96 protein-coding genes and 2 pseudogenes (1 of these 98 running past the window's edge) are annotated in these 115,343 nt (G+C 70.9%); 48 read left to right on the forward strand and 50 right to left on the reverse strand.

The window, feature by feature from the left end:
- The coding region (locus OKJ99_RS36390; protein ID WP_326022596.1) for a chorismate mutase at positions 1–532 on the forward strand (532 nt) is incomplete at its 5' end.
- A 72-nt stretch (positions 533–604) separates the two neighbouring features.
- Here OKJ99_RS36390 and OKJ99_RS36395 read toward each other — a convergent pair.
- Positions 605–1,438, reverse strand: a complete 834-nt coding sequence (locus tag OKJ99_RS36395) for a pentapeptide repeat-containing protein (RefSeq protein WP_326022597.1) — start codon at positions 1,436–1,438, stop codon at positions 605–607.
- A 132-nt stretch (positions 1,439–1,570) separates the two neighbouring features.
- Here OKJ99_RS36395 and OKJ99_RS36400 point away from each other — a divergent pair, with 132 nt between their 5' ends.
- The 3 genes from OKJ99_RS36400 to OKJ99_RS36410 are packed head-to-tail and all read left to right on the forward strand — an operon-like array spanning position 1,571 to position 4,333.
- Positions 1,571–2,347, forward strand: coding sequence for an alpha/beta fold hydrolase (locus OKJ99_RS36400; protein ID WP_326022599.1), 777 nt, complete (start codon positions 1,571–1,573; stop codon positions 2,345–2,347).
- Positions 2,344–3,630, forward strand: a complete 1,287-nt coding sequence (locus OKJ99_RS36405) for a cytochrome P450 (protein ID WP_326022601.1) — start codon at positions 2,344–2,346, stop codon at positions 3,628–3,630. The genes OKJ99_RS36400 and OKJ99_RS36405 overlap by 4 nt, the downstream gene beginning before the upstream one ends.
- Before the next feature lie 43 nt (positions 3,631–3,673).
- Positions 3,674–4,333 (forward strand): ADP-ribosyltransferase, encoded by a 660-nt coding sequence (locus OKJ99_RS36410; protein WP_326022818.1) that lies wholly within the window; start codon positions 3,674–3,676, stop codon positions 4,331–4,333.
- An 18-nt stretch (positions 4,334–4,351) separates the two neighbouring features.
- On the opposite strand, the gene OKJ99_RS36415 is transcribed toward OKJ99_RS36410, so the two are convergent.
- From OKJ99_RS36415 to OKJ99_RS36435, 5 genes are read right to left on the reverse strand one after another with little or no spacing between them, the layout of a single operon-like run.
- Positions 4,352–4,849 carry a hypothetical protein gene (locus tag OKJ99_RS36415; protein WP_326022603.1) on the reverse strand — a complete coding sequence of 166 codons (498 nt, stop codon included), beginning with the start codon at positions 4,847–4,849 and terminating at the stop codon, positions 4,352–4,354.
- The gene (locus OKJ99_RS36420) at positions 4,846–6,033 is read right to left on the reverse strand and encodes a hypothetical protein (RefSeq protein ID WP_326022604.1); all 1,188 of its coding nucleotides are present in this window, start codon (positions 6,031–6,033) and stop codon (positions 4,846–4,848) included. The genes OKJ99_RS36415 and OKJ99_RS36420 overlap by 4 nt, the downstream gene beginning before the upstream one ends.
- Positions 6,034–6,092: 59 nt before the next feature.
- Positions 6,093–8,135 carry a hypothetical protein gene (locus OKJ99_RS36425; protein ID WP_326022606.1) on the reverse strand — a complete coding sequence of 681 codons (2,043 nt, stop codon included), beginning with the start codon at positions 8,133–8,135 and terminating at the stop codon, positions 6,093–6,095.
- The gene (locus OKJ99_RS36430) at positions 8,132–9,211 is read right to left on the reverse strand and encodes a hypothetical protein (protein ID WP_326022608.1); all 1,080 of its coding nucleotides are present in this window, start codon (positions 9,209–9,211) and stop codon (positions 8,132–8,134) included. The genes OKJ99_RS36425 and OKJ99_RS36430 overlap by 4 nt, the downstream gene beginning before the upstream one ends.
- Positions 9,212–9,230: 19 nt before the next feature.
- On the reverse strand, positions 9,231–10,277 hold the full coding sequence (locus tag OKJ99_RS36435) for a protein kinase family protein (protein WP_326022610.1): 1,047 nt from the start codon (positions 10,275–10,277) through the stop codon (positions 9,231–9,233).
- A 112-nt stretch (positions 10,278–10,389) separates the two neighbouring features.
- On the opposite strand from OKJ99_RS36435, the gene OKJ99_RS36440 reads away from it, so the two are divergent.
- The 13 genes from OKJ99_RS36440 to OKJ99_RS36500 all read left to right on the forward strand — a co-directional run bounded on the left by OKJ99_RS36440 (position 10,390) and on the right by OKJ99_RS36500 (position 26,006).
- Positions 10,390–11,247 carry a CHAT domain-containing protein gene (locus tag OKJ99_RS36440; protein ID WP_326022611.1) on the forward strand — a complete coding sequence of 286 codons (858 nt, stop codon included), beginning with the start codon at positions 10,390–10,392 and terminating at the stop codon, positions 11,245–11,247.
- Positions 11,244–11,900 carry a hypothetical protein gene (locus tag OKJ99_RS36445; protein WP_326022613.1) on the forward strand — a complete coding sequence of 219 codons (657 nt, stop codon included), beginning with the start codon at positions 11,244–11,246 and terminating at the stop codon, positions 11,898–11,900. Before OKJ99_RS36440 ends, OKJ99_RS36445 begins: the two co-directional genes overlap by 4 nt.
- A 1-nt stretch (position 11,901) precedes the next feature.
- Positions 11,902–12,915, forward strand: coding sequence for a HesA/MoeB/ThiF family protein (locus OKJ99_RS36450; RefSeq protein ID WP_326022614.1), 1,014 nt, complete (start codon positions 11,902–11,904; stop codon positions 12,913–12,915).
- Positions 12,912–14,417, forward strand: coding sequence for an effector-associated domain EAD1-containing protein (locus OKJ99_RS36455; protein WP_326022616.1), 1,506 nt, complete (start codon positions 12,912–12,914; stop codon positions 14,415–14,417). Before OKJ99_RS36450 ends, OKJ99_RS36455 begins: the two co-directional genes overlap by 4 nt.
- Positions 14,407–15,486, forward strand: a complete 1,080-nt coding sequence (locus OKJ99_RS36460) for a JAB N-terminal domain-containing protein (protein WP_326022618.1) — start codon at positions 14,407–14,409, stop codon at positions 15,484–15,486. The genes OKJ99_RS36455 and OKJ99_RS36460 overlap by 11 nt, the downstream gene beginning before the upstream one ends.
- A complete protein-coding gene (locus OKJ99_RS36465; RefSeq protein ID WP_326022619.1) occupies positions 15,434–16,291 on the forward strand; it encodes a hypothetical protein in 858 nt (285 codons plus the stop codon). Before OKJ99_RS36460 ends, OKJ99_RS36465 begins: the two co-directional genes overlap by 53 nt.
- Complete coding sequence (locus OKJ99_RS36470) at positions 16,288–18,210, forward strand: ATP-binding protein (protein WP_326022620.1); 1,923 nt, start codon at positions 16,288–16,290, stop codon at positions 18,208–18,210. Before OKJ99_RS36465 ends, OKJ99_RS36470 begins: the two co-directional genes overlap by 4 nt.
- A gap of 63 nt (positions 18,211–18,273) precedes the next feature.
- A complete protein-coding gene (locus OKJ99_RS36475) occupies positions 18,274–19,440 on the forward strand; it encodes an AAA family ATPase (protein WP_326022621.1) in 1,167 nt (388 codons plus the stop codon).
- A 28-nt stretch (positions 19,441–19,468) separates the two neighbouring features.
- Positions 19,469–20,263, forward strand: a complete 795-nt coding sequence (locus OKJ99_RS36480) for a hypothetical protein (RefSeq protein WP_326022622.1) — start codon at positions 19,469–19,471, stop codon at positions 20,261–20,263.
- Positions 20,263–20,529: a hypothetical protein gene (locus OKJ99_RS36485; RefSeq protein WP_326022623.1), complete on the forward strand. Its 267-nt coding sequence runs from the start codon at positions 20,263–20,265 to the stop codon at positions 20,527–20,529. The genes OKJ99_RS36480 and OKJ99_RS36485 overlap by 1 nt, the downstream gene beginning before the upstream one ends.
- Positions 20,526–21,194 carry a soluble NSF attachment family protein gene (locus OKJ99_RS36490; RefSeq protein WP_326022624.1) on the forward strand — a complete coding sequence of 223 codons (669 nt, stop codon included), beginning with the start codon at positions 20,526–20,528 and terminating at the stop codon, positions 21,192–21,194. Before OKJ99_RS36485 ends, OKJ99_RS36490 begins: the two co-directional genes overlap by 4 nt.
- A 166-nt stretch (positions 21,195–21,360) precedes the next feature.
- A complete protein-coding gene (locus OKJ99_RS36495; protein ID WP_326022625.1) occupies positions 21,361–22,845 on the forward strand; it encodes a hypothetical protein in 1,485 nt (494 codons plus the stop codon).
- A 44-nt stretch (positions 22,846–22,889) separates the two neighbouring features.
- Positions 22,890–26,006, forward strand: coding sequence for a hypothetical protein (locus OKJ99_RS36500; RefSeq protein ID WP_326022626.1), 3,117 nt, complete (start codon positions 22,890–22,892; stop codon positions 26,004–26,006).
- Between the two features lie 47 nt (positions 26,007–26,053).
- Here the strand turns inward: OKJ99_RS36500 and OKJ99_RS36505 are convergent, their stop codons facing one another.
- The 8 genes from OKJ99_RS36505 to OKJ99_RS36540 all read right to left on the reverse strand — a co-directional run bounded on the left by OKJ99_RS36505 (position 26,054) and on the right by OKJ99_RS36540 (position 33,085).
- Entirely contained in the window at positions 26,054–26,275 is a 222-nt protein-coding gene (locus OKJ99_RS36505) for a radical SAM-modified peptide, FtsH ternary system-associated (protein ID WP_326022627.1), read from the reverse strand.
- A gap of 4 nt (positions 26,276–26,279) precedes the next feature.
- Positions 26,280–27,293 (reverse strand): AmmeMemoRadiSam system radical SAM enzyme, encoded by a 1,014-nt coding sequence (amrS, locus tag OKJ99_RS36510; RefSeq protein WP_326022628.1) that lies wholly within the window; start codon positions 27,291–27,293, stop codon positions 26,280–26,282.
- 56 nt (positions 27,294–27,349) lie between these two features.
- On the reverse strand, positions 27,350–28,672 hold the full coding sequence (locus OKJ99_RS36515; RefSeq protein ID WP_326022629.1) for a hypothetical protein: 1,323 nt from the start codon (positions 28,670–28,672) through the stop codon (positions 27,350–27,352).
- Between the two features lie 41 nt (positions 28,673–28,713).
- Positions 28,714–29,505: a hypothetical protein gene (locus tag OKJ99_RS36520; protein WP_326022630.1), complete on the reverse strand. Its 792-nt coding sequence runs from the start codon at positions 29,503–29,505 to the stop codon at positions 28,714–28,716.
- A gap of 158 nt (positions 29,506–29,663) precedes the next feature.
- Entirely contained in the window at positions 29,664–30,074 is a 411-nt protein-coding gene (gene msrB, locus OKJ99_RS36525) for a peptide-methionine (R)-S-oxide reductase MsrB (RefSeq protein ID WP_326022631.1), read from the reverse strand.
- Between the two features lie 5 nt (positions 30,075–30,079).
- A complete protein-coding gene (gene murC, locus OKJ99_RS36530; RefSeq protein ID WP_326022632.1) occupies positions 30,080–31,483 on the reverse strand; it encodes a UDP-N-acetylmuramate--L-alanine ligase in 1,404 nt (467 codons plus the stop codon).
- A gap of 133 nt (positions 31,484–31,616) precedes the next feature.
- The gene (locus OKJ99_RS36535; RefSeq protein ID WP_326022819.1) at positions 31,617–32,072 is read right to left on the reverse strand and encodes an indole-3-glycerol phosphate synthase; all 456 of its coding nucleotides are present in this window, start codon (positions 32,070–32,072) and stop codon (positions 31,617–31,619) included.
- A 200-nt stretch (positions 32,073–32,272) separates the two neighbouring features.
- Positions 32,273–33,085 carry a pyrimidine reductase family protein gene (locus tag OKJ99_RS36540; RefSeq protein WP_326022633.1) on the reverse strand — a complete coding sequence of 271 codons (813 nt, stop codon included), beginning with the start codon at positions 33,083–33,085 and terminating at the stop codon, positions 32,273–32,275.
- A gap of 82 nt (positions 33,086–33,167) precedes the next feature.
- Here OKJ99_RS36540 and zapE point away from each other — a divergent pair, with 82 nt between their 5' ends.
- The 3 genes from zapE (at position 33,168) to OKJ99_RS36555 (ending at position 36,763) form a co-directional block, all read left to right on the forward strand.
- Entirely contained in the window at positions 33,168–34,247 is a 1,080-nt protein-coding gene (zapE, locus tag OKJ99_RS36545; protein WP_326022820.1) for a cell division protein ZapE, read from the forward strand.
- A gap of 128 nt (positions 34,248–34,375) precedes the next feature.
- Positions 34,376–35,767 (forward strand): PhoX family protein, encoded by a 1,392-nt coding sequence (locus tag OKJ99_RS36550; protein ID WP_326022634.1) that lies wholly within the window; start codon positions 34,376–34,378, stop codon positions 35,765–35,767.
- Between the two features lie 117 nt (positions 35,768–35,884).
- Entirely contained in the window at positions 35,885–36,763 is an 879-nt protein-coding gene (locus tag OKJ99_RS36555) for a substrate-binding domain-containing protein (RefSeq protein WP_326022635.1), read from the forward strand.
- Positions 36,764–36,793: 30 nt separating this feature from the next.
- Here OKJ99_RS36555 and OKJ99_RS36560 read toward each other — a convergent pair whose 3' ends face one another.
- Together OKJ99_RS36560 and OKJ99_RS36565 are read right to left on the reverse strand one after the other, a co-directional pair.
- The gene (locus OKJ99_RS36560) at positions 36,794–37,042 is read right to left on the reverse strand and encodes a hypothetical protein (RefSeq protein ID WP_326022636.1); all 249 of its coding nucleotides are present in this window, start codon (positions 37,040–37,042) and stop codon (positions 36,794–36,796) included.
- 7 nt (positions 37,043–37,049) lie between these two features.
- Entirely contained in the window at positions 37,050–37,373 is a 324-nt protein-coding gene (locus OKJ99_RS36565) for a plasmid stabilization protein (protein ID WP_326022637.1), read from the reverse strand.
- 170 nt (positions 37,374–37,543) lie between these two features.
- Here OKJ99_RS36565 and OKJ99_RS36570 point away from each other — a divergent pair, with 170 nt between their 5' ends.
- A complete protein-coding gene (locus OKJ99_RS36570; RefSeq protein WP_326022638.1) occupies positions 37,544–37,801 on the forward strand; it encodes a WhiB family transcriptional regulator in 258 nt (85 codons plus the stop codon).
- Positions 37,802–37,833: 32 nt separating this feature from the next.
- On the opposite strand, the gene OKJ99_RS36575 is transcribed toward OKJ99_RS36570, so the two are convergent.
- Positions 37,834–38,187 (reverse strand): DUF6479 family protein, encoded by a 354-nt coding sequence (locus OKJ99_RS36575; RefSeq protein WP_326022639.1) that lies wholly within the window; start codon positions 38,185–38,187, stop codon positions 37,834–37,836.
- 95 nt (positions 38,188–38,282) lie between these two features.
- On the opposite strand from OKJ99_RS36575, the gene OKJ99_RS36580 reads away from it, so the two are divergent.
- Entirely contained in the window at positions 38,283–39,146 is an 864-nt protein-coding gene (locus OKJ99_RS36580) for a polysaccharide deacetylase family protein (protein ID WP_326022640.1), read from the forward strand.
- 29 nt (positions 39,147–39,175) lie between these two features.
- Positions 39,176–39,358 carry a hypothetical protein gene (locus OKJ99_RS36585; protein WP_326022641.1) on the forward strand — a complete coding sequence of 61 codons (183 nt, stop codon included), beginning with the start codon at positions 39,176–39,178 and terminating at the stop codon, positions 39,356–39,358.
- 9 nt (positions 39,359–39,367) lie between these two features.
- On the opposite strand, the gene OKJ99_RS36590 is transcribed toward OKJ99_RS36585, so the two are convergent.
- Both OKJ99_RS36590 and OKJ99_RS36595 read right to left on the reverse strand, forming a co-directional pair.
- Positions 39,368–40,036 carry an ABC transporter gene (locus OKJ99_RS36590; RefSeq protein ID WP_326022642.1) on the reverse strand — a complete coding sequence of 223 codons (669 nt, stop codon included), beginning with the start codon at positions 40,034–40,036 and terminating at the stop codon, positions 39,368–39,370.
- A complete protein-coding gene (locus tag OKJ99_RS36595; RefSeq protein WP_326022643.1) occupies positions 40,033–40,869 on the reverse strand; it encodes an ATP-binding cassette domain-containing protein in 837 nt (278 codons plus the stop codon). The genes OKJ99_RS36590 and OKJ99_RS36595 overlap by 4 nt, the downstream gene beginning before the upstream one ends.
- Before the next feature lie 130 nt (positions 40,870–40,999).
- Between OKJ99_RS36595 and OKJ99_RS36600 the strand changes: the two genes are divergently transcribed.
- Complete coding sequence (locus OKJ99_RS36600; RefSeq protein ID WP_326022644.1) at positions 41,000–41,737, forward strand: peptidyl-tRNA hydrolase; 738 nt, start codon at positions 41,000–41,002, stop codon at positions 41,735–41,737.
- 83 nt (positions 41,738–41,820) lie between these two features.
- On the opposite strand, the gene OKJ99_RS36605 is transcribed toward OKJ99_RS36600, so the two are convergent.
- Complete coding sequence (locus OKJ99_RS36605; protein ID WP_326022645.1) at positions 41,821–42,411, reverse strand: hypothetical protein; 591 nt, start codon at positions 42,409–42,411, stop codon at positions 41,821–41,823.
- A 131-nt stretch (positions 42,412–42,542) separates the two neighbouring features.
- On the opposite strand from OKJ99_RS36605, the gene OKJ99_RS36610 reads away from it, so the two are divergent.
- From OKJ99_RS36610 to OKJ99_RS36625, 4 genes are all read left to right on the forward strand, one after another.
- A complete protein-coding gene (locus tag OKJ99_RS36610; protein WP_326022646.1) occupies positions 42,543–43,850 on the forward strand; it encodes a DUF692 domain-containing protein in 1,308 nt (435 codons plus the stop codon).
- A gap of 145 nt (positions 43,851–43,995) precedes the next feature.
- Positions 43,996–44,778, forward strand: coding sequence for a DUF4142 domain-containing protein (locus OKJ99_RS36615; protein ID WP_326022647.1), 783 nt, complete (start codon positions 43,996–43,998; stop codon positions 44,776–44,778).
- 62 nt (positions 44,779–44,840) lie between these two features.
- Positions 44,841–45,620, forward strand: a complete 780-nt coding sequence (locus OKJ99_RS36620) for a TIGR04222 domain-containing membrane protein (protein WP_326022648.1) — start codon at positions 44,841–44,843, stop codon at positions 45,618–45,620.
- A 186-nt stretch (positions 45,621–45,806) separates the two neighbouring features.
- On the forward strand, positions 45,807–47,393 hold the full coding sequence (locus OKJ99_RS36625) for an alpha/beta hydrolase (protein WP_326022649.1): 1,587 nt from the start codon (positions 45,807–45,809) through the stop codon (positions 47,391–47,393).
- Between the two features lie 86 nt (positions 47,394–47,479).
- Here OKJ99_RS36625 and hemQ read toward each other — a convergent pair whose 3' ends face one another.
- Positions 47,480–48,211, reverse strand: coding sequence for a hydrogen peroxide-dependent heme synthase (hemQ, locus tag OKJ99_RS36630; RefSeq protein ID WP_326022650.1), 732 nt, complete (start codon positions 48,209–48,211; stop codon positions 47,480–47,482).
- Between the two features lie 4 nt (positions 48,212–48,215).
- Entirely contained in the window at positions 48,216–49,733 is a 1,518-nt protein-coding gene (gene hemG, locus OKJ99_RS36635; RefSeq protein ID WP_326022651.1) for a protoporphyrinogen oxidase, read from the reverse strand.
- 151 nt (positions 49,734–49,884) lie between these two features.
- Here hemG and OKJ99_RS36640 point away from each other — a divergent pair, with 151 nt between their 5' ends.
- A complete protein-coding gene (locus OKJ99_RS36640; protein ID WP_326022821.1) occupies positions 49,885–50,793 on the forward strand; it encodes a DUF4349 domain-containing protein in 909 nt (302 codons plus the stop codon).
- A 55-nt stretch (positions 50,794–50,848) separates the two neighbouring features.
- A complete protein-coding gene (locus OKJ99_RS36645; protein ID WP_326022652.1) occupies positions 50,849–52,237 on the forward strand; it encodes an FAD-dependent oxidoreductase in 1,389 nt (462 codons plus the stop codon).
- Between the two features lie 20 nt (positions 52,238–52,257).
- Here the strand turns inward: OKJ99_RS36645 and OKJ99_RS36650 are convergent, their stop codons facing one another.
- From OKJ99_RS36650 to hemE, 5 genes are all read right to left on the reverse strand, one after another.
- Positions 52,258–53,229: a LysR family transcriptional regulator gene (locus tag OKJ99_RS36650; protein WP_326022653.1), complete on the reverse strand. Its 972-nt coding sequence runs from the start codon at positions 53,227–53,229 to the stop codon at positions 52,258–52,260.
- Positions 53,230–53,247: 18 nt separating this feature from the next.
- The gene (locus tag OKJ99_RS36655; protein WP_326022654.1) at positions 53,248–54,465 is read right to left on the reverse strand and encodes an acyl-CoA dehydrogenase family protein; all 1,218 of its coding nucleotides are present in this window, start codon (positions 54,463–54,465) and stop codon (positions 53,248–53,250) included.
- The gene (locus OKJ99_RS36660) at positions 54,462–55,682 is read right to left on the reverse strand and encodes a CaiB/BaiF CoA transferase family protein (RefSeq protein ID WP_326022655.1); all 1,221 of its coding nucleotides are present in this window, start codon (positions 55,680–55,682) and stop codon (positions 54,462–54,464) included. The genes OKJ99_RS36655 and OKJ99_RS36660 overlap by 4 nt, the downstream gene beginning before the upstream one ends.
- Complete coding sequence (locus tag OKJ99_RS36665) at positions 55,679–57,055, reverse strand: MFS transporter (protein ID WP_326022656.1); 1,377 nt, start codon at positions 57,053–57,055, stop codon at positions 55,679–55,681. The genes OKJ99_RS36660 and OKJ99_RS36665 overlap by 4 nt, the downstream gene beginning before the upstream one ends.
- 135 nt (positions 57,056–57,190) lie before the next feature.
- Positions 57,191–58,279, reverse strand: coding sequence for a uroporphyrinogen decarboxylase (gene hemE / locus OKJ99_RS36670; RefSeq protein WP_326022657.1), 1,089 nt, complete (start codon positions 58,277–58,279; stop codon positions 57,191–57,193).
- Positions 58,280–58,391: 112 nt separating this feature from the next.
- On the opposite strand from hemE, the gene OKJ99_RS36675 reads away from it, so the two are divergent.
- The 5 genes from OKJ99_RS36675 (at position 58,392) to OKJ99_RS36695 (ending at position 65,074) form a co-directional block, all read left to right on the forward strand.
- Positions 58,392–59,117: a DUF3000 domain-containing protein gene (locus OKJ99_RS36675; RefSeq protein WP_407700834.1), complete on the forward strand. Its 726-nt coding sequence runs from the start codon at positions 58,392–58,394 to the stop codon at positions 59,115–59,117.
- Between the two features lie 308 nt (positions 59,118–59,425).
- Entirely contained in the window at positions 59,426–60,088 is a 663-nt protein-coding gene (locus OKJ99_RS36680) for a response regulator transcription factor (protein WP_266602921.1), read from the forward strand.
- Positions 60,089–60,187: 99 nt separating this feature from the next.
- On the forward strand, positions 60,188–61,495 hold the full coding sequence (locus OKJ99_RS36685) for a ribonuclease D (protein WP_326022659.1): 1,308 nt from the start codon (positions 60,188–60,190) through the stop codon (positions 61,493–61,495).
- Positions 61,496–61,718: 223 nt separating this feature from the next.
- Positions 61,719–62,945: a thiolase family protein gene (locus OKJ99_RS36690; protein ID WP_326022660.1), complete on the forward strand. Its 1,227-nt coding sequence runs from the start codon at positions 61,719–61,721 to the stop codon at positions 62,943–62,945.
- On the forward strand, positions 62,942–65,074 hold the full coding sequence (locus tag OKJ99_RS36695) for a 3-hydroxyacyl-CoA dehydrogenase NAD-binding domain-containing protein (protein WP_326022661.1): 2,133 nt from the start codon (positions 62,942–62,944) through the stop codon (positions 65,072–65,074). Before OKJ99_RS36690 ends, OKJ99_RS36695 begins: the two co-directional genes overlap by 4 nt.
- Positions 65,075–65,150: 76 nt before the next feature.
- On the opposite strand, the gene OKJ99_RS36700 is transcribed toward OKJ99_RS36695, so the two are convergent.
- On the reverse strand, positions 65,151–66,197 hold the full coding sequence (locus OKJ99_RS36700; RefSeq protein WP_326022662.1) for a hypothetical protein: 1,047 nt from the start codon (positions 66,195–66,197) through the stop codon (positions 65,151–65,153).
- A gap of 51 nt (positions 66,198–66,248) precedes the next feature.
- Between OKJ99_RS36700 and OKJ99_RS36705 the strand changes: the two genes are divergently transcribed.
- A complete protein-coding gene (locus OKJ99_RS36705) occupies positions 66,249–66,605 on the forward strand; it encodes a PIN domain-containing protein (RefSeq protein WP_326022663.1) in 357 nt (118 codons plus the stop codon).
- Positions 66,606–66,630: 25 nt separating this feature from the next.
- Here the strand turns inward: OKJ99_RS36705 and OKJ99_RS36710 are convergent, their stop codons facing one another.
- Positions 66,631–68,106, reverse strand: a complete 1,476-nt coding sequence (locus tag OKJ99_RS36710) for a hypothetical protein (protein WP_326022664.1) — start codon at positions 68,104–68,106, stop codon at positions 66,631–66,633.
- Between the two features lie 139 nt (positions 68,107–68,245).
- Here OKJ99_RS36710 and OKJ99_RS36715 point away from each other — a divergent pair, with 139 nt between their 5' ends.
- Complete coding sequence (locus tag OKJ99_RS36715; protein ID WP_326022665.1) at positions 68,246–69,157, forward strand: endonuclease/exonuclease/phosphatase family protein; 912 nt, start codon at positions 68,246–68,248, stop codon at positions 69,155–69,157.
- A gap of 14 nt (positions 69,158–69,171) precedes the next feature.
- Here OKJ99_RS36715 and OKJ99_RS36720 read toward each other — a convergent pair whose 3' ends face one another.
- A complete protein-coding gene (locus tag OKJ99_RS36720) occupies positions 69,172–73,032 on the reverse strand; it encodes a bifunctional glycosyltransferase/CDP-glycerol:glycerophosphate glycerophosphotransferase (RefSeq protein ID WP_407700835.1) in 3,861 nt (1,286 codons plus the stop codon).
- 301 nt (positions 73,033–73,333) lie between these two features.
- Positions 73,334–74,395, reverse strand: coding sequence for a hypothetical protein (locus OKJ99_RS36725; RefSeq protein WP_326022669.1), 1,062 nt, complete (start codon positions 74,393–74,395; stop codon positions 73,334–73,336).
- A gap of 363 nt (positions 74,396–74,758) precedes the next feature.
- On the opposite strand from OKJ99_RS36725, the gene OKJ99_RS36730 reads away from it, so the two are divergent.
- A complete protein-coding gene (locus tag OKJ99_RS36730; RefSeq protein WP_326022670.1) occupies positions 74,759–75,853 on the forward strand; it encodes an LCP family protein in 1,095 nt (364 codons plus the stop codon).
- A gap of 18 nt (positions 75,854–75,871) precedes the next feature.
- Here the strand turns inward: OKJ99_RS36730 and OKJ99_RS36735 are convergent, their stop codons facing one another.
- The 10 genes from OKJ99_RS36735 to ngcE all read right to left on the reverse strand — a co-directional run bounded on the left by OKJ99_RS36735 (position 75,872) and on the right by ngcE (position 89,611).
- A complete protein-coding gene (locus tag OKJ99_RS36735; RefSeq protein WP_326022671.1) occupies positions 75,872–77,362 on the reverse strand; it encodes an ArnT family glycosyltransferase in 1,491 nt (496 codons plus the stop codon).
- 71 nt (positions 77,363–77,433) lie between these two features.
- On the reverse strand, positions 77,434–78,939 hold the full coding sequence (locus OKJ99_RS36740) for an amino acid permease (protein ID WP_326022672.1): 1,506 nt from the start codon (positions 78,937–78,939) through the stop codon (positions 77,434–77,436).
- A gap of 226 nt (positions 78,940–79,165) precedes the next feature.
- The gene (gene dxs / locus OKJ99_RS36745) at positions 79,166–81,088 is read right to left on the reverse strand and encodes a 1-deoxy-D-xylulose-5-phosphate synthase (protein WP_326022673.1); all 1,923 of its coding nucleotides are present in this window, start codon (positions 81,086–81,088) and stop codon (positions 79,166–79,168) included.
- A gap of 240 nt (positions 81,089–81,328) precedes the next feature.
- Entirely contained in the window at positions 81,329–82,609 is a 1,281-nt protein-coding gene (locus OKJ99_RS36750; RefSeq protein ID WP_326022675.1) for a sugar ABC transporter permease, read from the reverse strand.
- The gene (locus tag OKJ99_RS36755; RefSeq protein WP_326022676.1) at positions 82,606–83,397 is read right to left on the reverse strand and encodes an ATP-binding cassette domain-containing protein; all 792 of its coding nucleotides are present in this window, start codon (positions 83,395–83,397) and stop codon (positions 82,606–82,608) included. The genes OKJ99_RS36750 and OKJ99_RS36755 overlap by 4 nt, the downstream gene beginning before the upstream one ends.
- Before the next feature lie 183 nt (positions 83,398–83,580).
- On the reverse strand, positions 83,581–84,699 hold the full coding sequence (locus OKJ99_RS36760) for an ABC transporter substrate-binding protein (protein ID WP_326022677.1): 1,119 nt from the start codon (positions 84,697–84,699) through the stop codon (positions 83,581–83,583).
- 121 nt (positions 84,700–84,820) lie between these two features.
- Positions 84,821–86,032, reverse strand: a complete 1,212-nt coding sequence (locus OKJ99_RS36765; RefSeq protein WP_326022678.1) for an ROK family transcriptional regulator — start codon at positions 86,030–86,032, stop codon at positions 84,821–84,823.
- A gap of 198 nt (positions 86,033–86,230) precedes the next feature.
- Positions 86,231–87,163, reverse strand: coding sequence for a carbohydrate ABC transporter permease (locus OKJ99_RS36770; protein WP_326022680.1), 933 nt, complete (start codon positions 87,161–87,163; stop codon positions 86,231–86,233).
- Positions 87,164–87,165: 2 nt separating this feature from the next.
- On the reverse strand, positions 87,166–88,089 hold the full coding sequence (locus OKJ99_RS36775; RefSeq protein WP_326022681.1) for a carbohydrate ABC transporter permease: 924 nt from the start codon (positions 88,087–88,089) through the stop codon (positions 87,166–87,168).
- A 64-nt stretch (positions 88,090–88,153) separates the two neighbouring features.
- The gene (ngcE, locus tag OKJ99_RS36780) at positions 88,154–89,611 is read right to left on the reverse strand and encodes an N-acetylglucosamine/diacetylchitobiose ABC transporter substrate-binding protein (RefSeq protein WP_326022683.1); all 1,458 of its coding nucleotides are present in this window, start codon (positions 89,609–89,611) and stop codon (positions 88,154–88,156) included.
- Positions 89,612–90,091: 480 nt separating this feature from the next.
- Here ngcE and OKJ99_RS36785 point away from each other — a divergent pair, with 480 nt between their 5' ends.
- Positions 90,092–93,916, forward strand: a complete 3,825-nt coding sequence (locus OKJ99_RS36785) for a GH92 family glycosyl hydrolase (RefSeq protein ID WP_407700836.1) — start codon at positions 90,092–90,094, stop codon at positions 93,914–93,916.
- 33 nt (positions 93,917–93,949) lie between these two features.
- Here the strand turns inward: OKJ99_RS36785 and OKJ99_RS36790 are convergent, their stop codons facing one another.
- The 4 genes and pseudogenes from OKJ99_RS36790 to OKJ99_RS36805 all read right to left on the reverse strand — a co-directional run.
- A complete protein-coding gene (locus OKJ99_RS36790) occupies positions 93,950–95,470 on the reverse strand; it encodes an ABC transporter substrate-binding protein (RefSeq protein ID WP_326022686.1) in 1,521 nt (506 codons plus the stop codon).
- Positions 95,470–97,629, reverse strand: a complete 2,160-nt coding sequence (locus OKJ99_RS36795; RefSeq protein WP_326022687.1) for an ATP-binding protein — start codon at positions 97,627–97,629, stop codon at positions 95,470–95,472. Before OKJ99_RS36795 ends, OKJ99_RS36790 begins: the two co-directional genes overlap by 1 nt.
- Before the next feature lie 105 nt (positions 97,630–97,734).
- Positions 97,735–100,923 carry an NACHT domain-containing protein gene (locus OKJ99_RS36800; protein ID WP_326022688.1) on the reverse strand — a complete coding sequence of 1,063 codons (3,189 nt, stop codon included), beginning with the start codon at positions 100,921–100,923 and terminating at the stop codon, positions 97,735–97,737.
- Between the two features lie 76 nt (positions 100,924–100,999).
- Positions 101,000–101,425: pseudogene (locus OKJ99_RS36805) on the reverse strand (ATP-binding protein); the annotation flags it as partial.
- Positions 101,426–101,483: 58 nt separating this feature from the next.
- Between OKJ99_RS36805 and OKJ99_RS36810 the strand changes: the two are divergent.
- Both OKJ99_RS36810 and OKJ99_RS36815 read left to right on the forward strand, forming a co-directional pair.
- Positions 101,484–102,308: pseudogene (locus tag OKJ99_RS36810) on the forward strand (helix-turn-helix domain-containing protein).
- On the forward strand, positions 102,305–102,568 hold the full coding sequence (locus OKJ99_RS36815) for a DUF397 domain-containing protein (RefSeq protein WP_326022690.1): 264 nt from the start codon (positions 102,305–102,307) through the stop codon (positions 102,566–102,568). Before OKJ99_RS36810 ends, OKJ99_RS36815 begins: the two are co-directional and overlap by 4 nt.
- Here the strand turns inward: OKJ99_RS36815 and OKJ99_RS36820 are convergent.
- From OKJ99_RS36820 to OKJ99_RS36835, 4 genes are all read right to left on the reverse strand, one after another.
- A complete protein-coding gene (locus OKJ99_RS36820; RefSeq protein ID WP_326022692.1) occupies positions 102,498–103,565 on the reverse strand; it encodes a FecCD family ABC transporter permease in 1,068 nt (355 codons plus the stop codon). The genes OKJ99_RS36815 and OKJ99_RS36820 overlap by 71 nt on opposite strands.
- On the reverse strand, positions 103,565–104,578 hold the full coding sequence (locus OKJ99_RS36825; protein WP_407700837.1) for a FecCD family ABC transporter permease: 1,014 nt from the start codon (positions 104,576–104,578) through the stop codon (positions 103,565–103,567). The genes OKJ99_RS36820 and OKJ99_RS36825 overlap by 1 nt, the downstream gene beginning before the upstream one ends.
- Positions 104,575–105,621, reverse strand: coding sequence for an iron-siderophore ABC transporter substrate-binding protein (locus OKJ99_RS36830; RefSeq protein ID WP_326022693.1), 1,047 nt, complete (start codon positions 105,619–105,621; stop codon positions 104,575–104,577). The genes OKJ99_RS36825 and OKJ99_RS36830 overlap by 4 nt, the downstream gene beginning before the upstream one ends.
- A gap of 95 nt (positions 105,622–105,716) precedes the next feature.
- Positions 105,717–107,117, reverse strand: coding sequence for an MFS transporter (locus OKJ99_RS36835; protein ID WP_326022694.1), 1,401 nt, complete (start codon positions 107,115–107,117; stop codon positions 105,717–105,719).
- A gap of 106 nt (positions 107,118–107,223) precedes the next feature.
- On the opposite strand from OKJ99_RS36835, the gene OKJ99_RS36840 reads away from it, so the two are divergent.
- The 5 genes from OKJ99_RS36840 to OKJ99_RS36860 all read left to right on the forward strand — a co-directional run bounded on the left by OKJ99_RS36840 (position 107,224) and on the right by OKJ99_RS36860 (position 109,482).
- Positions 107,224–107,532 carry an ArsR/SmtB family transcription factor gene (locus OKJ99_RS36840; protein WP_326022696.1) on the forward strand — a complete coding sequence of 103 codons (309 nt, stop codon included), beginning with the start codon at positions 107,224–107,226 and terminating at the stop codon, positions 107,530–107,532.
- 30 nt (positions 107,533–107,562) lie between these two features.
- Positions 107,563–107,793, forward strand: coding sequence for a DUF397 domain-containing protein (locus OKJ99_RS36845; protein ID WP_326022697.1), 231 nt, complete (start codon positions 107,563–107,565; stop codon positions 107,791–107,793).
- Entirely contained in the window at positions 107,760–108,797 is a 1,038-nt protein-coding gene (locus OKJ99_RS36850; RefSeq protein WP_326022698.1) for a phosphotransferase, read from the forward strand. Before OKJ99_RS36845 ends, OKJ99_RS36850 begins: the two co-directional genes overlap by 34 nt.
- A 62-nt stretch (positions 108,798–108,859) precedes the next feature.
- Complete coding sequence (locus OKJ99_RS36855) at positions 108,860–109,078, forward strand: DUF2191 domain-containing protein (protein WP_326022699.1); 219 nt, start codon at positions 108,860–108,862, stop codon at positions 109,076–109,078.
- The gene (locus OKJ99_RS36860; RefSeq protein WP_326022700.1) at positions 109,075–109,482 is read left to right on the forward strand and encodes a PIN domain nuclease; all 408 of its coding nucleotides are present in this window, start codon (positions 109,075–109,077) and stop codon (positions 109,480–109,482) included. The genes OKJ99_RS36855 and OKJ99_RS36860 overlap by 4 nt, the downstream gene beginning before the upstream one ends.
- A gap of 73 nt (positions 109,483–109,555) precedes the next feature.
- Here OKJ99_RS36860 and acnA read toward each other — a convergent pair whose 3' ends face one another.
- Entirely contained in the window at positions 109,556–112,285 is a 2,730-nt protein-coding gene (gene acnA / locus OKJ99_RS36865) for an aconitate hydratase AcnA (RefSeq protein ID WP_326022701.1), read from the reverse strand.
- Between the two features lie 314 nt (positions 112,286–112,599).
- Between acnA and OKJ99_RS36870 the strand changes: the two genes are divergently transcribed.
- Together OKJ99_RS36870 and OKJ99_RS36875 are read left to right on the forward strand one after the other, a co-directional pair.
- Positions 112,600–114,129: a UDP-N-acetylglucosamine 1-carboxyvinyltransferase gene (locus tag OKJ99_RS36870; protein WP_326022702.1), complete on the forward strand. Its 1,530-nt coding sequence runs from the start codon at positions 112,600–112,602 to the stop codon at positions 114,127–114,129.
- Positions 114,130–114,186: 57 nt separating this feature from the next.
- A protein-coding gene (locus OKJ99_RS36875; protein ID WP_326022704.1) for an FG-GAP repeat domain-containing protein crosses the window boundary here: on the forward strand, positions 114,187–115,343 show its 5' portion. 298 nt of this gene lie beyond the right edge of the window; the window shows 1,157 of its 1,455 coding nt (coding positions 1–1,157); it begins with the start codon at positions 114,187–114,189; its stop codon lies off the right edge, out of view.

A 115,343-nucleotide genomic window follows, 5' to 3' on the forward strand; every position in this document is an offset into this window, starting at 1 on the left:
GGCCGCCGCGCCCGCCGCTGCCGCGTCGCAGACCGCTCACGCCGACCCGCACGCCCTCGCCGCGATCACCTCGCTCGCCACGGAGCGGCTCGCCCTCGCGGACAAGGTCGCGGCGGCGAAGTACGGCACGGACGCGCCGATCGACGACCCTGCGCGCGAGCGGCAGATCCTCGACGACGTGGCGGAGCGCTCGGCGGGCCTCGGCATCGACCCGGCGTTCGCGCAGTCCGTCTTCCGGGACCAGATCGAGGCCAACAAGGTGGTGCAGCGCGGCCTCTACGCCCGCTGGGACGCCCACCCCGAGCAGCGCCCGACCGAGCGCCCCGACCTGGCGACGGAGGTCCGGCCGCAGCTCGACCGGATCACGACGCGGCTCCTGGACGCGCTGGGGGAGATGGCGCCCACGCGTACCTCCGCGGCCTGCGGGCCACTGCTGACGGCGGCGGCGCTGCGCGACGCCCACGCGCGCGGGTTCGACGCGCTGCACCTCAAGGGCCTTGCGCGGGCGCTGCCTTCGGTGTGCGCCTCCTGAAGCCTCCTGAAGCCTTCTGAGGTCTCCTGAGTCTTGAGGCCTTGAGGCCTTGGGGCCTTGAGGCCTTGAGGTCTACGTCCAGTGCGCGGGGCGCCGCAGGCCCGCCGGGATGCGGGTGGTGGCGTCGCCGCGCGCCGCGTTCACCTGCGCCTGGGTGAGGAACAGCGCCCCGGTGAGGTCGGCGCCCGCGAGCCGGGCGTCCCGCAGGTCCGCGCCGATCAGGTCGGCCGAGCGGAGGTCGGCGCCGGTCAGATCGGCGGCCACGAGAAGGGCGCCGCGCAAATTGGCGCCCCGTAGGTCGGCCTTTTTGAAACGGGCCCCTACAAGGTCGGCGCCTCGGTGGTTCTTCTTGCGGCCCAGCGCGCCCGGCACGTCGGCGCGCACCAGTTCGCTTGCCTTCAGTAGAAGGGCGTTCACCTCGCCCCGGACGGCCGGCACGTCGGCGGCGACGAGTTCGTCGCTGCGCGCGCGGGTGAGGCGCTCGATGTCCTCGCGGGCCCGCTGGGCGTCGCCGTGCACGGCACCGGCCGCTCCCAGCTCCAGTACGTCGCTCAAGTACCAGAGCAGTTCGTGCAGTTGACGCATGACGGGGAAGACCTCGTACATGGCCCTGGCGCTCTCGGGACGCTCACGCCAGCTGACGCCCTCGAAGGTGACCTGGGAGATCTTCTGTCCCGCGCCGAAGCAGTCGAAGACGGTGCAGCCGGGGTACCCCTCGTCGCGCAGCCTGGTGTGGATGCCGCAGCGGAAGTCGTCCTGAAGGTTGCGGCAGGGAGTGCCCGCGTTCTTGTTGTGGGCGAAGTCGTGCGACTTGGCGAAGGGCAGGGCGACACAGCACAGGCCGAAGCAGTCGGCGCAATCGGCGCGCAGGTCGGGGCGGTCAGGAGGGGTTTCCGGGGAGGTCACCTGCCCATTCTCCCCGATCGGCCACCGAGCACCCGGTCACGCGCGCGTGCGCCCTCTTGTGGCCGGGCCCGGCCGCGCGCCACCTTGGAGGCGTCCGGCACCGCCTGAAGTTCCACACCCTGGGGAGTCGACGTGGCCTCGTCCTTCGTCCTGCCGTACGAACTGCACGGTGACGGCCCGCACAAGGTGATCGCGGTGCACGGCTGGTTCGCCGACCGCGCCGCCTACGCGCCGATCGTGCCCGACCTCGACCGCACCACCTTCCAGTACGCGCTGGTGGACCTGCGCGGCTACGGGGAGGCGAAACAGACGCCGGGCGCGTACACGACGAGCGAGGCCGCCGCGGACGTGCTCGACCTCGCGGACCGGCTCGGCTGGCAGCGGTTCTCGCTGATCGGGCACTCCATGGGCGGCAGCGTGGCGCAGCGCGTGGTGGCGAACGCGCCGCGGCGGGTGCGCCGCATCGTGGGGGTGTCGCCGGTTCCGGCCTCCGGCCTGCCCATGCCGGCCGAGCAGTGGAAGCTGTTCGCGACGGCCGACGCCTCGCCGGCCAACCGCCGCGCGATCATCGACGTCACCACGGGCGGCGTACGCCCCGCCGCGTGGCTGGACCGCATGGTCGAGCGCTCGCTCGCGTGCAGCGACGCCAAGGCGTTCCGGGCCTGGCTCGACTCGTGGACCGGCGACGACTTCCACGCGGATCTGGAGCCCTGTACGGTCCCCGCGCTCGCGGTCACAGGGCAGCTCGACCCGGCCCTGGCCGCGCCCCTGATGCGCTCGACGTGGCTGACCTGGTTCACCCGCGGCGAACTCGTCGACCTGCCCGTGTGCGGCCACTACGCGATGGACGAGGCGCCGCTCGCGCTGATCCGCGTCATGGAGGACTTCCTGCGGGCGGACGGCTCGTGACGCCTGCCGTCCCCGATGTCTTCGACCCGCGCGTGTACGCGCGTGGCGTCCCGCACGACCGCTACCGAACGCTGCGCGAGCACCACCCGGTGGCCTGGCAGCCGGAGCCCGCGGTCCTCGGCTGGCCGGAGGGCCCCGGCTTCTGGGCGGTCACCCGGCACGCGGACGTGGTCCGGGTCCTCAAGGACGCGTCGGCGTACTCCTCGTACCTGGGCGCGACCCAGATCCGCGATCCGGACCCGGCGGACCTCCCGTTCATCCGCGGCATGATGCTCAACCAGGACCCGCCGGCCCACGGCAGGCTGCGCCGCCTGGTGAGCCGGGCGTTCACGCCGCGCCGCGTGGAGGCGTTCGAGCGGTCGGCACGGAACCGGGCAAGATCCTTGCTGCACAAGGCACTTCACGCGAACGACGACACGGACACAGACACGGCCACGGACACGGACACCGTGGACCTGGTCGCCACGGTCACCGACGACTACGCCCTCCTGAACCTCGCCGACCTCCTGGGCGTCCCGGAGTCCGACCGCGCGCTGCTCCTGCACTGGACCCGCCGCGTCATCGGCTACCAGGACCCGGACGAGGCCACGGCGACCACCGGCCCACCGGTGAACCCGCGCTCCCCCTCCGCGCTGGCCGACATGTTCGCGTACGCCGACGAGCTGACGGCCCACAAGCGTTCCCACCCGGCCGACGACATCATGACGACGCTCGCCACGGACCCCGATCTCACCCCGCCCGAGCGCCAGATGTTCTTCTTCCTGCTGACGATCGCCGGCAACGACACGGTCCGCAGCGCGGCGCCGGGCGGCCTCGCACTCCTGGCCGGGTCCCCGTCCACGTACGAGCAACTCCGCACGGGAAAAGCCGACTTGGCGCTCACACTCGACGAGCTTCTGCGCCGCCACCCACCGGTCCTGACCTTCCGCCGCACGGCGACCGAGGACACGGCCCTGGCGGGCACCCCCATAAAGCGCGGCGACAAGGTGGTCGTCTTCCACGCCTCCGCCAACCACGACGAACGCGTCTTCCCGGAGCCGTTCACCCTGAACCCGGCCCGCACCCCCAACCCCCACGTCTCCTTCGGTGACGGTCCGCACGTCTGCCTGGGCGCCCACTTCGCCCGCCTTCAACTACAGGCGCTGTACGAGGAAGTGGGCCGGGCACTGCCGACCCTGACACTCGCGGCCCCTCCGAGGCGCCTCGTGTCGAACTTCATCAACGGAATCAAGGAACTACGGGTGCTCCCGGACACGCACCCGCACACGCCCACGATCCGGTGATTGGCAGGGATCCTGATCGCGGCCCCCGATGGTTCTGCTCATGATGATCAAGAAGCTCCCCCGCACCGCACGCCGCCTCGCCACCCTGCCCGCCGCCGCGGTGTCCGTACTGGCCCTCGCCTCCGCGCCGTCGGCCACGGCCAGTGCCCCGGACGCCGACACCGCGAAGTCCGCCGCCTCCGTGGCGAAGGCCGCGCCCGCCTCCTGCCCCGTCGTCCCGGACCGCCTCTACGCGGCCGTCGACCGGGTCCCCCTGGACAAGATCTCGCCGGACCCGGAGTACCGGAACGACTGCCAGACGCTGTACCGGGCGGACGGGCGCACCCCGGCGGTCATCTTCAAGGAGGGCTTCGCCCCGAAGGACGTCAAGTACGGCCAGTACGACCTGGAGCAGTACGTGCTCAAGAACCAGCCGTCGCCGTTCGTCTCCACCACCCGCGATCACGACCTCTTTAAGAAGTGGACCAAGTGGATGAAGGGCGGCGCGTACAACTACTACATCGACGCCCCGAACGGCATCGACGTCAACGAGACGATCGGCGACACGCACAAGTACGCCGACCAGGTCGAGGTCGCCTTCCCCGGCGGGGTCTCGTCGCGCTTCGTCATCGGCGCCTGTCCGATCAACAAGGAGACCAACACCGAGAGCATGTCGGACTGCGTGAGCAACCCGGGCTTCCGGCCGGCGACGGCGGCTCAGTAGGGCCTGTCGTGACCGGTCTCAGCCGTCCGAGGATCGGCAGCCCTTGGGGAACTTGGTGCCACCGTCCGCGGTGGCCAGGAAGAACACATCGATCCTGACGCTCCCGGAGGGTCCGCCCTTCCAATAGCCCCGCTTCGGAGCATTTTTGAAGCGGGGCATCTTGGTGATGGCGGAGTTGACCCGTTCGGCAGCCGCCTGGCCCGGGCCCGGTTCCGGTGCCGTACCGAAGGAAAGCACGAAGCCGGCCATGCGGCTGTCGACGTCGGCCGAGCGGAGCTGCTTGGCGAGCTGGCCGCGCACTGAGGCGGCGCTGCCCGTATGTACCGTCAGGCTGCAGGGCTTGAGCACCAGCCCCTGCTCCGCGACCTTGGCCGGAGGATCCGGCTTATCGGGCTGTTTCTCCTTGGGCAGGGAGCCCAGAGCGATGACGAACAACAGCAGCAGGAGGTCGGCGAAGAGCCAGCCGGCCAGCGGGACGGTGCGCCCCGCCCCGCCCCGCCGCAGTCGGTAGCTCATGAGCGGCTCCCATCCGAAGGCCGTCCGTATCCCTCCCGGGGCGACGGGTCGGCGTTGTGCCGGAAGCCGGAGGTGTGGCGGAGGCCGTTGCGGCTCTCCATCTGGTCGACGAGTTGCCACAGACTGTGCGTGGAGTCGACCAGGTTGTCCGCCCGTTCGGTGAACACCATGAGCGAGTCCCCGAGCCGCTGGGCCAGTTCACGGACCGCGGCGACAGCGAGGTCGTGCCGGTGAATCTCCTGGCCGGTGGTCTCCTGGGCGCGCCGCAGGTCGGTGACCAGCGCGTCCAGGGCGGCTCTCAGCTGCTCCCCCTCCCGGGCCGTCAGCTCCCTGACCCTGATCAGCTCCTGGGCCAGCTCGTTCGGTGGGAGCAACGACCGGACCATGGTGGTGAGTTCGTCGACCGACCGGGTCCAGCCATCCAGCGCCGTCTGGATCCGGCTGCCGGGTCCGGTCTCCAGCACCGTCACGATCTCTTCCGAAGTGCGGCGCAGCGCGCCTTCCAGATTGACCGTGCTGGCCAGCAGTTGGGCGGCGAGGCGGTCGGCGCTGCTGTTGTCCAGCGGTTTGCCCGCCGGGCGGGCGGGGGGCGCGGCCAGCAGGAAGGTCGCCCGGGCCAGCTCCGTGGCCAGCCGTCTGCGGTCCTCCTCCCGCGAGAGCTGCTTCTCCCGGATCGTCTGCACGATGTGCAGCCCGATGGTCAGCGCCGCGACCAGCACGATGAGCAGAGTCACATGAATCGCGGACGTCCCCAGCGTCACGGTGGTCGGCTCGGCCGGATCGCCCTGGGGGAAGCCACGGGCCCAGCCGAGCAGGAAGACGTCGGTGCTCTTCTGTTGGTCATAGGCCTCGAGGGCGTCCCGCAGCCGCCACCAGGTAAGCGCGATGGGCGCGAACACCAACACGTCGCGCAGCGCGGCGAACCACCCCTCCACGCTCTGCCAGCGCTTCGGCTGAGCGTCGGGGAGCAGCACATCGGGCGGGTAGACCACGACCAGGTCCGTGCCGGCGAGGGTGACGCCACCAGTGTTCAGATCGTCGACGACGAGGTCCAGGACGGAGGTGTCCGTGCCGTCGGCCCGGGCCCGGTCGGCGAGTTCTCTGATCCGGCCGGAGACCTCGCTCAGCCCCGTACCGGGTCCGGACGCGGACCGCGGTGCCGGGACGGTCTCGTTCACGGTCATTGCCTCTTCATTCCATGTCGTGCGGAGTCATTGGGTCGAAGCCGGGCGCGATACGGGGATCAGAGCGACGTCCAGACGATGTAGCCCACCGCGGCGACGATGATCGCGAGGATGGCGATCATGAAGGCCGTGTTCACGGGGTCGAGGCCGCCGACCCAGGACCGCTCCGCCGGCTGCCGCTCGGGGAACCTCTCAGGGATCCGCTCGGGGGCGTGCCCTCGCTCGTCCGCGCGGTCGTGCGGCCACCAGGTCTCCGGAGGAAGGATCTCCGCAGGCCAGGTCTGCGGAGGGCGGGCCTGCACAGAGGGGCGGGCCCGTAGCGGGGCAACGGGCTGCGGCGGGGCTCCTTCGACCCGGGTCGCCCTGCGGCCGGATGGTGCGGTGTGCGCGTAGCCATCGCCCCGCAGCAGCAGTTCGGACAGGGCGTACCGAATGTGGGTCTCGGCCGCCTCCTCCCCCGCCCGCCACAGCGCGGCGGTGAGGAGTCCCAACGGTGCGTCATCTCCGGCGCGTTCCACTACGGCCCGGGCATCCGAAGCGCTGAGACGGGGTCCGTAGGCAGCGGTGAGCAGACCGGAATAGCAGTCGACCTCCGTCGCCTTGTCCCCGCGTGCGGCCGCTTCGACCTCGGCGCGCAGCAGATCGCGTTCGGACCACGCCCGGGCGGCCCTCTCGCGTGCCTCCCTGTCGGTTCCGGCGCCCAGATGGCGGCGCAGTACGAGGACGGCGGCATCCGGGGCGGGCCTGGCGCTCCACCGGACGAACTCCAGCAGATCGGACTCGGAGGACGGGGCGAATAGCCCCTCACGGTTCAAGTGGGACACCTCCATCCCGAGTGTCAGGGCCGTGCACACCATGTACGCCTGCCGGGGTTCGGACAGGTCGAGGCCCTGGTGCGGCTCCCGTTCCCGGAACACGTCGGCCACCAAGCCCGGCCGGGGCCGCGCCTGTGCCGTCCCCTCGATCAGGTCCTCCGGACAGGACTGGGTGAGGCAGACGACCACGGCCTCGCGCACGGCGGTCTCGCGCAGTTCGGGATGGCGCACGGAACGCGACTCGTTGGGCCCCCACCGCCGCATCACCTCGATGAGCAGATGGGCGGGCTGCTTACGCAGCTCCCCCGCAAGACGCCGGCCCTCGGTGGCGACGGCGCCCCGCATCGAGGCCCGGTACAGCAGGTCGTCGTCGAGGAGGAGGTCGAGCGGGAGCCGGTCGTCGACGATCCGGCCGTCGACGACCGGCACCGACCGCCTCCAGGCCGCCACGTCGTCGGCTGTGGCGACCCCGGCACCGGGCCGCACCCGGTGCACCGCCGCGTACCCCACGTCCAGATACAGCTCCACCAGCTGTGCGGCGAACCCAGTGCCGTCCGGATCGAGTGGTGCGCCGGCGGTTTCGACGCGCCGGCGCTGGTTGACGTAGTACGACTGCGGCGGCCGGGCGGAAAGGAAGACCACCCTCGGCTGGTGGCCACCCACGTCGGTGCTCTCCCGGCCCGCAAAGGTCCAGGGACGGCCGGGCACCGGTCCGACGATGTCGTGAACCGCCGTCATCAGCGGCAGGGCGTATTCGGGCCGGGTGATGAAGGTGAAGTCGGCGTCGGGCGCCCCGAGTACCTGGGCGACGGCCGCGGTCAGCTGGTCCTTGGGAAGATTCGGCACCCGGTCACGCAGGGCGGCCAGGCCCTGTGCCGCGTGGGCACGCAGCTCCTCGATGTCGAGCGGGAGCAGCCGAGTGTCCGGCTTGTGCGGTTCACGCTCGAGCCAGCCGGACCAGTCGTGCAGTCCCAGCGCCAAGGCTGCGTCGATCAGTCCGGGATCGCCGACCAGGGCATGCGTCACGGTGGCGCCGGCCCGGCCGTAAGCGTTGCGTGCGGGGAGTTTGCGCAGGACGGCAGCCTCGTCCTCGAAGACCAAGTGGACCAGGCCCGCCCGCGCCTCGCCCGGGTCGTCCGCGGCCTCCTTCGCGGCCCAGATGTTCGGCAGCCGCCCGGTCCAGCGGTCCAGGCTCGGCGCCCCGGAGTCCGCCAAGGGGCGCACCCCGGCGTTGCCTTCGCTGTCCCGTTCGGCCCAGCCAAAGAGGATCTGATGGACGGAACTCATCCGACGGCCTCCTGACCGAGGTCCGTGGGGTCGAGGACTCCGCACATGGCGAACAGCGCGAGCAGGGGCTTGAGAGTACGCCGCGGGGTGAAGCCCCCCAGAGGCGAGCGCTGGACGCCTTCCTCCTTGACGGCGCCGTGGCCGGTCGAAGAGGCGAAGTGCAGGGTCGAAGGGGTGCAGCGGGCGAAGGGCGCGAGCCAGCCGCGGGCTCCCCGGGAGCTGAGGAAGGCGTAGGCGTCCTCGCTCTCCGCCTCCACGGTGCGCAGGTCCAGCTCCTCCTCCGGCGAGGTGTCCCTGAACCACCGCTCCACCAGCACCTCGTGATGCCTGAGCAGATCACTCTTGCCGACCACGACGGCGGCAGGCAGCGGCATGAACTCCTCCCCCTCGAACCCGCGCAAGTGCGCGATCTTGTTCAGTACGACGTCGAAGGACGGGTCGCCCGTAACGCTGCCTGAGGAGCCGGTGAGGCCGCGGATCCGGGTCGGGTCGACCACGAAGACCAGGGCGCTGGCTGCGCCGAGGAACGGCACCTGAGCGTCGTGGTTGGCCAGCCACTCGCCGGAGACATCGAAGAAGGCGACGGCAAAGTTGCGCCCCATCCGGCTGCTGTGGATCCACAGGGCGTCGGTGAACTCGGGCGGCCCCGCGGGGGTGCCGTCGATCCCCTTGCCCTGGTCGAGGAAGGGGCGGACGACGTCCCGCAGATACGTCTGATGCCTTTTCAGGTCGAGCCCGCCGACGACCAGCCCGAGCTGTGACATCCGGTCCACGTCGGTGAGCATGCCCAGCATCGCGGCGAGCAGATGGCTCTTGCCGGCCGCGGACTCGCCCACCACGCCGATGACGAGCGGCTCGCCGAAGTCGCCGTATCTGCCGGGCAGAACATGGGGCTCTCCCGCGCCGCTCTCGCACAGCCGGTAGGCGTTGAGCGTGCGCTGGTTCCATGCCAAGTCGTCCTCGCCCTCCCGGCGGACGAGAGGCTCCGTACCGCCATCGGCGTTCATGGCGACGATCTCGGCGCGTGCCCAGTCCACCATGTTCAGGCAGATGGGGCACCTCACGTGTGCTGCCATGTCTCTCTCCTCCCCCGCCTCACCAGATCAGCGTCACGACGAGCGCCAGGGCGGCCATCGTCAGCAGGATCACGGCCGGCGCGGTGAACCTGCGGAGGACATCGATGAGCGGGGGCGGGGGGACGGGGCCCCGGTTCGGGATCCGTTCCGTGTGCGGCGGGGGCAGCGAACGGTGGGCGAACTCCCGCTGCCGGGCGCGTAGTTCACGAAAGCGCCTGCGGGCCTCCAACTCCTGCTCGACCGGAGTGTGGGGGCGGACCGCCTCTGATTTGGCGGCCCCTCCCTCCCAGCGGGTGCGCAGCGTGAACCCGCTGATCCGGTGCCGGGCTGCATCGGTGAAGACCCCTTCAAGGAGGTTGCGCAGACTGCTGTCGAGGAGTCGGACCCGGCCCCGCATCTCCAATACCGCGGCGGCGTCCTCGCCCGTCGCCAGATGGAAGATCACCACGCCCGCGGGATACACGTCGTCCCGGCAGTCCGCCTTGCCCAGACCCGCCGCCTGCTCGGGGGACCGCCATGGATCCGCGCCCACCGCCGCGCCGCGCTCCTCGCCCTCGTGCACGGCGATCCCCGACTCGGTCAGCTGGACGGTCTTACCGTCCCACAGCAGGGTCTCGGGCCGGATGTCACGGTGCACCACGCGCAACTCGTTCAGCCGGGTGAGCACGGCGATGATGCCGTCCACCGCAGCCCACAACTCCCCAGGAGGTAGGGGCAGTTCGTCACGGAACTCGGCGAGTGGACGCCCCCTACGGGTGACCACGAGAAAGGGGGCCCGACCATCGGACCAGTGGCCAATGACCCGGCTGAGCTCAGAGGGATAGCCGATGACACCGAGCCTACGGACCAGCAGGTCCGCAAGCCTGACGGCCTGAGCCAGCTCGCGACGGGCCTGGTCGGTGTAGGCGATGCGCTGCACGACGCGCTCGCCACCTCCGTGCACCAGAATTCCCCGGCGTTCCCGAAATCCGTCCTTTGCCTTCTCCTCCTGATCGAAATCGACCTCGAAGATCGACTTCTCGGCACCGCGACCACCACAGGTGATCATTTCCAGACGCTCGATCAAGCCCGCCCCCGATATGTGATGCGCGCACCGAAAGTACACCCGTGGAACGGCGCGTCAAGTACCATCCCACTGAACTACCGCAGATATACGGGAAGTTGGCTCGGGGGACGAAATGGCCAGTTCCACCTGGAAGCAGTTGCGCGACGACGGCGCATTCGAATTACTGGGCGAATTATTTCCGGATGTGACGAGCAGTCACACCCTTTTGGAAGACCTCGGTGTCAACCCGGCCGTCCTCATCCCCTTCGCCCCGCCGCTGGCCGCTGCCGACTGGTGGCGCGCCGTATGTCAGACCCTGGACCGGGGCCGGATCGCGGGGGTGCGGCCGTGCGACCTGCTCGTGGCGGCGGCGGCCAGGTATCCCGGCCACACGGAACTGCGGAACCTGGCCGGCAGCGGTGCTCCGGCCGCACCCGTGCGGGTGCTGTGTCTGATGTCCGCACCGCTCGACGAGGCCAGAATCCGGCTCGGCGCCGAACAGCGCATCATCCAGGAGGCCGAGGGGCGCTCCGCGGGGCGCCTGGCCGTGCAGGTCCACCCCGCCACCCGGGTCGCCGACATCCTGCCGCAACTCGATGCCGCGCTCCCGCAGATCGTGCACTTCGCCGGGCACGGCACCGACGACGGCCGACTGCTCTTCGAGGACGAGACGGGCGCCTCGGCGGCAGTGCCCATCGAGGCGCTGATCCCCGCCTTCGAGCTGCGTGCCCCGATCAACTGCGTGGTCCTCAACTCCTGCTGGACGGCGGCGTACGCGGAGGGGCTCCTCAAGTGCGCGCACACCGTGGTGGGCACCGTGAGCGAACTCGACGACGACGCGGGGCTCGTCTTCGCGCAGGGCTTCTACACCTCGCTCGCCCACTCCCCCGACATCGAGCGGGCCTGTGCGGCCGGGCGCGCGGCGCTGCGGCTGAACGGCCACTTACCGGAGGCCCTGCACCACATGTCCCGTGCGGGAAGCAGCCTATGACGGCCCATAAAGCGGGCGGACGTGTCGAGGGGGACGAGGTCACCTCCGCCTCGCCCGAAGTGGCCAGCGCCTTCGACCGCGGTCAGCAGCGCGGCGAGAACCCCCAGGTGGCCGGCGCCGACGGACCGGCCTCCACCACGCTGGATTCGCGCTGGCTGGGCACCTGGCGAAGGCCGGGTTCCCGGCGCCGGGAACCCTGCCGGGTGTGCGGACACACCTTCCGCCTGGACGACACCGTCTATCTGCACCATTCGGCAGACGGCAAGCTCACCGACGTCACCCATCACCTGCGCAATCTGCCGTGCAGCGGCCGTTCGACGCCTTCGGAGATGCCCGACCCGCGGGCGCAGGCGGCGTTCTTCCGCGGGGTGGACGCCTCCGATCCGTCGCCGGAAACCCTGCACACCGTGCGCCTGATGCCCGACGATCGGGCCCTGGGACACCCCCGGCAGCGCAACGCCTGCTTCGTCTGCCGACACACGTTCCGGCTCTTCGAGACGGTCGTCGTCTGCCCTTGCTCACCGGCGGAGCGCGACTGCCTCAAGGCGGTGCACCAGGACCCGGCCCGCGGACTCGGCTGCTTCGAGCAGTGGCGCAGCGACCTCACGGTCACCCAGTGCCCCATGAACTTCCGTACGTTGACGCGGAGTTGAGATGGAGCGCTTCGAACGGCACGAACTCATCCCGGGCTGGGACCAATGCCGACTCACCGCGGCCACGGTCGTAGTGGTCGGCGTCGGTGCCGTGGGCAGCCATCTCGCCCAGCAACTGGCCCTGGCCGGCGTCGGGCGCCTTGTGCTGTGCGATCCCGACTCCGTCTCGGAGGGCAACCTCAGCAGGGCCCCACTCTTCCGCGCCGACGACGTGGGTCGGCCGAAGGCGCCGATCGCCGCGCGCCGGCTCGGCGAGCTCTCCCCCGTGACCCGCGTGGAGGCTCGGACCGCCCCGCTGGTCAGCGGAGTGGGACTGGCCGAGCTGCGCGACGCCGCGCTCGTCGTCAGCTGCTTGGACAGCCTGGCCGCCCGGCTCCAGCTCAGCGGGCGCTGCCAGCTCGTCGGCGCCCCGCTGCTCGACGGCGGAACCAGCCCATGGGGCGGGGAGATCCGGCTCTACGAACCCTCGGGCGCCTGCTTCGGCTGCGGCCTCACCCCAAGGGACCGGGCCGCCCAGGACGACCCCTGGGCCTGTGCGAACGCCACCACGACCGACGCCGGGGCCTCCGCCCCGGTCTCGGCGCTGATCGGGGCGTGGATGGCGGTGACCGCCGTACGACTGCTGTGCGGGGCCGAGACCACGCCGGGCCTGGTGCGGGTGGACGCGGGGAGCGGTACGGCGTCCCCGGTGCGAGTGCGCCGCGATCCCGACTGCCCGCTGCACACCCGGATCTCCGTCCCGTTGGTGTCGCCGACACCACACACCGTCCGATCCACCCCCGCCGACCTCGCCGCCCATCTCGCCCCGGAGGAGTCCGTGATGACCTGGGCGCCCTTACCCGGATCCCCGCCGACGCAGGAGTCCACCCGGCTCACCGACGCACCCCCGCACGCCGCACTCGCCGAACTCGGCGTGGCCCCCCGCGAGATCCTGCCGGTCCTCGGGATCGGACGTACCCGAAGAATCCGCTACCTGGAACTCTCCGAGGCCGGCGGGAAAGGAGACTCCCGGTGACAAACGACGCGGGCAAACTACCCACCGAGATCAAGCAGGCCCTGATCGACACCCTGGCCAACCTCTACGCCACCCAGGCGCAGGCCGAGGAACTCCTGGAGGACATGGATTTCCCTTCGCAGACCCGGCCGCGCTGGGACGCGAGCCGGGAGGTCGTAGCCTTCTGGCGACAGGTCGTACGCGCCCTCGAACTCGGCGCCGTACCGACCGAGGGGGTCCCCCAGCTGGTGGAGACCGCGCTGCGGCGCTGGCCCGGCAACCACGACCTGCAGAAGATCCGGGAGTTCCTGCGCACCCAGCAGCACGAGCAGACCGGAGCCGGAAGGAACGCCGATACGCGATACCGGACCATCGAGTTCGTCGGCAGCGAGGCCTATCCGGAGTTCCTCCAACTGGTCCGCGAGCTGGTCGACCACGAGGCCGTGCAACTCTACGCCAACCACCAGCAGGCCGCGTTCCAGGTCGCCGAGATGCCCGCCGACCGGCTCCAGCAACTCCAGGACCGGGCGGCCCGAATCGCGCCCGGCGTCGAGGTGCTCTACGGGGAGCACGACTTCCGTCCGGCCCTGTACACCCGCCTGCGGTTCCAAGGCCCTGACCAGCAGCTGTACGAGATCCCGTATGTCCCGAACACCACCCTGCCCAGCGAATTGGTGCCCACCATCTGGGCGGAGTACCGCCCCGAAGTGTCCCGGGACGCCAACGGGCAACTGCGCCGGGCCGTGGTCGACTACCGCGACGAGAACGGCGAGGCCCAGCGGCTGGACCCGGACGTGCCGCTGTTCAACCAGGGCATCCGCGACGGCGGCCAGCTGGAGGTGTCGGCCGAGTCGACGGCGGGCGTCGACAGCCTGCTGCGCCTTGAGGCCATCGCGCAGGCCCGCGAGGACATCGCCGACTTCGCCGACGCGCACGAGGAGTTCACGCTGGTTCACATGGACGACGACCGGCTGCCGCTGCGCTTTGAGGTGGAGCTGCACGTCCCGGGCTTCGCCCCGCCGGAGGACCTGGAGGCCTGGCCGCTGGAGCCCCGGCCGATAGACCGGCACGAACTCATGATCGCGCTGCCGGCCGAGTTCCCCATCCAGGCGCCCCGAGTGCTGTGGCTGTCGGAGGTGTTCCATCCGAACATCGCCCGGGACGAGGAGTTCGGCAAGGGCTCGGTCTGCCTGGGGCCGTTGATGACCGACTACACGCCCGACCTGAGCCTGTACGTACTGTGCCAGACCCTCATCGACATGGCCCGCTACCGCAACTACGAGATCCTCCCGCACGACTACCAGATGGCCCTGGACTACGACAGCCTGGTGCGGGACATGTTGGAGCGCGGCGGCTACCTCGACCGGGCGGCGGCCGCCTGGGCGTTCTCGTTCGAGGGCCAGGAACGCATCAAGGAGATCGGCGGCACCACCTGGCTGGCCCGTGCGGGGCTGACGGTCAGGGCCGATCGTTCCCGGTCCCTGACGGTCCATCGTGTGGAGGCAAGCCCGGATGAGTACTGAGAACCGGACCGGCATGGCCAAGGTGCTGCTCTACAAGAGCGCGTCCTTCGATCTCCTGGGCCACATCTCCCTGGCCTCGCTGCTCTTCGAGGCGTTCCGGCGCGAACTGGAGCACAGCGATCCGCAGGATGAGGTGGACATCCGGCTGCGCTATGTGCGCAAGCCCGACCCACGGCTGATCAACGGGCCGCGCACCATCCACAATCTGCGCAGCCAGATCGGCCGGCTCGACGTGACCATCTCCCGGGGCGGGGACACCGTGGTGAGCCGGGAGTTCTCGGTCCGAGAGCTGCTCGGCCCCGTGCTGCAGCACGTGGTCCAGCAGATCGACCCGGACGAAGAGGTCTGGGGGTTCTGTCTGGACCACCCCACCCTGAGCACGGTGGCGCTGGCCCGCTCCACCCCCGAGGTCGAGGGCACCATGGACCTCAACCTGCGCGAGTCCCGGCGCAACTTCGCCATCCGCAAGGTGGTGGAACCGCCGGTGCCCCGGATCGCCCCCGAGGAGCTGGGCATCGACCCGGCCGCGCTCGGACCGGTGACCGTGCTCATCCCAGGCGAGACGTACGAGCATCTGTCTCAGATGAAGCTCTCGCATCGGCTGGAGGAGGGCGGTTTTCTGCTCGGCAAGGTGCGCCGGGTCCTCGAACCGGAGCCGGACCAGGGAGACGGCGAAGAGAGCGCCGAGCGCTATCTGGTGGAGATCACGGAGGTCACCCCGGCGGAGCACGCGGGCGCCGGTGCCCTGCACTTCACCTTCACCGGCGACTCCTTCCGCGAGGTGAACCGGCTGCTGTCCGCCTCCGGGGACAAGCAACTGATGGGCTGGTACCACACGCACCTGTTCTCCGGGAAGGAGTCAGGTCTGTCGAGCATCGACGTGGACCTGCATCTGGGCACCTTTCGGCAGCCCTGGCAGGTGGCGGGACTTGTCAACATCACCGGCGACGAGCGGCTACTGCGTTTCTACGCACGCTTCGAGGACGGTGTGAGCGAGGTCGAACAGTGGGTGGGGGATGAACGCGGCCGATACCGCCTTGAGCGTGCTGCAGTGGTCGAGGAACTGTGACGGGACGCGGTCGACGCCGCCAGAGGGGGGCTTGAGCGACCTTCAGGACCTGGCCGCCCCGCCACCGGACGTGACGGACGAGGTGATCCGGGTCGCCGTGTACAGCGCCGCCCGGCTGCGCCTGGACCGACTGGCGGAGCGGGAACGCCGCCCGGTCGGCGCCGGGGCACTGCTCCTGGCGGCGATCATAGGAGCCCGGTCACAGGCAGAGCTGGCCGCCGAGGCCGTACGGGCGGTCCCGCCCGCCCGCTCGCTGTGGGACGTCCTCGCACACCATGCCGTGGTGGCGCCCGCGCTGCCGCACTGTGCGGGCAGTCCGCTGCTGGCCGAGCGGCTGCTGGACGCCTCGCCACTCACCGCGGCTCTCGACCGGCCGAACCCGACCGGCGAGTCGGCGGTCGAAATCCTCGTGGAGGACGTACTTCTGACGCATCCTCAGGGTCGTCGCCTGTTCACGAATGTCTACTGCGCGGCCCCGGACTCCCCCGCACAGGCCCTGTGGCGCGGCGGGGTCCTGAACCAACTCCGGATGGATGAACGCGAGTTGGTGCTGGATGTGTACGAGGCCGGGCTGCTGCGGCACCGGGCCGAGCACCTCGGGCTGATCCAACAGGCCCGGCTCTGTCTGACCGCGCCCCCCGATCTGCCCGCGGCCCGTCCGGTCGCCCAGTGGTGGGCCGCACTGGCCCGCCTCGAGCGGTCGCATCCGCAGCTGTTGAAGGCCCGGACGGGTATCACCCGGCAGTACCTGGCGGGCGTGGGCCTGTACCGACAGGTCGAACGACTGGAGGCGACCACCGCATGAGCACCGCCAGGCGCCATATCTGCGTCATCGCCCCCGACGAGGAGTCGCTGCGGGCCCTGCGCCGACAGCCTCCCGATGTCACGGTCAACGAGGCGCTGATGTCCGGCCCTTATCTGCTGCGCACCCCGCTGGAGCCGAACTGGGGCCTGCTGCGCTGGGAGTCCGTCGCCACCGAGCTGCTGCTCCAGTCCGAGCTGCCCTACGGCACGCCGGTGTATCCCCCGACGTACTCCCCGACATCGGCACCCACGCCGGAGACCGCCGCCGCGGCCCCGCCGCGCTCGCTGTCCAAGCCGCCCTCCGGCTCGGGCACCGAGGCCACGCCCCAGGAACCGGAGTACCGGCACCCGCAGCCCGAGCAGTTGCACGAGGCCGAGTCCACGGTGCTGGCCTACGGCCGTGACATCGCCCAGGTCTCCTCGCTGCTCAGGGCGGGGCTGTCCGTGCTGGTCGTGGCCGAGAAGCCGGTCGTACCGCACCTGTGGCGGGAGATGGCGACCCGGGCCGCGCTGCGGGCGGAGGTGCTGGAGGACGCCGAGGAACTCCAGGACGCCGAGGAGGCGGCGCGGGACCAGCCGCCTCCGGATCTGATCCCGGCGCCGCAGAATCCGCGCCAACGGCTGCTGGCCCGGCTACGGGAGCTGGTCCGCGGGCTCAACGACGACCAGGTGCTGGTCGTCCAGCATCTCGATCTGCTCGCCGGCGGCAGCGACGGTTCCCTGTCGGCGGAGGCCCGCGAGGTGACCGAGCTCCTGCACGGGGCGCCGGAGCGGGTGATGCTCGCCTTCGCGGCGCCCTCGCTCTCGGTGCCCGAGGTGCTGGCCGAGCGGTTCAGCACCCGGGTGTCCATCACCGGCGTGCCGCGCACGGTGTGGTTCAGGGACGACGACGAGACGCAGCCGCTGGGCCGGGCGCTGGTGACTGTGGGCGAGGCGGCCCGGTTCAGCCGGTACGACCCCGTCGAGTTCTACAAGCACGTCGCGGGCATGAACCCGGTCCTGCTGCGCCAGGCGATGCGGTACGCGATGAGTGTGCACCGGGACCACGCGGAGCCGACCGCCCGCGATCTGTACGGCACCATCCGGGCGTTCAAAGCCCAGATGTCGAGCAACTTCGAGGTCCCGGACGTCAGTTTCGACGACATCGCGGGCTACAACGAGGTGAAGGACCACATCGAGCGGGCGATCGACATCGTGACCGGCCATCACCGGTTGCCCGCCCAGTACGACCATCTGCGCACCAAGCTGATTCCGCGGGGCTTCATCTTCCACGGCCCGCCGGGCACCGGTAAGACGCTGTTCGCCAAGGCCATCGCCAACCGGATGAACGCCACGATCCTGGTGGTCTCTGGGCCGGAGGTCATGGGCACCTACGTCGGCGAGAGTGAGCGCAATGTCCGGGAGATCTTCGCCGAGGCCCGGCGCAACGCCCCCTCGGTGGTCGTCTTCGACGAGTTCGACTCCATCGCCTCCCGCCGTTCGGACCACTCCGACGGCGGGTCCCGGGCCGGCAACGCGGTGGTCGCGCAGATCCTCACCGAGATGGACGGCTTCCGCCCCGAGGTGCCGACCCTGGTGATCGGCACCACCAACCGGCTGAACCTGATCGACGAAGCGCTGCTGCGGCCCAGCCGCTTCGAGACCATCAGCATCGACGTACCCAACGACGAGGCCCGGCTGAAGATGATCGGTCTGCACGCGGGGAAGTTCGGGATCGACGTCAGCGGCGGTGTCGACGAGCTGATCGCGGCAGCGCTCAAGGGCCGCAACGGCGACGACATCCACGCCGTGTTCCGTGACGCCTTCGTCGCCGCCCACTTCCAGAACCCGCCGGTGCCACCCACGCCCGAGCAGCTCGGCCAGATCGTGGGCCAGCTCCAGCGCACCCGCCGCCAGCAGCGGCGCTCCAGCAGGCTCTGACCGGCACGGCATGAGCGACTCGACACGAGCGAACAGTCGACAGACACGAGGGAGGAGGCCACGGTGAGCTGGGGCCAGGAGACCGTCGACACCATCAGGGACCTGGAGTACGTCCGGCGGCGGCTGGGCGACGAGTTCGTCGGCCGGGAGCGCGCCGTCAGACTGCTCCAGCTCGCCGTGGTCTGCCGGGAGCACGCACTGCTGCTCGGCCCCACCGGCACCGCGAAGAGCGAGTTGATCTCCGCGCTGGCCCGACAGATCGAGGCCCGGCACTTCAGCTATCTGCTGACCCGGTTCACCGAACCCTCGGAGATCTTCGGGGCACTGGACTTCGACCGGTTCCGCCAGGGCACCTATCACGTGCACACCGAGGGGATGTTGCCGCAGGCCGAACTCGTCTTCCTGGACGAGGTGTTCCAGGGCAGCAGCGCCATCCTCAACACCCTGCTGACCCTGCTCAACGAACGCCGATACCACAACGGCGCCCGCGCGGAGCACGCCCCGCTGGTCTCTCTGCTGGGGGCGACCAACGACATCCCGGACGACCCGGGGCTGACCGCGTTCTCGGACCGGTTCCTGATCCGGCTGCTGGTGGAACCCGTGGGAGGCACCGATCTGGAGCGGCTGCTGCTGGTCGGCTGGCAGCACGAGGCCCGGCGGCTGGCCGCGGCGGGCAACGAGGCGCCCTCGGCCGGCGGCGGCACCCTGACCGTTGACCGGCTCACCCGGCTCTCACTGCGGCTGCGGGACATCGATCTGGATCCGGTCCTCGGTGAACACCGCGAACTGACACGTCAGTTGCTGATCCAGGGCGTCAAGCTGTCGGACCGGCGGCTGGTACGCAGCCTGAAGCTGGTCGCCGGGGCGGCGCTGCTGCGCGAGTCACAGGCGGCCCAGCCGGTGGACCTGTGGCCGCTGGCCCATATCTGGACCGACCCCGCGGATCGCACCACGGTGGAGGAGGCCGTGCACGCCGTGGTGGAGAAGCACGGTGGAGAGCCCGCCCAGCGACGCCGCCCGGACCACGAGATCCTGCTTGACGCCCGCGAGGTCAGCGCCCCGCTCACCACCGACCGGCGCCCCAGCGAATGGAGCGTGATCGACGGACTTCACAAACTCGGCGCTCTGTCCCGGGAGTTGAGGGGGCATCAGCCGGTGAACACACAGACCGAGACAGAGCTGTCTCGTATCATTGCCGACGTGAACGTGCTCCTCGACCAGTTCGAGTGAGCGCGGGAACCTTACAGGGGGTACCCCAATGTGCAATCCCCGACGGGTCCGGGTCCGGGCCTCCAGCCGACTCACCCGCATGTGGCAGGAGGAGCTGCGCCGGACAGGCCGGGCGAGCACCGACGTGGCCGGCGAGGCCACGCTGCGCCAGGCGTTCGGAACCCTGCTCGGCGCCGCGGCACGCCGCGCGTTCGAGGCGGCGCTCGGCGCCGACACCCGCTGGACCTGGCAGGACGGAACCTACTGGATGGAGTTGGACGGCGGCACGGTCGCCTATCACCTCGACACCGGTGAGATCGAGATGACCGCGCGACTGGTCGACGTGGTGAGCGCCGAGGCCGAGGTGACCCGCGTGGTCGAGGGCACGGTCGACGTGCACACCACGGCCGAGCGGACCGAGCGGTACTACGACGACAACTGGGGCGGTCTGACCAAGAAGGTCGCCGAGCGCACCGCCCGCCTAGAGGCGCAGGAGCGGGCGGACCGCAAGGCCGCCGAGCAGGCCGCCCGCCAGCTGGAGGAGGACCGCCTCGCCGGGCAGCGGACCCTGGCGGGCCAGCGCGCCGACCTGGACGCCCAGGCCCGCGAGGAGGCCGAGCGGCGGGTCGCCGCCACCGCGGAGCTGCGGCGCGAGGAGCTCTCCCGGGACGCCACCGACCGGCTCGCGGACACCCGTGGGGAATTTCTGCGTCCGGTGCACGAGGTGCTCGCCGTGGCGTACCGCGACGCCATCGTGGAGTACGCACGTGTGCACGGTGCGCAGGCCCTTCAGGTGGACGAGACGGACGGCATGCTCAACATCCAGTTCGAGATGGAGGCCTGATGCGGGTCAGGGTCGAGTTCCGCTACAACGCGGAGACCGGCGAGGTCGAGCTGCTCCAGATCGACGACATCGGCCGGACCACCCGGTTGCAGGATCACGACGCCGCGCACGACGACATCGCCCACGCGATCGGCCGGGTACTGGACCGCAGGCCGGACGTGCACGAAGTGGCCGCCGACGGCCGTACGGGTCCCGTCGCCACGCCGGCCGGGCCCGAGCGGACCCCGGAGCCGGAGCCCGCGAGGCCGGAGCGGCTCCAGGAATGACGAGATCGCCCGACCTCCTGGTGCGCGCCGCCTTCTGCTACGCCGAGGCCGGCGACTACGCCCAGGCCGCCCGGTGCCACGAGCAGGCGGGACACCGACTGAAGGCGGCCGAACTGTGGGAGCAGGCCAAGGATCCCGCGCGCGCCGCCGAGTGCTGGCTGCGCGAGGGCCGGCCGGGCCGGGCCGCCGAGTGCCTGATGTCGATCGGCCGGTACGAGGCGGCCGCCGAATGCTTCGAGGACGCGGGCGACATGCTGCGGGCGGGCTGGACCCTGGTCACCCGGACCCGCTCCTTCGCCACCGCCGAGCAGTTGTTCACCGCCGCCCGGACCGCCCCTGGCGGACAGGAGCTGCGCCGACGGATCGGCCGTCGGCTCGCGGCGGCCCGGGCGTACGGCGAGTCGGCCGCCCTGGTGGAGACGCTGGCCGGGGTGGCGGACCGGCTGGGCGGCCTCTCCCCCGCGCGGGAGCGGGAGGAGGTCGAGCTGTGGGCGGTGACCGCGGCGGAGCTGGTGGGCAGGCCGGATCTCGGCGCCCTGGTCTTCGCGGCCTCCTACCGAGCCGGTGTGACCGGGTGCACCGACCGCTGGCAGCAGTGGGCGGCCCGGGTCCTGGGCGACACCACCGGCGTGCCCACGGCACCCGCACCCCCGCCCGCCTCGTAGTACCGCACCAGACTTGGATCCACGCATCGGGGGACGGATGAACACTCCAAAGCGGCACAAGAGAAGGATCTTCCCTACCGCGGCCGGCGAGCCGACGAAGCACCCGCGGTTCGAGGCGGTGCCGGTGCCGCCCCCGGCCGGCCCGCCGCCGATCGAGCCACCGCCCGTGGAGTACGAACCGGAGCCGCCGGCCTGGTCGGCCGCCGCCCGCTTCCCGTCCCCCAGGACCGCCCTGGGCCATGTCGCGGCGACGGCCGCCCTCGGACCGCCGAGGCTGCGCAGATCACCGCACGACGACTCCGTGTGGGCGCTACTCGGTCCGGCTCAACGAGCGGGCATCGCGCTGGTGGCGGGGTACGGGGGCACGGCCTATCAGGCCGACACCGACGGCGTGCTGTGGCCCGAGGACCGCTCGGCGCCCGGGGCGCGGCCGGCGGACCGGATGACCGATGTCATCGGCTGGGACGACGTCCCGCTCGCCGAACTGGCGGGGCACAGCCCGGCCGGTACCCCGCCGCCCGGGCTGCGGGAGATCGCCGTACTGGCCCCGGGAGCGCTGGCCCGCTGGCTGTTACGGCGAGCGCTGGCCACCGGGGTGCACACCACGTTCACGCCGGTGGAGCGCCTCGGCCCCGACGGCAGGTTCGACGCGGGCTGGCTGCTGCTGATGCTGCGCGCCGCGGACAGTGCGGTACCCGCCGGCCTGGTGGAGGCCTGCGGGCGGCTGCCGGGGACGGTCGCCTGCCGGCCGGCCGACCCCGACTGCCGGGTCCTGATCGACCTGCGACTCCAACTGCCCGTGCCGGACGCCGTGTTGCTCGACAAGCGGGCGGACGGTCTCCATGTGGTGGTGGAGGCCGCGACGGTCGGCCCGCCCTGGCACTGGCGGCCGCTGGGCAAGCCGGCTTCGGGTGCGCTACTGGACGCCGGTCCGGTGCTGAGCACGACCGAGCCGGTGCGCACGCCCGTGCCGGTGCCCGCCCTGGGGCCCCCACTGCCGGTCCGGCTGGTGCCGAGCCCGAGGGCACCGGGCCGGGTGGACGCCGTACTGATCTCGGACGCCGAACTCGACGGTCTCCGCCGGTTCCTGCGCTCCCGTCCGCTGCACGAGACAGCCGTCGTGGCGTTCGGTCCGGGGCGCCATCTGGTGACCGAGCCGCCGGGACTCCTTGAGTCCCTGCCTTTCGGGACCTGCGTCTACCAGGCCGGCCCCGGCGCCCTGTACCTGGAGAGCGGCTGCGTGCTCAGTCCGCCGCTGCCGGACCCCGCCCGAGAAGAGGTTCTGGGCCTGGGTACCGACGTCATCAAGGTTCTATGCCGGGACGGGGCCTGGGAGTTGCGCCTCGAAGACGTACGTCCGGCCTGGCATCTGTGGGTGCCGCAGGCGCCCGCCTTCGCGACCGGCGTCTCTCAGCCCGCACGTGAACTCCTGAGTCGGCTCGACCAGTTGACTCCGGCACCGGAATCGACGGCGCCTGCGGCCGTCCGCACCCCGGAGACGGAACGCCGACGCCTGAACCAGGCGGCCATGGAGCACTCGCTGCGCGGCGAGTACCGCGAGGCCGCCGAACTCCTCGAACAGGCAGGACACTTCCAGCGCGCCGCACAACTCTACGAACGCGCCGCCGCCCAACTCGACGAGGCGCGGTGACCGCGCCGGCACCGGGGGCCCGACATGCCCAACGTGTCCTCACCGTGCCCGCCGAGGACACCCACTGCCTCTGCCTGTCGCCCGACGGCACGGGGCTGGTGATCGTCCACGGCGGCGATGTGGTCCGGTACGACGACGAAGGGCGCCCGGTGTGGCGGCTGCCCTGGCCGGGTCCGGCAGCGGGCGACGGGGCGCGGGAGGGGACCGACGCCGCGGTGTGGAGTCCGGACGGCGATCGGCTGGTGCTGCTCGGCGGGGGCCGGTTGGTGCTGCTCGACGCGGACACCGGGCAGCTGCTGGAACTCCCTGCCCAACTGCACGCCGAGGGCGAGGTCACCGCCGTGGGCCTGTCGCCCGACGCACGGCTGCTGGCCGCCGGACTCCACTCCGGGGACGTACTGCTGGTGGACCGCGCCGGCCACTCCCTGACGCGGCTGCGCGGCCTCGACCCGGTGGCGGAGGTGTGCTGGGTCCCGGGCTCGCCAGACACCCTGTGCGTGGCCACCTCGACCTCCGCACAGCTGTGGGAGCCTCAGGGGCGCACGATGACCGGAACGCTCGGCGGCCCCTTCTACGGGCTGCGCCGGGTGGCCCGTTCGCCGGAGGGGCGGGCCGTCGCCGTCGAGGACTACGCGGGCATCAGGCTGCTGGACCCCGGCTCCGGCCGGGAGCTCGGGCGGAAGTTCTTCCCGCACCGGATGAACGCGCTGTCGTTCAGCCACGACGGCTCCTTGCTGATCGCCGGTTCCGCTCTGGACGGGCTGTGGATCCTGGGTGCGCAGTTGGACACGCTGGGGCAGCTGCCGGGGCAGGTCACCGGCCCCGGCGAACTCAGCCTGTCCGCGAGCGGCCTGTTCGCGGCTCGTCTTGACCCGCAGACGGTCGCGGTGTGGGAACCGCCGGGTGCGGTGCCCCGCCCGCACCGGCACCGGGACCCCGCCGCGCTGCGCCGCTGGGCCAACGCGATGGGCGTCACCGTCGGCAAGGTGCACACCCGCTCCGGGAACCGTGAGCAAGCGGTGCTGCGGCCGACGCGGCTCCCGGAGGCGGGCACGGGCTGTGTGGCACCCGCCTTCGCCTGGTCCCTCGACGGGGCCCGCTACTGGTGCGAGTCGGGACCCGGCCGGCTACTCGAATACGCCGCCGACACCACGGAGCACGTCCATGAGCAGGCGGTGTCGGCCTTCGCGCACGGCTGGTACGACGCGGCCTGTCTGGCCGGGCGCCGACCGGTCCTGGTGCTCGCGACGCACTACGAGACCGGCGTCAACCGGCTGGTGGACCCCCGCACCGGCGAGCTGCTGGCCGAGCGGCCCGCCGGCCAGGCGGTGGCCGCCGATCCGGTGCGCCCGCTGCGCTGGGCCGCCCCCGAACCCGGGGCGGATCCTGCTCGGCTGTTCGTCCACGACCTGAGCGAGGACGTCGCCGGGTTGCAGCGGCTCCCCGTCGAGGCAGGAGTGCGTCGCCCCGCATGGTCGACGGACGGAACGCTGCTCGCGGTCGGTACCCGCGGGCGGGTGATCGTGTGGGAGCCGGGGCCGACCGGGAGGCTGCAGCGGACCCGGGTGCTGGACTGGCCGGACCCCAACGCCATGGTGTGCCGGGTGGCCTGGTCCCCCGACGGACGCCGGCTCGCCGCGACGGCCGGCAGCGAGGGCGGCCCGGTCGTGGTGTGGGACACCGGCAGCTGGATCCGGCTGCGGGCCTTCGGCCAGGCCGGCGGCCGGGACTGGGCACCGGCGCTGTCCTGGTGCGCGGACTCGCGGCTGCTGGCCTTCCCGTCCGCGGACCAGGACTCGGTGGCCGAGGTGTGGGACGCCGAGGAGCCGCGCCGGATCCGCGTGATTCTGCCGCCGGACGGGGTGGGCGGTCATCTGTGGACCCTGCGCTGGTCCCCCGTCGGCGACCAGCTGGCGGCCACCTACAACTCCGGGGCCGCGGTGCTCTGGGACCTGTTCACGGGGCGCGCCCGCCCGGCGTCGGCGGCGCTGCCGAGCGGCCAGGACGAGCTGATCCGGATCGGGGCGGCCGCCGCCGGCAACGGGTTCGGAACACCGCTGGACCTGCTGGCCGATCTCCTGGCACTGCTGCATGGCTCCACCCCGCCCCGACTGCGCACGCTGGCCGACCACCGCGGTCTGCACGCACTGCGTGAACTGGGCTGGCCCTCACCGGCGTTGGCCGGGATCGTCCTCCTGCTCGTCGCCGACCTCACCCCCGACCCGGCGTGTCTGGCACCGCCGGAGGTCACCTCCGACGATCTCGCGCAGGCGCTGACCCTGGCCCTGGCGGGCTCCTCGGTACCGCAGCGTCGTTCGGCGCCCCCGCTCACCGAACTGACGGGGGCCCTCGCGACAGTGGACGAACGGCTGCTCGCGCTGCTGCGCGTCCTTGGCCCCGAGGCGGTGACCTCCGACCCCACGCTGCCACCCCGGATGCGCCGACTGCGACTGTCCCTCACGCCTCCGGGACCGGCCCAACGGGCACTGCTGGGGCTTCGGTTGCTGGACGGCGACGCAGGGCTCGCCACCGGCGGACTGGGCGGCACCGGACGCACGGGGCTGGCCCGGCACGGCCCGGCCACCCGGCTTCTGCCCACCCAACTTGCCTTGCCAACCGCCCTGTTGCGGGCTCGACACGCCCGCGACGAGCTGCTGTACCGCACCAGCAGCGGCCGGCTTCCCCGCGATCCGCACGGTGTCGTCCTCCTGTTGGACGACACCCCCGCCACGCACGGCAAGGTGGGGTCCGTGCTGCGGCTCGCCGCGCATCTTCTGACCACTGCCTCGTTGCGCCTTCAACGCCCTTGTGTGTTGGTGCCGTTGAGCGAACCGTGGCGCTCCCGGCTGCTGACGGGCCCAGAGGACCTGGTGCAGGTGTGGGCCGCTGGTTCGCTTCAGGCCGGGGACCCCCTGGCCGCGTTCCGGGAGGCGGAGGTGGCCGCCGGCCGGCTCACCGCCGACATGGCGGGGGCACCACGGACGATCCTGCTGACCCACCCCTATCTCCAGCCGGCCCCGCTGCCCGAGCTGCGCGAGCTACGGGTGCACTATCCGCGCATCCCCTGGCGGGAGCCGGCCCGGCACCGTCACGTGCTGCCGCCCGACCCCTCACCCGAGGAACTGCGGGAGTCGCTCACGGCGTTGCTGCTCGAGGAGTAGGCACGCTGGGGTGACGGGCGCCCCGGCCATCGCCGCGCATCCGGCGGTCACCCGCAGAGCATCTGCTCGATCGCGTCGGGGCCCAGCGCCTCCAGCAGCCCTTCCAGCAGATCGGGACGGAAGGCGTCACCGATCACCTGGACACCCTCGCCGTCGGTCCTGATGCTGATGCGCACCAGACGGCCCTCGGGATGGTCCTGGTACTCCTCGGGCTGGATGAGGTCGGGGATGTGCTCGACCATGCGGTAGTCCCGGGTGTCGTCCGTCATGGAGTCACCATCTTCCTTCCATCTGAGTACCGCAGCGCCGACATCTGCCGCGGTCGAGCAGGGTGCGGCCGAGAGCCCAGACGTCGCGTTCGACGACGGTGGTACGGCAGGTGGAGCACCGGGTGGCACGGCCCTCCGCCCCCAGAGCGCGTTCCACGTAGACGTGCCGCAGCCCTTCCTCGCGCCCGGTCCGCACCCCTGCCTCCATGGCGGCCACCGAGGTGGGGGCATGGCCGGTGCGACGATACGCCGGGGTAGCCCGCACCAGATGCCAGGGGACGGCGGGATCCAACGCGGCCAGGGCGCGGGCGATCGGGCGCAACGTCTCCTCCCCGGACGTGAGTCCGGGGATCAGAGGCGTGGACACCTCGACCCACACGCCCCGTTCACGCAGCCCGGTGAGCGCCTCGAGGACGGGGCCGGGGCGAGCTCCGGTGAGCTCCCGGTGGTCGTGTTCGTCCAGCGTCTTGAGGTCGACGTTGACGGCGGCGACGTGCCGGGCGGCCAGTTCGACAGCCTCGGGGGTGAGGAAGCCGTTGCTCTTCCAGACCACGTCCACACCGCGAGCACGGCCCGACTCCGCCAAAGCCACGGTGAGTTCGAGCGCCAGCGAGGGTTCGGTGTACGAGATCGCCACGCACCCAGAGCGCCCGGCGGCCTCCCCGACCACCGATTCCGGGTCCACGGGCTCAGCATCCCATGCGACGGAGCCCTCGCGTCCGTACTGGGACATACGGTGGTTGATGCAGTAGTCGCAGGCGAAAGTGCAGCCGGGTGCCGCGAGAGTGAGGCATGGCGTGCCCGGACGGAAGTGATAGAGCGGCTTGCGCTCGACGGTGTCCCAGTGCCGCACGGACGAGGCGAAGGTCGCGGTCTCCAACCGGTCACCCGCCCTACGGCGGACCCCGCACAGCCCGGTCTGCTCGGCCTTGAGCGAGCAGCGGAAGGGGCACAACACACACTGCACCCGCCCGCGCCGCTCGCGATACAGGACGGCAGGCGTCCACTGCAACCCCATAGCCGTCCCCCGTCCGATCAGTGGGCCCTCGCCAGAGTAGCTCAGCGTCGCTGAACTCATGGGCGGATGGCGCCACTTGACGCACCGTCGGCATCAAGCGCCTGCAACAGCAGTTCACCCGCCTCCCCGTAGGCGGGCAACCGGCCCTCCTCGACTGCCGCTTCCCCGCGCCGCGTCGGCGCACGGGATCCTGTGCCCCGCAACCGCAACACCTCTGCCTCGACCCGCTCCGCCACACCCCCTTGCTCATAGCCGACCGGATCGCGCTGGAAGGCGAGGGCGGCCGCGGCGAGCGCCGTGGCTGCGCGAGCGCACCCGGACGGCCTGCGGTGCAGCAGCCGTTCCGCCGCGACGAACACGTCCTCGGCATCGGGCGGGACCAGCAGGTGGGTCAGGCGCCGGCCGCCGAGTCCGTCGTAGCCGGTGTCGAGCAGGGCGGAGACGATGGCGGTGATTTCGGGGCCGTGGGGTTCGTCAGGCCCATCAGCGCCCCGTGGATGTCCGGCCGCCACGGCGGCGGCGCGGGCCAGCCGCACCCGGATCGCGGGCGGTGGGTGCTGCCCGTCCAGGAGGCCTTCGGTCCGGGCACCTCCGGTGGTCCCGGCACGTTCGACAGCTTCGGTGGTCCGGGCGGCCCCGGCAGCGCCCGCGACCCCTGCACCCCCGACCTCCAGCAGTTCCGCCAGGACCTCCGCGTACGCCGTACCGCAGACAACAGCGGCACAGACGTCCGCGAATGCCTCGCCCCTCCAGTGCTCCCAGTGGGGCACGCGCTCCGGAGGCAGTTCCGCGGCGCGGATCCGCTCGCGGATTTCGTCGCCGAGGCCGCAGTCATCCTCGATGTGGTGTCCGGCCTCGTGAGCCACGGTCAGCAGTGCGGGCAGCTGTACGTCGTAGTGCCAGGGGATGTCGATGACGGGGAACGGCAGCCGGGCGGCAGCGATGCGGCCCTCTCGGGTGTGGATGCCGCCGCGGGGCAGCAGGTCGAGATAGGCGCTGCCCCGCCGGTGGGCGCGTGGCGAGGCCGTTCGGCTGAAGCCGGCCAGCGGTGGCTCTTTGGGGCGGCTGCCGGGCAGATCGAGGACCGGTCGGTAGCACTCCCAGGCCAATTCGTCGGCCACCTCCAGGGTGCGGCGGTAACCCCGGACCCGGCGCAGCAGGAACCGGCCGCGGAAGAAGTCCCAGACGTGGTGGAGGTCCAAGATCCGGGCCGGCACCGAGTCTGCCCGGCCGTCCGCAAGCCGCTCGCGGGCGTCCACGACCCCCGCGTTCAGCAGGACGAGGACGGCGTCGATCTGGGTGCGGTGCTTCTCCAGCGGTCCACCAACGCGGCTGACCGCCTCCCACTGCCGCAGCTCACCGACCAGCCCGTCGACCATGTGCCGCCGGACGGCCGCCCGACGGTCGGGGAGCGGAACGGTCAGAGCGCCTCCTCCGCCGACGGATCGCCCTCCGGCCGGCTCGGGAACTCCAGCACCGCTGACGGATCGTCCAGCGCCTCCTCCAACAGCACCTCGGGCACGGGCTCACCGTTCAACCCCCGACCAGGCTGCACAGGACCGAACTCCTCGCGCACTCCGCCGAGCCACTTGTGCCGCAACCGGACCACCCGGTACAGCGGCGTGACGGCGTCCCCGATCCACTGGAACCCCAGATGCCGGCCTCGCACCACCTCGGCTCCGCCGGCCAGGTCGACGAGCTGCACCGGCCCGGCGCTCGCGGATGCGGCCAGCCGGAGTTCGACGGCCGCATCCACCCCGTCCGTGACCAGGACGGCGGCGGCGTCGGCGTGCACGGCCTGGGTCACCGCGAGCAGATCCTGGTCCCATCTGCCTTGCCAGTAGCGGCCGATGAGTTGGACGGCGAGCTGCCGGGTGTCCGGTACGGCGGTCTCCGCGAGGCCGCGGTAGGCCACGACGGCACCTGTCTGCCGGCCGAACTGCAGGAGGACCCCGGCATCCGCCTCCGCGAGTCCGGCGAACAGCGGATCGGTGCTGCCGGCCGCCTTGAAGCGAAGGTCGATCCCACCCCCGGCGTCGTAGACGAACTCACCGCGCGCCTCGGGAGCGGTCACTTCGTATTCGATCCGCCGTTCGGCGAGCGTCCCGGCGGGGCGCAGACTGCCCCGGGAGTTCTGCAGCACGTCCCCGACGGCGACGCGCTGGAGGAGGGGCCAAGCCAGCCACCAGTCCTCGCCCCACGCCTGACGCATGGCGTCCCGGTACACGGCAAAAGGCCGGACCACCGCGCTCGCCCCCTTCCCCACCTGCTGCGACGACCTGGGCGCAGACTAGCAGCGCCCGGTCGACAGCAACGTCCGAACTCCCCGGCTTCACCCGGGTGTTGAGACGGGGAAGGACTCCGATCCGGTCACCCCACCTCGTCCGACTCCAGCCTCAGCGAGATCGAGTTGATGCAGTACCGCTGATCCGTAGGCGTCTGGTACCCCTCGCCCTCGAAGACGTGCCCGAGGTGCGAGCCGCAGCGCGCGCAGCGCACCTCGGTGCGGGCCATTCCGTGGGAGCGGTCCTCGATGAGTTCCACGGCGTCGGTGTTCTTCGGGTCGTAGAAGGACGGCCAGCCGCAGTGCGACTCGAACTTCTCGGTGGACGTGAAGAGCTCGGCGCCGCAGGCCCGGCAGGCGTAGACGCCCTTGGTCTTCGTGTCGGTGTACTCACCGCGGAACGCGGGCTCCGTGCCGGCCTGGCGCAGCACCGCGTACTCCGCGGGGGTCAGCTCCGTGCGCCACTGCTCGTCCGGCTTCTCGATGTCGTACGACATGTCTCTCAACCCCTCAGCTGGTCCAGGATGCGCGGGCCGAGCTCCGTGACGTCGCCCGCGCCCATGGTGAGAACGAGATCGCCGGGCTTGGCCATTCCCGCGACCGCCGCGACGGCCGCGTCCTTGTCGGCGGCGGCCTGCACATCGGCGCCCGCCTCGCGCGCGGCGTCGATGATCAGGGCGCTGGTGATGCCGGGGATCGGGTCCTCGCGGGCCGGGTAGATGTCGAGGACGACCGAGGCGTCCGCGAGGGCGAGGGCGGCGCCCATCTCCTTGCCCAGCTGCTGGGTGCGGGAGAAGAGGTGGGGCTGGAAGAGCACGAGGATGCGGGCGTCACCGGCCGCCGAGCGCATGGCCTCCAGGTCCGCCGTCATCTCGGTGGGGTGGTGGGCGTACGAGTCGATGACCTGGGCGCCGTTCTCCTCGCCCTTGAGCTGGAGGCGGCGCTTGACGCCCGTGTACGACTTGAGCGCCGAGGCCAGGTTCCGGGCCGGGATGCCCATCGCGACGCCCGCCGCGAGCGCCGCGACCGCGTTCTGCGCGTAGTGGCGGCCGGGGACCGAGACCGTGAAGGTCAGCAGCTTGCCGTCCAGGAGGACGGTCACCTCGCTGGCCAGGCCGCGCGGGGTGATCTTGTGGATGCGGATGTCCGCGCCCTCGGACTCGCCGTACGTGACGACCTTGAGGGACGTCGTGTCCCTGACCCTGCGGGTCAGCTCGGCCGCGCCCGCCTGGTCGGCGGCGATGACGAGGGTGCCGCCGGGGGTGACCCTCCCCGTGAACGTCTCGAAGGACTCGTAGATCTCGTCCATGGACGCGTAGTTCGCGTGGTGGTCGAGTTCGACGTTGAGGATGATCGCGACTTCCGGCGCGTACTTGTGGAAGCTGCGGTCCGATTCGTCGGCCTCGGCGACGAAGATCTCGCCCTCGCCGTGATCGGCGTTGGAGCCGGGGACGTCCAGGTCGCCGCCGATGGCGTAGGACGGGTTCAGGCCGAGGGACTTCAGGGACACCGCGAGCATCGACGTCGTGGTCGTCTTGCCGTGCGTGCCCGCCACCGCGATGGGGCGCAGGCCCTCCATCAGGGAGGCCAGGGCGTCGGAGCGGTGCACGACCGGGATGCCGAGCTCCTTGGCGCGGGCCAGCTCCGGGTTGTCCTCGCGGATGGCCGAGGAGACGACCACGCAGGTGGCGTCGGAGGCGAGGTGCCCGGCGTCGTGGCCGATGTGCACCGTCACGCCCAGCTCGCGCAGCGCCTGCGCCGTCGCGGACTCACGGGCGTCGCTGCCCGCCACCCGCGCGCCGCGCTGGGCGAGGATCTTGGCGATGCCCGACATGCCGGCGCCGCCGATGCCGATGAAGTGCGGTCGGTCCATGTCGGCGACGGAATGCGGCAGGCCGGGTGCCATGCGTGGTCTCCCCTGGGGTTCTCGGATGTTCTGATCCGTGGTCACGACGACCACGGCACGGGCCCCAGCCTATTGCCTATGCCCGTGCCGCCTTGAACCTCTCCCGTTTACGCCTCGCTGTTACGCCTCGCTGTTACGCCTTGCTGTGCGAGAACAGCTTCAGGACCGGTACGCCGACCTGGTGGCGGGCGCGCGAGGCCCAGTCCCGGTGGAAGAACTCCTCGACGTAGTGCGGATCGGTCAGCACGATGACCTCGTCCGCCTTCACCTCGTCGACGAGCGCCTTGAGGGCGTCCAGCGGGTGGTCCTCGATGAGTCGGCCCCCTGCCTCGTTGCCCGCCTGGTGCAGCGCGGCGAGGGAGACGGCGAGGGCCTTCTCCGCCGGGCCCTTGGCCTCGTCGCCCTCGGGCACCTCGTTCTCCTTGCCCGCCTCGTCGAACTCCCCCATCGCGACGTCGTCGATGGCCCGCAGCAGGCGGTCCGCCTGGTCCCCGCGGGGCTGGAGCAGCACGTGGAAGGAGACTTCCTCCTCTCCGTGCAACGTGGTGACGAACTCCACGTCGGCGGAGGTCAGAGCCTTCTCGATCATCAATACGCTCGTGAACACGACGGGCGCCCTTCTTCTCCTACCGTGGGCCGACTGACGACGACCCTCCGGGTGGACCAGCGGACCTGCGGAAACCATCCTGCCCCGCATTCGCACGGGGTCTGCGAGATTTAGTGTGCCCAGCCAACGCTAAACGGAACGACTCATTCCGCCGAATGTCGCCGTGCCGCCGACGGCAGCGGCTACTGTCCGCCCCGCGGCCGGGCGTAGCGGCTGAAGAGGAACCCTTCCTCCTCCAGTAGGGACGTCAGTTCGAACCGCTCCGGCACGGCCAGGGTCGAGCCGCCCGCGATCCGCTGGGCGTCCCCCGCGGTCAGCATCGGGGACACGGTCAGGCACAGCTCGTCGAGTACCCGGCCCGCCACGAACTGACCGAGCATCCTCGGCCCGCCCTCGGTCAGCAGGCGCCTGAGGCCCCGCTCGCCGAGCGCCGCCACCGCACGGTCCGGCTCGACCGCCGCGCCGTCGCCCGCGATCAGCACCTCCACGCCCGCCCCGCGCGCCGCCGCGATCCGGTCGGCCGGGGCGCCCGCGCCGGTGAGCAGCAGCGTCGGCACCAGCGGGTCGGTGAACAGGGGCAGGCCGAAGTCGAGGTCGAGGCTCGCGCTGATCACGGCGATCTGCGGGGCGGGGCCCTGCCCGGCCGCCTTCCTGCGCGCGGTGAACGCCTCGCGCGCGCGTGCGGGGCGGTAGCCCTCCAGACGGACCGTCTCCGCGCCGACCACGACGACGTCGGCGAGCCCGCGCAGCGTGCCGAAGATGCGCATGTCGGTGGCGTTGGAGATGGGCTGGGAGCGGCCGTCGTGCTGGGCCGCGCCATCGAGCGTGGAGACCATGTTGGCGCGCAGCCACGGCGCGTGCCCGGCTTCCTGCGGGTACGCGTAGGCGTCGGCGAGCTCGTCGAGGGTCCACTCATGACCCCGCGGGCTCGCCTCCCTCCCCTCGTACCCCTTGCCATCTGCTGTTTCGTACGTCACAGGGAACAGGCGTCGCATGACGTGCAGTGTGGCACGGCGACTAAGCTGGGTGGCTGTGTCGTCATCCCTCGAAGCCGCCGACTCCCGGGAGTCCAGCCAGATGGGCATCAGCCCCATACTCGACCCGTCGCCGCTGTCCCTGTGCGCCCGTGAGCCGCACGTCCCCGCGGAGCGCCTGGTCGCCGAGATGGTGCCGCCGCCCCGCTTCGACTCCGTACGCTTCGACACGTACATACCGGACCCGAAGCAGCCCAGCCAGCCCGAGGCCGTCCGGGTCCTGAGCTCCTTCGCGGCCGGTCTCGGCGGGGCACACGCCTCCGGGGCGGGCAAGAAGCGCGGCTTCCTCGGCTTCGGCAAGAAGCCCGCCGCCCCGACCGGACCGCGCGGCGTCTACCTCGACGGCGGCTACGGCGTGGGCAAGACCCACCTCCTCGCCTCCCTGTGGCACGCGACCCCCGCCGAGCCCGCGTACAAGGCCTTCGGCACCTTCGTGGAGCTGACGAACCTCGTCGGCGCGCTCGGCTTCCAGCAGACCGTCAGGACGCTCGGCGGGCACCGGCTGCTGTGCATCGACGAGTTCGAGCTGGACGACCCGGGGGACACGGTGCTCGTGTCGTCCCTCCTCGGGAGGCTGGTCGAGGCGGGTGTCGCGCTCGCCGCGACGTCGAACACGCTGCCGGGCAAGCTCGGCGAGGGCCGGTTCGCCTCCGCCGACTTCCTGCGCGAGATCCAGGGCCTGTCGGCCCACTTCAGGCCGCTGCGCATCGACGGCGACGACTACCGGCACCGCGGCCTTCCCGAGGCCCCCGCGCCGTTCACCGACGAGCAGGTCACCAAGGCGGCGTACGCCACCGAGGGCGCCTCGCTCGACGACTTCCCGCACCTTCTGGAGCACCTCGCGCGCGTGCACCCGAGCCGGTACGGGGCGCTGACGGACGATTTGAAGGCCGTGTGCCTCACCGATGTGGCGGCCGTGCCCGACCAGTCGACCGCGCTGCGGCTCGTCGTCCTGGCGGACCGGCTCTACGACCGGGAGATACCCGTGCTCACGTCGGGGCTCCCGTTCGACCAGCTGTTCAGCGAGGAGATGCTGAACGGCGGCTACAAGAAGAAGTACTTCCGGGCGATCTCCCGGCTGACCGCGCTCGCGCGCGACGCCAAGGGGCTTGTGCACGAGTAACCCGCAGGTGAGCCGTTACGTGGGTGGTGCACGGATTGTGTGCGCTACGCGCGTGGTTCCCGCGGCGAAAGGCACGTGATAAACACAGCCGGGTCACAGTTCCTGTCCGCCAGCAGGAGGTTGCACCCATGTCACGCACCGCAGACGCAGCAGACGCACGGCAGCCCGCGACACGACGTCAGGTCCTCGCCCGCACCGGCGCCCTGGGAGTGGGCATCGCCTTCGCGGGGAACCTCACCGAGCTGTTCGCCGGCTCGGCCGCGGCCCAAGGACGCGCCGGATACGGCCCGTTGGTGCCCGACCCGGCCGGTCTTCTCGACCTTCCGAAAGGATTCCGCTACAAGGTCCTGTCGCGGGAGGGGGAGCCACTGCGCTCCGGCGAGGGCAAGGTGCCGTCGAACCACGACGGGATGGCGGCCTTCGCCGGCAGACAGGGCCGCGTACACCTCGTACGCAACCACGAGAACCGGGTCACCGGAAAGATCGGGGTGCCGACCGTCGAGGGTCTGACGTACGACCCGATGGGCAAGGGCGGCTGTACCGTGCTCTCCGTCGACCGGAAGAACGACGTCGTGTCCGAGCGCGTCGGCATCGCCGGCACCGCGGTCAACTGCGCGGGCGGGCCCACGCCTTGGGGCACCTGGCTGACGTGCGAGGAGACCGAGGACAAGGCCGGAACGAACGGCTACACCAAGGACCACGGCTACATCTTCGAGGTCGACCCGGTCGACCCGCACCGCTCGGGCGCCGTCCCGCTGACCGCGATGGGCCGCTTCCAGCACGAGGCGATCGCCGTCGATCCGAAGCGCGGTGTCGTCTACGAGACGGAGGACGCGTTCGACAAGCCCTTCGGCCTCTTCTACCGCTTCCTGCCCAAGAACGCGAAGGGCGGCCTCGGTTCGCTGCGCGCGGGCGGGAAGCTGCAGGCGATGCGGGTGCCCGGCGTGCCCGACCTGTCGGCGGTCCAGGAGACGGGGGCCACGTTCAGCGGCATCGAGTGGGTCGACGTACCGGACCCGCTGGCCGCGCAGACGCCCATCCGGAACCAGGACTTCGGCCCGAAGGGCATCACCCACGCGCAGAAGCTGGAGGGCTGTTACTGGGGCGGGTCGAGCGTCTACTTCGTCTCGTCGTACGCCCGCAGCCGCGAGGGCTCGGCCGCCGACCACTTCGGGCAGATCTGGCGCTACGACCCGTCGTCGCGCCGCCTGACGCTGGTCATCGTCTTCGGCCCCGACACGGACGTCCAACTGCCCGGCGAGGAGCCCGACAACATCTGCCTCGCGCCCAGCGGGGGCCTGATGGTGTGCGAGGACGGCGAGGGCGCTCAGCACGTGTTCGGCGTGACGCGCAAGGGCGAGGTGTACGCCATGGCGCGCGGCCGGCAGAACATCGGGACGGCCGACAAGCCCGAGTGGGGCGAGTTCGCCGGGGTCACGTTCTCGCCGGACGGCGAGACGATGTTCGTGAACTGCTATACGCCGGGGACCACGTTCGCCGTGACGGGACCTTGGCACTAGGCAGCCCGCGCACGACCGGTCGGCCGTTCCCTCGTTCGAGGGGGCGGCCGTTCGCATGGCCGGTTTTCGCGGGTGGTGCACCGAGTGCCGGGCGAGTGCCCTGGGCAAGGTCCCCCCATGGGAGAACGGTCAACCACAGCCTGGGAGTTCACCGACGACCGCGGACACCTCACGTCCGCGAGCGAGGCGCCACAGCGCGTCGTCGCGTATATACAGGCCGGGGCGAGCCTGTGGGATCTGGGCATACGCCCGGCGGGGATCTTCGGCTCGTTCCACGACGGCGACGAGCCCGATCACGCCAAGTCCGGCGCGCTGCCGCTGGACGAACTCGCGTATCTGGGCGCGGGAGCCGGGCTCGGCCTGGACGACGTACTCGCGGTGCGGCCCGACCTCGTCGTGGCGCTCACGTACGGCGGCGGGCAGGTGTACGGCATCGAGCCCGATACGGCGAAGCATCTGGAGGAGCACGTCCCCGTCGCCGTGATCGACGTGGGGCAGGGTCGTACGTTGGGCGGGGTGCGGGAGCGCTTCGCGGAGCTCGGGCGCTCGCTCGGGACCTCGGAGCCTGCGGAGGCGCGGGACGAACTCGCCCGCTCCGAACGGCAGTTGGGGGTCGCGGCCCGTGGAGCGCGGGGCGTCAGGGTGCTGGCGCTCTCGGCCGCGGGGGCGGACGCGGTGCACCTGGCCCGGCCCACCAAGTGGCCCGACCTGAGCGCGCTCGGCGGGCTCGGCGTGGGGATGGTGGCACCACCCGAGAGCCCCGGCGCCAACTGGTACACCGGGACGTGGCGGGACGTCGCCGAACTCGCCCCGGACATCATCCTGTCGGACGCGCGCGCCAACGCGGCACCGCGCGAGCAGTACGCGGCCGACCCGCACTGGGCATCCGTCGCCGAACGGGCATCGGTACTGCCGTGGAACCCAGAGACCCCCGCCAGCGCCCACGCCCACGCGGCCCTCTTCGACCAGGTGGCGGGGGCGCTGCGGGGGCGTTAGGGCGCCATGGGTCTACCCGTCTACCGGGGGCTAGTCGGCGGGCTCGTCCGGGACGGGCTGGTCCGGGTGGACGCCCGGGGCGTGGGGCGCGCCGGTGCGGCCCGTGCCCGCCACGTCCGAGTCCGGGACGGAGGCGTCGGGCGCCGTCTCGTCCTCCGGGGCGTCCTCGGCCCCCGTGTGCGGTCCGGGGTCCGTGCCGGGCCCGTCGGTCTCGGTTTCGTCGGCGTCCGCCTGCTGGTCGGGGAGGTCCCGCGGGACGGCGTCCGGCTCCCTGTTCATGTGGTGATCAGCGCCCCAGTGCCTTGGCGAGCTGGGACTTGTTCATCTGCGAGCGCCCCTTGACGCCCCGGTCCTTGGCCTCCGCGTAGAGCTGGTCCCTTGTCGGACCGCCGGGGCCCTGGTGGGAGCGCAGACCGCCGCGCCTGCCCGAGGAGATGTCCTGCGTCGATGTGCGGCTCGCCTGCTTCGACTCGCCGCTCCTCGCACGCTCCTTGTTCACCGTGCGAGCGGCGATCTCCTTGGCCCGCGACGTGCTCTCGCCCCGGTCCTGGGCGCTCTGCTTGATCTTCTCGTACTGGCGCTCACGCTTGGCATTCGATCCGCTCGGCATGGCGACTCACTCCCTTCCCTTCCGTTGTAGCCCCTCCCGCTCCATGTCGCAGGGCGACGCCAATCGGCCGCGACCCGGGTCTCCACGGCCGCATCGCTCAAACTCCGCGTTTCCGTACGGGCATGGGGGGCACCCGCCGCCGCATGCCGTTGCCAGTGAGGAACACGGAGATGGAGTGGCTGGACAGCGCGGCGTGTGCCGATGAGGATCCGGACCTCTTCTTCCCTGTCGGCACGACCGGGCCCGCCATGGACGACGTAGAGGCCGCCAAGGAGGTCTGCCGACGCTGCCCGGTGATCATGGACTGCCTGCGGTGGGCCGTCACCTCGGGGCAGACGACAGGGGTCTGGGGCGGCACCTCCGAGGGCGAGCGGGCCGCGCTGCTGCGGGCCGAGCGCCGACGCGCCCGGGCCGAGGCCACCCACTGAGGAGACCCCGGCCCGGCCAGTAGCGCGCATCCCTAGGCCCTGTCGCCCCGGCCCCAGCGGCGCGGCCGCTGGTCCTCGCTGCGCCTGCTGCCCGCGTTGCCGAAGCCGTGCAGCTCGTGCGGGGTCAGGCGGGAGCCGCCGTCGTCCGTGTGTGGCATCTCGTCGGGCTCCCGCATCTCGCTGACCTCGTGGACCGGGCCCGCACGGGGGAGCTTCGGCTGGTCGGCCGGGTCGGGAGGGCCCGGTTCCCGGCGGCGGAACCTGATGCCCATCCAGACCGCCCAGATCAGCGCCAGCGCGATCACCAGGCCGACGACGAACGGGACGACCGAGGTCGAGGGGTCGGGGACAGCCATTGGCGTCGTCAGTGTCGTCAGTGTCGTCATGGGGGCCGGGTACCCCACAGCACGAGCTCACGCCCCGTCGGTCCGATTTACATTATTTGCACGATTTGCGGAGAATCCGACGATACTGTCGGCGCGTGATCAGACATGTACGCCGCGTCACAGCGGCCTGCGCCCTGGGCGCGCTCGCTCTCGGCCTCGCCGGATGCGGCGAACCCGCCCCGGACAACGCACCGAAGGCCTCTCCCAAGTCCGCCCTGAAGGTCTCCCCGAAACCGAGGGCCACCCCCAAGCCCACCCTCGCGCCCGGCCCCGGCGGCACTACCCCCGTCTTCGAGCGCGGCGCGGCGACGAAGGACCGGACCGTCGCGCTCACCTTCGACGCCGACATGACGGCCGACCAGGGGGCGCGGGCGCGGTCCGGGGAGCGCTTCGACAACCCCCAACTGGTCAGCACACTGCGGAAGTTGAAGGTCCCGGCCACCGTCTTCATGACCGGACGCTGGGCCGAGGAGTACCCGGCGGAGGCCAGGGACATCGGCCGGGACCGGCTGTTCGAGGTCGCCAACCACTCGTACAGCCACTACGCCTTCACCGGGGGCTGCTACGGCCTGCCGAGGGTGCCGGCGCGGGGCATGCGGGCCGATGTCGACCGCGCGTTCGGCGCGTTCCGGAAGGCGGGGGTCGAGCACGTCGTCCCGTACTTCCGGTTCCCCGGCGGCTGTTACGACCGGGCGGCGCTGCGGGCGCTGACGCCGACCGGGGTGACGGCGGTGCAGTGGGACGTGGTGAGCGGTGACGCGTTCGCCACGGACGCGGACGCCGTGACCCGGCAGGTGCTCGACGGGGTGCGGCCCGGTTCGGTCGTCGTCATGCACTGCACGCGCAGCGCGGCGCCGACGACGGAGCGGGTGGTGCGGTCGGTGGTGCCGAGGCTGCGGGCGAAGGGCTACCGGTTCGTGCGGGTGTCGGAGCTGGTGGGGGCGGCGCGCGGGGCGTGATCGTGGGCCCGGGTACGTACGCTGGTGGCATGGCTGATTACTGCGCCGGTGGCCCCGAGGAGCGCCCGGCACCCGCGGCGGCGACGGACGAGCCGTTCGCCGAGTGCGTGCTGTGCCGGGAGCCCACGGAGTACCCGGAGTCGACGAAGGGCATCACCCTGTGCCCGGTCTGCGAGTGGCAGGAAGCACAGCGCAACGCCTGCTCCGGGTAGCGGGCCGGGTCAGCGGCGGGACGCGAGGGTGCAGGCCGCCACCGCGCAGACCCCCGCCACGATCACCGCCCCCGCGAGCGGCAGCAGCAGGACCGGCACCGCCCCGTCCTGCGACCCGGTCACCAGGGCGCTCACCGCCACCTTCGCCGGTGAACCGGGGGCGATCAGCGCGACGAGCGCGCACAGCACCAAAGTGGCCACGCCGAGGCCGGTGCCGCGCACCACGGGCCATGTGGTGACGGCCCCGACGGCGACGCCGACGAGGGCGCACACCAGCACGGCGAGCAGCCCGGCCCCCGCGGCCGGCCACTTGGCGACGCGCACCAGGCGGTCGGTGCTGACTCCGTCGCTGATCAGCGCCACGACCACGCTCGCCACGACCCCGACGGCCACCGTGGCGAGGAGCCCGGCGGCCAGGCTCGCCAGGTGGGCGCGCCACGGCGCCGTCGCCGCGGCGGTGCAACTGCGGGCCGCGGGCGGCTCGTTGGTGACGCAGATCCGCGCCAGCCAGGCTCCTACGGGGAGCAGGGCGGCGGCGGTGTACGCGAGGGAGTCGAGCACCGGCTGCCCCGCCTGCACGCCGACGGCGGCGAACGCGGCGTAGAGGACGACCGGTGCCAGCCAGCGCTGCGAGCGCAGCAGCAGGGCCGACTGGTAGGCGAGCAGGGCCGTGGTCATCCGTTGTTCTCCGTGGGCTCGGGCGTGCGGACGGCGACGATGTGCCAGGGCGGGTCGGCGGCGAGCAGCGTGCGCAGCACGGCGTCGGAGTGCGCGGCGTCCGTGGTGATCCGTACGGTGCGGGGGTCCAGGCGGAGGCGGGTGTGCGGGTGCGGCAGGGCGGGCTCGTGACCGGCAGGACCGGCGGCGTCGACGACCACGGTCGCACCACCGACTCCCGCACTCCGTAGGACAGTTGAGCCCTCCACCTCGTACGTGGCGTCGGCGGTGGCGGCGAGGCGGCGCGGGTCGTGGTCGACGAAGAGCACGGCGGCGCCGGCCGCGGCGCGTTCGGCGACGGCGCCGTCCAGTGTGTCGCGGGCCGCGGTGTCGAGCCCTGTCCAGGCCTCGTCGAGGACGAGCAGCTCCGGCTCCGCGAGCAGGGCCGCGGCCACCGCCACCTTCTGGCTGCTGCCCTTGGACAACTCGGCGAGGGGTGCGCCCGCGTGGGCGCCTGCGCCGAACCGCTCCAGCCACTCCCCCGCCCGCCGCGCGGCCGTCGGCCGGCCGAGGCCGTGGATGCGGCCCATGTGCGTGAGGTAGGCGCGGGCGGTGAACGGCAGGGCGGGCGGGAAGCGTTCGGGGACGTAGGCCGTGCGCGGGCGGCCGATGACCCGGCCCTCGGTGGGCGCGTCAATCCCGGCGACCAGGCGCAGCAGGGTGGACTTCCCGGCGCCGTTGGGCCCCCGCACCCGGAACACGGCCCCTTCGGGCACGTCCAGGTCGACCCCGCGCAGCACCCAGGGCCCACCGAGTCCGTAGCGGCGGCCCGCGCCGCGGAGTGTGACGTGCATGCGGTCATGGTCCCGTATCAAGCCCCTGCAGGGGGCACCTCCCAGCGGTAGCTGGGGGAGTTTGAGCAGCGGGGTCCGGGGCGGAGCCCCGTGACGTGGAGGGCGGCCGACCGCCTGGCAGACTGGACCCGTGACCAGCGACGCACCCGGTACCGACACCCCCTTCCGCTCCGAGCCCAGCGCACGCGACGAGGCACCGCAGTTCGTGCTGCCGCTCGTCGTGCGCATCGAGCGGGCCGCGCCACCGACGCGTACGGACGCCCTGGAGGCCGCGGCGCGCGCCGTGTTGGTGATCCTCTCGGACGAGCGCTCGGTCGGTGAAGGACCGTGGGCGCAGGCGATGCGCGACTGGCAGGACGCCCGGATCCGCAAGGTGGTGCGGCGGGCGAGGGGCGCGGAGTGGCGGCGCGCGGAGGCCCTCGACGGGATCACGGTCACCACCGGGTCCGCCGAGGTACGGGTCTTCCCTCCGGTCCCCCTCGACGGCTGGCCCAAGGACCTGGCCCGCCTCCAGGTCTCCGGCACGGACCTCGACGACCCGGAGGCGCCGCCCGCTCCCGACCCGTCGGCCCCGGTCATGTGGCTCAACCCCGACCTCGGCATGACCGCGGGCAAGACCATGGCGCAGGCCGGCCACGGGGCTCAACTCGCCTGGTGGGAACTGTCCTACGCGGAGCGCAAGGAGTGGCGCGAGGCGGGCTTCCCGCTGTCGGTCCGCACCGCCGACCCGGAGCGCTGGCCGGCGCTGACCACGAGCGGGCTGCCCGTCGTACGGGACGCCGGGTTCACGGAGATCCCGCCCAGCGACACGGTCGTCTCCGAAGGGCCCCTGACCGGCGACTTCCTGTCCGGTCTCGCCCACCTCTGAGCCCCGGGCACCGAGCCTCGGGAACGTAGAAGACCCCGCCCGTCCGCACGGGGGATGACGGACGGCCGGGGCCACTCGGAAGGCTACCCCACTCCGTGCGGGGCCGGGCCGGTTCCCCTGGGCCTCTCCGCGTCCGGCGCTGCCGCCGCCCACCCCACGGCCGCCAGCACCTCCCGCGCGATCCCGGGCACGTCCCGGCCGTCCGTCGGTACGCGCACGGTGTCCTGCGGCGCCTGTTCGTCCAGGAGGCGGGCCTTGCGGAGGCTTCCGCGGAGTTCGGCCTCCAGTTCCGAGCCGAGCTCGCGGCCCGCGAGCCGCTCCCCGGTGGTGGCGTCCGACGCCGTGAGCAGCACCCGTACGAGCCGTACGTCCTCGCCCATCGCGCGCCGGAACATGCCCTCGCTGCCGGTCAGTACGCTGACGGTGTTGGTGTAGATCAGGCGGCGGTGGCCGAGGTCCGCGAAGTTGGACCAGAGCGCGGCGAGGTTGCGCTCGGTGACGGCGCTGCGGTGCGGGTCGTCCGGCGGCGCGGGGTGGACCTGGCCCAAGTAGTCGCCTTCCAGGACGCAATGAGGGACCTCCGCGGCCCGCAGGAGCGCCGAGACCTCCCACGCCACCGACGTCTTGCCGACGCCGGCGCGTCCCCCGATGAGCAGTGCTTCCGCTTGGTCCATGGCGGCAGCGTGCCACCCGGAGGGCCGTGGGTGAAACCTCAAATGTTGCTCTGAACGTGCTCGCTCAGGGGTTCGGGCCGTGCTGTCGCGGTCAGGAATCCAGGAAGCCGGAGCGGAGGAGGGGGAGTTCCATGGAGCTGGGAACGGGGATCGGCTGGCGGCCCGAGATCGCGGAGACGGTCGAGGCCATGCCGAGCATCGACTGGGTCGAGGCCGTCGCCGAGAACGTGTGTCCGGGGCATCTTCCGGATTCCCTGCGGCGGCTGCGCGAGCGCGGCGTCACCGTCGTCCCGCACGGCGTCTCGCTCGGGCTCGGCGGGGCCGACCGGCCCGACGAGGGGCGGCTCGCCGACCTCGCCGCGTGCGCGGAGGCGCTCGGTTCGCCGCTGGTCAGCGAGCACATCGCGTTCGTACGCGCCGGGGGTGCGCGCACCGCCTCGCAGCCGCTGGAGGCGGGGCACCTGCTGCCGGTGCCGCGCACCCGCGACGCGCTCGACGTGCTGTGCGAGAACGTCCGGATCGCCCAGGACGCGCTGCCGGTCCCGCTCGCGGTGGAGAACATCGCGGCACTGTTCGGCTGGCCGGGCGAGGAGCTGACGGAGGGGCAGTTCCTGTACGAACTGGTGGAACGGACCGGCGTACGGCTGCTCATCGACGTGGCCAATCTGCACACCAATCACGTCAACCGCGGCGAGGACCCGGCGAAGGCACTGGCCGAACTGCCGGTCGAGGCCATCGCGTACGTGCACGTCGCGGGCGGCTTCGAGCGGGACGGCGTCTGGCACGACAGTCACGCCCACCCCGTGCCGCGGGCCGTGCTCGACGTCCTCGCCGAGCTGGCCTCCCGCGTGACTCCGCCGGGCGTGCTGCTCGAACGCGATGACAACTTCCCTGAAGACCTCGGGGAGTTGGGCCGCGAGGTGGAGGTCGTCCGAGAGACGGTCGCGGCCGGAACCGGCCCCCGCGCAGAGCCCCCGGCCCACCGATGGACCGCGCCCGCCGCCCCGCCCGTCGACGACGCCACGCGGCAGTGGCTCGCGCTCGACCAGGCCGCCCTGCTCTCCGCGCTCGTCGCCGGCACCCCCGCCCCCGAGGGCTTCGACCGCGCCCGACTCTCCGTACAGAGCCGGGCACTCGCGGCCAAGCGGGCCGACGTCGTCGCGAAGCTGGCACCCGAACTGCCTCTGATCCTCGGCGAATCCGAGTACCGGTCACTCTTCCTCGGTTACGCACGCCGACGGCCGATGACGAGCGGCTACCGCCGCGACGCACTCGACTTCGCGGAGGCGCTACTGCTCGCGCAACGAGTCCAAGCCGGGGGACCGCGCCGCGAGTTGACCCACTGGTGGCTGAACCGCTCCGGCCCCAAGCCCCTAACCGGGCGACCGGTGACGAGGGCCCTGAGGTCGGCGGCATTCACGCTCAGGCGGGGCAAGTGAAGCCCCTGCGGCGATTGAGCAGCGGGGTCCGGGGCAGAGCCCCGAGTCCGCAACACACGCCTACCGCAGGCGACGTACTCCCGGTCAATGCCAACCGCGACGCCCCAGCCGGAGGCTAGCGTGCGGTGCCGCACCAGGAGGCACCATGCAACTGCTCCCACCCCGCGCCGCAGGCACCGGCACCGCCCTCATCGTCACAGGAATCGTGGCGACACTGGCCGCACTCGTCTTCCCCCTCTGGTCGTACGCGGACCGCTCGGGCACCGGACTCGGCGAGCTCAACGCCCAGACCGTGTCCACCAGATTCGGGCCGCTGTCCGCCACCGACCGCCTCTTCATCACGAAGGTGCGGCTCGCCGGGCTCTGGGAACTGCCCGCCGGACAGCAGGCCGAGGAGCGGGCGCCGACCAAGGCGGTCGAGACGGCGGGCGAGCACCTCGTCGAGGGGCATACGTTCCTGGACGCCCGCGTGCGCGAGGTCGCGGCCCGGATGAACCTGGAGCTGCCCAGCCAGCCGAACGCCCAACAACAGGGCTGGCTGCGGGAGTTGACCGCCGCGAAGGGCGAGGACTACGAGCGGAGGTTCGCCAACATTCTGCGCCGCGCCCACGGTCAGGTCTTCTCACTGGTCGCCCAGGTACGCGCCTCGACCCGCAACGCGCTCGTGCGGCAACTCGCCGACGACGCCAACACCACCGTCCTCGACCACATCAAGGTGCTGGAGGCCACCGGGCTCGTCGACTTCGACGCGCTCGCCCGCGACGGCGCCACCGCGAGCCCGCCGCCCGCCACCCGATCCCCCGCCCCACCGGGCCCCACCTCCGCACCGGGCTCCGCGACCCCGGTCTCACCGTCGCCCACCCCCTCGTTCCCCCTGCCGCCCGCCGTGTCCCGGCCGGCACCGAAGCCGAACGTCACGACGCGATAACAGGCTGTCCACATCGTGAACGGGGCGTAGCGGCATCCGCGCAACTGTCGTAGAAACTGCGCATGTTGTGGGTCCTGTTCCTCCTCATCGCTTGCGCCGTCTCGGGAGTCTCCTGTGGGCGGCTGTGTCTCGCGGCCGTACGCGCCGCCGAGAGCGAACGCGCGACGGGCCGCGCCCCGCACATCGGCGCGCTCCAGGGGCAGGACCTGTCCCTGTACGAGACCGCCTTCCTGTCGGGCGGCCCCGACCGGGTCGCCGAGGTGACGCTCGTGTCGATGGCCCGCAGCCGCCGCCTGCTGCTCGCGCACACCGGCTGGGCGACCGTCGTCGACCCGGTCGGCGAGGACCCGATGGAGCGTTCGGTGCTCCGCGCGATCGGGCCCGAGGGGCAGGCGCGGATCGCGCCGCTGCGGGCGGCGGCCGCGGCCGGGGACGCGGTGCGGGTGCTCGCCGAGCGGCTGGTCGCGGCCGGGCTCGCGGTGCCGGACCAGGAGCGGACGACGCTCTCGGGCGCGGTGCGGCAGGTGCGGCGGGCGACGGCCGCCGTGGTGCTGCTCGGCGTGCTCGCGGTGCTGCTGCCGGGCGAGAGCGCGCGGCAAGGAGGCCCGGTGGCGCTGTGGTTCGGGCTTCCGCTGCTGCTCACGCTGAGCTGTCTGACGCTCGCCCGCGTCGAGATCCACCCGTACACGCGCTGGGCCTCGCCGGCCGGGCAGCGGCTGCTCGCGGGGAGGCCGCTGGGCGCCGGCAGCCTGCTCGCCGTCGCGGTACGCGGGGTGCGGGCGGTCGACGACCCGCAGCTGCGCGCGGCGCTGACCGGCACGGGGCGGCATATCACCGAGTGAGCCGCCGCGCACGCCGATAAGGGCAGTTACCACGCATCAGGGTCATGGTTCCGACACCCACGACCTGGTCCTTTACTTCGTCAACTGCCGCCCCAAGGATCCCTTTTGTGCGCGCGAGCCGCACGGCCGCGCGAACAGCTCCGCCGCACGGGTTCGCGGGCCCCGACGAAGGGATACGTCCAAGCGATGCGAGCAGCCCCCACCCTCTGCGCCACCGCGGGATCCTTGATCCTCTCGGCCCTGGTCACCGCTCCCGCGAGCGCCGCCGCGCCCACGCCTCCGCCCGCCGCCGAGACGGCCGGCAGCACGATCGCCGCGCTGCGCGCCGCGGACGCGGGGATCCGCTGGGGCACCTGCCCCAAGGCGGAGGACCTGCCGAAGCCCATCCGGTGCGGCACGGTCACCGTCCCGCTCGACTACGCGCATCCGATGGGCAAGCAGATCAAGCTGACCGTCAGCCGCGCGAAGGCGACCGGCAAGAACACCGACAAGAACAAGGCGCACAAGGTCGCCCGGCAGGGCGCGCTCGTCTTCAACCCCGGCGGTCCCGGCGGCAACGGCATGTACTTCCCGATGGCCGGAACGCAGCCGGAGTGGCGGCCCATCGGTGCCGCGTACGACCTGGTCGGCTACGCCCCGCGGGGCGTGGGCCGGTCGGCGCCGCTGTCCTGCGAGGACCCGAAGGAGTCCCGGAAGGGCCCGACGCAGTCGCCGACCCATCCCTCGGCCGCGTACAAGGAGAAGCGGATCGCGCGGGCGAAGGCGTACGCGCGCGGGTGCGCCGAGCGGAACCCGGACATCGAGCACTTCACTACGCTCAACAACGCCCGTGACCTGGACGTGCTGCGGGCCGCGCTCGGCGAGAAGAAGCTGACCTTCATGGGCGCCTCGTACGGGACGTACATCGGGGCCGTGTACGCGGAGCTGTTCCCCTCGCACGTGCGGCGGATGGTCTTCGACTCGGCCGTCGACCCGTCCCCGGAGGGGATCTGGTACGCCAACAACCTCGAACAGTCGGCCGCCTTCGAGCGCCGCTGGGCCGACTTCAGGGCGTGGGTCGCCCGCCACGACGAGACGTACCACCTGGGCGACACATCCGAGAAGGTGCTGGCCGCGTACGAGAAGGTGCGCGCGGAGGTGTCCCGCGAGCCGGCCGGGGGCAAGGTCGGGCCCGCCCAGTTGCAGTCCGCGTTCCTTCAGACCGGGTACTACGACGACTACTGGCCGCTGCGGGCCTACGCGCTCTCCGCCTACGTGAAGGGCGACCCGAAGCCCCTCGTCGACCAGGCCGCGCCGATCAAGGAGTCCGCGAAGGAGGACGAGAACAGCAACGCCGTCTACACGGCCGTGCAGTGCAACGACGCGCCCTGGCCGACGGACTTCCGCACCTGGGACCGCGACAACTCGGCCCTCGCGAAGCGCGCACCGTTCGAGACGTGGGACAACGCGTGGATGAACCTGCCGTGCGCCTACTGGACCACTCCCCGGCAGCAACCGATCGACGTCCGCACGGCCCCCGGCGAACTCCCGCCGACCCTGATCCTCGCGGCCGAACGGGACGCGGCGACACCGTACAAGGGCGCCCAGGAACTCAACCGCCGCCTGGCGGGCTCATCCCTGGTGACCGAACGCAAGGCGGGCACCCACGGCATCGGCGCGGGCCCGAACAAGTGCGTAAACGGCCGCTTGGATGCGTATCTCCTCAGCGGAGAGCTGCCGGAGAAGGGTGCGGCGTCCTGCGCGCCCCACAAGGAACCGAAGCCAATGAGCTAAAGCCGCTCAACATCAGCCCCGCCGGCGATTGAGGCGCGGGGTCCGGGGCAGAGCCCCGCGACCCCAGCGCCGGGTGGGCGCACCAGTTACGCGAGCCCCGCCACCAAATCCGCAACCGACTTTCGGCGCCCCGTGAAGAACGGAACCTCCTCACGGACGTGCCTCCGCGCTTCGGACGCCCGCAGCAACCGCATCAGGTCCACGATCCGGTGCAGCTCGTCCGCCTCGAACGCGAGGATCCACTCGTAGTCGCCGAGCGAGAAGGACGCGACCGTGTTGGCCCGCACGTCCGGGTAGCCGCGCGCCATCTTGCCGTGGTCGGCGAGCATCTTGCGGCGCTCGTCGTCGGGCAGCAGGTACCAGTCGTAGGAGCGCACGAACGGGTACACCGAGATGTAGTCGCGCGCGTTCTCGTCGGCGAGGAACGCCGGGATGTGCGAGCGGTTGAACTCGGCGGGGCGGTGCAGCGCCATGTTCGACCACACCGGCTCAAGGGAGCGGCCCAGCTTGGTGCGGCGGAACAGGTTGTACGCCTCCTGGAGCTGGTCGGCCGTCTCCGCGTGCCACCAGATCATGAGGTCGGCGTCGGCGCGCAGGCCGGACACGTCGTACGTGCCGCGGATCGTCACGTCCTTCGACTCGAGCTGGTCGAACAGCTCCTGGACCTCGTCGGCGTAGCCGGCGCGGTCCTCCGGCAGCACGTCCTTCAGCTTGAAGACGGACCAGAGGGTGTAGCGGATGACCTCGTTGAGGTCCTTCGCCAGCTTGCCCTTGTTCGGTACGCGCGCGGCGTCGGTGTTGGGGGTGTCGTCGCTCATGTCCTCATTCTCCTGCGCCGCCGTGCATGCTCTGCACCGGGTCGGCCTTCAGCTCGTCGAGCGCCGCGGTGTCGCCGCCGAGCGTGTCCACGGCGGCGTAGGCACCGGCGATGCACGCGGGGATGCCGACGCCGTCGTACGCGGCTCCGCACACGGCGAGGCCCGGCACGGCGGCGATGTGCTCGCGGATCCGGTCGACGCGGGCGGCGTGTCCGACGGGGTACTGCGGCAGGCCGTCCTTCCAGCGTGTGACGTGCGCGTCGACGGGGGCGGCGGTCAGTCCGGTGGCCTCGCGCAGGTCCTGGCGGGAGAGGTCGAAGAGGTCGTTGTCGTCGCGGGCGAGGTCCTTCTCGTCGCCGTAGCGGCCGACCGAGGTGCGCACGACGAGCAGGTCGGGGTTCTGCTCGGCGATCCAGCCCCACTTGCGGGAGGCGAAGGTGGCGGCCTTGATCGTGTGGCCGTCGACGGGCGGGACGAGGAAGCCGCTGCCCTCGGGGAGGTCCGCGTCCGCCTTCCGGAACGCCATCGTGATCAGCGCCATGGAGGCGTACTCGATGCGGCGCAGCTCCTGGGAGGCCATCGGGGACGCGGTGCGCAGCAGGCTCGCGGCGGCGCGGGCCGGGAGCGCGATGATCACCTGGTCCGCCTCGAAGGTCCGGCCGGACTCGGTGCCGAGGCGCCACTGCGTGGCGCCTTCGGTGTGGCCGCGGGTCGTGAGGGACGTGGCGCGCTCGCCGAGCAGGATCTCGCCGCCCTTGGCGCGTACGGCGTCGGCGACGGCCCCCGGCAACGTACCGATGCCGCCGTCGATGCCCATGAACACGGGGCCGGTCTGCTGGTTGGCCGCCGCGCGTTCCTGGATCGCGCGGACCGCCTCGGTGAGGGAGATGTGCCGCCCCGCCTCCTCGAACAGCTGCGGCACCGCGCTGCGCATCGAGATCAGGTCGGCGTCGCCCGCGTAGACGCCGCCGAGCAGCGGTTCGACGAGCCGGTCGACGACCTCGCGGCCCAGGCGCGCGGCGACGTACCTGCCGACGGAGACATCGTCGCCGAGGTGGGTGGGCGGCAGGTGGTCGTCCCGGCGGATGCGGCGCAGGCCCTCGTCGGACAGCACTCCTGCGAGCGCGTCGGCGGTGCCGGGCACGCCCATGACGTGGCCCTTGGGCATCGGCCGCAGGGCGCCGCGGGTCCAGATCGACGCGGTCGCCGTGGACGGTGGCTGCAGCCGGTCGCCGAGGCCCACCTCGCGGGCGAGGCCGACCGCTTCGGGGCGGCGGGCCAGCATCGACTCGGCGCCCAGGTCGACACGGGCGCCGGCGATCTCGCCCGTGCGCAGCTTGCCGCCGAGCCGGTCGTCGGCCTCCAGGACGGTGACGTGCACCGGTCCGCTCCGCTCGCTCCCGTCGAGCAGCCGGTGGGCGGCCGCGAGACCGGCGATTCCACCGCCGATGACGAGGACTTTCCTGCCCCGCCCGCCCCGCCTGCCCCGACCCGTCTTCGTCACAGTGTCCGCTTCGCGCATGCCCCCACTTTGTCAGAACGTCAGCTTCGGATTGACGCGTGTGGACGTGTCCCGACCGTGACCCGTTCGGGACCGATCGGCAACCACCGTTCGGCGGACTCGCGCGTCGAAGGAGAGTCCGTTGAACGTCACATCCCTCGGGGGTTCGTCCATGCACCTGTCCGGTACGAAGACACGCACCTGGCCACGCCGCCCGCTGGCGCTGCTCGCCGCGGCACTGTTCGCGCTGGCGCTCGCACTGACCGGTTGCTCGGCCGGGGGCGACGACGGGGGCAGCAAGAGCGCCGCCGACGCCGACAGCAAGGGGGCCGCCAAGAGCGACCTCGGCGCGGGCGGCGGCAGCTCCGGCTCCGCCGACCAACAGGCCAAGAAGCCGCCGAAGCTCACCGGCGTCCACGTCATCCGCACCGCGCACCTGTCCGTGCGCGTCAAGGACGTCCCGGACGCGCTCGACAAGGCCCGCACCGCCGCCGAGGACGCGGGCGGCATGGTCGGCGACGAGACGACCGACCGCGACGGCCACGGCCACGAGCGCTCCCGCGTGACCCTGCGCGTACCGCAGGAGTCGTACGAGGACGTGCTCGACCAACTCGCGGGCAGTGGGCGGCTGTTGGAGCGGAACGTAACGGCGAAGGACGTCACGGACCAGGTCGTGGACGTCGAGAGCCGGATCAAGTCGCAGCGGGCGAGCGTGGCGCGGGTGCGGGAACTCATGGACCGGGCAGAGAAGTTGAGCGACGTGGTGACCCTGGAGGGCGAACTGGGCACGCGCCAGTCGGAGCTGGAGGCGCTGCTCGCGCAGCAGGACTCCCTCAAGGACCGCACGTCCCTCGCGACGATCACCCTGCGCCTGACCGAGACACCTTCGAACGTGACGACAGCGGACGACGACCCCGGCATCCTCGACGCCCTGTCGGGCGGCTGGAACGCCTTCGTGACGGCACTGAAGTGGATCGGAATCGCCCTGGCAGCGGTACTCCCGTTCGCGACACTGCTGGGTGTGCTGGTCTACCTGTTCATACGCTTCGTGAGGCGCAATTCAAGCCCTGCCGGCGATTGAGGCGCGGGGTCCGGGGCAGAGCCCCGCGACCGCAACCCCGGGTTAGCGTAAACAAATGAGCACCCACAACACCGAGCGTGAGCGCCTCGTGATCATCGGCGGCGACGCCACCGGCATGTCCGCCGCATCGCAGGCCCGCCGCCTGAAGGGCCCGGACGAACTGGAGATCGTGGCCTTCGAGCGGGGCCACTTCACGTCGTACTCGGCATGCGGCATCCCGTACTGGGTGGGCGGCCAGGTCGCCGAGCGGGACGAGCTGATCGCCCGGACGCCCGAGGAGCACCGGGCGCGGGACATCGACCTGCGGACGCGGACGGAGGTCACGGAGATCGACGTGCCGGGGCGCCGCGTACGCTCCCGCGAACTCGACGGCGGGGCCGAGTCCTGGACCTCGTACGACAAGCTCGTAATCGCGACGGGTGCCCGGCCGGTCCGCCCCGACCTGCCCGGCATCGACGCGCCGGGCGTGCACGGCGTGCAGACGCTCGACGACGGTCAGGCGCTGCTCGACACGCTGCGGGCGACCGAGGGCCGGCACGCCGTGGTCGTGGGCGCCGGGTACATCGGCGTGGAGATGGCGGAGGCGCTGATCCACCGCGGGTACGAGGTGACGGTGGTGAACCGCGGCGCCGAGCCCATGTCGACGCTCGACGCGGACATGGGCCGCCTCGTGCACGAGGCGATGACCGGCATGGGCATCACCATGGTCGACGACGCCGAGGTGACGAAGATCCTCACAGGGGGCGACGGGCGGGCCCGCGCGGTGGCCACGGAGGACGCCGAATACCCGGCGGACGTGGTGGTGCTGGGGATCGGCGTGCGCCCGGAGACGAGCCTCGCGCGGGACGCCGGGCTGCCGCTGGGGGCGCACGGCGGGCTGCTCACGGACCGGGCGATGCGGGTGCGCGGCCACGACGACATCTGGTCGGGTGGCGACTGCGTCGAGGTGCTCGACCTGGTGTCGGGAAGCGAACGGCACATCGCGCTCGGCACCCACGCCAACAAGCACGGCCAGGTCATCGGCTCGAACGTCGGCGGGGACTACGCGACGTTCCCCGGCGTCGTCGGCACGGCCGTCAGCAAGGTGTGCGACCTGGAGATCGCCCGCACGGGCCTGCGCGAGAAGGACGCGCGCCGTGCGGGCCTGCAATACGTGACGGTCACCATCGAGTCGACCAGCAGGGCCGGTTACTACCCCGGCGCGGCCCTGATGACGGTGAAGATGCTGGCCGAGCGGCGCACGGGCCGGCTGCTCGGCGTGCAGATCGTGGGCCGCGAGGGCGCGGCGAAGCGGGTCGACGTGGCGGCGGTCGCGCTGACCGCGGGCATGACGGTGGAGCAGATGACGGCGCTCGACCTGGGCTACGCGCCGCCGTTCTCACCGGTGTGGGACCCGGTCCTCGTGGCGGCGCGGAAGGCGGTGGCGGCGGTACGGAAGGGCTGACGCCTGCCCGCGCCACCGGATCAGAGCGCCGCCTCCCGCGCCGCGGCGACCGCGTCCACCAGGCCGAGCCCTGACTCGCTCCCCGCCGCGATGGCATCGAACCAGGCCCGCAGCGCCGAGCGGACATCGGCCACGAACTGCTGCGCCGCGGGGGCGAGTTCACCGGCACGGTGCACCACGCCGAACGGCGACTCGATGAGCGGATCGGTCTCGACGACCTCGGCCCCCGCGTCGAGCGCCGCCGCGCACATCCGCAGCGGCAGGAACGCCTGGAACCCGGACCGGAGCACGAACGTCAGCTGCGCGTTCCTGCTGGGCACGGTCGCGCCGGTCGTCGGGTCGACGCCGTGCGCGGCCAGCGCCGCCTGCACGGCGTCCTCCTCGTTGCGGGTGACCTGGCGGCGGGCGAGCGGCAGGTCACCGATCGCGGCGAGGGGGACGCGCCGCGCGCCCGCCCCGGGCCCGCCGTGCCCCGGTGGGCGTACCAACAGCAGCCGCTGCACGCCCAGTTCGATGAAGTCGAGGTCGCCGCGGAGTTCGTCGGGGGCGAGCGTGAAGCCCAGTTCGGCCCGCCCGTCGGCGACCGCCGCCACGAGTTCGTGCCGGGAGCCGACCTCGCTGATGTCGAGCCGGACCGCCGGGTACGCGCGCGTGAACCCGCCGGCCCAGGACGCCACCGCCTCCCCGGACATGTCGGGTGTGCACATCACCGTGAGGACGCCCCCGCCGACCTCGCGGGCGCTGCGCATCGCGTCCTGGACGGCGACCACGTCGTCGAGCACCCGCCGGGCCAGCGGCACCAGTTGCAGGCCCGCGGAGGTCGGCACGAGGCGGCGCGCGGTGCGGTGGAACAGCTCGACCTTCAGCTCGCGCTCCAGGGCCCGGACGGACCCGGAGACGGTGGGCTGCGACAGGTACAGGCGCTCGGCGGCGCGCCCGAGACCGCCGTGGTCCACCACGGCCAGAAACTGCTCCAGCTGCCTCAGCTCCACCGGGTCTCCCTCGAAGTGCTACACCCCTACGGCCGCTCCGCGGGTGACACGGTAAGTGTCCGGAAGCGTTCCGTCCACGCCGACCTGCCTGGTCACGGCCCGGCCGAGGTTGCGCTCGTGCACCGGCGAGGAGCCCTCGTAGATCCGCAGCGCCCGTACGTCGCGCCACATGCGCGGTACGGGGTGGTCGCCGACGATGCCCTCGCCGCCGAGGAGCTGGACGCAGCGGTCGGCGACGCGGCTCGCCGTCTCGGAGGCGAACAGCTTGGCGGCGGCGATGCGGTGGCGCGGCACGGTGCCGGAGTCGAAGGCGCGGGCCGCCTCCATGGTCAGCGCGCGGGCGGCCTCCAGGTCGGCGAAGCAGCGGCCGAGGTCGGCCTGCACCGCGCCGAGGTCGGCGAGGGGCGCCCCGAACTGCTCCCGCCCGGACAGGTGCCGCGAGGTCTCCTCCAGCATCCGGGTGGCCTGGCCCACGCAGGTGGCGGCGACGTGCAGCCGGGCGTGGTTGATGCCGCGCAGTGCGGCCTTGAACCCGGCGCCGGGTTCGCCGCCGAGCAGCGCGGAGTCGGCGACCCGCACCCCGACGAGGTCGATCTCGGCGACCGGCGCCTCGGCGTGCCCGTTCATGCGGGTGGGCAGCCGGGTCGTGACGCCTTCGGTGTCGCGCGGCACGAGGAACGCGGAGACACCGGCGGCTCCGTCCTCCGGGGCTCCCGTCCTGGCGAACACGACGAGTTCATCGGCCCAGTGGGCGTTGGTGATGTACCGCTTGTGCCCGTCGATGACCCAGCCGCCGTCGGCCCTGCGGGCGGTGGTGGTGAGCGCCCCGGCGTCCGACCCGGCCCCCGGCTCGGTCAGCGCGAACGCCGTGACGTGCTCCCCCGCCGCCATCTTCGGCAGCATGGTCTCGCGCTGCGCTTCGGTGCCGTGGTCGAGGATCGCCTGCGAGCACAGCCCGATGACGGTGGAGAACCGCGACCGGTACACGCACGACGCGCGGGTGAACTCCATGGTCAGCCGCACCTGTTGGCTCATGGACCAGTCGAGCCCGCCGAGCCGCCGCGGAATCGAGATACCGAAAAGACCGTTCCGGGCGAGCGCCTCCACCACGTGCTCGGGTACCTCCCCCGCTTCCACCATCTCCTGTTCCGCGGGAATGAGAACGTCGTCGGTGAGGCGGGCCACGCGCTCCAAGTACGCCTCGAATCCGAGCTCATGGACCTCGGGGTCGATCATGCGGGTTCCTCCTTGTGGGGTGGTGGTGTCGCGACATCCGCCGCCGCGAAGGCCCCGGCCTCGACCAGGGCGCGGATCTCCGCTTCGCCCCGGCCCAGTTCCGCCAGGATGCGCACCGTGTGCTCGCCGGTCCGCGGCGCGGGCGGCGTACTCGCGGGGCGCCGCCCGCCCAGCGAGAAGGCGGTGGTCGGGGCGGTGTGCCCGCCGCCGCAGTCCGCGATCAGCCCGGAGGCCCGTACGTCGGGGTCGTCGGCGAGTTCGTCGAAGCTCCGCACCGCCCCGCACACGATGCCCGCGCCGCGCAGCCGCTCCAGGGCCTCGGCCCGGTCGAGCCGGCCGAGGGTGTCGTGCAGCAGATCGAGGAGCTCCGGCCGGTGCTCGACCCTCGCGGGGTTGGACGCGAACCGGGGATCATCGGCCAGCTCCGGCCGCCCGATCACCTCGCACAGCGCCGCGAACTTCTCCCGCGTGTACGCGGAGAGGACCAGCGCCCCGCCGTCCCGGGTCCGCACCAGGTCCGCGGCGGGCGCCGCCAGCGCCTGCCCGTTGCCGCGCCGCCGCGGCACGCTGCCGCTCAGCTCGTGCTCGGCCCAGGTGGACGCCTGCGCGTGCACGACGGCCTCCATGAGCGAGGTCTCCACGACGTCGCCCCGGCCGGTGCCCGACCGCTGCAACAGCGCGGCGAGCACCCCCGACGTCAGCGCCTGCGCCGCCAGCACGTCCGCCACCGCGAAGCCCACCCGCTGCGGATCCCCGTCCGCCGCGCCCGTGAGATCCATGACGGCGAACTCGGCCTGCGCCGCGATGTCCAGGCCGACCCGGTACGCCGAGGGACCCCGCGTGCCGAACCCGGTGACGAAGCCGTAGACGAGACGCGGGTGGCGGGCGAGCAGCGTGTCCGGGCCGAGGCCGAGGCGTTCGCTGACGCCGTGCCGGAAGTTGTGCAGGAGCACGTCGGCGGTGGCGAGCAGCTCGCGGACCACGGCCTCGCCCTCGGGCGCGCGCAGGTCGACGGCGATGCTGCGCTTGCCGCGGTTGTTGGCGCGGACCATCGCGGTGCCGAAGGGGCCGATGCCGCGCGCCTGGTCGCCGGAGAGGGGTTCGACCTTGATGACGTCGGCGCCGAGGTCGGCGAGGTTCTGGCCGGCTCCGGGCGCGGCGATGTACTGCCCGAAGTCGAGGACGCGGAGCCCGCTCAGAGGGCGGTCGCCGCTCACCGGTTCCCCTCCGCGGAGGCCGCCCTGCGCCGCGCGGTCTCGGCGAGCAGCGCCTCCCGGGAGCGCGCCGGGTTGAGCAGCAGCCCGCCCGCCACGGCGAAGACGCAGATGGTGATGCCGACGACCAGGAACCCGTCGGCGTACCCCTGCGAGACGGTGTCCGCGGCGTCCACGATGACGCCGAGCAGCCACGGCGCGACGATCCCCGCGACGCTGTACGCGGCGATGATGCAGCCGAAGAAGCCGGGCCGGTGTCTGCGGGGCAGGAAGTCCGCGGCGCCCGCGAAGGCGACCGAGAACGCCACGCTGTTGATGGAGAACGCGGCGACCACGAGGGCCAGTTGGAGCCCGCCCGGCGGCACCTGCGTGAAGGCGATCATGGCGACGCCCGCGAAGCACAGATAGCCCATGGTCAGGAACCCGCGCGCGGCCCGCGCCGAGCGCCCGGCCTTCAGCATCCGCCCCGAGATCAGCCCGGCGGTGAGCAGCACGACGATGGCGAGCCCGTACGGGAGGGTGGCGAGGAGCCCGACGGTGCCGCGCGAGTAGCCCATCCCGTCGTGCAGGAACGACGGCAGCCAGGACACCTTGAGCGAGGAGATGAGGTACCCGGCGAAGGAGAGCAGAGCGAGCCCCCAGAAGCTGCCGGTGCGCAGGAGCGAGGTCAGCGGTACGTCGATGTCACCAACCCCAAGCCCCGCCGGCGATTGAGGCGCGGGGTCCGGGGCAGAGCCCCGCGGCCCCATCCCCGGCTCCCGCCGCGTCACGACCAGCCACAGCACGGCCCACGCGGCACCGGTCACGACGAGCACCACGAACGCCGCGTGCCAGGTCCAGGTCACGATGACCCACGTGAGCAGCGGCGTGGCCACCAGCGGCCCGACCGACGAACCCGCGTTGACGACCGCGCCCGCGAACGCCCGCCGCTCGGAAGGAAAACGGTCGGCCACGACGGACTGGCACAGGGCGTGCGCCGGGCCCTCGAAGAAGCCGAGCACCATCCGCGACGCGATCACCACGCCCACCGTGGTGGGCACGGTCAGCGGCGCCATGCTCGCCACCCAGGCGATCATCAGCCCGGCCGCTGACCAGCGCCAGCCGATCCGCCGGAAGAACAGTGCGAGGACGACCGCGCCCGCCGCGAACAGCCAGAAGAAGGCGCTCGACATCAGGCCGTACTGGGCGGCAGTGAGCCCGAGGTCCTTCTCCAGGTCGGGCGCGGCGAGCCCGATGGCCGCCTTGTCGGCAAAGTTGAGGGTGAAGAAGGCCAGCAGCAGGCCGATGATCCACCAGTCCGCCGATGACACCCCTCGACGGAACCCGGTCGCCTTCGCCGTCCCGGCCGCCGCCTGCGACGCTGCATGCGCGGTCACGTCCACCTCCACGGTCCCGCGCCACCGGATGGGGTGGCGCTCCGCACAGGCAATCGGAGGTGGCGGGCGCGAACAATGGCCGTTCTCCGCAGGGGCCCTTCGGCAATTCCGAAGGAACCCCCGCGGCGGCGCGAACTACTTGGCGGTCTGCGTGTGCACGTACTCCACGAGCCGGGTCAGCGCGTCCGGGTCGGTGTTCGGCGGCACGCCGTGGCCGAGGTTGAAGACGTGGCCCTCAAGGCCCGCGGCGGCGTCGAGGACCTCGCGGGCCTTGGTCTCGACGGCCTCGGGCGTGGAGAAGAGGATGGCCGGGTCGAAGTTGCCCTGGAGCGCCTTGCCGGGGCCGACGCGGCGCGCGGCCTCGTCGAGGGGGACGCGCCAGTCGACGCCGACGACGTCCGCGCCTGCCTCGCCCATGAGCCCGAGCAGCTCGCCCGTGCCCACACCGAAGTGGATCCGGGGCACCCCGTAGTCCGCGACGGCCTGGAAGACCTTCTCGGAGGCGGGCATCACGGAGCGCCGGTAGTCGGCGGGCGCGAGCGCCCCCACCCACGAGTCGAACAGCTGGACGGCGCTGGCGCCGGCCTCGATCTGCACCTTCAGGAACGCGGAGGTGATCTCGGCGAGGCGGTCGAGCAGGTCGGCCCAGAGCTGCGGGTCGCCGTACATGAGCGCCTTGGTGTGCTCGTGGTTGCGGGACGGGCCGCCCTCCACGAGGTAGCTGGCGAGCGTGAACGGGGCGCCCGCGAAGCCGATCAGCGGCTTCTCGCCGAGCTCGGCGGTGAGCAGCCCCATGGCCTCGGTGACGTACCAGACGTCCTCGGGGGTGAGGTCCCGCAGCTGGGCCAGGTCGGCGCGCGAGCGGATCGGGTTGGCGATGACCGGGCCGACGCCGGGCTTGATGTCGAGGTCGATGCCGATGGCCTTGAGCGGCACGACGATGTCGCTGAAGTAGATCGCCGCGTCGACGTCGTGGCGGCGCACCGGCTGCATCGTGATCTCGGCGACCAGATCGGGCCGCATGCAGGAGTCCAGCATCGCGATGCCCTCACGCACCTTGTGGTACTCGGGCAGCGAGCGTCCTGCCTGGCGCATGAACCACACCGGCGTGTGCGGCACGGGCTCGCGCCTGCACGCCTTCAGCAAGGCTGAGTTCTGGGTGGCCTTCGTGGGTTCGTACGTCGCTGACGGCTGCTGGCCCGTGGCCTCGGTATTGGCACTCACACCCGAAAGTTTCGCACGCCCGCGACGCCGCCTGTGAAGGACATGGGGAAGGGTGCTCCGAGAGGGGTGTCCCTCCCCACCCGCGGGGCTCGCTCCCCTTAACCTTCCCGGCATGGCTGCGGCTCAGGGACGACGGTCGGACGGCGGGCGCGACGACCACGACGACACAGGCGGGATGAGTGAATCGGTGCGGGAGGGGCAGAACGCTCGGGACATGAACGCTGCACAGGAACACGACCCCGCCCCGCCCGCCTTCCGCACGGCGGTCGACGCCCTGCGGTCCGCGCGGATCCGCCCGGAGATCGAGATCGACCCGACGCGGCCGCCGCAGCGCCTGGCCCCCTTTTCTTACGCGCTGGAGGCCGCGGTCGTCGACGGCGAGGAGGACCTGGCCGACGGCCGGCTCGTCCTGCTGCACGATCCGGCGGGGCACGAGGCGTGGCACGGCACGTTCCGGCTGGTGACCCTGGTCCGGGCCGAACTCGAACCCGAGATGGCGGCCGACCCCCTGCTCCCGGACGTCTCCTGGTCCTGGCTGACGGGCGCGTTGCAGGCCCGCGGCCTCTCCTACGGGGAGCCTTCGGGCACGGTCACCCGTGCGAGTTCGCACTACTTCGGCGGGCTCGGTGACCGGGCGCCCGCCTCGCAGATCGAGATCCGGGCGTCGTGGACGCCGCGCGAGGGCCTGGGCGGCGTACCGGACACGGCGGCGCATCTCGCGGCGTGGTGCGAGGTGCTGTGCCAGATCGCGGGCCTGCCGCCGGCGGCCGCGGGGCCGCAGGGTCCCGACGGCGCGGTGGTGACACTGCCGCAGCGGCGGGGGCCGCGGCCTTCCTGACCGCCGTTTCACAGGGGTCGTTCCCGGCCGCGTCGGAGCTGCTCCGACGCGGCCTTCTCATGTTTCGGGTCCTTTCGAAATGGCCCCGGTCGGTCGGATTTGGTTCGATTGCATGCGACTCATGACTATTCGGCACCCTTTCGAATGATCGCTAACGTGTCCGAATTGCTCGCATTGTTACTCACCAAATCGTGATCATTCTCTAAAGGCGAGCGGGTTTGGTGCCGAAGGTTGCTGTGACCTTGAAAGCACGGTTCATCCCCGGCTTCATCCCCGAGCCGGCTCCGTCCCGCACCCCAGGAGGCCTGGTGTCCGTTCTCCTCGAGCAGCCCTCAAGCCTGGTCGCCTACCGCCCGAACAAGCCGACCGCGATGGTGGTCGTGGCCGACCCCCGCGTCCGTTCCACCGTGACCCGCCACCTGTGGGCGCTCGGTGTTCGTGACGTGATCGAGGCCTCGTCCGTCGCGGAGGCTCGTCCCCGCATCGGCAACCCCCGTGACATCTGCGTCGCCGACGTCCACCTCCCCGATGGATCCGGCCTGACGCTCCTCTCCGAAACCCGAGCCGCGGGCTGGCCCAACGGGCTGGCCCTCTCCGCCGCCGACGACATCGGTGCCGTACGCAACGCCCTCGCGGGCGGCGTCAAGGGCTATGTCGTCACCGGCACCCGTACGAACATCGGCCTGCCCACCCGGCCAGGCGCCGCCCCCATCGGCGCCGCGGCCGCCCGTATGCACCGTCGCCCCCCGGGTGCCCCGAGCCACCCGGGCGGCTACCGCGAACTCTCAGGACGCGAAGTGGAGGTGCTCCGGCTCGTCGCCGAGGGCCAGTCGAACAAGGCCATCGGCGTCTCCATGGGCCTGTCCGCCCTGACCGTCAAGAGCCACCTCGCCCGTATCGCGCGCAAGCTCGGCACGGGTGACCGGGCCGGCATGGTGGCGGTCGCGCTGCGTACCGGCATCATCCACTGATCGACCCGTGGCCGGATTCGTCCGGTTTACTTCGGCACGGCGCCCGTCGACGTAACGTTCCGTCGACGGGCGCCGTGCGTTCACAGATACTCTTGACAGGTGACCGACGCCCAAGAGACCGCAGCAGACAGCCCACTGCGCACCACCGGAGGCGCCCCTCTGGACGACGGCGGATCTTCTGCTGAAGGATCTGTTGGTTCAGTCGACGGTGCGCCCACCCCCCTACTCGAACCCCGCGAGGGCATCCCGCCGGTGATCGCCGACGAAGCCTCGCTCGCCGATGTCGTCGCGGCCTTCGCCGCGGGCAGCGGCCCCGTCGCCGTCGACGCCGAGCGCGCGTCCGGCTACCGCTACGGACAGCGCGCCTACCTGGTGCAGCTGCGCCGGGAGGGCGCGGGCACCGCGCTCATCGACCCGGTCGCCTGCCCCGACCTCTCCTCGCTCGGCGCGGCCATCGGCGACGCCGAGTGGGACCTGCACGCCGCCACCCAGGACCTGCCCTGCCTGCGCGACATAGGCATGCGGCCCGCACAGCTCTTCGACACCGAGCTGGCCGGGCGGCTCGCCGGCTTCCCGCGGGTGGGCCTCGGCGCCATGGTCGAGAACGTGCTGGGCTACGTACTGGAGAAGGGCCACTCCGCCGTCGACTGGTCGACGCGCCCGCTGCCCGAGCCCTGGCTGCGCTACGCCGCGCTCGACGTCGAACTCCTCGTCGACCTGCGCGACGCGCTGGAGAAGGAGCTCGACCGGCAGGGCAAGCTGGAGTGGGCCCACGAGGAGTTCGACGCCATCGCCTCGGCACCGCCCGCGCCGCCGCGCAAGGACCCGTGGCGTCGCACGTCCGGCATGCACAAGGTGCGGCGCCGGCGTCAGATGGCGGTCGTCCGCGAGCTGTGGACGGCGCGCGACCAGGTCGCGCAGCGGCGGGACGTGTCGCCGGGCAAGGTGCTCGGTGACTCGGCGATCGTCGAGGCCGCGCTCTCGCTGCCGCCCACCGTGCAGGCGCTGTCCGCCCTGCCCGGCTTCGGCCACCGCATGGGCCGGCGCCAGCTGGAGCAGTGGCAGGCGGCGGTCGACCGGGCGCGGGCCCTGCCGGACTCCGAGCTGCCGCAGCCGGGCCAGGCCACGACGGGACCGCCCCCGCCCCGCGCCTGGGCCGACAAGGACCCCGCCGCGGCGGCCCGCCTGTCGGCCGCGCGGGCGGCGGTCACGACCCTCGCCGAGACGCTCTCGATGCCGCAGGAGAACCTGATCACGCCGGACACCGTGCGCCGGGTGTGCTGGGAGCCTCCGGAGTCGATCGACGCGGAGTCGGTGGCCGCGGCCCTCACGTCCCACGGCGCCCGCAACTGGCAGGTCAACCAGGTCACGCCGATCCTCCTCCCGGCGCTGGCGTCCCACGCCTGACGCGCCCCCGCCACCACAGACGCCCCTCGGCCATCGGCCGGGGGGCGTTTTTGGCGTCCGGGCACATGTGACCTTCGCCGCTCCGGCCGGGGGGACTTCAAGACTTGGTTACCCGCAAGTAGCATGACGGTATTCGCAGCGCGCCGTCTGTGTACTTCGGGGTACCCCGATGCCTGACACGCGCCGCGCGGCAGCGCATTCCCGCACCTGGAGGAGAGCCATCGTGCCTCGTACCGTCAGGGACGTCGTCTTCGTCGACGGCGTCCGCACCCCGTTCGGCAAGGCGGGCCCGAAGGGCATCTACCACGAGACCCGCGCCGACGACCTGGTCGTCAAGTCCATCCGGGAGCTGCTGCGTCGCAACCCGAACCTGGACCCCGCGAAGATCGACGAGGTCGCCGTCGCCGCGACCACGCAGATCGGTGACCAGGGCCTGACCATCGGCCGCACCGCGGGCATCCTCGCGGGCCTGCCGCAGTCGGTCCCCGGCTACTCGATCGACCGCATGTGCGCGGGCGCCCTCACGGCCGTCACCGCCACCGCGGGCTCCATCGCCTTCGGCGCGTACGACGCCGTCATCGCGGGCGGCGTCGAGCACATGGGCCGCCACCCCATGGGCGAGGGCGTGGACCCCAACCCCCGCTTCGTATCGGAGAAGCTGGTCGACGAGTCCGCCCTCTTCATGGGCATGACCGCCGAGAACCTGCACGACCGGTACCCGCACATCACCAAGCAGCGCGCCGACGAGTACGCCGTGCGCTCGCAGGAGAAGGCGGCGAAGGCGTACGCGAACGGCAAGATCCAGCAGGACCTCGTCCCGATCTCCGTGCGCAACACCAACGCCGACATCGGTGAGACCGGCTGGGGCCTCGTCACGGCCGACGAGCCGATGCGTCCGGGCACGACCCTGGAGAGCCTCGCGGGCCTCAAGACCCCGTTCCGCACGCACGGCCGCGTCACCGCCGGAAACGCGGCAGGCCTCAACGACGGCGCGACCGCCTCGATCATCGCCTCCGAGGACTTCGCCCGCGAGAACGACCTCCCGGTGAAGATGCGCCTCGTCTCCTACGCCTTCGTGGGCGTGGAGCCGGAGGTCATGGGCTACGGCCCGATCCCGGCGACGGAGAAGGCCCTCGCGAAGGCGGGCCTGTCCATCTCGGACATCAACCTCTTCGAGATCAACGAGGCGTTCGCCGTCCAGGTCCTGGCCTTCCTCGACCACTACGGCATCGCCGACGACGACGCGCGCGTGAACCAGTACGGCGGCGCCATCGCGTACGGCCACCCGCTCGCCTCCTCCGGCGTCCGTCTGATGACGCAGCTGGCCCGCCAGTTCGAGGAGCAGCCGGAGGTCCGCTACGGCCTCACGACCATGTGTGTCGGCTTCGGCATGGGCGCCACGGTCATCTGGGAGAACCCGCACCACAAGGACGCCGGAGGCGACAAGTGAGCACCACCACCACTGAGCTCCTGAAGGGCGCTTCGGCCCTCTTCCCGGACGAGGTCGTGACGTCCGCGCACGTACGCCACCTCGATCTCCCCTACGGGGCGGGCAAGTTCGCCCTGATCACGCTGGACAACGGCCTGGACCACACCAAGCCGACCACCTTCGGACCGGCGTCGCTCGCGAACCTCAACGCGGCGATCGACCAGGTCGAGAAGGAGGCGGCCGAGGGCGACATCGTCGGCGTCGGTGTCACCGGCAAGCCGTTCATCTTCGCGGTCGGCGCCGACCTCAAGGGCGTCGAGCTGCTGAAGAAGCACGACGACGCGCTCGCCATCGGCAAGGGCGGCCACGAGGTCTTCAAGCGCCTCGCGGGCCTGGCCGTGCCGACGTTCGCGTACTACAACGGCGCGGCGATGGGCGGCGGCGTGGAGGTGGGCCTGCACTGCACGTACAGGACCGTCTCTCAGGCCCTCCCGGCCTTCTCGCTCCCCGAGGTCTTCCTCGGCCTGGTCCCGGGCTGGGGCGGCTGCGCCCTCCTCCCGAACCTGATCGGCGCGGACAAGGCCGTCTCGGTCATCATCGAGAACAGCCTGAACCAGAACAAGCAGCTCAAGGGCGTGCAGGTCTACGAACTGGGCATCGCCGACGCCCTCTTCGAGGGCGCGGACTTCCTGGAGCAGTCCCTCCTCTGGACGGCCGACGTCCTCAAGGGCGACGTCAAGGTCGAGCGCCCGGACGTCGACCGCGGCGAGGCCTGGGACCAGGCCGTCGCGCGCGGCAAGTCCATCGCCGACTCCAAGGTGCACGGCGCCGCCCCGGCCGCGTACCGCGCGCTGGACATCATCGCGAACGCCAAGTCCGGTGACCTCCAGGCCGGTTTCGACGCCGAGGACCAGGCCCTCGCCGACCTGATCATGGGCGGCGAACTGCGCGCGGGCATCTACGCGTTCAACCTCGTCCAGAAGCGCGCCAAGCGCCCGGCGGGCGCCCCGGACAAGAGCCTGGCCCGCCCGGTGTCGAAGGTCGGCGTGGTCGGCGCGGGCCTGATGGCCTCGCAGCTCGCCCTGCTCTTCCTGCGCCGCCTGGAGGTCCCGGTCGTCCTCACGGACATCGACCAGGAGCGCGTGGACAAGGGCGTCGGCTACGTCCACGGGGAGATCGACAAGCTTCTCCTCAAGGGCCGCGTCAACCAGGACAAGGCGAACCGCCTGAAGGGCCTCGTCTCCGGCGTCCTCGACAAGGCCGAGGGCTTCTCCGACGCCGACTTCATCATCGAGGCCGTCTTCGAGGAGATCGGCGTCAAGCAGCAGGTGTTCGCGGAGGTCGAGGCGGTCGCCCCGGCGCACGCGATCCTCGCCACGAACACGTCCTCCCTCTCGGTGTCGGAGATGGCCTCGAAGCTGAAGCACCCGGAACGAGTGGTCGGCTTCCACTTCTTCAACCCGGTCGCGATCCTCCCGCTCCTGGAGATCGTCCGCGGCGAGCAGACGGACGACGCGGCGCTCGCCACGGCGTTCGGCGTCGCGAAGAAGCTCAAGAAGAGCGCGGTCCTGGTCAAGGACGCCCCGGCGTTCGTCGTGAACCGCATCCTGACCCGCTTCATGGGCGAGATCCAGAACGTCATCGACGAGGGCACGCCGGTCGCGGTGGCGGAGAAGGCGGTAGAGCCGCTCGGCCTCCCGATGTCCCCGCTGGTCCTTCTGGAGCTCGTGGGCCCGGCCATCGGCCTGCACGTCTCGGAGACCCTCAACCGCGCCTTCCCGGAGCGCTTCACGGTGTCCCCGAACCTGGCGGCCGTGGTGAAGGCCGGCAAGCGCGGCTTCTACGTCTACGACTCCGGCAAGCCGGAGCTGGACCCCGAGGTCGCGGCGCTGCTCAAGCAGGGCGACAAGGTCCTGTCCGAGGAGCAGGTCCGCGACCGCGTCCTCGACGCGGTGGCCCAGGAGATCGGCCTGATGCTCGACGAGAACGTCGTCGCCGAGGCCCAGGACATCGACCTCTGCCTCATCACCGGCGCCGGCTGGCCCTTCCACCTGGGCGGAATCACTCCGTACCTGGACCGGGCGGGCGTCTCCGAGCGGGTCATCGGGAAGAAGTTCCTGGAGGCCGGGGTGGCTTCGGTCCCCGCGTAACGGTGCGCTGCTGAAGGTGCGAGTGCGCTGCTGACGTGACTGTGACGGCTACCCACGAATATTTCGTGGGTAGCCGTCACAGTTCCACATCCCGCCAGGCCTCCATCGCGAGCCCGGGCTCGTCCCTCTTCCTCCGCGCGAGATACAGCCGCCCGGGATCCCCCGGCACCCAACTGCCCGCCGCCACACGCCCATCGCCGTCCTCCACGAGCGCGATACGCGCGTCCTGCGGCAGCTTCGGCCCCGACTCCGACTCCGCCCACCAGGCCCCCGCGGACTCCGTCTCGGTGGGATAGGCGGCGAAGGCGACCCGGCCCCCGGCCGTGCGCTGAGCGAGCAACGTGCAGTCCACCTCGTCCAGTTGGCACCGGACAGCCGAAACGGCCCCGGGCCCGGCCGCATCGAGCACCCGCACCGGCGCCTCGTCCCCACGCCACGCGCACACGGCACCGTCCTCATCGGTGAAGAAGAGCGTGGTGTGGTCGGCGGACGTGGCGAGGGCGCACAGCGTGTCGGGCCGAGCCGCGGCGGGCTGCGGCTTCTCGTCCCGCACGAGGGGCCGGCCCGCCTCCTCCTGACGCCACCGCAGGATGCCCCCGTCAGCCATGACCGCGTACAGGGTGATCAGGCCCGACTCCCCTGCCACGGCGACGGGTTCCCCGTGCACGTCGTCCCCCTTGAGGTCCCGCCACGGCCCCCAGCCGCCGTTCTCCTCCTGCATACGCAGGCTCACCCCGCCACCCTTGTTGCGTACGAAGACGTGGGCGCGGCCCTGCGCGTCGACGGCGACGGCGGGCGGGCCGGTGCGGTCGCCCTTCTTGTTCGGGTGACCGATGGGGAGCCAGTCGAGGGCGGCGAGGTGCGGCTGGTAGTGCGTCGAGTGCACGAGCCCGGACTCGCCGGGAACGGTGGGCCGCCAGGCCACGAGGTGCGCGTATCCCCGGGGGCTGCGGGCGACGGCCCCGCCCGGATGCACGCGCTGCTCGCCGCCGACCGTGCGGGGTGGTGACCAGGGGCCTTCGGGATGCTCTTCCGTGCGGCAGACGACGGCATCGCCGTCGGGGGCGTACACGTGGACACAGAGCCTGCCGTCGCGTGCGCGCATGAGCCATTCGCCGTTCACGGGGTCAGCCTATGCCGCGCCTCACGGCCACCAGGTGCGACCCTGGACCGCATGAGCGAAGTGCTGGTGGTCGACGGGGCCAACGTCGTCGGGTCCGTCCCCGACGGGTGGTGGCGGGACCGGCGAGGAGCCGCCGAGCGGCTGCGCGACCGGCTGGTGGGATACGGGGAGCGGGCCGGGGTCGAGGTGATCCTCGTCGTCGAGGGAGCCGCACGCGGTGTCGCGTCCGTGCCCGGGGTGCGGGTGGAGTCGGCGGAGGGGAGCGGGGACGATCACATCGTGGGGGTGGTGGCGGGGCTCGACGGGCGGGTGTGCACCGTGGTCACGGCGGATCGTGAACTGCGGAGCAGGGTCGCGGAGTTGGGGGCCTCGTGCGTGGGGCCGCGGACGGTGTACGGGTCCGGGTGACCGGCGCGTACACCGTCCGCCCGGCTCAGTAGCTGCCGCCGTAGTACCCCTGGGACGCCGCCCCTGCCGTCACGCCCATGACACTGAACGGCACCTGGGAGATCGGGGTCTCGCCCCCGAAGGCATCGAGCACGACCACGTCGACGACGTGTGCGCCCGGCGTCCACTCCCAGCCGGAGTCCCAGGACCAGCGGCCGTCATGCCCCACCGCCGCACTGCCGAGCGGGGTGCCCTGCTCCCGGAATCCGACCTGCACGGCGCCGGCCGTCACACCGGTGAACACCACCTGCGAACCCATCACTTGTTCATAGGCGGCGGGAGACAGCACGCCGGACGGTGCCGCGCCTTCTGGGGCGGGCAGTGCCGCCGCACCGTCCACCGCGGTGAAGAGGACCTCGACGCGCTCCGACTGGAAGCCGTTGGCGTCCGCCGAGAAGACCTTCACCGGGTGCTTGCCCTTGCTCCAGGGCCGACCGAGCTCCCACGACCAACTGCCGTCCGGTGCCACGTCCGTCTGGCCGAGGAACTTCCCGTGCTCCCAGATGCTGACCCGTACCGCCCCCGGGGCGACCCCGGTGAACCACACGGACTGCCGCGGCATCTCGGCCTGGAACGCGGGAGCCGTGACCGTCGGAGCCGGGAACTCCGCTCCACGCATGACGGAGGTGGACGCCAAGTAGGCGTCTATGCGGGAGCGGTCGCGGCCCGGTTCCTCGAATCCGTTGCGGACCACACCCATGCGTGGCGCGATCCCGTCGATCAGCATGTTGGCGATCCCCATGAGGACCGGCACATTGCGTCCGGCGACCTGGGTGTGGTCGGCGATGTGCGGGGAGTCGCTGAAGACGAAATTGAAGTTCTCGTACGAGCCGAAGAGCCGGAGGTACGGCTCGATCTGCGTGGCGTACTGCTCGTCCTGCGCGGCCGACATCAGGTAGATGTTGGCGGCTCGACCGGCCCCTGAGGCGACGAGTTCGGGGATCAGCGCGTCCACCATGCGCACGTTTTCCTCGGGGACGGCCTCACCCAGCATGAACCGGGCCACGCCGGGATGCACGTCCCGCACGTACGACCCGATGGCGAACTGCGGAGTGATCGCCACGATGTTGCGGAATCCGTACTTCAGGCCGAAGTAGAGGGCCGCGCTCCCGCCCTTGGAGCCGCCCCACATGGTGACGGAATCCGGAGTGAGGTCGAGAGACTTCATCACGTTCGATATGAGCGTGATGACGGACTGCTCCACCGAGAAGTCCATGCCCTTGCAGAGGTAGTAGGTCCGGTTCCCGTCGAACTTGTCGCGGATCCAGAGGATGTTCGCCCTCAGCTTGTCGAAGACGCCGTTGGACCAGCCGTAGTCCTGGTGCGCGGCGAAGTTGGCGAACACCACGACGAGATGCCGGTTGCCCTTCTCCGCATGGGCGAACCGGTACTCCACCGGGTGCCCTCCGGACGTCTCGATCCCCGAGAGCACCTTCCGTCCCGGCGCGGCTGCTTTGGACATGTAAGGACTCCCACTCTCAGATGTCTCGGAGGTACTGCGGCGTCGGCCCTATGCGGTGGTCGCCGCGGGTCGGACGCCGTAGGAATGTCGATACGGCATGACATTGGCGCCCTGTCGGAAGATCGGCCATCATGCCTGAATGCGTCCGACATCCGCCCGGCCGACGCCGGGGCGCCTTCGGCGCCGTGTGTCGGCCGTCGTCGGCCTGGTCGCGGCGTCGTTGGCAGGGGTGGTGGTGCTGGCCGCGGTACAGACGGCCGGGCCGACCCGCTCGCACGCCGGCTCCCGCACCCTGACCGTGGCCACGTGGAACATGTGCGGCGTCGAGCGCTGGCACTGCGACGGGACCGGGGACCGGCGGGCCAAGCGTGGCGAGGTGGTGGGCCTCGCCACGGCCCGGGGCGCTCGCGTGGTGTTTCTCCAGGAAGCGTGCGCCTCGGACGTCTCGGCGGTGCGAGCGCGCCTGGGCCGCTCCTGGCACTCGGTGTTCCGCCCCTACAGCTGGCGCAGCAAGGCGGGCCGCACGAGCACGGTGCGGTGCGGCTCCGGCAGCCGTGACGCGGCCGGTTTCGCCATGCTGTCCGCGTACCCGCTGTCCCACGTGCGCACGGTGGCCTCGCGCCAGCCGACGGTGGGCCTGCGCCGCGGCGTCGTGTGCGCCTCGGTCGCCGCGCACCGGCTCACGGTCTGCAACGCCCATCTCAGTCGACCCGGCGACGACCTCGCCCACCCGCGATGGGAGCTGCGGGACGACCAGTTGAAGGCGCTCACCGGCGCCGCCCGCGGCAGGCGTGTGGTGTACGGCGGTGACTTGAACGTGGACCCGCCGAGTGGCCGCAATCCCGTCGCCTGGGTGTGGCCGTCGGCGCCCTACGGCACCCAGCGCGAGTGCGACCAGCGGTCGGCTTCGGCCCGCTCCGGCCGGGCCACCCATGTCTCCGGGCACAAGCTGGACTACCTCTTCACCGGCCTGCCGAGGGCGGGTTGCACGGTGCGCGACACCGGCGACTCGGACCACTACGCCGTGCTGCTGCGGGTGCGCACCGGCTGAGGCGGACCGCGGCCTCACACGATCACTCCCTCGTAGACCCGGCCGTCGGGTGCCGTCCTCAAGGACTGTGCCCTGTACGGCTGTTGGTACGGGACCGGGGGCAGCTGCGCGGGGGCGGGCTGCGGCGCGATCGCACGCAGCACCCGTCTCTGCCTGCCGTACGCGTACTGCGGCTGCTGCTGGTTCGGCGGCGGCAGCGGCAGCGGCGTCATCGGCCGCACCGCGTGCCGCGTGTCGACCGTGCCCACGGCAGGGGCCCTGGCCTCCTCAGGGGCCAGGTCGCCTCCCGCGGTCAGCATCCGGTCGGCGAGCCTGGCCGCCGCGTAGCCGTCGTCAAGGTCGCAGAACTGGCCCTGGAACCAGCGGTATCGCTCGGCGTACGCCTCCTGGATCCGGTCGATGTCACGGATCGTGGTGATCAGCCGCTCGGAAGTGTCGACCAGCGGGCCGGGAGCGCTGTTCTCGAAGTCGAAGTAGAAGCCGCGCAGAGTGTCGCGGTAATGGTCCAGGTCGTACGTGAAGAACAGGATCGGCCGCCCCGTGTTGACGTAGTCGAACATCAGGGACGAGTAGTCCGTGATCATCACGTCGGTGATCAGGGACAGGTCCGCCATGTCGGGGTAGTCGGAGACATCGAAGACGAAGCCGTCACCGGCGCCCGGCACCGGGTCCACCACATTCGGGTGGCGGCGCACGAGAAGGACATGGTCGGCGCCGAGGCGGGCCCGCGCGTCGTCCAGGTCGATGCGGAAGTCCAGCTTGTACTTGCCCGGGGCGTAGAACTGGTCGTCCCGCCAGGTCGGGGCGTACATGACGACACGCTTGCCCTCGGGGAGGCCGATGCGGCGGCGGATCTCCTGCTCGCGGCCGTCCATGCCGGGGCGGCGCAGGAGGTCGTTGCGCGGGTAGCCGCACTCGACCATCTCGCCGGGGAAGCCGAAGGCACGCCGGAGGATGGGGGTGGAGAAGCTGTTGGGTGACACGAGCATGTCCCAGTTCTGCACCTCCTTCTCCACGCGCTCCAGATAGCGCTGGTCGGCGAAGTGGATGGCCTCGATGTCGTGGCCGATCTTCTTCAACGGCGTGCCGTGCCAGGTCTGGACGACGACTTGGCCGTCCCGCTTCTGGAACCAGTCCGGCATGTGGTTGTTGGCCACGATGTACGCGCTGGTGGCCAGGGCCTCGTACCATTCCGGCGACCACATGCGGACCGCGATCGCGGTCTCGGGAACCTGCACCTGGTCGTCCTTGACGACCCAGAGGTGGTCCAAATCCACGCGTCGACGGACCAGTTCCTCGTGCAGGGCGCGCGGGCTGTCGGAGTACTGCGTGCCCTTGAAGGCATCGAAGAGGATCGCGGGCCGCACCGGTCTTCGGCGCGCTGCCTGGTACGCCTTGGTACGCAGCAGCTTCTGCCGGTAGGGGCCGCGGGCGTGGTCCGGCATGGCGGACTCCACCATCAGGGAGAGCCGGTCGTACGCCTCGGCCTGAAGTTCGTAGCCCCGCTCGTTCTCCTCGTACTGCTGCGGGAACGCGGGGACCAGGTCCTGATGGATCTTGATCATCAGGTCCTCCAGGCGCGCCTCGCGGCTGACCGAGGACAGGTCCTGACGGCGGAGGAAGAGGTCCCAGCGGCCCGAGGCCAGCGGTATGTCCCCCGCGAGGGTGCGCATGGCCGCAGGCGACAGCACGCAGCGAAACTTGTTGCCGTGCCACTCCAGTGGGACGTCGCGCTCGGCACCGTGCGCGCGCGAGCGCACCACGACGTGGGTGTCGCGGTACTGCTGGGCGGTGAGGGTGTCCGCGGCGGCGTACTGGCTGATGATCTCCAGGGCGCCGTTCTCGCGCCAGGCGATTCGTTTCGCCATCGGGAGGGTGGCGCGCTCGAACAGCACGAGATAGCCGGAGCCGTTGCGGTGGGCGACGATCTCGCGGTCGGCCTCGCGGGTCTGCAGGTCCGCCGGCATCCGGTAGTGGCCGTCGGGAGTGCCCTCCGCCATGACCGGATAGATGGTCATTTTCCGACCCTCGACGTGCAGGGTCGTCTTCCAGCCATTGCTGCCCATGCTCCAGGACTCCGGGATGTCGCCCCCGGCCTGGGCGTCGGCCCGGAATCCGGGGACGAGGGAGCGCAGCGGCAACCGCGTGCTGAAGGTGCACCAGCCGTCGCCGCCCGGGGTGAAGTGGACCCGGGAGTCGTGCCGTCCGGCGCCGCTCATGCTGGCGACCCGGAACTTGCCCCACTCGGGCACCTTGGGGCCGAGGTAGACGCCGCGCAGCTCGAGTTGGTCCCCCACCACGCGGTGGCCGGTGATCCGGCACCGCACGACCTCCACGCGCAGCTTGAGCTTGCCCTGCACGAACACAGGGAGAATGCGGGTGTTGTTGTCGACGTACTTGTACGGCGGGTTCGCGGCGGTACCCGCGCTGCCGCGGTCGATGCCGCGGTAGCGGAAGAGCCCGCGGCTGAGAACGCCCGCGGCGACGTCCCACGTGCCCTCGACCCACTTGCCCTTCCGCTTGAGCCGGGTCGTGTCGATCCGCGTCTCGAAGCCGGCCCAGTCGTAGCAGTAACGATTCTGGTTGGAGCGTTCGGTGGCCTGCGGGGCGTAGGTGGTCTTCGCGGCGGTGACGACCATGCGCCCCTGCTTCTTGTTGCGCAGGGCTATCGCCTTCACCGACATGTGCTTCTTGTGCACGTTGATGAAGCGGATATGGGCCGAGCCGGTGAGCGTGAGCAGGTCGCCGTAGGTGCTCCAGCGTGCGCTGTCGAGCGACCCGCGCAGCGAAAGCTCCTTGTCGAGACGGTAGGCCTTGCGGTCGAGACCCACCTCGCGGTCGCCCAGATACGGGTACTTGAGGTAGCGGTGGAAGCGTCGCTGGACGGGGATGGGGCCGCCCTTGCGCTCGAACTCGATGACGTCGAGAAGCTCGTCGAGCCGGTCCTCGCGCACCAGGAGCCACTTGACGCGGATCTCCGCGGGCAGGTCGTCGATGATGTCCGGGTCGGCCTCGTCCAGGAACTCGTTGGCCCACTCCATGAAGGCGTCCTGGTACTCGTCGTCCGCGTCCGGCAGCACCTTCAGGTGCAGCAGCAGATCGGACTTGAGGCAGGCCAGGTCGTACTTGCGCTTGCTCTCCAGGTACAGCTTGGAGCGTCGTTCGGCGAGGAAGCGGCTGACCGACTGCACCGCGGCGACGCGGTCGCGCAGATTGGACAACTCGGTGTGGCGCTGGGTGATGGAGGGCGCGGCGCCGCCCTCACGGCGGCGCCAGAAGTACACGATGTCGGTGAGGACGTCGACCTTGGTGGCCCGGAAGTGGGCGAACATGTTGACCCAGGAGTCCTCGTAGAGGACCCCCTCGGGGAACTCGATGTAGTGGTAGTCCCAGAAGGACCGCCTGAACAGCTTGTTCCACACGGTCCGGTCGTAGATGAGCGCCTCGTTGCGGGTGATGTGGGTGCCGCGGCGGTTCTTCTGCATCGGCCCCTTGTGCAGGGGCGATTGCCACTTCTTGGTGGAGTTCATCATCTGTACGTTGCCCGAGACGAAGTCCGAGTCGGACTCGTCCAGGGTGCGGACCAGGAGCTCGTACGCGTACTCGGGAATGACGTCGTCGCCGTCGACGAAGGCGAGGAACTCACCGTCCGGGTGCATCGCCCGCAGAGCGGTGTTGCGGGCGTGGCCGGGGCCGTGGGACTCCTGCCGGATGAGGCGGAACCGCGGGTCGTCGGCGCAGAATTGGGCCGCGATCCGCGTCGAGTCGTCGGTGGAGCCGTCGTCGACGAGGATCACCTCGAAGTCGCGGAACGACTGGCGTGCGATGGACTCCAGGCACTCGCCGAGATAGGTCTCAACATCCTGAAAAGGCACAACGACACTCAGACGGGGACTTCCCACCGACCCACACTCCTGCCAAGACATATCGCCCAATGGGCTGCTCGCCGCACCGTGAGGTGCCCTCCCCTTGCTCGGCGCGCCCACCAGGCGCTTCCCATCGCCTTGGCGTCATCCGCCCTTGTGACCTCGACAAAGCCCCCCGGCCCAGCGGTCACAAGTTCTACACATCTTATGTGACTCTTCAGAGTGGTCAACCTCCGTTAATGTGCCGCTCATCTCTCCGGAGCTGTACAGTCCCGGACATTTTGCCCGCAGGGGCGAGCGCCCGGCCTCTTCACATCTTCTGCCACGCGGACAGGGCCAGCCCGGCGCCGTCCTGCCTGGCCGTCTCCGGCAGGCCGTCGGGGCCCAACAGGGCCACCACCACCCGGCCCTGGCCGTCCCTGGCCAGCGCCGGGGAGCCCTGGCAGGGGCGGTCCAGGGGGTACCACCAGAACCCGCCCGCCTCGTTCTCCGTGCCACCGAGCCCAAGAACCGCACCGCCATCAGGGCTTCGGCCGGCGAGGACGACGCAGTCGAAACCGTCCACAGGCGCCCGCAGCACGGCATACGCCTCGCGGGCCGGGCCACCGCCCAGCGGCAGTGGCCAGTTTCCCGCCCGCCACGCCGCCGCGGTCGCGCCCGCGCCGTCGACCCAGAAGAAGGTCGGCCGACCCGGCCCGGTCTCCACGGCCGAGAGCGTGCCGGGAACCGGATGAAGGCCGAAGCCCCGGGGCGCGGTGAAGTCGCCACCGGGCTGCGACTGTCCCCAGACGAACACGCCCGTCTGGGCGGCGGACACGACCTCGATCCGGCCGTCGCTCAGGGCGATCGGAGCCGATCGCGCGTCAAGCCCCGCTCCGCCCAGGTCCTCCCAGGCGCGCCACTTGCCGCTCGGCTCCTCGCGCCGCATCATCAGCCCGCCGTGCGCACCGCGCACGAAGACGTGCACGGTGCCGTCCGGAGCTGTCGCGCCGGTCGGCGGGGCGATGTGCCGCCCCTGCTCGCGGTCCTTGTGCGGGTTGCCGAGCGAGCGCCAGTCGGTGAAGGCGAGACCGGTCTGGTACTGGATGGCGTGGACCACGTCGACGGCCGTGGCGCCGTCCGCTCCGGCGCGCTGCCTGCGCCCGAGGAAGTGGACGTAGCCGTCGGCGCCCTGGACGACCGTCAGATGGGTCAGGCCCGGCACCGGCACGAAGTGCGGCCCGTCCCAGTCGGGCCCGCCGACGGCGCTCTCGGTCCACCGGAACAGGCCGCCTTCGGCGAGGGTGTACAGGCTGAGCCGACCGTCCTTGCCCAACGTCAGCCAGCGGCCGTGAGCGGCGCCGGACGCGACGCGCGTCGGCCCTTCAGCCACGGGCCGCACGGCACCCTGTGGATCTGGCGACCTTCTCCGCATGGCCTGGCGTACCTTCCTGAACCGCGCCGCAGCACGGACAAGCGGGAATCGAAAACATCCGCTTCATCATATGTGTTGCGTTCACGTGCTCTCCTCGTGTCGCTCTGCACACATGATCACCATGAACGTACGGGCGCACCTTCCCATCACTTAACTCCCGAACTGGAACACGATTCGGTCACATGTCTCGCACTATCGGACGAATTCACGTCTATAGTGCTGCGTCAGCCCCCAGCCACACCGCGGACCGGCTCTCCCCCCACCCGAGTCCTCACACCGAACGCCCGCCCCACGGGCACGACTTACAAGGACTCAGGCACGATGAGCCACGCCTCCACGACCTCGCGCCGCAGCGCGACTCCCGCCCCGCGCGGTCGCCGCAAACCGAAGAAGACGAAGACCCGCGGCAGACGGATACGTCGGATCATCCTGTGGACCCTGCTGGTCCTCGTCCTCGCGGCAGGCGGCACCGGGTACTGGCTCTACAGCAACCTCAACGGCAACATCGACGGCGTGGACCTCGACGAGGCGATCGGCGGCGACCGCCCCGAGAAGCTTCCGACGTCGGGGCAGAACATCCTCGTGCTCGGGTCCGACTCGCGGTCCGGCGCCAACGCCTCGCTCGGGACCGGCAAGGTCGCCGGAGCCCGGTCCGACACCGCGATGGTGCTGCACATCCCCGAGGGCCGGTCCCGCGCGACCGCCGTGAGCATTCCGCGCGACACCCTCGTGACCCGGCCGGGGTGCACCAAGGCGGACGGTACGAAGACGCCGTCGGCGGATCGCGTGATGTTCAACTCCGTGTACTCGCTCGCCGGTCCGGCCTGTGTCGTGAAGACCGTCGAGGCGATGTCGGGGGTGCGCATGGACCACTTCATGGAGATCGACTTCGCCGGGTTCAAGGGACTGGTCGACGCCATCGGCGGGGTGAGCGTCACGGTCGACAAGCCCATCCACGACAAATCCAGCGGGCTCGACCTTGAGGCCGGGACCCACAAGCTCGACGGCACCGAGTCCTTGGCCTTCGTGCGGACCCGGCACGGCGTCGGCGACGGCTCCGACCTCGGCCGCATCGGACTTCAGCAGCAGTTCATGATCGCCCTGTTGAGCGAGATCAAGCAGCAGGACCTGTTGGGCAGCCCCACCAAGACGTACAAGATCGCGAACAGTCTCACCGCGTCGCTCACGACCGACGACGGGCTCGCCTCGCTCACCAAGCTCGCCACGTTCGGGCGGAGCATGCGGGGTGTCGACCCGGCGAGCATGGAGACGATCATGCTGCCGGTCGCGTACGACAAGGCGGATCCCAACCGGGTCGTGGCCGCGCAGCCGCAGGCCGACACCCTGTGGAAGGCCGTCCGCGGCGACCGCGAGATCCCCGAGTCGGCGAAGAAGTCCCCCGCGAAGGGCGGCTGACCGGTGGCCGGCTAGGGCCTAGGTCGCACGGACGCGTTCGTACACCACCGCCCCGTCCACCCGCGCCACCTCCCGGTACCCCGCCAACAGGCGCCGCACCGACCCCACCCGTCCCGGCCCGTACGCCTCCCCCCGCGAGTCGTCGACGATCACCGTCGGGGGTCGGCCCCGGACCTCCGTGCGGAAGGTGGTCCAGCTGCCCGGCACCCCGAAGCGCTCGCCCACCCCGCCCCCGTCCCTGCCCCCGCTGAAATTCGTGAGCAGGCCCGCCGTCAGGAAGCGGCTCGCCGGGGTGCGGTTCGAGAGCCAGTACGTTTCCGGGTGCATGCCCCAGACCAGGACCCGGTCGTCCGGCCCGGCGCGCTCACGCAGCGCCGCCGCCACCCGTTCCGCGTGGGCGAGTTCGGTGCGGGGCGCCAGCAGGCCCCACGTGACGAACAGGGCGCCGCAGCACGCCGTGACGAGCAGGGACCGCCGCAGGTGTTCGCGGGGGAGAATGTGCAGCGCCAGGGTTCCCAACAGGGCCAGGGGCGGGACCAGTTGGAGGTAGTAGTGGCCGAAGAAGTGGAAGCCGAAGACGACCGCCCCCGCCGAGGACGCGAGCCACAGCCACAGCTCCCCGCACCCCGTCCGCGCGATCCGCAACACCCGCACGACCGGCGGCAGTACGCCCACGCAGGCCAGTGAGAGGATCGCCGCGTTCGTCAGTCCCCGCAGGAGGACGTGGAGTTCGGAGCCGGTGATCGAGGCGTACGCGCCCGAACCCGTCACCGTCCAGAAGACGAAGCCCGCGGGGTTCGTCAGCAGGGCGACGGCCGCGACCGGCGCGAATGCCCCAACAGCGCATCGCAGTACGCCACTTCGCGGCAGGCCTGCCCGCCACAGCATCCAGACCACCGGCACCAGCACCGCTCCCCCGGTCTGCTTCGTCAGGAACGCGGCCGCGACCGCCGTCCCGCACAACACCCATCTGCGGCGGTCCGCGCACCACAGCGCCGCCGCGGTCCACGGCAGCATGAACACCTCGAAGGTCGCGGCCTGGGTGTCCTCCGGGTTCAGGCCGACGGACAGGACGAGGTAGAGGACCCCTGCCGTACGGCCCGCCGTGTCGCCCCAGCGGCCGCGGGCCAGTGATGCCAGGAACACCGCTGTCACCACGTGTGCCACCACCGCGCACACCCGCACCGGCGTGAGCGAGTCCGAGCCGAAGAGCGCGAACACCGCTTCGTACAGCCAGGGAACCAGCGGGGGTTTGCGGTCGACAACGGTTTCGTAGAGCGTGCCGCCGTGCGCCAACATCCTTGCCTGGACGGCGAGATAGCCCTCGTCCGGGTTCCAGAGCGGGCGGGCGAAGGACGGGATGCGGGTGGCGCAGGACAGGGCCGTGAGGGCGAGGATCAAGCGGGGCCAGTAGTGGCGGTGGGTGCGTCTGGGCCGCGGGGCGTTCCCGCGACCGCCTTCGGGTACCGCTTGGAGTGAGGGGTGGGACGGGGGCGCCTCGCTGAGCATGTGCGCCAAGCTATCCGCCCCCGTATGTCCTACTTAGTAAGGACATACGGGGGCGGGAGAATCGGTCGCGATTACCGCGCCGCCCGGCTGTGGCGCCGCCCGTACACGAAGTAGATCACCACGCCGACCACCATCCACACCGCGAACCGCAGCCACGTCTCCACGGACAGGTTGAGCATCAGCCACACCGAGCACGCCACCGAGGCGATGGGCAGGACCGGCACCCACGGGGCCTTGAAGCCGCGCGGAAGGTCGGGGCGGGTGCGGCGCAGGATGAGGACGCCGAGGGCGACCACGACGAAGGCGAACAGCGTGCCGATGTTGACCAGCTTGGAGAGTTCTTCGAGCGAGATGAAGCCTGCCACCAGGGCCGTCAGGACGCCCAGGATGATCGTCGAGCGGTACGGGGTGCGGAACTTGGGGTGGACCGCGCTGAAGACCGGGGGCAGCAGGCCGTCGCGGCTCATCGCGAAGAAGACGCGGCTCTGGCCGAGGAGCAGGATCATGCAGACGGTCGTCAGGCCGATGACCGCGCCGAAGGAGATCAGGCCCGCCCAGAACGGGTGGCCGACCGACTTGAACGCCTCCGCGAGCGGTGCGCCCGGGTCCAGCTCCTTGTAGTTCTGCATGCCGGTGACGACCGCGGCCACACCCACGTACAGGACCGTGCAGATGGCGAGGGAGCCGAGGATGCCGCGCGGGACGTCCTTCTGCGGGTTGCGGGTCTCCTCGGCCGCGGTCGCGACGACGTCGAAGCCGATGAACGCGAAGAAGACGACGGCCGCGGCGGTGAAGATGCCCATCACGCCGAAGCTCTGCGGGGTGAAGCCGGCGACGGCTTCGAGGAGTGTCGCGGTGAGCCCCGAGCCGCCTTCGGTTTCCTGGGCGGGCGGGATGTACGGGCTGTAGTTGTCGGCGTTGATGAAGAAGGCGCCCACCGCGATCACGATCAGGACGACCGTCACCTTGATGGCGACCACCACGGACGTCACCCACGCCGACAGCTTCATCCCGACGACGACGACCGTCATCACGGCGAGGACCAGCAGGAACGCGGCGATATTGAAGCTGAAGCCGTCGTGGCCCGAGCTCGGGCCCTGGAGCCCCGACGGTAGCGGGATGCCCCAGCTGTCGAGGAGCGACTGGACGTAGCCGGACCAGCCGACCGCGACCGTCGCGCACCCGAGGGCGAGTTCGAGGATCAGGTCCCAGCCGATGATCCACGCCGGGAACTCGCCGAGCGAGGCGAAGGCGAAGGTGTACGCGGATCCGGCGACCGGGACCGTCGAGGCGAACTCCGCGTAGCAGAGCGCCGCGAGGGCGCAGACCACGGCGGCGACGACGAAGGCGATGGTCACGGCCGGGCCCGCGTAGTCGGTGGCGGCCGTGCCGGTGATGACGAAGATGCCGGAACCGATGACGACGCCGACGCCGAAGACGGTGAGGTCGAGGGCGGAGAGGGTCTTCTTGAGCTGGTGCTCGGGCTCCTCGGTGTCCTGGATGGACTGCTCGATGGACTTGGTCCGGAACAGTCCGTTGCGGGTTCGCTCCGCGCCTGTGCCTGGCTGGGTGGTCACCGGATACCTCCGTAGGCTTCGTCGTCCCCGACATGATCGAGACGAGTAGCCTTCGGCGCGCGGGTGAGTCACCCGTATTCATGCGAATGGGGCCGGTCCGGCCCCCTTATGGGGGACTGGCCGGCCCCGAATCAAGCCCCTGCGGCGGGACTATCAAGCCCCTGCGGCGATTGAGCAGCGGGGTCCGGGGCGGAGCCCCGTGGCCGCGCCCCGGACGGCTTGAACGTCAGTCGCGCGCCGGCTCCATCTCCTCCATGGCGGCAGCCTCCCGGCGACCGTCCAGCTTGGACACCAACCCCGTCACCTGGCGCGCGATGTCCGGCGCCGTGAGGCCGATCTCGGCCATGATCTCCTTGCGGGAGGCGTGCTCCAGGAAGCGCGGCGGAATGCCGAAGTCACGCAGCGGAACGTCTACGCCCGCGTCGCGCAGCGCCTGCGCGATCGACGAACCGACGCCGCCCACACGGGAGTTGTCCTCGACGGTGACGACCACGCGGTGGCGCTCGGCCAGCGGAGCCATCGCCTCGTCGACCGGCTTGACCCAGCGGGGGTCGACGACGGTCGTCGTGATGCCCTGCTTGTCGAGGAGGTCGGCGATCTCCAGGCACATCGGGGCGAGCGCGCCCACGGACACCAACAACACGTCCGGCTTGTCGGACTTCGGCTCGCGCAGCACGTCCATGCCGCCGACCTTGCCGACCGCCTCGACGGCCGGGCCGACCGCGCCCTTGGAGTAGCGGACGACGGTGGGGGCGTCGTCGACCTGGACCGCCTCGCGCAGCTGGGCGCGGACCTGGTCGGCGTCGCGCGGCGCGGCGATGCGGACGCCGGGGACGACCTGGAGGAGGGACATGTCCCACATGCCGTTGTGCGAGGCGCCGTCGGTGCCGGTGATGCCGGCCCTGTCCAGGACGAAGGTGACCCCGCACTTGTGCAGGGCGACGTCCATGAGGAGCTGGTCGAAGGCGCGGTTGAGGAACGTCGCGTAGACCGCGAAGACCGGGTGCAGGCCGCCCTGGGCGAGGCCCGCCGCGCTGGTCGCCGCGTGCTGCTCGGCGATGCCGACGTCGTAGACCCGCTCGGGGAATTCATCGGCGAACTTCTTCAGGCCGACCGGCTGAAGCATCGCGGCGGTGATCGCCACGATGTCCTCGCGCTCGCGGCCGAGCTTGGCCATCTCGTCGCCGAAGACGGACGTCCAGTCGGCGCCTGAGGCCTTGATCGGGAGGCCGGTGTCGGGGTGGATGGGGCCGATGCCGTGGAAGCGGTCGGCCTCGTCCTGGAGGGCGGGCTTGTAGCCGCGGCCCTTCTCGGTGAGGCAGTGCACGATGACCGGGCCGCCGAAGCGCTTGGCGCGGGTGAGCGCGGACTCCAGGGCCTCGAGGTCGTGCCCGTCGATCGGGCCGACGTACTTCAGGCCGAGGTCCTCGAACATGCCCTGCGGGGCGATGAAGTCCTTGAGGCCCTTCTTCGCGCCGTGCAGCGTCTCGTAGAGGGGCTTGCCGACGACCGGGGTGCGCTCCAGGAGGTCCTTGCCGCGGGCCAGGAAGCGCTCGTAGCCATCCGTGGTGCGCAGGGTCGCGAGGTGGTTGGCGAGGCCGCCGATCGTGGGAGCGTAGGAGCGCTCGTTGTCATTGACCACGATGACGAGGGGGCGGTCCTTGGCGGCGGCGATGTTGTTCAGCGCCTCCCAGGCCATGCCGCCGGTGAGGGCGCCGTCGCCGATGACCGCGACGACGTGGTCGCCGCGGTCCTGGACCTCGTTCGCCTTCGCCAGGCCGTCGGCCCAGCCGAGGACGGTGGAGGCGTGGCTGTTCTCGATCACGTCGTGCTCGGACTCGGCCTGCGAGGGGTAGCCGGAGAGGCCGCCCTTCATCTTCAGCTTCGAGAAGTCCTTGCGGCCGGTGAGCAGCTTGTGCACGTAGGACTGGTGGCCGGTGTCCCACAGGACCTTGTCCTGGGGGGACTCGAAGACGCGGTGCAGGGCGATCGTCAGCTCGACGACGCCCAGGTTCGGGCCGAGGTGGCCGCCGGTCTTGGAGACCGCGTCGACGAGAAAGGTCCGGATCTCTCCTGCCAGCTGGTCCAGCTGCTCCAGGCTGAGCCGGTCCAGATCGCGCGGTCCCGTGATGCGGGTCAGCAGCGGCACCCGTGCCTCCTTGCGATAGAGCTGTGAGTAGCTGGTTGAGCTGTCGAGCTTGCCGGGCCTGTCGATTCTAATGTTCCGCCGCTCGCGGTGGCGTGCGGGCCGTGCGTTCCTCGTCACGCCCTCGTCACGAAACAGAACCAGCCGCACGGCGCACACGCGGCGCGTACGCGTGACTGTGCCCGGCGTCACCATTGACACCGGGCACAGTCCGTTCGGGGCCGAGAAGGGGGCCGGGTGCCGTCAGGCGCGACCGGCCGTCTTCTGGGTCTTTCGGGTGATCGAGTCGATGACGACCGTGGCGAGGAGCACAGCGCCGGTGATCATGTACTGGATCGGGGTGGCGATGCCTTCGAGCTGGAGGCCGTACTGGATCGACGTGATCACCAGCACACCGAGCAGCGCGTTCCAGGTGCGGCCCCGGCCACCGAAGAGGCTGGTGCCTCCGATGACGGCCGCGGCGATGACGTTCATCAGAAGGTCACCGGCACCGGCGCCCTGGTTGGCCGCCGCGATCTTGGAGGCCCAGAAGAGGCCGCCGACCGCCGCGAACAGGCCCGCGAGGGAGAAGACCGAGATCCGGATCGCCGTGACGTTGATGCCGGCACGCCGGGAGGCCTCGACGCTGCCGCCGAGCGCGTTGATCTTTCGGCCGTACGACGTGCGGCGCAGCATGAAGTCGGTGCCGACGAGGACGATGCCGAAGAGCAGCACCGCGAGCGGCAGGCCCTTGTACTGGTTGAAGATGACCGCGACGCCGAAGACGGCGATCGCGATCAGCACCGTGCGCAGCACGATGTCGCTGAGCGGCCGGGACGGGATCCCCGCGGCCTCGCGGCGCCGGTTGCCGAGGAAGGTCGGCACGAAGTAGCCGAGGATCGCGATGACGGCGAGGCCGTAGGCGGCGGCGACATCGGAGAAGTAGTACGTGGTGAGCTTGCCGACCACGCCGTCGCCGTCGAGGTTGATGGTGCCGTTGGAGCCCAGGATCTGGAGCATGAAGCCGTTCCAGAACAGCAGGCCCGCCAGGGTGACGGCGAACGCGGGGGCGCCGAGCCGCGCGAAGAAGAAGCCGTGCAGGGCGCCGATGAGCGCGCCCGCGGCGAGCGAGATCAGGACGGCGAGCCACTCGTTCATCCCGTGCGTGACGCTCAGCACCGCGGTGATCGCCGAGGAGACACCGGAGACGGAGCCGACCGAGAGGTCGATCTCGCCGAGCATCAGCACGAAGATGATGCCGACCGACATCATGCCGGTGGCGACCATCGCCACGAAGATGTTGTTGAGGTTCTCGGCGCCCAGGAACGCGGAGTTCAGGCTCTGGAAGATCGCGCCGATGATGATCAGGCCGATGACGACCGGGATGGCGCCGAGGTCGCCGCCCTTGATCTTGCGCTTGAACTCGCTGATGTAGCCCGCGAAGCCCTGCTCCCGCACGAGGAGGCGGGGGTCCACGGCGGCCACTGCGGCTCCGGCGGCGACACCGGGTTCGTCCACGGGGGCCTTGGTCTTGTCGATGCTCACTTCTGAGCCTCCCCGTTCGCGCGCGCCGCACGTCGGGTCACGGCGTTGTCCGTGGCGCCGGTGATGGCGGAGATGATCTCTTCCTGGGACGTGTCCTTGACCGAGAACACGCCGTTGTTGCGGCCGAGCCGGAGCACGCCGACCTTGTCCGCGACGGCCTTCACATCGGCCATGTTGTGGCTGATGAGGATGACCGCGTGGCCGCGCTCGCGCAGCCGCTCGACGAGGTCGAGGACCTGGGCGGTCTGCTCGACGCCGAGGGCGGCGGTCGGCTCGTCGAGGATCACCAGCTTGGGCTCGCCGAGCATGGAGCGGGCGATCGCCACGACCTGGCGCTGACCGCCGGAGAGCGAGGCGACCGGGATCCGGACGCTGGGTATCCGGATCGACAGGGTGTCGAGCAGTTCCTGGGCGCGGCGCTCCATCTCGACCTCGTCGAGGATGCCGCGCTTCTTGATCTCGCGCCCCAGGAACAGGTTGCCGACGACATCGATGTTGTCGCACAGCGAGAGGTCCTGATAGACGGTCGCGATCCCCAGGGCCTGGGCATCGTGCGGCCGGTTGACGGCGACGGCCTTGCCGTGCCACTCGATGACACCGTCATCGATGGGGTGCACGCCGGCGATCGTCTTGACCAGGGTGGACTTTCCGGCACCGTTGTCGCCGACCAGGGCGACCACCTCACCGGCGTGGACTTCAAGCTCTACGTCGGTGAGCGCCTGCACGGCACCGAATCGCTTGGAGACCCCGCGCAACGCCAGCACGGGCGTAGCGGACACGTGAACCATCTCCTTCACCGCCAAGGCCTGACCCGGCGGGAGGTTGAACTCAGAAGAATGAGGGGGGTGTTGGTGTTCCGTCCGGCGCCGCGCCGTTGAGCTGCGGGGCTGTTGGCGGCGGGGCGCCGGACGTGCATCAGGGGCCCGTCAGGGCCGCGGGGGAGGCTGCTGCGCGCTCCCGGTTCGCTCGGGTTACTTCAGGCCGATCTTGTCGCAGGCCTTCTTGTACTTGGCCGTGCAGATGTCGTTGACCGTGTAGTAACCCTCCTTGATGACCGTGTCCTTGATGTTGTCCTGCGTCAGGGAGACGATCGGGACGATCACGGAGGGGATGCCCTGCTCGGTGCCGCTGTCGACCTTCGTGGTCTTCAGCGAGCTGTCGAGCTTGCCCGTCTTGGCGATCGAGACGGCCATCTTGGCGACGGTCTCGGCCTCCTGCGGGTACGACTTGAAGACCGACATGTACTGGTCGCCCGTCACGATGCGCTGCACGCCCGCGAGTTCGGCGTCCTGGCCGGTGACCGGCGGAATCTTGGAGACGCCCGCGCCCTTGAGCGCGGTGATGATGCCGCCGGCGAGGCCGTCGTTGGCGGAGTAGACGCCCACGATCTTGTCCTTGCCGAGGGCGGAGATCGCGGCCTCCATGCTGGCGTTGGCGTTCTCCGGCTTCCACTCCTTGGTGTCGTACTCCTTGCCGATCTTCACCTTGCCGTCGAGGACGGAGTGGGCGCCCTTCTTGAAGTCGCCGGCGTTCGGGTCCGTGGCGGCCCCGTTCATCATGACGATCTCGTTGCTCGGCTTGGCCTTGTCGCCCAGGGCCTTCAGGAGCGCCTTGCCCTGCTCCTTGCCGACCTCCTCGTTGTCGAACGAGGTGTAGGCGGAGATCGGGCCCTCGGCCAGGCGGTCGTACGCGACGACGGGGATGTCCGCGTCCTTGGCCTTCTTCACACCGCCGGCGACCGCCTTGGAGTCGACCGCGTCGAGGATCAGCACGTCCACCTTGTTGGTGATCATCGTGTCGATCTGCTGCGACTGGACGGACGCGTCCTGCTTGGCATTGAGGTACTGGATCGTGCCCTTGCCATTCGTCAGCTTCTTGACCTGCTGCTCGATGATGGGCTTGTCGAACTTCTCGTAACGCGCCGTCTGGTTCTCCGGAAGGAGCAGACCTATCTTCAGCGCGTCGGACTTCTTGCCGGCGGTCTTGTCGCCCTCGCCCTTGGACTCCTTGGCGCTGCCACAGGCGGCGAGAGACACGGCCATGGCGGTGGCACAGAATGCAACGGCGGCACGACGCATACGCGTGTTCACTTCAGAAACCTCCCTGACGAGGCCGCGTCGTTGCGGCCGAGGTGGCTGGAAGTCAACTCGGCCGCAACAGCGGCGTCAAGGAGTAAATCCTTAACGGGTTGGCAACGGTGTCATGCGTTCTCTAAGTGAAGGCAGGTGTGGCTGCGGGCACAGCGCCTGCACCGGACCCGTCCAAAAGCATCGAATCGCCCATCTCGCTCAGTGCGAGGGCCAGCGCCCCGAGCACCTCCGCGCGGCCACCCAACGCCCCAGGAAGGACCGAGAGTTGGCGCCCGGCGCTGGGGATGGCATAGCGCCCCACGGACTCCCTGATGGGCCCCAGGACCAGCTCACCGGCCTCCGCGAGATCGCCGCCCAGGACGACCCGGCTGGGGTTGAGCAGGTTGCACAGGTTCGCGACCCCGGAGCCGATGTGCCGGCCCACGTCCGCGACGACGCGGCGGCAGCCCGGGTCCCCGTCGCGCGCGAGCCGCACGACGCCCTCCATGGTGAGGTCGGTGCCGTGGCTGGACTGGAGCAGCGGCAGCACGTAGCGGGCGGCGGCGAAGGTCTCCAGGCAGCCGCGGTTGCCGCAGCGGCACACGGGCCCCGACTCGTCGAGCGTGATGTGCCCGATCTCCCCCGCCGTGCCGCCGGGGCCGCGGTAGATCTTCCCGCTGATCACGAGGCCCGCACCGACACCGCTGGCCACCTTGATGTACGCGAGGTCCTTCACGCCCCGGCCGCTGCCCCACACCAGCTCGCCGAGCGCGCCGAGGTTGGCGTCGTTGTCGACGTGCACGGGGACGCCCAGGCGGCGGGCCAGCTCCTCGGCGGGCTTGGTGCCGGACCAGCCCGGCAGGATCGAGGTGGAGCCGAGCGTGCCGCTCTCCACATCGATCGGGCCCGGCACGCCGAGCCCGACGCCCGCGACCTTCGCCCGGTCCACACCGGTGGCCACGATGAGGCGCTCGACCAGCTCTTCGGCCCGGTCGAAGCCCTGCGCGGCGGAGGCGTCCACGTCGAGCGGCTCGGACTCCTCGGCGAGCACCTGGTGGGCGAGGTTGCCGACGGCCACCCGCAGGTGGGTGTGGCCGAAGTCGACGCCGATCACGATGCCCGCGTCGCCGCTGAGGGAGACGCTGCGGGCCCTGCGGCCGCCGGCCGATGTGGGCGTGACCTCGACGGTTCCGCCGTCCTTGAGCTCGCGGACGATGTTGGAGACCGTCGCGGCCGACAGGCCCGTCGCCCTCGCGATCTCCGCCTGCGTGAGCGAACCGGCAAGACGTACGGCACGTACGACCCGCTCGAGATTGGCCCGGTGCAGCGAGGACTGCGACCCCGGAGTCTCCATTGACCCACCCTTAGTCCCTTGGCCCACGTCACCCTACGTGACCGGACCTTGTACAAGTTATGAACTCCAAGCTCCGCTGAAGGTGTCTCCGTCGTCAAGCCCTTGACAGAAATACCTTCCCGCCGAAACGCCCAGAAGTCCGGCCCCGGGGGGATTTGCCCCGGGGCCGGACCCTTCGTCGCACCAGAAACCAGGCGGCTACTTCAGCGCCCCCGCGGTCAACCCCTGAACGACCTGACGCTGGAAGATGATGTACGCCGCCAGCACCGGGAGCATCGCCATCACCAGGCCCGCGAAGAGGCCCGACCAGTCGCCCTTGTAGCCCTGGCTGGTGGCGAGCTCGACGAGGCCCTGGGCGAGGACGCGGTTGTCCGGGCTGGGGTTCAGGACGGTCGGCAGCATGTACTGGTTCCACTGCCCGAGGAAGTTGAAGATGCCCACGCTGATCAGGCCCGGCTTGGCCATCGGCAGCATGATCTGGAAGAACGTCCGGGTGTGCGAGGCACCGTCGACGAACGCCGCCTCCGCGATCGAGGACGGCAGCGTTCGGAAGAACGAGGTGAGGAAGAACACCGTGAACGGCAGCGAGTACGCGATGTAGGCGAGGATCAGCCCGGGCAGCGTGTCCAGCAGGGCCAGGTTCTTCATCACGTAGAACAGCGGCACCAGGGCCAGCATGATCGGGAAGCTCATGCCGCCGACGAACAGGAAGTAGATGAACTGCCGGCCCGGGAACTCGAAGCGTGCGAGGACGTACGCGACCATCGAGCCGAGCACGAGCGTGCCGGCGAGCGAGAAGCCCACGACGACGATGGTGTTGAGGAAGTAGTCGCTCATGTGGGCGTCGGACCACGCCCGCGACCAGTTCTCGAAGTGCAGCTTGTCCGGCAGCGACCAGGGCGAGCCGAAGATGTCGCCGTCCGTCTTGAAGGACGTCATCACCGCCCACAGCAGCGGCATGACGACCATGATCGCCCAGAGGATGAGCATGCCGTGCGAGAAGACGTTGAGGACGCCGCCCTCGCTGCTCTTCTCCTTGCCCTGCTGCGGGGCCTTGGTCTTGGTGACCGGGTCGCCGCCGCTGCCGCGCTGGGCGGGGACCTCGGACGACGGGGTGTCGGTGGTCTTCATGGTCAGAACTCCAGCCGCTCGCGTCGACCGAGGCGCATCACGACGGCCGCGAACAGCAGCGTGAGGACGAGCAGGGCGACACCGATCGTCGTTGCGTAGGCGGCGTTCGCGTCACGGAACGCCGATTGCCAGACGTACAGGGGAAGGACGGTCGTCGAGTAGTCGGGGCCGCCCGGTCCCACCGACATGATCTGGACCGAGGCGAAGGCTTCGGCGCCGAGGGCGAGGATGCCCATGTAGATCCAGCCGGACTGGATGGTGTCCCACAGCAGCGGCATGGTGATCTTGAAGAAGGTGGTGGCCCGGCCGGCGCCGTCGAGCAGCGCCGCCTCGTAGAAGTCCTTCGGGATGGACGCCATGCCCGCGGAGAACAGGACCACGAAGAACCCGACGGTGCTCCACACCAGGACCGCCATGATGGACCACAGGGCGACGTTCGGGTCGCCCAGCCAGTCCTGGGCGAGCGAGTCCAGGCCGACGGCGTTCAACGCCCCGTTGATCGCACCGTCGTTGGGGCTGTACGCGAACCGGAAGAGGATCGCGACGATCGCGATCGACAATACCTGCGGGAAGAAGTACGCGATCTTGTAGAAGCCCGAACCCCGCACTCCTGAGACGGCGGCACCCTTCCGGTGCCGCCCGCCCACATTGATCATGAAGGCGAAGAACAGTGCGAGGCCGAGCGTCACCAGCGGCAGCAACACCACGAACAGGGCGCTGTGTTGCAACGCCTTCCAGAAGACGTCGTCCTCGAACATCCTCTTGTAGTTCGCGAAGCCCACCATCTTGAAATCCGGGCTGAGTCCGGTCCAGTCGGTGAACGAATAGTAGATCGCCTGGATGAACGGCCAGATGACGAAGACGGCGTACAACGCCAAGGGGGCCACCAAGAACCCCACGATGAAGCGGTACTTGCCGTGTTGCATGGTTAACGACCCCGATCGGTAGGCGGGCGCCGCCGCTGGTGACGCGTGCTCATGTGCCCTGCTGCTACTGGTGCTTGTAGTGCTTGATGGACGAATCCTTGGCCGTCGCGTCCGCGAAGGCCTGGATCTTCTTGATGGCCTCGGCCGGGGTCATGCGGCCCGCCATCATCTCGCCCAGACAGGCGACGCCGATCTGCTCCTTCTGGAGCTTGGCGTACCAGTCCTGAAGGCGCGGGTTGACCACGTTGTCCTTGGCCAGTTCGAGCGCGGCGTTGGCCGACTCCGTGCCGGACGTCAGCTTGATGCCGTCGGTGCCGCCGTTGAACGCGGTCAGCGACTTCACCAGCTTCGTGGTGTTCTGCGAGGACTTCTCGCTGAGCATGATGCGCAGCTGCTCCATGCCGCCCTCGGGGTTCTTCGCGTTCGCCGGGACGATGTACGGCTCGGAGCCGGCCGCCCAGATGGTGCCGAACGGCATCTTGTCGCTCTTGTCGAGGCCGGACGGCGCGCTGACGGTGAGCTCGAAGTCCTTGGGGATGACGCTCGCCGACTCGTTCTCCACCCAGGAGCCGTTCGGAAGGAACAGCGCCTTGCCCTTGGCCCACGCGGTCTGCGACTGGATGTGGTCGATGCCGGGCGTGCCCTTGAGGATGTAGCCCTTCTTGTAGAGCTCGTAGTAGGCCTCGAAGGCGGCCTTGACGGCCGGGTCCTTCCAGGCGCCCGGCTCCAGGTTGTCGATCTTGTCGAGGACCTCGCGGCCACCGATCTTCGCGATGAACGGGTAGAGCGAGAACGGCAGGTAGTACGGGTACTTACCGGCGTACGTCCAGCCGGCCATGCCCTTCTTCTTCGCCTTCTCGCAGACGGCGAGCATGTCGTCCCAGGTCTGCGGGTACTCCGCGTCGAGCCCGTCGAGCGCCTTCTTCGAGTACCAGACGCCGTACACGGTGTACGCCATGTACATCACGACGCACTGCTTGCCCTCGAACTGGCCCATCTCGACGACACCGGGGCGCAGGGTGTCGCGGAACTTCTTGCTCGCGTCGTCGACGGACGGGGCGTCGAGCAGCGGCGTGAGGTCGGCGAGCTGCTTCTTCGAGAAGAGCACGCCCATGTCCATCTGCTCGGCACCGGAGTTGTCGATCAGGTCCGGCGGGGTGCCACCGTTGAATTTCGGCTGAAGTTCCGACTGGATCTTCTGCGTCGAGTGGAAGTTGACCTTCGCCTTCGGGTGCGCCTGCTCGTACATCTTGTTGGCGTCCTTGGCGTACTGCGTGCCAAATCCACCGTCGAAGATGACCACGGAGAGCGCGGCGCTCTCGTTGATGCCCAGCGGGTTCTTGGCGGACTTCTTGCCGCCCTTGGACTTCTTGTCCGAGTCGTCGCTGCCGCTGGCACACGCGGAGAGCATGCCCATGGCCGGAACGGACAGCAGGCCGAGTGCCGCGGAACGCTTGATCAGGCTGCGGCGGCCCACGCCACCGTTGATGTTCTGCGTGTTCTGCTCGGAAGTGGATCCCATGCTCAAGTCCTCGCCTTCTCCAGGACTCAGGCGGTGAACCGGATCCTCCCCGGCACCGCGGTGATGTGCTGCGTAACGCAGGTGGAGCTGGGTGGTGCCCGCCCGGATCTCGAACATGCCGGGGCGGTGGCGACAGGTATAGTCCACTCACTGTGAGGGGGGCAAGATCGAATGCAGGTTTGGGCATCGGTCTTTTCCGAGTTGAGACCTCCCGGAAATACGTCGCACCAGCGACGAACCGAGCTTTCCAACTGCCTTGTCTACAAAGGGTGTAGCGGAACCACTCGAACCGCTTGCTCCGATGCGCCGAATTCCATGAGCGGCAGGGGCGACACAGGGCCCAACACCCTTGACACCAATGCCCACTTGCGCCCCTACTGGACCTTGCTCAGCAACTGACAACGTTGTCCAGTAGCCGGAGGGTGCGCCTTTATGCGAGGCAGATCCAGACAGCTCAAGTCCAGACACAGACTCGGGACCGTGGCCGCGCTCGGCGCGGCCGCACTGGTGCTCACGGCGGCGGGCCAGGGCCTCGGCCCCGACACCGCCGCCCACGCCGCCGAGGGAAAGCCGGAGTTCCGCTCCTCCTTCGAGGCCGCTCAGCCCGCCCCCGACTGGCTGAACACCGTCGACACCGACGCCGACGGCGGCAAGCGGGCGAGCGGCGTGGACGGCGCGTACAGCAGTGGCATGCCGGGCAATGTGAACGGCCATGTCACCGACGTCCGGGCCAGTGACGAGAACACGGGCGGCGGTGAGACCAAGGAGAACCTCGTCGACGGTGAGCCGACGACCAAGTGGCTGGCGTTCACGCCGACCGCCTGGGTCGAGTACGACCTCGACGAACCGGTCAAGATCTCCAAGTACGCGCTCACTTCGGCCAACGACCACGACGAGCGCGACCCGAAGGACTGGACCCTGAAGGGTTCGACGGACGGCAAGGAGTGGACGACACTCGACTCCCGCTCGGGCGAGACGTTCGACAAGCGCCAGCAGCTGAAGTCGTACGACATCCAGACCCCGGCGGAGTACTCCCACTTCCGTATCGAGTTCACGAAGAACAACGGCGCGAGCGACGCGACGCAGCTCGCCGACCTTCAGCTGTCGACCGGCGACGACTCCACCCCGGCCCCCGAGGACATGCTCTCGCTCGTGGACCGCGGCCCCACGGCCTCGCCGACCGCCAAGGCGGGCGTCGGCTTCACCGGCACGCGCGCGCTGCGCTACGCGGGCACGCACAAGGGCGAAGGCCGCGCCTACTCGTACAACAAGGTCTTCGACGTCGACGTGGCGGTGGCCAGGGACACCGAACTGGCGTACAAGATCTTCCCGTCGATGGCGGACGGCGACCGCGACTACGACGCCACGAACGTCTCCGTCGACCTCGCCTTCACCGACGGCACGTACCTCAGCGACCTCAAGGCCCTCGACTCCCACGGCGGAGCGCTGACCCCGCAGGGACAGGGCGCGGCCAAGCGGCTGTACGTGAACCAGTGGAACGCCGTGAAGTCCGGCATCGGGTCCGTCGCGGCCGGCAAGACGGTCGACCGGGTCCTCGTCGCGTACGACTCCCCCAAGGGGCAGACGAAGTTCCGCGGCTGGCTCGACGACATCAGCATCGCCAAGGCTCAACAGGCGCCGAAGAAGGCGCACTTGAGCGACTACGCGTCGACGACCCGCGGCACGAACTCCACCGGCAACTTCTCGCGCGGCAACACCTTCCCGGCGACGGCCGTCCCGCACGGCTTCAACTTCTGGACGCCGGTCACCAACGCGGGCTCGCTGAGCTGGCTGTACGACTACGCGCGCGACAACAACGCGGACAACCTGCCCACCCTTGAGGCGTTCGCGGCGAGCCATGAGCCGAGTCCGTGGATGGGCGACCGGCAGACGTTCCAGGTGATGCCGTCGGCGAAGACGGGCGAGGCGCTGGACACGTCGCGCTCGGGCCGCGCGCTGCCGTTCAAGCACGACGACGAGACGGCGACGCCCTCGTACTACGGCGTGAAGTTCCAGAACGGCGTGAAGGCGGAGATGACGCCGACCGATCACGCGGCGGCGCTCCGCTTCAGCTACCCCGACGACGACGCGAGCGTGGTCTTCGACAACGTCTCCGACCAGGGCGGCCTCACGCTCGACAAGGAGAACGGGGTCGTCACCGGCTACTCGGACGTGAAGTCCGGTCTGTCGGCGGGCGCCACGCGGCTGTTCGTCTACGGGGTCTTCGACAAGCCGGTGAAGGACGCCGACTCGGCGGGCGTGAAGGGCCACTTCACGTTCGACGCGGGCAAGGACCGCACGGTCACGCTGCGCCTCGCGACGTCCCTGATCGGCATCGACCAGGCCAAGGACAACCTCGCGCAGGAGCTTCCGGCGAACCGCTCCTTCAGCGACGTACGGGACGCGGCGCGTGCCCAGTGGGACACGCTGATGAAGAAGGTGGAGGTCGAGGGCGCGACGGACGATCAGCGCACCGCTCTCTACTCGTCGCTGTACCGGCTGTACCTGTACCCCAACTCCGGCTTCGAGAAGGTCCGTTCGGGGGGTACTTCCAGCAAGGCGACGTACAAGTACGCCTCTCCCTTCTCACCGATGCCGGGTCCCGACACCCCCACCCACACCGGCGCGAAGATCGTCGAGGGCAAGCCGTATGTGAACAACGGCTTCTGGGACACGTATCGCACGACCTGGCCCGCCTACTCGCTGCTGACGCCGAAGAAGGCGGGTGAGCTGGTCGACGGGTTCGTGCAGCAGTACCGGGACGGCGGCTGGACCTCGCGCTGGTCCTCGCCGGGCTACGCGGACCTGATGACCGGCACCTCCTCCGACGTGGCGTTCGCCGACGCGTACGTGAAGGGCGTCGACGACTTCGACGTCGAGTCGGCGTACAAGGCGGCCGTGAAGAACGCGACCGTCGTCGCGCCCTCGTCGGGCGTCGGCCGCAAGGGCATGGAGACGTCGCCCTTCCTCGGCTACACGTCCTCGGACACGCACGAGGGCATGTCGTGGGCGCTTGAGGGCTATCTCAACGACTACGGCATCGCGGAGATGGGCCGGAAGCTCTACAAGAAGACCGGCGAGAAGCATTACAAGGAGGAGTCCGACTACTTCCTGAACCGCGCCCGTGACTACGTCAACATGTTCGACGACAAGGCGGCAGGCGGGAGTTCGAGCCCCGGCTTCTTCCAGGGCAAGGACAAGGACGGCAACTGGCGCGTGAAGTCCGCGGACTTCGACCCGGCGATCTGGGGCTACGACTACACGGAGACCAACGCCTGGGGCTACGCCTTCACCGCCGTCCAGGACAGCCGCGGCCTCGCCAATCTGTACGGCGGCCGGGGCGGCCTCGCCAAGAAGCTCGACACGTACTTCGACACTCCGGAGACCGGCTCCAAGGACGTCGCCGGCTCGTACGGCGGTGTCATCCACGAGATGACCGAGGCGCGTGACGTGCGCATGGGCATGTACGGCCACTCGAACCAGGTCGCGCACCACGTCACGTACATGTACGACGCGGCGGGTCAGCCGTGGAAGACGCAGGAGAAGGTCCGCGAGGTCATGTCGCGGCTCTACACCGGCAGCGAGATCGGGCAGGGCTACCACGGCGACGAGGACAACGGCGAGCAGTCGGCCTGGTACCTGTTCTCCTCGCTGGGCTTCTACCCGCTGGTCATGGGCAGTGGTGAATACGCCATCGGCTCCCCGCAGTTCACGAAGATGACGCTGCACCTGGACGGCGGCAAGGACCTCGTCGTCAAGGCGCCGAAGAACAGCGCGAAGAACATCTACGTGCAGGGCGTGAAGGTCAACGGCAAGGCGTGGAACAAGACGTCGCTGCCGCACTCGGCGATCGCCAAGGGTGGCGTCATCGAGTTCGCGATGGGCGACAAGCCGTCGAAGTGGGGCACGGGCAAGGACGCGGCGCCGACGTCGATCACGAACGACGACAAGGTGCCCGCGCCGCGCTCCGACGCCATCAAGGGCTCGGGCCCGCTCTTCGACAACTCCTCGGCGACGTCCGCGAGTTCGGAGTCGGTGGAGCTGCCGGTCGGGGCGGACGGAGCGAAGGCGGTCCAGTACACGCTGACGTCGGAGGACAAGGCGAAGGCGCCGAAGGGCTGGCGCCTTGAGGCTTCCGACGACGCCAAGGACTGGAAGGCCGTCGACACACGCTCCGGCGAGTCCTTCGCCTGGGACAAGCAGACACGGGCGTTCTCCGTGCCGTCCCCGGCGGCGCACAAGCACTACCGGCTGGTGTTCACCGGTGGAGCGGCGACGGTGGCGGAGGTGGAGCTGCTGTCGTGACCCGTTCCCGGGTGGCGTGCCGCGCGCGGCGCGTCACCCGGGGCAGTCTCCGTTGTCGTAGGTCCGGTACAGCGACAGCTTCCGGTCGTGACGTGGTGCGGGGAACTCCACGACCGGCACCGGCTTGCACACCGACCATCTGTTGTGGGTGTCCTGGCCCGCGAAGCCGTACGTTCCGGTCGCCCCCTGGAGCATGCCCGAGCTGTTCACGGTGGGCTGCGACAGCATCGTGTACAGCTCCTGCCTCGTGGGCAGTTGCTCGGTTTTCCCGCTCTTGTTCATCTCGGCGAAGGTGCGCTTCATGGCCTCGGTGAGCAGCCTCAGGCCGTCGTAGTACGAGGCCGCGTAGCCGTCGGCCAGGGGCTTCTCGCCGAGCGTGTGCGCGGTCCTGAGCTCGTCGAAGCGGTCGAGGAAGTCGTCGACGCCGGCGGGGCGGTCCGCGGAGCCCGCCTTCTCCCAGCCCGGGTCGAAGGAGGCGGCGTCGACGATCGTGGCCTTCGCCTTCTTCAGGTCCCGCTTCACCTCCGGCTTGGTGAGGGTGGGTTCGAGGCCGATGCCGGTCTTCAGGATGCGCAGGGGGCCGCCGTGGTTGCAGCTTCCCTCGTCGGAGAGGGCGTCGATGAAGCCCGGGAGGTCCTGGTCGCGGCCCGCGAAGAAGACCGTGTCCGTGCGCTCGCGGCAGATCTTGCCGACCGCGTCGACGAAGAGGCCCGGCTCGCCCTCGTCGCTGCCGGAGGAACCGGTGAAGAGGGACGAGCTGGTGGTGAGGCCGTAGTCCTTGCCGAAGCGGTCCTTGAGGGTGTTCGTCAGGTCCGCCGAGTACACGTCGCCCGTGTGCCGGTCGAGCAGCAGCAGCCCCTTCTTCTTGCCCTGCGGGTAGGTGCGGAGGTAGTTCCGCAGGGCGTTCGCGAACTCCTTGTCGTCCGGCGAGGTCTTGAAGAAGTACGGGAAGTTCATCGACGAGGCGTTGATCACCGGCCCCACCGTGGGGATCTTGCGTGTGCTCAGTTCTTCGAGGGCCTGCTTGGTGTCCGTCTGGCTGCTGGGGATGCCCGTGACGCCGACGAGCGGGTGCTTCCCGTCGGCGGCCAGGGTGTCCAACTTCTTGACCACCGGCCGCCATTGGTCGAGCTGGCTGCCGATCGGCGCGAGCATCAGCTGGACCTGCGGGCCGCCCGCTCCGGCGTTCGCCTCCTTGAGCGCGGCGAGGGAGCCCGCGAGCGCGCGGCGGATCATGTCGCCGGTCATCGCGCTCTTGTCCCCCGAGGTGAAGGACATCATCAGGGCGACACGGACGTACGGAGTGCCGCTCTCCGACGCGACCTGGTCGTTCTCGTCGGCGATGGCGTCGAGGAGCGAGCCGATGTCGTCGTCCGCCTCGAAGGACTGTGTGGTCACGCCGATGCACTGGCCGTCGATGTCGCTCAGCCCGTTGTCGCACTTGCGCAGCAGCTTGGAGCCGCCGTAGATCCCGCCCGCCACGAGCGCGAGCACGACGACCGCCGCGACGCACCAGTCCAGCGGCCCCCACTCCCTGATCCTGCTGCCGAACATCAGCCTGCCTCCACGGAGTTGGCGCTTGCGGGGACGGGCAGTTCCTGCCTCTTGCGGGCGGCCGTCGGCCAGTCGCGGGCCGCCTGGCCGAGGGCCGCGTACCAGGTGGGATGGCGGCGCGCGAGAAAGCCCAGCTCCTCCCCCACCGCCTTGCACATCCGGTCGGCGTCCGGGTCGAGTGCGGCGTCGGCGTACGGCTCGGAGAGGTACCACAGGGCGTGCAGCAGTCGGTTGATGCTGCGCCCCGAGGGGTCGAGGCGTGCGTAGCGGGCCGCGTGCTCGCCGTCGGCGATCTCGACGCGCTGGTCGCGCCAGGCCTCGTCGGTGGGCGGCACGGGCGCGCCGGCGCAGCGCTTGAGGCACAGCAGCCAGTGCTCGACGCTCTGTTCGGCCTCTTCCGCGTCGAACTCGTCGGCGAGCATCGCGACGACCTGCTGCGGGTTTCCGGCGGCGAGGTTGTGGCGCAGGGCGTCGGCCTCCTCGGTCTCGGCGCGCTGGACGTGGTGGAGGTGGAGGAAGGCGTGCACGGAGCGCCAGCTGTGCGGTTCGTCGCCCGGCGGCAGGGTGCGCCGCGCCTCGTGGACGAGGAGCGTGCGCAGCAGCCCGCTGGTGACCAGCGGCCCGTCGGCGACCGGGAGTTCCTGCCACTTCCGCTCGACGAGGTACTGCGCGGCGGCCGTGGCGGGCAGTTGCTCGGGCCCGACCAGGCCGAGGTCCCGGGCGAGCGCCTCGGCCGCCTTGGAGTCCCTGGCGAGGCAGAGCTTGACGAGGCGGTCGCGCTGCCTGCGGTCGGGCAGCAGGTCCCGCAGCAGCACCTCGGTGACGGCGCGGCCGCCCTCGACGCGCAGGTCGAGCAGGTCGCGCGGGACGACCGAGCGGTTCTGCTTGGCGGTCTCGACGGCGGCGTCGGCCAGGACGGTGCTGGCCGAGGGGTGGCCTCCGGTGAGTGCGTGCAGTGCGGAGGCGAGGTGCGGGTGGAGCAGGCGCGAGGACGCCCGGTCGAGCATGGAGAGGATGTCGTCCCTGGTCAGCGGGGTGAGCGGGAGGACGAGGAGGCCTTCGGACGGCTCATGTCCTGTCCGCTTCCACAGGGTGGCGGCGTGTCCCGGGCGTCTGACGCCGCCGGGCGGCAGCAGGTCGACGAGCTCCCGGCGTACGGCGTGCGGCGCGTCCTCCCGCGGCAGGTCGCCGAGCCGGGTGGCGACGACGACGGTCCGGTCGTCGTACTTGCGCTGCCCCAGGGCCCGCTGCTCCAGGAGGAGTTCGAGGAAGCGGGAGCCCGCGGGGGTGTGTGCCTCGTCGAGGAGGATCAGCGGCCAGGGCTCACGGTTGAGGCGGCGCACCAGGCCGTGCGAGTGGGCCAGCTCTTCCAGGAAGGCGGCGGTCAGGGCCTGTTCCGCGGCGTGGAGATAGTCGCCGCCGCGGTGGAAGCGGCGGGACAGCAGCCACAGCGGGTCCTCCTCGGCGATGGTGCCGTCGGGCGTGGTGTGCCGCTTGCGGAACCAGGCGCGGGCGGGGTCGAGGGGGATCCTGGCGCCGAGCTGGCGCAGCACGGCGGCGGTGACGGGCTGCGTCCCGTCCGGGTCGTCTGGGTCGCCGTTACGGGCGGCCGCCTCGCTGAGCGAGGTCTCGACCTGGGTGGCCCAGTCGCGGGCGACCTCGCGCTCGGTACCGCGGGCCAGACCGCTCACCATGAGCATCCGGGCGTGCCGGCGGCAGACCTCGTCGCGCTCGTCCGTCTGCCCCAGGTGCCAGCCGGACACGGCGAACAGGGCGGGCATCAGCGTCCGGAAGGTGCCGTACGTGGGGGTGAGCGCGCAGACGAGGCGCTCCAGGATCTCGGCGGGCGACGCGGCGTGCTGCGGCGGCACGCTGCCCTCGGGGACCTCCTCGGCGAGGCCGGTCGCGACAGGGGACCCCGGTACGACGGCGCGCACATGGGCGAGCGGGAGGCGGCCCCGGTAGCCGCGGGCGAGGGTGTCGAGGAGGGCGCTGCGTCCGGTGCCGTGCTCCCCGGTGAGCAGCACGACGGGCACGTCGGACCCGAACTCCCGCTTCGCGCGGGCACGTTCATGGAACGCCAACCCGGTGAGCGAGGGGACGAGCGATCCCACCAGGGGTTCACGCCCGTACAGAAAGGGCGCCTTGGGCCTGGCCATCTTCGGCTGTCCTGCTTCCCTAGGGATCGTCAACTTCTGCGTGAACCCTAGAACTTACCTGTGACGCCGATCTCTTACCAGATGGACCGCAGGCTTCCGACCCCCTCACGGTTGCGGATAAATCTCCAGCTCGGCGCCCTCGGGCAGCTCCTCGACGCCCTGGACGACGCCGCCCGGGTAGGCGATCCGGACCTTGCGCAGCGACGCGATCCCCTTCAGCGGCGAGAGGTCGATGTCGCCGCCCTGCGTCACATGCAACTCCTCAAGACCTTGCAGTCGGCGGGACATGCGCCGCAGTTGCAGCGGGGTGCCCTGCTGGGCGTAGACGTAGAGCTTGGTCAGCTGCGGGATCTGGCTGGCCGGGTTGAAGAGGAGGGTGCTGAGCTGTTCGGCCGAGAGGCAGAGCGTGCGCAGCTCGGGCAGGTGGCCGAGGAGTCCGCCCCAGCCGTCGGGGAGCAGTCGGCTGCTCGCGTCCTGGAGGCGCAGCTCCTCCAGCGCGACGCAGCGGGTGATGTCGGCGAGGTCGGAGGTCCCCGGCGGAAGCGACAGTGTCTTGAGCCGTCCTGGCCTGGGCAGTTCGGCCACGCCGCGCCACGGGACGCCCGCGCCGATGTGCAGGGCTTCGAGCCGCGCGCACTGGTCGAGCTGCTCCAACGGCTCGAACTGCGGCACGTTCTCCAGGGTGAGACTGCGCAGCTGGGGGAGGCCGGTGAGCGGTTCCGGGTCCTTGACGTTGCGGCAGCCCTGGAGGGTGAGGCTCTCCAGGTGCTGGAAGTCGTGGAGGAGGGAGAGGTCGTCGATCCGCAGCGCGCCGCGCAGCCGCAGCTCGCGCAGGTGCTCCGAGGACAGGGCGGCGCGGACGGCGTCGGGGTCGAAGTCGCCGTGGATGCCGACGCGCTCGCAGCCGGGCAGCCGGGACAGGGCGTCGAGTTCGGCCCGTGAGCGGACGGTGACGGGCTCGCCGGGCGCCGCTTCGAGGAGCGGGGCGATGATCTCGCGGGCGTACGTCTCGGTGTCGAAGCGGTCCCAGTGGCCGAGGAGCTGGGCGCGCACGGTGGACTGCGAGGTGGTGAGGAACTCGCGCAGGCGCGGGATGGCCGCGTCGCCGCCGATCTGGCAGATGGCGTGCGCGGTCGCAAGCTCGGCGTCCCCGTCGAGTTCGTCGGCCCTCGGGAGCAGCCCGAGGAGCAGCGGCCCCGTGCGGGCGAGGACGCGGGCCTGGCGCAGGCTGCGCGGCGGGAGCATGCTCGCGGCCTCGGCCTCGATGGTCTGGCGCACGGCGGGTTCGAGCCGCGTGGCCTGTTCGAGGGAGGCGAGGGCCAGGAGGCGGATCCTGGCCTGGACGGTCACGTCCTTCTCGCGCTTTCCGCGGTCGCTGAGGCGCATCAGCAGGTCGGCCCGCCCATTGTGATCGGCTTGCGCGACAGCCATCTGCACCACGTCCTCCCACTGGTCCATGTGAGCGTGTTTCACCAGCATGCCGAAGTCACGGTCCTCAAGAACAGCCTTGGCACCCAGGTAGTCCTGAAACGTACGATGAATGAAGTCCACGGCGCCGGGCGCCGGCTCGCGGAGCAGCCCGGAGCGCTCCAGCAGGTATTCCAGCGCGTGCTCGGGCCCGCCGAGCCGCTCCAGGCTCGGCACCTGCGGCTCAAGTCTGCGCAGCTCATGGATGGCGTCGTCGCGTTCCATCTGGCTGTCGTCGTTGCGGATCAGCCGGTACGCGAGCCGTTTGAGCGGCTCGGTCGCGGACTCCTCGTCGAGCCGGGGCCGGTCGTCGCCCCGCCCGTACAGGTCCCGCTCCACGTCGCGCCGCTCAAGGAGCATCGACAGGGCGGCCTTGTAGAGAGAGGCCCGGCCGTGCGGCAGAAAGCCCCGGCGTTCGCGGTGCAGGGCGCAGATCAGGCTGCACATCAGGGGGTTGGTGGCGAGGCGGCTCAGCTCGGGGTTGGAGCGCAGGGATTCGACGAGCTCCTCGGCGAGCCCCTCGCGCGCCCCGGCCGCGATGTGCCAGCGCGCGATGAAGCGGCGCAGGTCGGCGGGGCTGAGCGGGTTGAGGCTCAGTTCGTGGAAGCCCTCGCTGCGCAGCCAGCCCGGTTCGAGCGCGGAGGGCCGGGTGGTGCACAGCCAGAGGTTGCCCGGGAACTGCTGCACGAGGTCGCGCAGCCATTGGCGGGCGCGGCGCCGGTCGGCCTTGGGGATCTCGTCGAGGCCGTCGACGAGCAGCACCCCGCGGCCGTTGCGCAGGACGCGGACGACCCAGCCGTCGGGTTCACTGCCGCTGAGCCCGCAGCGCATCCACTCCAGGAACTCCTCGGGCAGCGGGAGTTCGGCGCCCTGGCGGGTGAGGGTGCGCAGCGGCAGCACGAACGGGACCCGCCCGATCAGCTGCGGCAGCGCGACGGGCACGGACTCCTGGCGTGCGGTGGTCAGGGCGAGCCACTGCACGAGCGTCGTCTTGCCGGTGCCGGCGAGGCCGTGCAGGAGGACCTTGCCGTGCCCGGCGAGCGCCGTCTCGACGCTCTCCTCGGGCACGGTCTCGTAGTCGCCGCCCTCGTCCTCCGCGGCCGCCAGCGGTACGGCGGTGGGGCTCAAGTAGGCGTCGTCGAGCGGCCATTCGGGCCCGGCCGGGTCGCGCAGGTCGACGCCGTAGATGGTGAGCTGACCGTGCCGCCCGACGACATAGTCCGCGTAGCTCTCCTCGAACCGGATGTCGGCGGCCTGGTGGTCCTCACCGGAGACGGTCCGCAGCACGCGCTCCAACAGCTCCTTCTGTTCGCGGAGTTGGCGGAAGTTCGACAGCTGGGCGCGGGCCTCGAAGCCGGGCCGCTCGGTGAAGAACCGCACGAGGTGCACGCAGGCGGTGACGAGCAGCGCGTCGTGGAAGCGGGCCGCGTCCGCGGTGAGCAGCCCCTTGATGTCCCGCTCCGCCGCGTTGGACAGCGTGGCGGCCAGCTCCTCGGGCCCGAGCACCACCAGGTCGACATCGTTCATGTCGAGTTGACCGAGCGCGAAGAGCGTACGGGTCAGGGCCTGGCCCACCGCGTCGTGCTCGTCGTCGGGCAGCCTGGCCTCGTGCGACGGCGCGGCCCGCACCGCGCGGCGCACCAGCTCCCTGGACAGCCGGTGCATGTCGTCACGGCTGAGAGCCGGATGATCGCCGACAAAGGACAGCAACGCCCGTACGCGGATGGGCTTTTCACCGGGGAACTCGGCGCCCGCCACCTTCGCCGGAGGCAGCACGAACCGCTTCAGCAGCGGCACCACCACCGAGGACGCGAGCTTCAGCCCCATTGCGCCCAGTTCCACCGCTCACCCCCATCGCCCACGTGTCTTCTACTTTACGTGTACGAGGGCGGGGCACCAGATGCCCGAACTCACACCACACCACCTTGCCGGGGTCCCGCTCCCCCACGCCCCACGCGTCGGCTACCGCCGCCACCAGGAGCAGCCCCCGCCCACCCTCGTCCGGCCGCACCACACGCGGCACGCCGTTGCCACTGTCGTGCACCTCGACGCGGAGCGCGTCCGCGTGGGGCAGGAGGCGCAGGAGGTAGCCGCGGCCGGGCGGGACGCCGTGGAGGAGGGCGTTGGTGGCGAGTTCACTGACGCAGAGCGCGATGTCGTGAGCGCGGTCGTCGTCCACGCCCCAGTCGGCCAGCGCGGCACGGGTGAACTCCCGGGCGGCGGGGACGGATTGACGTTCGCGGCGGTAGAAGCGCTCGCGGGGTTCCTGGTTCACGAGTGGAATGTTGCGGAGAGTGATTGACTGGCGACAGTGAATCAACCCCGACAGATTTTTTGTCGGGGTTCGGGTGGGGTCAAGAAGGAACGGGGGCGGGGAGATGCCCGTCATGAGCCCTGCGCAACATCCGCCGAAGAATCCCTCGGCGATGAGGCTGGTCGCCGACCTCGTCGCCCTCTTCCGGAAGGCCGCCGGCTACACACAGGCGGCGCTCGCGGAGCGGCTGATAGTGGCCGAGTCGACGATCGCGGCGATCGAGCAGGCGCGACGCCCGCTGGTGCCGAAGCTGGCGGCGTCGATGGACCAACTCCTGGAAACCAAGGGGGCGTTGGTCACGGCGGTGGCAGCGATGCCGGAGGTGGACCAGTTTCCGTAGTGGGCGGAGTCGTACATGGCGCACGAGCGCGAGGCCATCGCGCTGTCCTGGTACGACGTCGTGACCGTGCCCGGCATCCTCCAGACCGAGGACTGCGCCCGCACGGTGCTGCGCAACCGCGTCCCGGCGTACGACGAGGACGAGATCGAGACCAAGACGGCCGCGCGTGTGCAGCGACAAGAGGTGCTGCACCGGAAGTGCCCGCCGACGCTGAGCTTCGTCGTCTGGGAGGCGGCGCTCAAGCTGGCGTATCTCGACCCGCTGGTGCGTGCGGAGCAGCTCCGGCACTTGCGGGTGTGTGCGGAACTTCCGGGGCTGGCGCTCCAGTTCTTGCCGCTGGACTCCCCTACCCACGCGGGCCTCGACGGGGCCTTCACCCTCTTGGAAACCCCCTCGCACCAGCACCTCGCTTACACGGAATCCCAGCGCGGTAGCCAGTGGGTTTCCGACCCCGACCAGCTGTCTTCGCTGGCACGCAAGTATGCGATGCTGCGATCACAGGCCCTCACGCCCGAGCAGTCCATGGGCCTACTGGACCGGCTGCTAGGAGAACGATGAGCACCGCACTGAACTGGTTCAAGTCGAGCTACAGCGGCAGCGAAGGCGGCCAGTGCCTCGAAGTCGCCTACGACTGGCGGAAGTCGAGCTACAGCGGCAGCGAAGGTGGCGCCTGCGTCGAGGTCGCCACGCACCCCACCGCCGTCCACATCCGCGACTCCAAGAACCCCGACGGCCCCCACTTCACGGTCACGCCGGAGGCCTGGGGCGCCTTCGTCCCAGTAGCCACAGCAGATACGGACCGCCGACGAGCGCGGTGAGCGCGCCCACCGGGATTTCCAGCGGTGGGATCAGGACGCGCGCGGCCAGGTCCGCCGCGACCACGGTGACCGCGCCGGTCAACGCCGAACAGATCAACGGCAGTTGAGGCGTACAGGTGAGGCGCCGGGCCAACTGGGGCGCGGTGAGGGCGACGAAGCCGATGGGCCCCGCCGCCCCGGTGGCGCTCGCGGCGAGGGTCACACCGAGGAGGGTCAGGCCGATACGCAGACGGCCGACCGGCGCGCCGAGGGCGGTCGCGGTGTCGTCGTCGAGGCCGAGGACGCGTTGCGCGCGGGCCGCCCATGGCAGGGTCGGCACCGCGAGGAGGAGCAGGCAGGCGAGCGGGACGGCCTGGTCCAGGCCGCGCCCGTTGAGGCTGCCCGCGAGCCACAGCTTGAGCTGCTCCGCGGCGTCCAGTTCACTGTCGGTGAGGTAGAGCTGCACGAGCGCGGACAGGGCGAGCCCGATCCCGACCCCCGTCAGCACAAAGCGAGTTGGATGCATTCCGCTGCGGCGCCAGGCCGCCGCGTACACAACGGCAGCCGCACCCAGGCCTCCGGCCACCGCGACGAGCGGCAGCGCCGCGGGCGCCACCGCGACGCCTGTGGCCAGCAGAGCGACCGTGGCGGCCGCGGCGCCGTGGCCGACGCCGAGGACGTCGGGGCTCGCGAGTGGGTTGCGGGTGACGGTCTGCACGAGGGCGCCGGACGCGCCGAGCGCGGCGCCGACCAGGGCGCCGAGAGCGATCCGGGGCACGCGCAGCTCGGAGACGACGAGGGCGTGCGGTCCGGGTCCTGAGGTCAGTTCGTGGAGGACGTCGGCGGGTGCGACCCACGCCTGCCCGGCGCAGGCCGCGAGCACCATGACGACGCCGAGCAGCACGGTCAGCGCACAGGCCACTCCGGCCGAACGCCGGTGCAGAAGCAGCGAGTTGCCCCCGCTGCGCAGCACCGTCACGCCGGCCCGCGGCCCAGCCGCACGCCCCGTCCCGGCCACTACGCCGCCACCCCCCGGCGCCGTACGAGAACCACCAGAACCGGCACCCCGACCAGCGCGGTCATCACCCCCGCCGGCACCTCCCCCGGTGGCCGTACGATCCGGCCCAGTACATCCGCGGCCAGCAGCAGGGCAGCGCCCAGGAGTGCCGACAGCGGCAGCGTCGCCCGGTGGCCCGCGCGGATCAGGCGGCGGGCGAGGTGCGGTACCGCGAGGCCGATGAACGCGATCGGGCCCGCGGCGGCGACCGCGGCCGCCGTGAGCAGGGTCGCGCCGAGCGCCGCGCAGACCCGCACCGTGTGCACGCGATGCCCGAGGGAGCGTGCCGTGTCGTCACCGAGGGCGAGGGCGTCGAGGCCGCGCGCGCAGCCGAGCACGAGCAGCACGCCCGCCGCGAGGAACGGCAGCATGCGGACGACGGTTCCGGCGTCGCGGCCCGCGAGGGAGCCCGCCTGCCAGAACCGGTACTGGTCGAGCGTGGCCGAACTCGACGTCAGGACAACGGTGTTGAGGCCCGCGACCATCGCCGAGAACGCCGTCCCCGCGAGGGCCAGCTTCACCGGCGAGGCGCCGCCCCGGCCGCGCGCCGCGATCACGTACACCGCGCACGCGGCGACGACGGCGCCCCCGAACGCGTACCAGATGTATCCCGTGAACCCGCTCGCGAGACCGGTCGCGGTGGCGAGGACGACACCGGCGGCGGCGCCCTGGCTCAGGCCGAGGATGCCGGGGTCGGCGAGGGGGTTGCGGGTGACGGCCTGGAGGGCGGCGCCGGACAGGCCGAGCGCGGCGCCCGCCACCAGGCCGACGGCGGTGCGCGGCACGCGCAGGGAGCGGACGACGAGGGCGTCCGGGCTTTCGGCGTGCCCGAGGACGGCGTCGACGGCGGTGGCGAGCGGTACCTGCCGGGTGCCGACGGCGAGGCTGAGGGCGACGGCGAGCAGGGTGAGCGCCAGCGCGGCCCCGAGCGCGGCGCCCGCCCAACCCACCTGGGCCGCCCGTGAGTTGCTCACTCGCCGAGGGCGTTCGCGAGCTGCTTTATGACGAGGCGGGCGGCGGTGGGGCCCGCGTTCAGGTACCAGGGATCGTCGTCGACCTTGATGGCGTGCCCGGCCTTGACCGCCTTCATCGACTTCCACAGCGGCCCGGCCAGCACGCTGCCCGCGTCGGTCTTCTTGGCGTCGCCCTGCACCGAGTAGAAGATCCGGTCACCGTCGGCGAGGTCGACGCGTTCGGCGCTGATGTCCTGCGAAATGGCCTTGAACTGCTGGGACTTGGGCCGTCCTACGCCCATGTCGACGGCGATCGAACCGGTGAAGGAGGAGACGCCGAACATCCGGGTGCGGCCGGGCGTGAAGCGCAGCATGGACACGGTGGTATCGGCGGCGCCGCGCACGTCGCCCTTCGCCTTCGCGTCGGCGGCGATGCCGTCGATGGCCGTCTGCGCGGCCTGCTGCTTGCCCACGGCGGCGCCGACCATGAGGAAGTCCCGCTTCCAGTTGACGCCCTGCCCCTTGGTGACGACGGTCGGGGCGATCCTGGACAGCTTCGGGTAGAGGTCGGCGAGGGACTGGTTGACGAGGATGAGGTCGGGCTCGGCGGCCTCGATGCTCTCCAGGTTGGGGGCGGCGCGGGTGCCGATGTCGGCCATCTTCGCCAGCTCCGCGCGGTCCTTGGGGTAGGCGTCGCGGAGGTAGTCGGGCACGAGTCCGGCGTTGTCTGCGCGGGTGGCGGCGACGGGGACGGTTCCCAGGGTGAGCAGGTCGTCGAGCTGGCCGGTGCTGATGGTGGCGATCCGCTGCGGCCGCGCGGCGATCTTCGTGGTGCCCTCGTAGTGCTTGACGGTGCGCGGGAAGGCGCCGTCGGCGGCCTTGCTGCCCATGCCGTCGGTGAGGGAGGCGGGCGCGGCGGCCGGACCCTGCGCGGATCCGGCGACCTTGTTGCGCTTGCCCTCGGCCGCGCTCTTGCCGTCACCGTCGCCCCCGGAGGCGCATCCGGTCAGCAGACTGCCGATGACGGCGAGGCCGACGACGGCCTTCACGCTCCACGCACGCACAGGAATCCCCTCGGAGACGGACCGACGGGCCCGGATTAATTAGGTAAGGCTCACCTTATCCATACGTTCCTGTGGCTCATGCCCCCCCTCCCCGCTCACCTGCGGCGCAGCAGTACAGCCACTCCGCCCCCCAGCAGCAGACCCACCACGACGAGCCCGCCGAGCACCACGTGGAAGGCGCTGTCGTACGTGCCCGAGCGGGTCAGCGTCGCCACCACCGACCCGTACGCGGCCACCGCCACCGCCTCGCCGCCCAGCCGCAACGTGTTCACGAACCCGGCGGCCATCCCGGCCCGCTCCGGGGCGACGAGCGCGAGGGCCTGGCCGTCGACGAGCCCGGCGGAGAGACCCATACCGGCGCCGGTGACGATCATCGGCAGGGCGACAACGGCCACGGACACGTGCGGCGAGAAGAGCAACAGGCCGAGGTCGCCGACGACCAGACACCCGAGGCTCACGAGGATCAACACCGTTGCGCTGACGCCCCGTTCGACCAGCTTCGCCGCAAGCACCGGCGAGACGAGCACCGGCACGGTCAGCAGCAGCATCAGCCACCCGGCCGCGGAGCCGTCGCGCCCGGTGACCGCGGTGAGGTAGCTCGGCAGGTACGTGAGCATCGTGACGAAGCCGAACGAGGCCGCCACCGGCACCAGCGCCAGGCCCACGAAGCGGCGCTCGCGCAACAGGCCGAGATCGAGCACGGGGTGGGCGCTACGCCGCTCGACGCCGACGAAGACGCACAGCGCGACGACGGCCGCCACGAACAGGGCCAGCACTCCCGCGCTCCCCCAGCCCCACTGCGAGGCCTGCACGATGCCGGTGGTCAGCAGCACCATCGTCGCGACGAAGAGCAGGCCGCCGACGACGTCGACCCGCGCTGATCCGCGTACGGACGTCGGGACGGAACGTGCGATCAGGGGTACGGCGAGCAGCGCCACGGCCAGTGCGGCGGCGTGCAGGGCGAACACCCAGCGCCAGCCGGCAGTGGCGACGAGCTGCCCGGCGAGGGTCGGGCCGAGCGAGATGCCGACGCCCGCGACGGTCCCGAAGAGCGCGAACGCGCGGGCGCGGGCGGGACCTTCGTACGCGGTGGAGAGGATCGCGGCACCGGCCGAGAAGATCGCGGCACCGCCGACGCCGGCGAGGGCGCGGGCCACGTCGAGAACCAGGGCCCCCGGCGCGAGGGCGCTGACGGCGGAGGCCACGGCGAAGAGCGCGGCGCCCGCGGCGAAGACCCGCACCCGCCCCACGACGTCGGCGACGGAGCCCCAGACGAGGGTGCAGCAGGCGAAGGCGACGTTGAAGGCGTTCACGACCCACTGGAGCGCGGTGTCGGAGGCGCCCAGATCCGCGCCGATGGCGGGCAGGGCCACGGCCGTGCCGGAGATCGACATGGGGACGACGAAGACGGCGAGGAGGACGGCGGCGAGGGTCGGGCCACGGCGACCCCGCGCCTCCTCAACAGGCTTGAGCTGTTCGGCGGTTGTTGCGGACATGCGCGAGCGCCCCCGACGGAGGTTGAGGTTCGGAATTGATCGAACCTTACCTTCGCACGAGGGGAAGGTACGATGCAAGTAGAACCTGAGCGAAGGGCGACACCCCATGCCGGACGACGACGGCCACCCCACACCGGCCGAGATGGACCTGCGCACGGTCCTGCACGCACTCGCCGACCCCCTCCGGTTCGGCGTGATCGCCCAGTTTCTGAGGGAGCCGGCGGACGCCGAACGCACCTGCGCGTACTTCGAACTCCCCGTCTCGAAGTCCACGACCTCACACCACTTCAAAGTGATGCGCGAGGCAGGCCTGATCCGCATGATCGACCATGGCAACAGCCGCACGGCGATACTGCGGCGGGGGGAGTTGGACGAGCGGTTCCCGGGACTGCTTGACCTGATCGCCGCGGACTGAGCGCAGACCGGAAAGGAAGTTGAGGGCCGCATGCACTGGTTCAAGTCGAGCTATAGCGGTAGCGAAGGTGGCGCCTGCCTCGAAGTCGCCTACGACTGGCGGAAGTCGAGCCACAGCGACTTCAACCACGGCGCCTGCGTAGAGGTCGCCACCCACCCCACCGCCGTCCACGTCCGCGACTCCAAGAACGCCGACGGCGGCCCGCACTTCACCGTCACGCCGGAGGCGTGGAGCGCGTTCGTCCGTGGCGGTCGGGGCTGAAGCCGTTCGGGCTTGACTCGGTCCGGCGGGTCCGGGAACTGGAGGGCCCCCGGTCCCGGCTCTGGCGCGCCGAGCTCCACGGCACCCCGGTGATGGTCAAGCAACTGGTCGACGCGCCGGAGGCCGCCGACCGGTACGCCCGCGAGGTGACGTCCCTGCGGCTCGCCGCCACCGTGAACCCACCCGTGGTCCCCCGCCTCCTCGACACCGACCCCGATGAACGCGTGCTGGTCCTGGAGTACGTGGAGCACCGGCACCCAGGACCGGACTGGCGGGTCGACTACGCGGCAGCGCTCGCACGGCTCCACGCGGCGGGGCACACCGCCGCCGACACCGAGACCCGCGCTCTGCCGGTCTGGTCGGGGCCGACCGGGGACGACATCGAGGCGCTCCTCCGGCTCGCCGCCGCGCTCGGTGTGCCCGAACCACCGGGCGTAGGAGCGGAGTTGGAGGGTCTGGTGGCCCGCCTGGCGCGGACCACCAACCGGGCGCTGCTGCACGGCGACCCCTGCCCGGGCAACGATCTGCACACCGCCGACGGCGTACGGTTCATCGACTTCGAGCAGGCCTCCCTCGGTGACGGCCTCGTCGAACTCGCCTACCTCCGCATCGGCTTCCCGACCTGCTGGTGCTCCACGTCCCCGGCCCCGGAACAACTGGCCGAGGCGGAGGCCGCGTACCGGGCGGCGTGGCGCGAGGCCACCGGCACCGAGGTCCGGGGCGACGTCACGGACGCCTGCGCCGGGTGGATGCTGCGCGGCGACGCGCTGGTGCCGCGGGCCGAGCGCGGCACCGTCGACCACCTGGCCCGCGTCCCGGACGCCGACTGGGAGTGGGGCACCGCGACGGCCCGGCAGCGCCTCACGCACCGGCTGGGCGTCGTCGCCGACCGGAGCGGCGAGCTCCCGGCCCTCGGCCGCCTCGCCGTGGACCTGCGCACGAGCATGCTGACGCGCTGGCCGAAGCTCCGGCCACTGCCGTGGGAGCGACCGCACGGATCCTGACATCCGCCAGGAGGGCACGGCGTATATACTGGGTGACTCGATATATCACCCTGGAGGTTCCCATGAGCAAGACCCTGGTGGATGTCAACGACGAGATGCTCACTGCCGCACAGCGGCAACTGGGGACGGCCACCAAGCGGGACACCATCAACCGCGCGCTGGCGATAGCGGCGTCCATCAGTGCTGACGACCGGGCCCGCGCCTTGCGATGGCTGCAGGAGAACGCGGAGGACTACCTCGACTTCGACGTCCTGGAGGAGCGGGAGGCGTCCGGGTTGTGACCTACCTCGCGGACACCTCCGCCGTTTGGCGCCTGTTGCGCGGGCAGCTCGGCGACCCCTGGCCAGGCCGCGTCGCACGCGGCCTGGTCGCCATCTGCCCTCCCGTTGAATCAGAGCTCATGCCGGGCCTGCGCTCGGACCGGCACTACGAACCGTTCTTCACGATGCTCGGGCAGACCTTCGGCTGGGTCCCCGTCCTCGACGACCCGTGGCCGCGCGTCATCGCGGTCCAGCGCGACCTGGTGCGCATCGGCCACCACCGGGGCCCCTCACCGATCGACATCCTCATCGCACTGACCGCGCAGCAGCACGGACTGACTCTGGTGCACGTCGACGACGACTTCGGAGCCATCGCGAAGGTGTGTCCCGACATCTCCATGATCCGCGTGCAAACCACCGTCTGAGCACGCACGGACAAGGGCCGCACCCCCGCCACCAGGACGGGAATGCGGCCCTCAACTGCCTTGGCCTGCCTGCTTACTCGCTGATCAGGCTGCGCAGCACGTACTGAAGGATGCCGCCGTTGCGGTAGTAGTCCGCCTCACCGGGGGTGTCGATGCGGACGACCGCGTCGAACTCCACGCCGGAGTCGGTCGTGACCTTGACCGTGGCCGGGGTCGTGCCGTTGTTGAGCTCGGTCACGCCGGAGATCGAGAAGGACTCCTCGCCGGTCAGGCCGAGCGAGTCGGCCGACTGGCCCTCCGGGAACTGCAGCGGCAGGACGCCCATGCCGATGAGGTTCGAGCGGTGGATGCGCTCGTACGACTCGGTGATGACGGCCTTGACGCCGAGCAGCGCGGTGCCCTTGGCGGCCCAGTCGCGGGACGAACCGGAGCCGTACTCCTTGCCGCCCAGGATGACGAGCGGGGTGCCCTGCGCCTGGTAGTTCTGCGACGCGTCGTAGATGAACGACACCGGGCCGTCGGCCTGGGTGAAGTCGCGGGTGTAGCCGCCCTCGGTGCCCGGCGCGATCTGGTTGCGCAGGCGGATGTTGGCGAACGTGCCACGGATCATGATCTCGTGGTTGCCGCGACGCGAGCCGTACGAGTTGAAGTCACGACGCTCGACGCCGTGCTCCGACAGGTACTTGCCGGCCGGGGTGTCGGCCTTGATCGCACCGGCCGGGGAGATGTGGTCGGTGGTGACCGAGTCGCCGAGCTTGGCCAGGACGCGGGCGTCCGCGATGTCCTGGACCGGCGTGGTCTCCATCGTCATGCCCTCGAAGTACGGGGGCTTACGGACGTAGGTCGACTCGGCGTCCCACTCGAAGGTGTCGCCGGTCGGGATCGAGAGCGCCTGCCACTGGGCGTCGCCCGCGAAGACGTCCTGGTAGGACTTGTTGAACATGTCCTCACCGATGGAGTTGGCGACGACGTCGTTGACCTCGGCCTCCGTCGGCCAGATGTCGGCCAGGAAGACGGGCTTGCCGTCCTGGTCGACGCCGAGGGCGTCCTTCGTGATGTTGACCTTCATCGAACCGGCGAGGGCGTACGCGACGACCAGCGGCGGGGACGCCAGGTAGTTCATCTTGACGTCGGGGTTGATGCGGCCCTCGAAGTTCCGGTTACCGGAGAGGACGGACGTCACGGCCAGGTCGTGGTCGTTGACGGCCTTCGAGACCTCGTCGGGCAGCGGGCCCGAGTTGCCGATGCAGGTGGTGCAGCCGTAGCCGACGAGGTTGAAGCCGACCTTGTCGAGGTACGGGGTCAGACCCGCCTTGTCGAAGTAGTCGGTGACGACCTTCGAGCCCGGGGCGAGCGTGGTCTTGACCCACGGCTTGCGGGTCAGGCCCTTCTCGACGGCCTTCTTCGCGACGAGGGCCGCGGCCACCATCACGTAGGGGTTCGAGGTGTTGGTGCAGGAGGTGATCGCGGCGACGGTGACGGCGCCGTGGTCGAGCTCGTACGTCGAGCCGTCGGGGGCGGTCACGGTGACCGGGTTCGACGGGACGCCGTTGGAGACGGCCGGGGCGTCGGAGGCCGGGAAGGACTCCTTGCCGGCCTCGGAGTCGTCGGCGACGTAGTTGCGCACGTCCTGCGAGAACTGCTGCGCGGCGTTCGCGAGGACGATGCGGTCCTGCGGGCGCTTCGGGCCGGCGATGGAGGGGACGACCGTGGAGAGGTCGAGCTCCAGCTTCTCGGAGAAGTCGGGCTCGGCGGCCGGGTCCAGCCAGAGGCCCTGCTCCTTGGCGTACGCCTCGACGAGCGCGACCTGCTGGGCGTCACGGCCGGTCAGACGCAGGTAGTTCAGCGTCTCGTCGTCGATCGGGAAGATCGCGGCGGTGGAGCCGAACTCCGGCGACATGTTGCCGATGGTGGCGCGGTTGGCCAGCGACGTGGCGGCCACACCCTCGCCGTAGAACTCGACGAACTTGCCGACGACGCCGTGCTTGCGCAGCATCTCGGTGATCGTGAGGACCAGGTCGGTGGCGGTCGTGCCGGCCGGCAGCTCACCGGTCAGCTTGAAGCCGACGACGCGCGGGATCAGCATGGAGACCGGCTGGCCGAGCATCGCGGCCTCGGCCTCGATGCCGCCGACGCCCCAGCCCAGGACGCCCAGGCCGTTGACCATCGTGGTGTGCGAGTCCGTGCCGACCAGGGTGTCGGGGTAGGCCTGGCCGTTACGGACCATGACCGTACGGGCCAGCTTCTCGATGTTGACCTGGTGGACGATGCCGGTGCCCGGGGGGACGACCTTGAAGTCGTCGAACGCGGTCTGGCCCCAGCGCAGGAACTGGTAGCGCTCCTTGTTGCGGCCGTACTCCAGGTCCACGTTCTGCTTGAACGCGTCGTTCGTGCCGAACTTGTCGGCGATCACGGAGTGGTCGATGACCATCTCGGCCGGGGACAGCGGGTTGATCTTCGCCGGGTCGCCGCCGAGGGCCTTCACGGCCTCACGCATCGTGGCGAGGTCCACGACGCAGGGGACGCCGGTGAAGTCCTGCATGATCACGCGGGCCGGCGTGAACTGGATCTCCTGCGCGGGCTGAGCCTGGGAGTCCCAGTTGCCGAGCGCACGGATGTGGTCGGCGGTGATGTTCGCGCCGTCCTCGGTGCGGAGCAGGTTCTCCAGAAGGACCTTCAGGCTGTAGGGAAGGCGGGCCGAGCCCTCAACCTTGTCCAGCTTGAAGATCTCGTACGACTCGTCGCCCACGCGCAGCGTGCTGCGGGCGTCGAAGCTGTTCGCCGACACGACAGTCTCCTTCATATATGTGCGCGTTCCACCGCATCCTGCCGCCACGCCGACTCGACGATCCGCTAAGGTAAGGCTAAGTTAGGTAAGCCTTACTCTTCGATCCTCGATACCGTGCGGCCGTGGTGCGCCTCGGTAGATATCTCGATGTCGAGATAACTCTAATACATCACCCGGTGGTGCCATCAAGCGGTGCCGCCGAGCCCACACCTGCGCGCGTACCCGCCGCCCGCCCCCTCCATCGTCGTACGGGGCGCGAACCTCGGCGACTCGTCGCCCCGGCGAACCCCTCAAGATGCAACATCTCATATCTGAGATAACCTGCCGCCATGGCAGACGACTACCTCGAACGCATCGGCAAGCTCATCCGCGACGCCCGCCAGCACCGGGGCTGGACGCAGTCGCAGCTCGCGGAGGCGCTCAACACCAGCCAGAGCGCCGTCAACCGCATCGAGCGCGGGAACCAAAACATCAGCCTTGAGATGATCGCTCGAATTGGCGAAGCCCTCGACAGTGAAATCGTCTCCCTCGGGTACGCGGGACCGATGCATCTGCGCGTGGTCGGCGGACGTCGGCTGTCGGGTTCGATCGAAGTGAAGACGAGCAAGAACGCGTGTGTGGCGCTGCTGTGCGCCTCGCTGCTCAACAAGGGCCGCACCGTGCTGCGCCGGGTCGCCCGCATCGAGGAGGTGTACCGCCTTCTGGAGGTACTCGGCTCGATCGGCGTGCGCGCCCGCTGGATCAACGACGGCGCGGACCTCGAGATCGTGCCGCCCGCCGAGCTCGACATGAACGCCATCGACGCGGACGCCGCGCGCCGCACCCGGTCGATCATCATGTTCCTCGGCCCGCTGCTGCACCGCATGGACCGCTTCAAGCTGCCCTACGCGGGCGGCTGCGACCTCGGCACCCGCACGATCGAGCCGCACATGATCGCGCTGCGCCGCTTCGGCCTCGACATCACCGCGACCGAGGGCCTCTACCACGCGGAGGTGCACCCGGACGTCGCTCCGGACCGCCCCATCGTGCTGACCGAGCGCGGCGACACCGTGACGGAGAACGCGCTGCTTGCCGCGGCCCGCGCCGACGGCACGACGATCATCCGCAACGCCTCCTCCAATTACATGGTCCAGGACCTGTGCTTCTTCCTTGAGGCGCTGGGCGTCGAGGTCGAGGGCGTCGGCACGACGACGCTCACCGTGCACGGCGTGCCGCACATCGACGTCGACGTCGACTACTCGCCGTCCGAGGACCCGGTCGAGGCGATGAGCCTGCTGACCGCCGCCGTCGTCACGCAGTCCGAACTCACGGTCAAGCGCGTGCCGGTCGAGTTCCTGGAGATCGAGCTGGCGGTCCTGGAGGAGATGGGCCTCGACCACGACCGCTCGGCGGAGTACCCCGCCGACAACGGGCGCACGCGGCTGATCGACCTCACGGTCCGCCCGTCGAAGCTCGAAGCCCCCATCGACAAGATCCACCCGATGCCGTTCCCCGGCCTGAACATCGACAACGTGCCGTTCTTCGCGGCGATCGCGGCGTCGGCCCAGGGCAAGACCCTCATCCACGACTGGGTCTACGACAACCGGGCGATCTACCTGACCGACCTGAACCGGCTGGGCGGGCGCCTCCAACTCCTCGACCCGCACCGGGTGTTGGTCGAGGGCCCGACCCGCTGGCGCGCCGCCGAGATGATGTGCCCGCCGGCGCTCCGTCCCGCCGTGGTCGTGCTGCTGGCGATGATGGCGGCCGAGGGCACGTCGGTGCTGCGCAACGTGTACGTGATCAACCGCGGCTACGAGGACCTGGCGGAGCGGCTCAACTCCGTCGGCGCGCAGATCGAGACGTTCCGGGACATCTGAGCCCTCGCGTTCAACTCCCGCCTGCCCTTGGGGCGGGCGGGGTGTGAGGGTGTGCGCATGAAGCGTTCCTCCCGCGCCACCATCGCCGCGTGCGCCGCCCTGGTTCTGCTCACCGCATGCGGCAGCGGGAAGGGCGGTCCTGACACCAAGTCGCCCTCGCCGGGCGGCGGTTCGGCGTCCTTCGGGGCGCCGGCCGCGAGCCGCTCCCCCGCCGCGGGAAAGGGCTCCAAGGACCCGGACGACCTCAACGGGGACGGGTACCGGGACCTGCTGCTCCCGGTGGAGGCGCCCGGCGGGGAGCCGCAGTGGGAGCCCGCCGACGAGCGGATCCTCGTCGTGTACGGGTCGGCGCACGGGCTCGACCCGGTGACCCGGTCGGTGTGGGGGCGCAGCGATCTGGGGCTGCCCGCCGCGAAGTCCCCCAGCGGCGTCGACCGCCCCGAGGCCGTCGACACTCCGCGGGTGGCCGTCGCGGACCTCGACGGGGACGGGTTCCCCGATCTCACCGTGCCGGTCCTGGGCCAGGAGGACGTGGACGACGGGAAGCTCATCTCCAAGCCCACCGCCTCGTACGTGATCTGGGGTTCGGCGCACGGGCCCGGCAGGTCCGGGCGGAAACCGACGAAGCTACGGCTCCCGCCCCCGGCCGCCGCGCTGGGATTCGACGGTGTGGTGCGCGGCGACTTCGACGGGGACGGACACCACGACCTGGCCGGTCTTGAGCAGTCGGGCACCAAGGCATGGCTGCTGTACGGGCCGTTCGACCGGTCCACCGGGGCGCCCGCACGGACCGGGACGCTGCCCGCGTCCGGCGGCATGCTGTACGCCGACGACATCGACCCGACCGGCGACAAGCCGCACGTCACCGCGCTCCTCATGCGCGAGGGCGACGACGGGGAGCAGGCCCACAACATGCTCTACACCGCGCCCGCCACCGGCAAGGGCCGCGAACTCGTCGCCGGCAGCGCCCATGCCTTCGGCGATTTCGACGGCGACGGGCGCCGCGACGTGGTCGTCGGCGACAACGGCAGCCGCAACGACGAACCGGGCGCCGGGACCGAGGAGCCGGAGGTCGACCACGCGATGACGATGTACCCGGGCGACGGCGGTGCCCCGGTCCGCCGGGAGCTGCCGCGCCCCGGGCAAAAGGGCTTCCGTGCCGCTCTGGTGTACGCGGCGGCCGACCCGGACGGCGACGGCCGCGACGGCGTCCT

The sequence above is a fragment of the Streptomyces endophyticus genome (genome assembly GCF_035798155.1).
GTDB lineage: Bacteria > Actinomycetota > Actinomycetes > Streptomycetales > Streptomycetaceae > Streptomyces > Streptomyces endophyticus.

Bases quoted from the DNA above. Each gene is read 5' to 3' on its own strand.
- OKJ99_RS36410 (WP_326022818.1), top strand. From the start codon at position 3,674: ATGATCAAGAAGCTCCCCCGCACCGCACGCCGCCTCGCCACCCTGCCC.
- OKJ99_RS36415 (WP_326022603.1), bottom strand. From the start codon at position 4,849: ATGAGCTACCGACTGCGGCGGGGCGGGGCGGGGCGCACCGTCCCGCTG.
- OKJ99_RS36420 (WP_326022604.1), bottom strand. From the start codon at position 6,033: ATGACCGTGAACGAGACCGTCCCGGCACCGCGGTCCGCGTCCGGACCC.
- OKJ99_RS36425 (WP_326022606.1), bottom strand. From the start codon at position 8,135: ATGAGTTCCGTCCATCAGATCCTCTTTGGCTGGGCCGAACGGGACAGC.
- OKJ99_RS36430 (WP_326022608.1), bottom strand. From the start codon at position 9,211: ATGGCAGCACACGTGAGGTGCCCCATCTGCCTGAACATGGTGGACTGG.
- OKJ99_RS36440 (WP_326022611.1), top strand. From the start codon at position 10,390: ATGGCCAGTTCCACCTGGAAGCAGTTGCGCGACGACGGCGCATTCGAA.
- OKJ99_RS36445 (WP_326022613.1), top strand. From the start codon at position 11,244: ATGACGGCCCATAAAGCGGGCGGACGTGTCGAGGGGGACGAGGTCACC.
- OKJ99_RS36450 (WP_326022614.1), top strand. From the start codon at position 11,902: ATGGAGCGCTTCGAACGGCACGAACTCATCCCGGGCTGGGACCAATGC.
- OKJ99_RS36460 (WP_326022618.1), top strand. From the start codon at position 14,407: ATGAGTACTGAGAACCGGACCGGCATGGCCAAGGTGCTGCTCTACAAG.
- OKJ99_RS36465 (WP_326022619.1), top strand. From the start codon at position 15,434: ATGAACGCGGCCGATACCGCCTTGAGCGTGCTGCAGTGGTCGAGGAAC.
- OKJ99_RS36470 (WP_326022620.1), top strand. From the start codon at position 16,288: ATGAGCACCGCCAGGCGCCATATCTGCGTCATCGCCCCCGACGAGGAG.
- OKJ99_RS36480 (WP_326022622.1), top strand. From the start codon at position 19,469: ATGTGCAATCCCCGACGGGTCCGGGTCCGGGCCTCCAGCCGACTCACC.
- OKJ99_RS36485 (WP_326022623.1), top strand. From the start codon at position 20,263: ATGCGGGTCAGGGTCGAGTTCCGCTACAACGCGGAGACCGGCGAGGTC.
- OKJ99_RS36490 (WP_326022624.1), top strand. From the start codon at position 20,526: ATGACGAGATCGCCCGACCTCCTGGTGCGCGCCGCCTTCTGCTACGCC.
- OKJ99_RS36505 (WP_326022627.1), bottom strand. From the start codon at position 26,275: ATGACGGACGACACCCGGGACTACCGCATGGTCGAGCACATCCCCGAC.
- amrS (WP_326022628.1), bottom strand. From the start codon at position 27,293: ATGGGGTTGCAGTGGACGCCTGCCGTCCTGTATCGCGAGCGGCGCGGG.
- OKJ99_RS36515 (WP_326022629.1), bottom strand. From the start codon at position 28,672: ATGGTCGACGGGCTGGTCGGTGAGCTGCGGCAGTGGGAGGCGGTCAGC.
- OKJ99_RS36520 (WP_326022630.1), bottom strand. From the start codon at position 29,505: ATGCGTCAGGCGTGGGGCGAGGACTGGTGGCTGGCTTGGCCCCTCCTC.
- msrB (WP_326022631.1), bottom strand. From the start codon at position 30,074: ATGTCGTACGACATCGAGAAGCCGGACGAGCAGTGGCGCACGGAGCTG.
- murC (WP_326022632.1), bottom strand. From the start codon at position 31,483: ATGGCACCCGGCCTGCCGCATTCCGTCGCCGACATGGACCGACCGCAC.
- OKJ99_RS36535 (WP_326022819.1), bottom strand. From the start codon at position 32,072: ATGATCGAGAAGGCTCTGACCTCCGCCGACGTGGAGTTCGTCACCACG.
- OKJ99_RS36540 (WP_326022633.1), bottom strand. From the start codon at position 33,085: ATGCGACGCCTGTTCCCTGTGACGTACGAAACAGCAGATGGCAAGGGG.
- zapE (WP_326022820.1), top strand. From the start codon at position 33,168: ATGGGCATCAGCCCCATACTCGACCCGTCGCCGCTGTCCCTGTGCGCC.
- OKJ99_RS36550 (WP_326022634.1), top strand. From the start codon at position 34,376: ATGTCACGCACCGCAGACGCAGCAGACGCACGGCAGCCCGCGACACGA.
- OKJ99_RS36555 (WP_326022635.1), top strand. From the start codon at position 35,885: ATGGGAGAACGGTCAACCACAGCCTGGGAGTTCACCGACGACCGCGGA.
- OKJ99_RS36560 (WP_326022636.1), bottom strand. From the start codon at position 37,042: ATGAACAGGGAGCCGGACGCCGTCCCGCGGGACCTCCCCGACCAGCAG.
- OKJ99_RS36565 (WP_326022637.1), bottom strand. From the start codon at position 37,373: ATGCCGAGCGGATCGAATGCCAAGCGTGAGCGCCAGTACGAGAAGATC.
- OKJ99_RS36570 (WP_326022638.1), top strand. From the start codon at position 37,544: ATGGAGTGGCTGGACAGCGCGGCGTGTGCCGATGAGGATCCGGACCTC.
- OKJ99_RS36575 (WP_326022639.1), bottom strand. From the start codon at position 38,187: ATGACGACACTGACGACACTGACGACGCCAATGGCTGTCCCCGACCCC.
- OKJ99_RS36585 (WP_326022641.1), top strand. From the start codon at position 39,176: ATGGCTGATTACTGCGCCGGTGGCCCCGAGGAGCGCCCGGCACCCGCG.
- OKJ99_RS36590 (WP_326022642.1), bottom strand. From the start codon at position 40,036: ATGACCACGGCCCTGCTCGCCTACCAGTCGGCCCTGCTGCTGCGCTCG.
- OKJ99_RS36595 (WP_326022643.1), bottom strand. From the start codon at position 40,869: ATGCACGTCACACTCCGCGGCGCGGGCCGCCGCTACGGACTCGGTGGG.
- OKJ99_RS36605 (WP_326022645.1), bottom strand. From the start codon at position 42,411: ATGGACCAAGCGGAAGCACTGCTCATCGGGGGACGCGCCGGCGTCGGC.
- OKJ99_RS36610 (WP_326022646.1), top strand. From the start codon at position 42,543: ATGGAGCTGGGAACGGGGATCGGCTGGCGGCCCGAGATCGCGGAGACG.
- OKJ99_RS36615 (WP_326022647.1), top strand. From the start codon at position 43,996: ATGCAACTGCTCCCACCCCGCGCCGCAGGCACCGGCACCGCCCTCATC.
- OKJ99_RS36620 (WP_326022648.1), top strand. From the start codon at position 44,841: ATGTTGTGGGTCCTGTTCCTCCTCATCGCTTGCGCCGTCTCGGGAGTC.
- OKJ99_RS36625 (WP_326022649.1), top strand. From the start codon at position 45,807: ATGCGAGCAGCCCCCACCCTCTGCGCCACCGCGGGATCCTTGATCCTC.
- hemQ (WP_326022650.1), bottom strand. From the start codon at position 48,211: ATGAGCGACGACACCCCCAACACCGACGCCGCGCGCGTACCGAACAAG.
- hemG (WP_326022651.1), bottom strand. From the start codon at position 49,733: ATGCGCGAAGCGGACACTGTGACGAAGACGGGTCGGGGCAGGCGGGGC.
- OKJ99_RS36640 (WP_326022821.1), top strand. From the start codon at position 49,885: ATGCACCTGTCCGGTACGAAGACACGCACCTGGCCACGCCGCCCGCTG.
- OKJ99_RS36645 (WP_326022652.1), top strand. From the start codon at position 50,849: ATGAGCACCCACAACACCGAGCGTGAGCGCCTCGTGATCATCGGCGGC.
- OKJ99_RS36655 (WP_326022654.1), bottom strand. From the start codon at position 54,465: ATGATCGACCCCGAGGTCCATGAGCTCGGATTCGAGGCGTACTTGGAG.
- OKJ99_RS36675 (WP_407700834.1), top strand. From the start codon at position 58,392: ATGGCTGCGGCTCAGGGACGACGGTCGGACGGCGGGCGCGACGACCAC.
- OKJ99_RS36705 (WP_326022663.1), top strand. From the start codon at position 66,249: ATGAGCGAAGTGCTGGTGGTCGACGGGGCCAACGTCGTCGGGTCCGTC.
- OKJ99_RS36710 (WP_326022664.1), bottom strand. From the start codon at position 68,106: ATGTCCAAAGCAGCCGCGCCGGGACGGAAGGTGCTCTCGGGGATCGAG.
- OKJ99_RS36715 (WP_326022665.1), top strand. From the start codon at position 68,246: ATGCGTCCGACATCCGCCCGGCCGACGCCGGGGCGCCTTCGGCGCCGT.
- OKJ99_RS36730 (WP_326022670.1), top strand. From the start codon at position 74,759: ATGAGCCACGCCTCCACGACCTCGCGCCGCAGCGCGACTCCCGCCCCG.
- OKJ99_RS36735 (WP_326022671.1), bottom strand. From the start codon at position 77,362: ATGCTCAGCGAGGCGCCCCCGTCCCACCCCTCACTCCAAGCGGTACCC.
- OKJ99_RS36755 (WP_326022676.1), bottom strand. From the start codon at position 83,397: ATGGTTCACGTGTCCGCTACGCCCGTGCTGGCGTTGCGCGGGGTCTCC.
- OKJ99_RS36765 (WP_326022678.1), bottom strand. From the start codon at position 86,032: ATGGAGACTCCGGGGTCGCAGTCCTCGCTGCACCGGGCCAATCTCGAG.
- OKJ99_RS36770 (WP_326022680.1), bottom strand. From the start codon at position 87,163: ATGAAGACCACCGACACCCCGTCGTCCGAGGTCCCCGCCCAGCGCGGC.
- OKJ99_RS36775 (WP_326022681.1), bottom strand. From the start codon at position 88,089: ATGCAACACGGCAAGTACCGCTTCATCGTGGGGTTCTTGGTGGCCCCC.
- ngcE (WP_326022683.1), bottom strand. From the start codon at position 89,611: ATGGGATCCACTTCCGAGCAGAACACGCAGAACATCAACGGTGGCGTG.
- OKJ99_RS36790 (WP_326022686.1), bottom strand. From the start codon at position 95,470: ATGTTCGGCAGCAGGATCAGGGAGTGGGGGCCGCTGGACTGGTGCGTC.
- OKJ99_RS36795 (WP_326022687.1), bottom strand. From the start codon at position 97,629: ATGGCCAGGCCCAAGGCGCCCTTTCTGTACGGGCGTGAACCCCTGGTG.
- OKJ99_RS36800 (WP_326022688.1), bottom strand. From the start codon at position 100,923: ATGGGGCTGAAGCTCGCGTCCTCGGTGGTGGTGCCGCTGCTGAAGCGG.
- OKJ99_RS36815 (WP_326022690.1), top strand. From the start codon at position 102,305: ATGAGCACCGCACTGAACTGGTTCAAGTCGAGCTACAGCGGCAGCGAA.
- OKJ99_RS36835 (WP_326022694.1), bottom strand. From the start codon at position 107,117: ATGTCCGCAACAACCGCCGAACAGCTCAAGCCTGTTGAGGAGGCGCGG.
- OKJ99_RS36840 (WP_326022696.1), top strand. From the start codon at position 107,224: ATGCCGGACGACGACGGCCACCCCACACCGGCCGAGATGGACCTGCGC.
- OKJ99_RS36845 (WP_326022697.1), top strand. From the start codon at position 107,563: ATGCACTGGTTCAAGTCGAGCTATAGCGGTAGCGAAGGTGGCGCCTGC.
- OKJ99_RS36855 (WP_326022699.1), top strand. From the start codon at position 108,860: ATGAGCAAGACCCTGGTGGATGTCAACGACGAGATGCTCACTGCCGCA.
- acnA (WP_326022701.1), bottom strand. From the start codon at position 112,285: ATGAAGGAGACTGTCGTGTCGGCGAACAGCTTCGACGCCCGCAGCACG.
- OKJ99_RS36870 (WP_326022702.1), top strand. From the start codon at position 112,600: ATGGCAGACGACTACCTCGAACGCATCGGCAAGCTCATCCGCGACGCC.